This is a genomic window from Burkholderia sp. L-4, assembly GCF_056856535.1.
Genome location: NZ_JBXEOX010000002.1, coordinates 285,000 through 400,342, shown reverse-complemented (window position 1 = coordinate 400,342; position 115,343 = coordinate 285,000). Strand labels below are relative to the sequence as shown.

89 protein-coding genes, 2 tRNA genes, 3 rRNA genes, 2 pseudogenes and 1 riboswitch (1 of these 97 only partly in view) are annotated in these 115,343 nt (G+C 66.9%); of the genes and pseudogenes, 52 read left to right on the top strand and 44 right to left on the bottom strand.

Features of this window, described 5'->3' with window-relative positions; genetic code table 11:
- Window positions 1-300 precede the first annotated feature (300 nt).
- Window positions 301-1,479 (bottom strand): branched-chain amino acid ABC transporter substrate-binding protein, encoded by a 1,179-nt coding sequence (locus tag AC1VVG_RS18520; RefSeq protein ID WP_059558927.1) that lies wholly within the window; start codon window positions 1,477-1,479, stop codon window positions 301-303.
- A 574-nt stretch (window positions 1,480-2,053) separates the two neighbouring features.
- Between AC1VVG_RS18520 and AC1VVG_RS18515 the strand changes: the two genes are divergently transcribed.
- Entirely contained in the window at window positions 2,054-2,848 is a 795-nt protein-coding gene (locus tag AC1VVG_RS18515) for an AraC family transcriptional regulator (protein ID WP_049028981.1), read from the top strand.
- Window positions 2,849-2,960: 112 nt separating this feature from the next.
- Here AC1VVG_RS18515 and AC1VVG_RS18510 read toward each other — a convergent pair whose 3' ends face one another.
- Window positions 2,961-3,224, bottom strand: a complete 264-nt coding sequence (locus AC1VVG_RS18510; protein WP_006489463.1) for a hypothetical protein — start codon at window positions 3,222-3,224, stop codon at window positions 2,961-2,963.
- 287 nt (window positions 3,225-3,511) lie between these two features.
- On the bottom strand, window positions 3,512-5,404 hold the full coding sequence (locus AC1VVG_RS18505; RefSeq protein WP_034187824.1) for a bifunctional sugar phosphate isomerase/epimerase/4-hydroxyphenylpyruvate dioxygenase family protein: 1,893 nt from the start codon (window positions 5,402-5,404) through the stop codon (window positions 3,512-3,514).
- Between the two features lie 256 nt (window positions 5,405-5,660).
- Between AC1VVG_RS18505 and aroQ the strand changes: the two genes are divergently transcribed.
- From aroQ to AC1VVG_RS18490, 3 genes are read left to right on the top strand one after another with little or no spacing between them, the layout of a single operon-like run.
- A complete protein-coding gene (aroQ, locus tag AC1VVG_RS18500) occupies window positions 5,661-6,116 on the top strand; it encodes a type II 3-dehydroquinate dehydratase (protein WP_034187825.1) in 456 nt (151 codons plus the stop codon).
- Window positions 6,113-6,982 carry a shikimate dehydrogenase gene (locus AC1VVG_RS18495; RefSeq protein ID WP_473375914.1) on the top strand — a complete coding sequence of 290 codons (870 nt, stop codon included), beginning with the start codon at window positions 6,113-6,115 and terminating at the stop codon, window positions 6,980-6,982. The genes aroQ and AC1VVG_RS18495 overlap by 4 nt, the downstream gene beginning before the upstream one ends.
- A 32-nt stretch (window positions 6,983-7,014) precedes the next feature.
- Window positions 7,015-8,358: an MFS transporter gene (locus AC1VVG_RS18490; protein WP_034187827.1), complete on the top strand. Its 1,344-nt coding sequence runs from the start codon at window positions 7,015-7,017 to the stop codon at window positions 8,356-8,358.
- A 102-nt stretch (window positions 8,359-8,460) separates the two neighbouring features.
- Here the strand turns inward: AC1VVG_RS18490 and AC1VVG_RS18485 are convergent, their stop codons facing one another.
- Window positions 8,461-9,570 (bottom strand): 2-aminoethylphosphonate--pyruvate transaminase, encoded by a 1,110-nt coding sequence (locus tag AC1VVG_RS18485; protein ID WP_482836000.1) that lies wholly within the window; start codon window positions 9,568-9,570, stop codon window positions 8,461-8,463.
- A 258-nt stretch (window positions 9,571-9,828) separates the two neighbouring features.
- Here AC1VVG_RS18485 and phnS point away from each other — a divergent pair, with 258 nt between their 5' ends.
- The 12 genes from phnS (at window position 9,829) to rrf (ending at window position 22,852) form a co-directional block, all read left to right on the top strand.
- Entirely contained in the window at window positions 9,829-10,920 is a 1,092-nt protein-coding gene (gene phnS, locus AC1VVG_RS18480) for a 2-aminoethylphosphonate ABC transporter substrate-binding protein (protein ID WP_301741413.1), read from the top strand.
- 34 nt (window positions 10,921-10,954) lie between these two features.
- Window positions 10,955-12,058, top strand: coding sequence for a 2-aminoethylphosphonate ABC transport system ATP-binding subunit PhnT (gene phnT / locus AC1VVG_RS18475; protein ID WP_482835999.1), 1,104 nt, complete (start codon window positions 10,955-10,957; stop codon window positions 12,056-12,058).
- The gene (gene phnU / locus AC1VVG_RS18470; protein ID WP_034187831.1) at window positions 12,036-12,956 is read left to right on the top strand and encodes a 2-aminoethylphosphonate ABC transporter permease subunit; all 921 of its coding nucleotides are present in this window, start codon (window positions 12,036-12,038) and stop codon (window positions 12,954-12,956) included. Before phnT ends, phnU begins: the two co-directional genes overlap by 23 nt.
- A complete protein-coding gene (phnV, locus tag AC1VVG_RS18465; protein WP_034187832.1) occupies window positions 12,946-13,806 on the top strand; it encodes a 2-aminoethylphosphonate ABC transport system, membrane component PhnV in 861 nt (286 codons plus the stop codon). The genes phnU and phnV overlap by 11 nt, the downstream gene beginning before the upstream one ends.
- Window positions 13,803-15,110, top strand: coding sequence for a phosphonoacetate hydrolase (phnA, locus tag AC1VVG_RS18460; RefSeq protein WP_059558909.1), 1,308 nt, complete (start codon window positions 13,803-13,805; stop codon window positions 15,108-15,110). The genes phnV and phnA overlap by 4 nt, the downstream gene beginning before the upstream one ends.
- Window positions 15,107-16,561 (top strand): phosphonoacetaldehyde dehydrogenase, encoded by a 1,455-nt coding sequence (gene phnY, locus AC1VVG_RS18455; protein WP_482835998.1) that lies wholly within the window; start codon window positions 15,107-15,109, stop codon window positions 16,559-16,561. Before phnA ends, phnY begins: the two co-directional genes overlap by 4 nt.
- A 4-nt stretch (window positions 16,562-16,565) precedes the next feature.
- Window positions 16,566-17,117 (top strand): phosphonate degradation HD-domain oxygenase, encoded by a 552-nt coding sequence (locus AC1VVG_RS18450; RefSeq protein WP_343727290.1) that lies wholly within the window; start codon window positions 16,566-16,568, stop codon window positions 17,115-17,117.
- A gap of 508 nt (window positions 17,118-17,625) precedes the next feature.
- Window positions 17,626-19,158 (top strand): 16S ribosomal RNA (locus AC1VVG_RS18445).
- 64 nt (window positions 19,159-19,222) lie between these two features.
- A tRNA-Ile gene (locus AC1VVG_RS18440) sits at window positions 19,223-19,299 on the top strand.
- A 37-nt stretch (window positions 19,300-19,336) separates the two neighbouring features.
- Window positions 19,337-19,412: transfer RNA gene (locus AC1VVG_RS18435), tRNA-Ala, on the top strand.
- 289 nt (window positions 19,413-19,701) lie between these two features.
- Window positions 19,702-22,583: ribosomal RNA gene (locus tag AC1VVG_RS18430) — 23S ribosomal RNA — on the top strand.
- A 156-nt stretch (window positions 22,584-22,739) separates the two neighbouring features.
- Window positions 22,740-22,852, top strand: a 5S ribosomal RNA gene (gene rrf / locus AC1VVG_RS18425).
- Together the 16S, 23S and 5S rRNA genes with 2 tRNA genes alongside form the textbook arrangement of a ribosomal RNA operon.
- A gap of 210 nt (window positions 22,853-23,062) precedes the next feature.
- On the opposite strand, the gene AC1VVG_RS18420 is transcribed toward rrf, so the two are convergent.
- On the bottom strand, window positions 23,063-23,359 hold the full coding sequence (locus tag AC1VVG_RS18420) for a hypothetical protein (RefSeq protein ID WP_154233800.1): 297 nt from the start codon (window positions 23,357-23,359) through the stop codon (window positions 23,063-23,065).
- Window positions 23,360-23,404: 45 nt separating this feature from the next.
- On the opposite strand from AC1VVG_RS18420, the gene AC1VVG_RS18415 reads away from it, so the two are divergent.
- Window positions 23,405-24,829 carry a DHA2 family efflux MFS transporter permease subunit gene (locus tag AC1VVG_RS18415; RefSeq protein ID WP_482835997.1) on the top strand — a complete coding sequence of 475 codons (1,425 nt, stop codon included), beginning with the start codon at window positions 23,405-23,407 and terminating at the stop codon, window positions 24,827-24,829.
- Window positions 24,830-25,189: 360 nt separating this feature from the next.
- Here AC1VVG_RS18415 and AC1VVG_RS18410 read toward each other — a convergent pair whose 3' ends face one another.
- The 3 genes from AC1VVG_RS18410 to AC1VVG_RS18400 all read right to left on the bottom strand — a co-directional run bounded on the left by AC1VVG_RS18410 (window position 25,190) and on the right by AC1VVG_RS18400 (window position 28,572).
- The gene (locus AC1VVG_RS18410) at window positions 25,190-25,933 is read right to left on the bottom strand and encodes a 2OG-Fe(II) oxygenase (protein ID WP_034190628.1); all 744 of its coding nucleotides are present in this window, start codon (window positions 25,931-25,933) and stop codon (window positions 25,190-25,192) included.
- A 288-nt stretch (window positions 25,934-26,221) separates the two neighbouring features.
- Window positions 26,222-27,814 carry an inorganic phosphate transporter gene (locus tag AC1VVG_RS18405; RefSeq protein WP_034190627.1) on the bottom strand — a complete coding sequence of 531 codons (1,593 nt, stop codon included), beginning with the start codon at window positions 27,812-27,814 and terminating at the stop codon, window positions 26,222-26,224.
- 140 nt (window positions 27,815-27,954) lie between these two features.
- A complete protein-coding gene (locus tag AC1VVG_RS18400) occupies window positions 27,955-28,572 on the bottom strand; it encodes a histidine phosphatase family protein (protein ID WP_482835996.1) in 618 nt (205 codons plus the stop codon).
- 50 nt (window positions 28,573-28,622) lie between these two features.
- Window positions 28,623-28,761: riboswitch (cobalamin riboswitch) on the top strand.
- 33 nt (window positions 28,762-28,794) lie between these two features.
- Here AC1VVG_RS18400 and AC1VVG_RS18395 point away from each other — a divergent pair.
- Both AC1VVG_RS18395 and AC1VVG_RS18390 read left to right on the top strand, forming a co-directional pair.
- Window positions 28,795-29,004 (top strand): CbtB domain-containing protein, encoded by a 210-nt coding sequence (locus AC1VVG_RS18395; protein ID WP_006488502.1) that lies wholly within the window; start codon window positions 28,795-28,797, stop codon window positions 29,002-29,004.
- Between the two features lie 13 nt (window positions 29,005-29,017).
- The gene (locus tag AC1VVG_RS18390) at window positions 29,018-29,758 is read left to right on the top strand and encodes a CbtA family protein (RefSeq protein WP_482835995.1); all 741 of its coding nucleotides are present in this window, start codon (window positions 29,018-29,020) and stop codon (window positions 29,756-29,758) included.
- Between the two features lie 22 nt (window positions 29,759-29,780).
- Here the strand turns inward: AC1VVG_RS18390 and AC1VVG_RS18385 are convergent, their stop codons facing one another.
- Window positions 29,781-30,689: a LysR family transcriptional regulator gene (locus AC1VVG_RS18385; protein ID WP_482835994.1), complete on the bottom strand. Its 909-nt coding sequence runs from the start codon at window positions 30,687-30,689 to the stop codon at window positions 29,781-29,783.
- Window positions 30,690-30,817: 128 nt separating this feature from the next.
- Here AC1VVG_RS18385 and metE point away from each other — a divergent pair, with 128 nt between their 5' ends.
- Entirely contained in the window at window positions 30,818-33,112 is a 2,295-nt protein-coding gene (metE, locus tag AC1VVG_RS18380) for a 5-methyltetrahydropteroyltriglutamate--homocysteine S-methyltransferase (protein ID WP_124671073.1), read from the top strand.
- An 80-nt stretch (window positions 33,113-33,192) separates the two neighbouring features.
- On the opposite strand, the gene AC1VVG_RS18375 is transcribed toward metE, so the two are convergent.
- The 3 genes from AC1VVG_RS18375 to speB all read right to left on the bottom strand — a co-directional run bounded on the left by AC1VVG_RS18375 (window position 33,193) and on the right by speB (window position 37,192).
- Window positions 33,193-34,692, bottom strand: coding sequence for a purine-cytosine permease family protein (locus AC1VVG_RS18375; protein WP_482835993.1), 1,500 nt, complete (start codon window positions 34,690-34,692; stop codon window positions 33,193-33,195).
- 165 nt (window positions 34,693-34,857) lie between these two features.
- On the bottom strand, window positions 34,858-36,183 hold the full coding sequence (locus AC1VVG_RS18370; protein ID WP_034190621.1) for an MFS transporter: 1,326 nt from the start codon (window positions 36,181-36,183) through the stop codon (window positions 34,858-34,860).
- Window positions 36,184-36,235: 52 nt separating this feature from the next.
- The gene (gene speB / locus AC1VVG_RS18365; protein WP_059557429.1) at window positions 36,236-37,192 is read right to left on the bottom strand and encodes an agmatinase; all 957 of its coding nucleotides are present in this window, start codon (window positions 37,190-37,192) and stop codon (window positions 36,236-36,238) included.
- 138 nt (window positions 37,193-37,330) lie between these two features.
- On the opposite strand from speB, the gene AC1VVG_RS18360 reads away from it, so the two are divergent.
- Window positions 37,331-38,242 carry a LysR family transcriptional regulator gene (locus AC1VVG_RS18360; protein WP_034190634.1) on the top strand — a complete coding sequence of 304 codons (912 nt, stop codon included), beginning with the start codon at window positions 37,331-37,333 and terminating at the stop codon, window positions 38,240-38,242.
- A gap of 60 nt (window positions 38,243-38,302) precedes the next feature.
- Here AC1VVG_RS18360 and AC1VVG_RS18355 read toward each other — a convergent pair whose 3' ends face one another.
- Window positions 38,303-38,767 (bottom strand): Lrp/AsnC family transcriptional regulator, encoded by a 465-nt coding sequence (locus AC1VVG_RS18355; RefSeq protein WP_034180918.1) that lies wholly within the window; start codon window positions 38,765-38,767, stop codon window positions 38,303-38,305.
- A 133-nt stretch (window positions 38,768-38,900) separates the two neighbouring features.
- On the opposite strand from AC1VVG_RS18355, the gene AC1VVG_RS18350 reads away from it, so the two are divergent.
- From AC1VVG_RS18350 to AC1VVG_RS18340, 3 genes are all read left to right on the top strand, one after another.
- Complete coding sequence (locus AC1VVG_RS18350) at window positions 38,901-39,524, top strand: LysE family translocator (RefSeq protein WP_049029964.1); 624 nt, start codon at window positions 38,901-38,903, stop codon at window positions 39,522-39,524.
- Between the two features lie 224 nt (window positions 39,525-39,748).
- Window positions 39,749-41,338, top strand: a complete 1,590-nt coding sequence (locus AC1VVG_RS18345; RefSeq protein ID WP_482835992.1) for a S53 family peptidase — start codon at window positions 39,749-39,751, stop codon at window positions 41,336-41,338.
- A 73-nt stretch (window positions 41,339-41,411) separates the two neighbouring features.
- Window positions 41,412-43,088: a S10 family peptidase gene (locus AC1VVG_RS18340; RefSeq protein WP_034190617.1), complete on the top strand. Its 1,677-nt coding sequence runs from the start codon at window positions 41,412-41,414 to the stop codon at window positions 43,086-43,088.
- A gap of 72 nt (window positions 43,089-43,160) precedes the next feature.
- Here AC1VVG_RS18340 and nadE read toward each other — a convergent pair whose 3' ends face one another.
- The 3 genes from nadE to AC1VVG_RS18325 all read right to left on the bottom strand — a co-directional run bounded on the left by nadE (window position 43,161) and on the right by AC1VVG_RS18325 (window position 45,487).
- Window positions 43,161-44,009 (bottom strand): ammonia-dependent NAD(+) synthetase, encoded by an 849-nt coding sequence (gene nadE, locus AC1VVG_RS18335; RefSeq protein ID WP_034190616.1) that lies wholly within the window; start codon window positions 44,007-44,009, stop codon window positions 43,161-43,163.
- A 210-nt stretch (window positions 44,010-44,219) separates the two neighbouring features.
- A complete protein-coding gene (locus AC1VVG_RS18330; RefSeq protein ID WP_124610000.1) occupies window positions 44,220-45,089 on the bottom strand; it encodes a DMT family transporter in 870 nt (289 codons plus the stop codon).
- Between the two features lie 212 nt (window positions 45,090-45,301).
- Window positions 45,302-45,487: a hypothetical protein gene (locus AC1VVG_RS18325; RefSeq protein WP_006480515.1), complete on the bottom strand. Its 186-nt coding sequence runs from the start codon at window positions 45,485-45,487 to the stop codon at window positions 45,302-45,304.
- Between the two features lie 207 nt (window positions 45,488-45,694).
- Between AC1VVG_RS18325 and AC1VVG_RS18320 the strand changes: the two genes are divergently transcribed.
- Together AC1VVG_RS18320 and AC1VVG_RS18315 are read left to right on the top strand one after the other, a co-directional pair.
- On the top strand, window positions 45,695-46,453 hold the full coding sequence (locus tag AC1VVG_RS18320) for a DeoR/GlpR family DNA-binding transcription regulator (protein ID WP_034190614.1): 759 nt from the start codon (window positions 45,695-45,697) through the stop codon (window positions 46,451-46,453).
- Window positions 46,454-46,558: 105 nt separating this feature from the next.
- Window positions 46,559-48,352, top strand: coding sequence for a phospholipase D-like domain-containing protein (locus AC1VVG_RS18315; RefSeq protein ID WP_482835991.1), 1,794 nt, complete (start codon window positions 46,559-46,561; stop codon window positions 48,350-48,352).
- A gap of 54 nt (window positions 48,353-48,406) precedes the next feature.
- Here the strand turns inward: AC1VVG_RS18315 and AC1VVG_RS18310 are convergent, their stop codons facing one another.
- From AC1VVG_RS18310 to AC1VVG_RS18300, 3 genes are all read right to left on the bottom strand, one after another.
- Window positions 48,407-49,081, bottom strand: a complete 675-nt coding sequence (locus AC1VVG_RS18310) for a TetR/AcrR family transcriptional regulator (protein WP_034190612.1) — start codon at window positions 49,079-49,081, stop codon at window positions 48,407-48,409.
- 80 nt (window positions 49,082-49,161) lie between these two features.
- Window positions 49,162-50,478: an NAD(P)/FAD-dependent oxidoreductase gene (locus AC1VVG_RS18305; RefSeq protein ID WP_051701047.1), complete on the bottom strand. Its 1,317-nt coding sequence runs from the start codon at window positions 50,476-50,478 to the stop codon at window positions 49,162-49,164.
- 143 nt (window positions 50,479-50,621) lie between these two features.
- The gene (locus tag AC1VVG_RS18300) at window positions 50,622-52,202 is read right to left on the bottom strand and encodes an amino acid permease (RefSeq protein ID WP_124671067.1); all 1,581 of its coding nucleotides are present in this window, start codon (window positions 52,200-52,202) and stop codon (window positions 50,622-50,624) included.
- Window positions 52,203-52,850: 648 nt separating this feature from the next.
- Here AC1VVG_RS18300 and amaB point away from each other — a divergent pair.
- The gene (gene amaB, locus AC1VVG_RS18295; RefSeq protein ID WP_049033787.1) at window positions 52,851-54,362 is read left to right on the top strand and encodes an L-piperidine-6-carboxylate dehydrogenase; all 1,512 of its coding nucleotides are present in this window, start codon (window positions 52,851-52,853) and stop codon (window positions 54,360-54,362) included.
- 126 nt (window positions 54,363-54,488) lie between these two features.
- On the opposite strand, the gene AC1VVG_RS18290 is transcribed toward amaB, so the two are convergent.
- Window positions 54,489-56,933 carry a DUF3772 domain-containing protein gene (locus tag AC1VVG_RS18290; RefSeq protein WP_034190609.1) on the bottom strand — a complete coding sequence of 815 codons (2,445 nt, stop codon included), beginning with the start codon at window positions 56,931-56,933 and terminating at the stop codon, window positions 54,489-54,491.
- A 582-nt stretch (window positions 56,934-57,515) separates the two neighbouring features.
- Between AC1VVG_RS18290 and AC1VVG_RS18285 the strand changes: the two genes are divergently transcribed.
- The 5 genes from AC1VVG_RS18285 (at window position 57,516) to AC1VVG_RS18265 (ending at window position 63,424) form a co-directional block, all read left to right on the top strand.
- Entirely contained in the window at window positions 57,516-57,716 is a 201-nt protein-coding gene (locus tag AC1VVG_RS18285) for a hypothetical protein (protein WP_482835990.1), read from the top strand.
- 197 nt (window positions 57,717-57,913) lie between these two features.
- Entirely contained in the window at window positions 57,914-59,341 is a 1,428-nt protein-coding gene (locus AC1VVG_RS18280; protein WP_226254204.1) for an MFS transporter, read from the top strand.
- Window positions 59,342-59,706: 365 nt separating this feature from the next.
- Window positions 59,707-61,011: a hypothetical protein gene (locus AC1VVG_RS18275; RefSeq protein ID WP_482837182.1), complete on the top strand. Its 1,305-nt coding sequence runs from the start codon at window positions 59,707-59,709 to the stop codon at window positions 61,009-61,011.
- A gap of 162 nt (window positions 61,012-61,173) precedes the next feature.
- Window positions 61,174-62,286: a porin gene (locus AC1VVG_RS18270; protein WP_034190605.1), complete on the top strand. Its 1,113-nt coding sequence runs from the start codon at window positions 61,174-61,176 to the stop codon at window positions 62,284-62,286.
- Window positions 62,287-62,371: 85 nt separating this feature from the next.
- On the top strand, window positions 62,372-63,424 hold the full coding sequence (locus AC1VVG_RS18265) for a nucleoside hydrolase (RefSeq protein WP_482835989.1): 1,053 nt from the start codon (window positions 62,372-62,374) through the stop codon (window positions 63,422-63,424).
- Between the two features lie 34 nt (window positions 63,425-63,458).
- On the opposite strand, the gene AC1VVG_RS18260 is transcribed toward AC1VVG_RS18265, so the two are convergent.
- Entirely contained in the window at window positions 63,459-64,370 is a 912-nt protein-coding gene (locus AC1VVG_RS18260; protein ID WP_034190603.1) for a LysR family transcriptional regulator, read from the bottom strand.
- A 94-nt stretch (window positions 64,371-64,464) separates the two neighbouring features.
- Here AC1VVG_RS18260 and AC1VVG_RS18255 point away from each other — a divergent pair, with 94 nt between their 5' ends.
- The 3 genes from AC1VVG_RS18255 to AC1VVG_RS18245 all read left to right on the top strand — a co-directional run bounded on the left by AC1VVG_RS18255 (window position 64,465) and on the right by AC1VVG_RS18245 (window position 67,662).
- On the top strand, window positions 64,465-65,814 hold the full coding sequence (locus tag AC1VVG_RS18255) for an NCS2 family permease (protein ID WP_049033794.1): 1,350 nt from the start codon (window positions 64,465-64,467) through the stop codon (window positions 65,812-65,814).
- Between the two features lie 47 nt (window positions 65,815-65,861).
- Entirely contained in the window at window positions 65,862-66,962 is a 1,101-nt protein-coding gene (gene add, locus AC1VVG_RS18250) for an adenosine deaminase (protein WP_069706715.1), read from the top strand.
- 97 nt (window positions 66,963-67,059) lie between these two features.
- Window positions 67,060-67,662 carry a hypothetical protein gene (locus tag AC1VVG_RS18245; RefSeq protein ID WP_226104067.1) on the top strand — a complete coding sequence of 201 codons (603 nt, stop codon included), beginning with the start codon at window positions 67,060-67,062 and terminating at the stop codon, window positions 67,660-67,662.
- A 55-nt stretch (window positions 67,663-67,717) separates the two neighbouring features.
- On the opposite strand, the gene AC1VVG_RS18240 is transcribed toward AC1VVG_RS18245, so the two are convergent.
- Window positions 67,718-69,946, bottom strand: coding sequence for a penicillin-binding protein 1A (locus tag AC1VVG_RS18240; RefSeq protein WP_482835988.1), 2,229 nt, complete (start codon window positions 69,944-69,946; stop codon window positions 67,718-67,720).
- 125 nt (window positions 69,947-70,071) lie between these two features.
- Window positions 70,072-71,581, bottom strand: a pseudogene (pdxR, locus tag AC1VVG_RS18235) (MocR-like pyridoxine biosynthesis transcription factor PdxR).
- A gap of 123 nt (window positions 71,582-71,704) precedes the next feature.
- Between pdxR and AC1VVG_RS18230 the strand changes: the two are divergent.
- On the top strand, window positions 71,705-72,343 hold the full coding sequence (locus tag AC1VVG_RS18230) for an FMN-binding negative transcriptional regulator (RefSeq protein ID WP_124671062.1): 639 nt from the start codon (window positions 71,705-71,707) through the stop codon (window positions 72,341-72,343).
- A gap of 53 nt (window positions 72,344-72,396) precedes the next feature.
- On the opposite strand, the gene AC1VVG_RS18225 is transcribed toward AC1VVG_RS18230, so the two are convergent.
- Window positions 72,397-72,978: a thioredoxin family protein gene (locus tag AC1VVG_RS18225; protein ID WP_034190596.1), complete on the bottom strand. Its 582-nt coding sequence runs from the start codon at window positions 72,976-72,978 to the stop codon at window positions 72,397-72,399.
- A gap of 226 nt (window positions 72,979-73,204) precedes the next feature.
- On the opposite strand from AC1VVG_RS18225, the gene AC1VVG_RS18220 reads away from it, so the two are divergent.
- Entirely contained in the window at window positions 73,205-73,945 is a 741-nt protein-coding gene (locus AC1VVG_RS18220; protein ID WP_034190595.1) for a response regulator, read from the top strand.
- Complete coding sequence (locus tag AC1VVG_RS18215; protein ID WP_034190594.1) at window positions 73,942-75,264, top strand: ATP-binding protein; 1,323 nt, start codon at window positions 73,942-73,944, stop codon at window positions 75,262-75,264. Before AC1VVG_RS18220 ends, AC1VVG_RS18215 begins: the two co-directional genes overlap by 4 nt.
- A gap of 84 nt (window positions 75,265-75,348) precedes the next feature.
- Here AC1VVG_RS18215 and AC1VVG_RS18210 read toward each other — a convergent pair whose 3' ends face one another.
- The 4 genes from AC1VVG_RS18210 to AC1VVG_RS18195 all read right to left on the bottom strand — a co-directional run bounded on the left by AC1VVG_RS18210 (window position 75,349) and on the right by AC1VVG_RS18195 (window position 78,034).
- Window positions 75,349-75,960 (bottom strand): alpha/beta fold hydrolase, encoded by a 612-nt coding sequence (locus tag AC1VVG_RS18210; protein ID WP_034190593.1) that lies wholly within the window; start codon window positions 75,958-75,960, stop codon window positions 75,349-75,351.
- Between the two features lie 57 nt (window positions 75,961-76,017).
- Window positions 76,018-76,752, bottom strand: coding sequence for a metallophosphoesterase family protein (locus AC1VVG_RS18205; RefSeq protein ID WP_049035484.1), 735 nt, complete (start codon window positions 76,750-76,752; stop codon window positions 76,018-76,020).
- 100 nt (window positions 76,753-76,852) lie between these two features.
- A complete protein-coding gene (locus AC1VVG_RS18200) occupies window positions 76,853-77,389 on the bottom strand; it encodes a GNAT family N-acetyltransferase (protein ID WP_049035485.1) in 537 nt (178 codons plus the stop codon).
- Between the two features lie 12 nt (window positions 77,390-77,401).
- The gene (locus tag AC1VVG_RS18195; protein ID WP_034190590.1) at window positions 77,402-78,034 is read right to left on the bottom strand and encodes a LysE family translocator; all 633 of its coding nucleotides are present in this window, start codon (window positions 78,032-78,034) and stop codon (window positions 77,402-77,404) included.
- 304 nt (window positions 78,035-78,338) lie between these two features.
- Here AC1VVG_RS18195 and AC1VVG_RS18190 point away from each other — a divergent pair, with 304 nt between their 5' ends.
- The 3 genes and pseudogenes from AC1VVG_RS18190 to AC1VVG_RS18180 all read left to right on the top strand — a co-directional run bounded on the left by AC1VVG_RS18190 (window position 78,339) and on the right by AC1VVG_RS18180 (window position 82,432).
- Window positions 78,339-79,532, top strand: a complete 1,194-nt coding sequence (locus AC1VVG_RS18190) for a porin (protein ID WP_482835987.1) — start codon at window positions 78,339-78,341, stop codon at window positions 79,530-79,532.
- A 97-nt stretch (window positions 79,533-79,629) separates the two neighbouring features.
- Window positions 79,630-80,060: pseudogene (locus tag AC1VVG_RS18185) on the top strand (GFA family protein).
- 446 nt (window positions 80,061-80,506) lie between these two features.
- Window positions 80,507-82,432, top strand: coding sequence for an SMP-30/gluconolaconase/LRE-like region family protein (locus AC1VVG_RS18180; RefSeq protein WP_473375656.1), 1,926 nt, complete (start codon window positions 80,507-80,509; stop codon window positions 82,430-82,432).
- Window positions 82,433-82,454: 22 nt separating this feature from the next.
- Here the strand turns inward: AC1VVG_RS18180 and AC1VVG_RS18175 are convergent, their stop codons facing one another.
- Window positions 82,455-84,623, bottom strand: a complete 2,169-nt coding sequence (locus tag AC1VVG_RS18175; RefSeq protein ID WP_482835986.1) for a TonB-dependent siderophore receptor — start codon at window positions 84,621-84,623, stop codon at window positions 82,455-82,457.
- Window positions 84,624-85,021: 398 nt separating this feature from the next.
- On the opposite strand from AC1VVG_RS18175, the gene AC1VVG_RS18170 reads away from it, so the two are divergent.
- A complete protein-coding gene (locus AC1VVG_RS18170) occupies window positions 85,022-85,468 on the top strand; it encodes a hypothetical protein (RefSeq protein WP_482835985.1) in 447 nt (148 codons plus the stop codon).
- Between the two features lie 26 nt (window positions 85,469-85,494).
- On the opposite strand, the gene AC1VVG_RS18165 is transcribed toward AC1VVG_RS18170, so the two are convergent.
- From AC1VVG_RS18165 to AC1VVG_RS18145, 5 genes are all read right to left on the bottom strand, one after another.
- A complete protein-coding gene (locus AC1VVG_RS18165) occupies window positions 85,495-86,589 on the bottom strand; it encodes a porin (protein WP_482835984.1) in 1,095 nt (364 codons plus the stop codon).
- Between the two features lie 102 nt (window positions 86,590-86,691).
- Entirely contained in the window at window positions 86,692-88,029 is a 1,338-nt protein-coding gene (locus tag AC1VVG_RS18160; RefSeq protein ID WP_069706705.1) for an MFS transporter, read from the bottom strand.
- A gap of 154 nt (window positions 88,030-88,183) precedes the next feature.
- The gene (locus AC1VVG_RS18155; RefSeq protein ID WP_034190582.1) at window positions 88,184-89,242 is read right to left on the bottom strand and encodes an aromatic ring-hydroxylating oxygenase subunit alpha; all 1,059 of its coding nucleotides are present in this window, start codon (window positions 89,240-89,242) and stop codon (window positions 88,184-88,186) included.
- 48 nt (window positions 89,243-89,290) lie between these two features.
- Window positions 89,291-90,256 (bottom strand): PDR/VanB family oxidoreductase, encoded by a 966-nt coding sequence (locus tag AC1VVG_RS18150; protein ID WP_482835983.1) that lies wholly within the window; start codon window positions 90,254-90,256, stop codon window positions 89,291-89,293.
- Window positions 90,253-91,332, bottom strand: coding sequence for an aromatic ring-hydroxylating oxygenase subunit alpha (locus AC1VVG_RS18145; protein ID WP_034190632.1), 1,080 nt, complete (start codon window positions 91,330-91,332; stop codon window positions 90,253-90,255). The genes AC1VVG_RS18150 and AC1VVG_RS18145 overlap by 4 nt, the downstream gene beginning before the upstream one ends.
- A 199-nt stretch (window positions 91,333-91,531) precedes the next feature.
- On the opposite strand from AC1VVG_RS18145, the gene AC1VVG_RS18140 reads away from it, so the two are divergent.
- Entirely contained in the window at window positions 91,532-92,020 is a 489-nt protein-coding gene (locus AC1VVG_RS18140; protein WP_034190580.1) for a MarR family winged helix-turn-helix transcriptional regulator, read from the top strand.
- A gap of 62 nt (window positions 92,021-92,082) precedes the next feature.
- On the opposite strand, the gene AC1VVG_RS18135 is transcribed toward AC1VVG_RS18140, so the two are convergent.
- Complete coding sequence (locus AC1VVG_RS18135; RefSeq protein ID WP_124609981.1) at window positions 92,083-92,829, bottom strand: TetR/AcrR family transcriptional regulator; 747 nt, start codon at window positions 92,827-92,829, stop codon at window positions 92,083-92,085.
- A 170-nt stretch (window positions 92,830-92,999) separates the two neighbouring features.
- Between AC1VVG_RS18135 and AC1VVG_RS18130 the strand changes: the two genes are divergently transcribed.
- From AC1VVG_RS18130 to AC1VVG_RS18105, 6 genes are all read left to right on the top strand, one after another.
- Window positions 93,000-94,181: an isovaleryl-CoA dehydrogenase gene (locus AC1VVG_RS18130; RefSeq protein WP_034190578.1), complete on the top strand. Its 1,182-nt coding sequence runs from the start codon at window positions 93,000-93,002 to the stop codon at window positions 94,179-94,181.
- Window positions 94,182-94,212: 31 nt separating this feature from the next.
- The gene (locus AC1VVG_RS18125) at window positions 94,213-95,820 is read left to right on the top strand and encodes a carboxyl transferase domain-containing protein (RefSeq protein WP_034190577.1); all 1,608 of its coding nucleotides are present in this window, start codon (window positions 94,213-94,215) and stop codon (window positions 95,818-95,820) included.
- Window positions 95,821-95,839: 19 nt separating this feature from the next.
- On the top strand, window positions 95,840-96,625 hold the full coding sequence (locus AC1VVG_RS18120; RefSeq protein ID WP_034190576.1) for an enoyl-CoA hydratase/isomerase family protein: 786 nt from the start codon (window positions 95,840-95,842) through the stop codon (window positions 96,623-96,625).
- Between the two features lie 36 nt (window positions 96,626-96,661).
- Window positions 96,662-98,659, top strand: a complete 1,998-nt coding sequence (locus AC1VVG_RS18115; RefSeq protein ID WP_124609979.1) for an acetyl/propionyl/methylcrotonyl-CoA carboxylase subunit alpha — start codon at window positions 96,662-96,664, stop codon at window positions 98,657-98,659.
- Between the two features lie 327 nt (window positions 98,660-98,986).
- Entirely contained in the window at window positions 98,987-99,190 is a 204-nt protein-coding gene (locus tag AC1VVG_RS18110) for a hypothetical protein (RefSeq protein WP_482835982.1), read from the top strand.
- A gap of 42 nt (window positions 99,191-99,232) precedes the next feature.
- A complete protein-coding gene (locus AC1VVG_RS18105) occupies window positions 99,233-101,347 on the top strand; it encodes a phosphocholine-specific phospholipase C (RefSeq protein WP_482835981.1) in 2,115 nt (704 codons plus the stop codon).
- An 82-nt stretch (window positions 101,348-101,429) separates the two neighbouring features.
- On the opposite strand, the gene AC1VVG_RS18100 is transcribed toward AC1VVG_RS18105, so the two are convergent.
- Window positions 101,430-102,749, bottom strand: a complete 1,320-nt coding sequence (locus AC1VVG_RS18100; RefSeq protein ID WP_482835980.1) for a glycosyltransferase family protein — start codon at window positions 102,747-102,749, stop codon at window positions 101,430-101,432.
- Entirely contained in the window at window positions 102,746-103,441 is a 696-nt protein-coding gene (locus tag AC1VVG_RS18095) for a class I SAM-dependent methyltransferase (protein ID WP_482835979.1), read from the bottom strand. Before AC1VVG_RS18095 ends, AC1VVG_RS18100 begins: the two co-directional genes overlap by 4 nt.
- A 279-nt stretch (window positions 103,442-103,720) precedes the next feature.
- Between AC1VVG_RS18095 and AC1VVG_RS18090 the strand changes: the two genes are divergently transcribed.
- From AC1VVG_RS18090 to AC1VVG_RS18080, 3 genes are all read left to right on the top strand, one after another.
- The gene (locus AC1VVG_RS18090; protein ID WP_034190571.1) at window positions 103,721-104,863 is read left to right on the top strand and encodes a DUF2827 domain-containing protein; all 1,143 of its coding nucleotides are present in this window, start codon (window positions 103,721-103,723) and stop codon (window positions 104,861-104,863) included.
- A gap of 785 nt (window positions 104,864-105,648) precedes the next feature.
- Window positions 105,649-106,452 carry an EAL domain-containing protein gene (locus AC1VVG_RS18085; RefSeq protein WP_034190570.1) on the top strand — a complete coding sequence of 268 codons (804 nt, stop codon included), beginning with the start codon at window positions 105,649-105,651 and terminating at the stop codon, window positions 106,450-106,452.
- A 79-nt stretch (window positions 106,453-106,531) separates the two neighbouring features.
- A complete protein-coding gene (locus AC1VVG_RS18080; RefSeq protein ID WP_034190569.1) occupies window positions 106,532-106,948 on the top strand; it encodes a hypothetical protein in 417 nt (138 codons plus the stop codon).
- A gap of 65 nt (window positions 106,949-107,013) precedes the next feature.
- Here the strand turns inward: AC1VVG_RS18080 and AC1VVG_RS18075 are convergent, their stop codons facing one another.
- The 7 genes from AC1VVG_RS18075 to AC1VVG_RS18045 all read right to left on the bottom strand — a co-directional run.
- A complete protein-coding gene (locus AC1VVG_RS18075; RefSeq protein ID WP_482835978.1) occupies window positions 107,014-108,993 on the bottom strand; it encodes an FkbM family methyltransferase in 1,980 nt (659 codons plus the stop codon).
- A 24-nt stretch (window positions 108,994-109,017) separates the two neighbouring features.
- Window positions 109,018-110,154 carry a DUF2827 family protein gene (locus tag AC1VVG_RS18070; RefSeq protein WP_124671050.1) on the bottom strand — a complete coding sequence of 379 codons (1,137 nt, stop codon included), beginning with the start codon at window positions 110,152-110,154 and terminating at the stop codon, window positions 109,018-109,020.
- A gap of 26 nt (window positions 110,155-110,180) precedes the next feature.
- Window positions 110,181-110,648, bottom strand: a complete 468-nt coding sequence (locus AC1VVG_RS18065; RefSeq protein ID WP_034190566.1) for a DUF4019 domain-containing protein — start codon at window positions 110,646-110,648, stop codon at window positions 110,181-110,183.
- A gap of 25 nt (window positions 110,649-110,673) precedes the next feature.
- Window positions 110,674-111,828: a DUF2827 domain-containing protein gene (locus AC1VVG_RS18060; RefSeq protein ID WP_034190565.1), complete on the bottom strand. Its 1,155-nt coding sequence runs from the start codon at window positions 111,826-111,828 to the stop codon at window positions 110,674-110,676.
- Between the two features lie 14 nt (window positions 111,829-111,842).
- Window positions 111,843-112,988 (bottom strand): DUF2827 domain-containing protein, encoded by a 1,146-nt coding sequence (locus AC1VVG_RS18055; protein WP_034190564.1) that lies wholly within the window; start codon window positions 112,986-112,988, stop codon window positions 111,843-111,845.
- A gap of 383 nt (window positions 112,989-113,371) precedes the next feature.
- Complete coding sequence (locus tag AC1VVG_RS18050) at window positions 113,372-114,037, bottom strand: OmpA family protein (protein ID WP_034190563.1); 666 nt, start codon at window positions 114,035-114,037, stop codon at window positions 113,372-113,374.
- A 124-nt stretch (window positions 114,038-114,161) separates the two neighbouring features.
- Window positions 114,162-115,343 carry the 3' portion of a YadA family autotransporter adhesin gene (locus tag AC1VVG_RS18045; protein ID WP_482835977.1) on the bottom strand. The gene runs 492 nt beyond the window's last position, so 1,182 of the gene's 1,674 nt are visible here — the last part of the coding sequence; the start codon falls outside the window, past its right edge; its stop codon occupies window positions 114,162-114,164.

The following is a 115,343-nucleotide window of genomic DNA, read 5'->3' as shown; positions in this document are numbered from 1 at the left end:
AATGTTGTTGTCGGTGCTGCGTCTCCAGGGCCCGCTATCGGCATGGACTGACAAGGCGCGGCTGGCGTCGTCGAGGCGTGCCGCGTGCCGGGTAAGGCACGAAACACGCGCCGCCGCACCGGGATGGGGCACGGCGGAGACGAGGCGTCAAAGCGGGTGGGGGGATTCTACAGGAGCGCGAAATGCCTGCACGCGGGCGCGCGTCGAGGGCGGCTTCGGGCCGTGCGGCCGAAGCGTGCGCGGCGCGCGCGGCGGGTGAGCCGCCGCGCCGCGCGGAAGGGAGCGTGCGTGTCGGCCGCTTCAGTTGCCGGCGATCGTATCGACCGGCTTGAACGTGCCGTGCTCGACCTTGTAGATCGTGACCGGCGCGTCCTTCAGGTCGCCCTTCGCGTCGTACGCGATGCTCGGGGCCGACACGCCCTTGACCGACACCTTGCCGAGATACGGCGTGTACACCTTCGGATCGGTCGAATTCGCGTCCTTCATTGCGGTGAGCAGCGCGATCGTGCCGTCGTACGAGTAGGGCGAGTAGGTGATCACGTCTTCGTTGAAGCGTGCCTTGTAGCGTGTCGCGTAGCCCGAGAAGCCCGGCATCTTTTCCTTCGGCAGCCCGCCCATGTAGACGATCGCGCCTTCGGCCGCGTCGCCGCCGACCTTCAGGAACGTCGGCGAGCGCGACATCTCGCCCGTCACGAAGGCCGACTTCATCCCGAGCTGACGCATCTTGCGGATCATCGGCGACGATTGCGCGTCGCCGCCGCCGTAGAAGATCGCGTCGGGATTCATCCCCTTCAGGTTGGTCAGGATCGCGGAAAAATCGAGCGCCTTGTCGTTCGTGAAGTCGCGCTTGACGATCGTGCCGCCCGCCGCTTCCACGGCCTTCGCGAATTCGTCGGCGATGCCCTGGCCGTAGGCCGTGCGGTCGTCGATGATCGCGATGCGCTTGAAGCGCAGCGTCTTCACCGCGTAGGTGCCGACGATGCGGCCGGCCTGCGCGTCGCTCGTCAGCAGCCGGTAGGTCGTCTTGTAGCCGCGCGCCGTGTATTGCGGCGACGTCGCCATCGAGATCTGCGGCAGGCCCGCGCGATCGTACAGGTCGGAGGCCGGAATGCTGGTGCCCGAGTTGAAGTGGCCGATGATCCCGCGGACGTTGTCGTCGATCAGCCGCTGCGCGACGGTCGTGCCGGTGCGCGGGTCGGCCTGGTCGTCCTGCGAGTCGAGCTGGAACGTGACGGGCTTGCCGCCGATCGTCGGATGCGTCGCGTTGAAATCGGCGATCGCAAGCTGCACGCCTTTCTGCATGTCCGTGCCGTAATTCGACTGCGGGCCGGTCAGCGGTGCGGCGAAACCGATCTTGACGACGTCGGCGGCGCCGGCGTGCGCGCCCGACAGTGCGCAGGCGGCGGCCAGCGCGACGTGCGATACCTTCAGCTTCACTTTCACTTCCCCTTGATGGCGTGGTTGGGCCGCCGCCGGCATGCGTGCCGGCGCCGGTAAACCGGGCGAGACGGTTCGGTCGGCAGGCCGATGCGAGGGCCGTGCAGGCCTGCCGCGGGCTGCCCGTGCTGTGCCGGAATCGGCGTGCGCGACGGTGGATGCGGCGGGCCGTGCGTGCCGATTGCCGCAGCGGCGGGATGTCGTCTCGTGACCGTGAAGCAAGTCTAGATAGCGAAAATGCGGGCGTCTTGCGCGTTCGATGCGTGACCGGCGACGATATCGGCATATCGTCGATAACCCTGATATATGCTGAAATCGTCATGGTGAATGCGCAAACGCGCCAAGACGCGGGCCGTCCGCATTTTTAGGATGGCGGTTCCGGGTATGCGTTGCCGCGGGTGTCGTACGGCATGCCGGCGGCACGGGAATCGTGATCGCGGCCGGTCGTGCACACCTGCCACAGTGGTTGCGTGCGCAACTTGTATCACTGGCCGATAGCGCTCGACCGCGATGCGGCCGCCCGCCGCCAACTAGCCTGCCCCGCGCTCGGCGCGACGCGATCGAAGGGGCGCTTCTATAATCGACGCCATCTGCCACTCGCTTCGCGGTTGCCGGGATGACGACCTTGCTTGCCGTACCGCCCATGAGCCCGTCCGAAACGCTGCGCTACCAGCCCGACAACGCCGATCTCGGCGCGATGCTCGCGCACTTCCGCCTGCTCGAACCGGTGTTCGATGCGCTGCCGGACGTCGCGTTCTTCGTGAAGGACGCGAGCGGCCGTTACGCGATCGTCAATCGCACGCTGGCGATGCGCTGCGGCTACAAGGACAAGCGCGACCTGCTCGGCAAGACCGCCGACGAGGTGTTTCCGCGCCGCTTCGGCCGCAGCTATTTCGAGCAGGACATGGCGACGATCAACGCCGGCCAGCAACTGATGGACCAGCTCGAGCTGCACCTGTATCCGGGCCGCCAGCCGGGCTGGTGCCTGACCTGCAAGGAACCGCTGCGCGACGCCGCGGGCAGGGTGGTCGGCCTCGCGGGCATCTCGCGCGACCTGAAGGCGCACGAGGGATCGCACCCGGCGTACAGCCGGCTCGCCGACGTGGTCCAGCACATCCAGGATCACTACGTGCAGCCGCTGAACCTGAAGCAGCTCGCGCAGATGGCCGGGATGTCGGTCGCGCAGCTCGAACGCTACTTCCACAAGGTGTTTCACCTGACGCCGCGCCAGGTGCTGCTGAAGACGCGGCTCGATGCGGCCACCGCGCTGCTCGTCACGCACGACAAGGTCACCGACGTCGCCGCGCTATGCGGCTATACGGATCACAGCGCGTTCACGCGCCAGTTCAAGGCGACGGTCGGCGTCACGCCGACGGAATACCGGTTGATGCTGCAGGAGCGGGCGGGTTGACGCGATTCGCCGGCCGGGCCGGCGAATCGCAGGGATCGGGGTGTGGCGGGGAATGCGGGGTAAACGGAGAAACGGAGAAACGGAGAAACGGGGAAGCCGTGAGAACGGCCGCTCAGCGGTAGCCGAGCCCTTTCAGGACGGCCGTGCCGTCTTCGGTCAGCCGGAAGCTCGGGGCCGTATCGGGGTCGAGCTTGACCATCTCGACCAGGCCGGCTTCCTGCAGCGCAGGCAGTTCGGGTTTTGCGTTCGCGCCGATCGGTGCATGCAGCAGCACGAGCAGCGTCGCGATTTCATGATGACTGAGCAGGCGGCGCAGCATCGTCTTCTTTGCAGGGGGCGCGGCCGGGCGGCCCGCGGGTGCTTCTACGGCGCTCATCGCTTTCCTCCTTTTCGAGATAACCATCGGGTACTGGTTGCGGATGGTGCCGTCGAAGACTTAAGCGATTCTTAAAACCGGGGCGGCCGGCGGAATGCTGCACTGCGGTACGCGTTACGGGATGTAACGCCAAGCGCGGCGCGGGCTCCGGCCCGATCGCGGTGAGCCGCGCGGGCGGGCTCTCGGTTCTCTGATTCACCACGATGGTGCGTGCCGGATGCCGTCCGTTGCATCCCCTGCGGACGACATCCGCGGTCCGGCCGCGAGGCCCGATTCGCTTCCTTCCCTTATTTCCTGCGCTGGGCCTGCGCGGCGAGCCGCACGGCCGCGTTCGTCGCGCCGTAGCCGTCGTACCCGCCGCGCCGCTCGACGATTTCGAGCGAGAAGCGGTTGTCGACCAGTTCCGTATACGCGTGCAGGAATTCGCCGCCGTGCTCGTCGCGGTCGTACAGCAGGTGGTGCGCGCTCAGCGTGTCGATCAGTTCGTCCGGCAGCGCATAGCGTGCGGCGAGATCGTCGTAGTAATTGGGCGGGATGCGCAGGAACGGCACGCCGTCGGCCGCGAACGCGGCGACCGTCTTCACGATGTCGTCGGTGCGGAACGCGACGTGGTTCAGTCCCGTGCCGTGGTAGCGGTCGAGCGATTCGGCGACGGCCGTATGACGGTCGACCGACGCATTCAGCGCGATCCGCACCGAGCCGTCGGCGCTGCGCACCGCGCGGCTGCGCATCAGTCCGTACGGGTCGGGGACGAGCCAGCTGCGCTCGGCCTCGAAGCCGAACGCCGTCTTGAAGAACAGGATCCACGTGTCGAGCGCGTCGGCCGGCAGCGCGAGGCACACGTGGTCGATCCCCGTCAGCGGGCCGACTTCGCTCGGGCCGTCGATGTCGGTCAGCACGAAGTCCGATTCGTACAGCGTCGGCGCGTTCGGTGCTTCGTCGACGAAATACTCGAGGCTGCCGTCGGGCGCCTGCACGCTCGGCAGCACGCGTTCGTTCGGCCCGACGCGCCCCGAGAACGGCGCGTAACCGAAGCCGGCCGCGCGTTCGAACGCCACTTTCGCGTCGTCGACGCGGAACGCCGACGCGCACAGCGACAGCCCGTGCTGCTGGAAGAACGCATCGGCGAAGGAGTCGCGCTCGGCGTTCAGCACGATCGACGCGGCGCCGTGCTGGAACAGCGTCACGTCCTTCGAGCGATGCCGGCCGGCGAGCCGGAAGCGCATCCGGCCGAGCCATTCGCCGACGATCGCCGCCGCCGGTGCGTCGACCGCGAATTCGATGAACTGGAACCCGACGTGCGCGGGCGGCGCCGGCGGCGCGAACAGCGGCTGGCCGGCGGCCGGCGCGCGGCCGTCCTGCGCGAGCCGCGTGCGCGTCAGTTCTTCCAGATAGAGCAGCGAGCGATGGCCGTCGGCGGCCGTGATCGCGGTCGGCGCCGCGCGGAAGCCGTCGTTGAAGATCTCGAGCGACAGCGGCCCCGTATAACCCGACTCGATCACCCGCGCGGTGAAGCGCGCGAGGTCGAAGTCGCCCTGGCCGGGGAACGAGCGGAAGTGGCGGCTCCATTCGAGCACGTCCATCGCGAGCTTCGGCGCGTCGGCGATCTGCACGAACGCGATCCGGTCGCCCGGGATGTCGGCGATCCCGTCCGGCGAATCGTCGAGCGACAGCGTGTGAAAGCTGTCGAGCGCGAGGCCGAGGTGCGGGCTGTTCACCGCATTCACGAGTTTCCACGCATGGCCATAGCGCTTCACGACGCGGCCCCACGCGAGCGCTTCGTACGCGGCGACCACGCCGGCCTGCCGCGCGGCCTCGGCGAGCGCGCCGAGCTGGTCGACGAGCAGCCCGTCGTCCGCGATCGTGTCGGCCGACACGCTGCTGCAGACGAGGATCCGGTCGGTGCCGAGCGCATGCATCACGTCGAACTTGCGCTTGATCCGGTCGAGGTTGCGCGCGAGCTGGGCCGCGCTGACGCCCTCGAAGTCGCGAAACGGCTGGAACAGCACGATATCGAGACCGAGATCGGCGGCCATGCGCCGGACGTCGGCCGGCGATCCGTCGAAGTAGACGAGGTCGTTTTCGAAGATTTCGACGCCGTCGAAACCCGCGGCCTGGATGGCGGCGAGTTTCTCGGCGAGCGTGCCGGACAGTGACACGGTGGCGATCGAGCGCTGCATGGCGATTCCTGCGGATGAACGGGGCATGGCGTCGGCCGAACCGGCCCTGAATGAACCAGTCGTTGAGTTCCCGATGGGCGCCATATCCCGAATTTACTGGGCTAGTGGTCCGTATTGTACAAACTAACTAGGTGGTACAAATTAGCGAAAACCCGAAAAGACAGCGCGCTTTCACGGGCGCACACTAGCGCCAAATTCCGATGTCTTCGGGGCGGTGCCGGTCGTGGTCCGTCCCTGTTTCAGGAGCAGAAATCACATGAGCAAGCCCAAGGTATTGGTGCTGAACGGCCCGAACCTGAACCTGCTGGGGACGCGCGAGCCCCATATCTACGGCGCGGAAACGCTCGCCGACGTCGAGCAGCGCTGCCGTGCGGCAGCCGAGGCGCTCGGGCTGGAGATCGAGTTCCGCCAGTCGAATGCCGAGCATCAGCTGATCGACTGGCTGCATGCCGCGCGGGTCGACACGGACGGCATCGTGATCAACCCGGCGGCCTATACGCACACGTCGGTCGCGCTGGCCGACGCGCTTTCCGCGATTGCGAAACCGGTGATCGAAGTGCATATCTCGAACGTGCATCGCCGCGAGGCGTTCCGCCACCATTCGTATGTGTCGGCCATCGCCGAAGCCGTGATCTGCGGCTGCGGCACCGAAGGCTACGTGTTCGCGCTGCAGCGCTTCGCGACGCTGTTCGCGCAGGGAGCCGCACGATGAGCCGCCCGTCGTTTCTGATCGGCCTGATCGGCCAGGGCATCGGCGGGTCGCTGTCGCCCGCGATGCATGAGGAAGAAGGCTTCCGCCAGGGCTTCGGCTACGTCTACCGGCGCATCGATCTCGACGTGCTCGGCGTGACCGCCGACGCGCTGCCGCAACTGCTCGATGCCGCGCAGCGGATGGGCTACAACGGACTGAACATCACGCACCCGTGCAAGCAGCGCGTGATCGAACACCTCGACGCGCTGTCGGACGACGCGCGCGCGCTCGGCGCGGTGAATACCGTGCTGTTCAAGGACGGCAAGCGGATCGGCCACAACACCGACTGGTCGGGCTTCGCGAAATCGTTCCGCCGCGGGCTGCCCGGCGCGAAGCTCGATCGCGTCGTCCAGCTCGGCGCGGGCGGTGCCGGTGCGGCCGTGGCGCACGCGGCGCTGCAGATGGGCGCGGCCGAACTGACGATTTTCGATGTCGACGGCACGCGCGCCGCCGCGCTCGCGGGCGAACTGCAGCAGCGCTTCCCCGGCGTGCGCGTCGTGGCGGGCGGCGCGCCGTCCGGCGACGAACTCGCGGCCGCGATGCGCGCCGCGACGGGCCTGATCCACGCCACGCCGACCGGCATGGCCAAGCATCCGGGCTTGCCGCTGCCGGCCGAGCTGCTCCACGCGGGCATGTGGGTGGCCGACATCGTGTACTTCCCGCTCGAAACCGAACTGATCCACGCCGCGCGTGCAGCTGGCTGCGCCACGCTGCCCGGCGGCGGAATGGCCGTCTACCAGGCCGTCGACGCGTTCGAGATCTTTACCGGACGCACGCCCGACGCCGAGCGAATGTTCGATCACTTTCAGTCGCTCGTCGCGCGCTGACCCCTCACAAAACGAGAAACCAGGAGACAACCATGCAGCACACCACTCACACGAGTGCCGCGCCGGCGCAGGCGGCCGGCACGGTCCGGCGTACGTCCGCGCGCTACAAGATCCTCGCGTTGCTCGCGATCGGCACGATGATCAACTATCTCGACCGTACCGTGCTGGGGGTGGCTGCGCCGCAGCTCACCAAGGAGCTCGGCATCAATGCGGCCGTGATGGGCATCATGTTCTCCGCGTTCTCGTGGACCTATGTCGCGATGCAGGTTCCCGGCGGCCTGTTCCTCGACCGCTTCGGCAGCAAGATCACCTATTACTGGTCGATGACGCTGTGGTCGCTGTGCACGCTCCTGCAGGGCTTCGTGCCGGGCGTCGCGACGCTGCTCGCCTGCCGGCTCGGTCTCGGCGTGACGGAAGCGCCGTGCTTCCCGACCAACAGCCGCGTCGTCGCGACGTGGTTCCCGCAGAACGAGCGCGCGATGGCGACGGGCACCTATACCGTCGGCGAGTACATCGGCCTCGCGTTCTTCAGCCCCGTGCTGTTCGCGCTGATGGGCGCGTTCGGCTGGCGCTCGCTGTTCTGGGTCGTCGGCGCGGTCGGCATTGCCTTCGGCCTCGTCTGGTGGAAGTTCTATCACGAGCCGCGCAACCATCCGGGCGCGAATGCGGCGGAACTGGCCTATATCGAGGCCGGCGGCGGCCTCGTGCACGGTACGCGCAAGGCCGGCGACAAGGACGGCAAGGCCGCGCAGACGAAGTTCAGCTGGTCGATGGCCGGCAAGTTGCTGAAGAAGCGCCAGCTCGCGGGCATCTGCCTCGGCCAGTTTGCCGGCAACTCGACGCTCGTGTTCTTCCTGACCTGGTTCCCGACCTACCTCGCCACCGAGCGTCACATGGGCTGGCTGAAGATCGGCTTCTTCGCGGTGATGCCGTTCATCGCCGCATCGGTCGGCGTGATGTTCGGCGGGATCTTCTCCGACTGGCTGCTGCGCCGCGGCAAGTCCGCGAACCTCGCGCGCAAGCTGCCGATCATCGCGGGCCTGCTGCTCGCGTCGACGATCATTCTCGCGAACTACGTGAAGAGCAACGAGGCCGTGATCGCGATCATGTCGGTCGCATTCTTCGCGCAGGGGATGGCCGCGCTCGGCTGGACGCTCGTGTCGGACATCGCGCCGGACGGCCTGCTCGGCGTGACGGGCGGCATCTTCAACTTCGCGGCGAACCTCGCGGGCATCATCACGCCGCTGGTCGTCGGCTTCATCGTCGCGACGACCGGCTCGTTCGTCGGCGCGCTCGTGTTCATCGGCGTGATCGCGCTGGTCGGTGCGCTGTCGTACATCTTCGTCGTCGGCGACATCAAGCGGATCGAGCTGTAAGTACCGGCTCCACGCACATCCGGTGCGTTAGCCCGGCGGCCCACCGGCCGCCGGGCTTTTTTGCGTGCGGCGCCGGCGGGCGTGCCGGCCGGCGCACTGCGCTCAGGCGCGCTGCAAGGCGATGCCGAGCGATTCGACGGCTTGCGCGATCGCCGCGACCGCGCGCCGGATATCGCCCGAGTCGATCGCGCCGATGCAGCCGACGCGGAACGTCTCGCGCTGCGTGAGCTTGCCCGGATACAGGATGAAGCCCGCGTCGCGCACTGCGTCGTAGAAGCGGCGGAAATCGTAGGCCGGATGGTCGGGGGCGTGGAACGTGACGATCACCGGCGCCTGCACGCGCGCGTCGAGGAACGGCACGAAGCCGAGCGCGTGCATCGATTCGACCAGCGTCCGGCAGTTGTCCGCGTAGCGTGCGCCGCGCGCCGGCTGGCCGCCTTCGGCGAGGTACTGGTCGAGCGCGGCGCGCAGCGCGGCAATCACGTGCGTCGGCGGCGTGAAGCGCCACTGGCCCGTCTTGCGCAGGTACGCGTACTGGTCGTGGAGGTCGAGCGCGAGCGACGGCGAGTTGCCTTCGCATGCGTCGAGCGCGTCGCGCCGCACGATCGCGAATCCCATCCCCGGCACCCCTTCGAGGCATTTGCCGCTTGCCGAGACCAGTGCGTCGATGCCGCTGTCCGCCAGCGCGATCGGCAATGCGCCGAACGAACTCATCGCATCGACGATCAGCCGCTTGCCGTGCCGCCGGCACACGGCCGCGATCGCATCGAGCGGATTCAGGATCCCGGCGCTCGTTTCCAGATGCACGAGCGCGACGTGCGTGATGCGCGGCGCGCGCGCGAACGCGGCCTCGACCGCGGCCGCGTCGACGGCCGCGTCCTCGCCGAACGGCAACGCGATCGCGTCGATGCCGAGCCGGCCGAGGATCTTCAGGATCCGCGCGCAATACGCGCCGTTGTCGGGCACGAGCACGACGCCGTCGCGCGGCACCAGCGTGCCGAGCGCGGCCTCGACCGAGAACGTGCCGCTGCCCTGCATCGGCACGCACACGTACGCGTCGCCGCCTTGCGCGATCGCGACGAGGTCGGCGCAGACGCTGGCCGTCAGCCGATTGAAAGCGGCGTCCCACGAGCCCCAGTCATGTTGCATTGCGTGGCGTGTCGTGGCGGACGTGGTGAGCGGGCCGGGCGTGAGCAGAATCGGATCGGACATGGTTTTTCTCCAGCGGCAGTCGAACGAAATGCCGGGCGGCATTTCTGAATGACTTGCATGATATTGGCAAAATGTGTCATTTTTTGGAAATTGTGGCATTCGTCACGGGTTTGTCATCGAACGCTGTGATCCTTCGGTTGCCGCGCGCAACCCACCGCAGTGCGGCGGCGCGGCAGGCCGTCGGTCGGCCAGCCCGGAGATAACAGGAGAGCCGGATCGTGCCCCGGCCGTTTGGTGTTCCGCCTACGGAGAAGTGAGATGACACTGCAGAAACCCTCGCGCGCCACTGCCGGCGTGTTCCGCAAGCTCGCGCTGGCCGCCTGCGCCGCCGGTCTGCTGCAAGGCGCCGCGATGCCGGCGCAGGCGGCCAACGCGGTCGTGCTGTACACGGCGGACGGCCTCGAGAACCTCTATCGCGACGTGCTGCCGGCCTTCGAGAAGAAGGAAGGCGTCAAGGTCAACATCGTGACGGCGGGCAGCGGCGAGGTCGTGAACCGCGCGAACATCGAGAAGAATTCCCCGAAGGCCGACGTGATCGTCACGCTGCCGCCGTTCATCCAGCAGGCCGGCCAGATGGGCCTGCTGCAGGCGTACCAGAGCGTGAACTACAAGAACGTGCCGGCCATCGCGAAGGCCGAGGACGGCACGTGGGCGACGTTCGTGAACAACTACTTCTCGTTCGCGATCAACCCGGACGTCGTGAAGAACCAGCCGAAGACGTTCGCCGACCTGCTGTCGCCGGCCTACGCGGGCAAGGTCGCGTACTCGAACCCGGCCACGGCCGGCGACGGGATGGCCGTGCTGATCCTGACGACGTCGCTGATGGGCGAGGACAAGGCATTCGACTACCTCGCGAAGCTGTCGCAGAGCGTGAAGTTCCATACGAAGGGCACGGGCTATCTGAACGTGCTGCTGTCGCGCAACGAAATCAGCGTCGCGAACGGCGACCTGCAGATGGACCTCGACGACGCCGAACACGGCGCGCTGTCCGTCAAGCCGATCTTCCTGGCCGCGAAGGACGGCGACCAGCCGACCACGTTCCAGCTCCCGTACGGCATCGGCCTGATCAAGAGCGGCCCGAACCAGGATGCCGGCAAGAAGCTGATCGACTACCTGATGTCGACGGACGTGCAGTCGAAGGTGCCGGACATGTACGGCATCCCGGGCCGCACGGACGTGCCGCTGGCCGGCAAGAACGGCGAAGCGGTCAAGAAGGCGATCGCGGGCGTGAAGCTGATCCCGGTCGACTGGACCCAGGTGATGGCGAAGAAGCCGGTGTGGATCGAGCGCTGGAAGAAGGACGTGATCGGCAGCTCGGGCAAGCCGCTCGACGTCGTCAAGCCGAAGTGATCGGCGCACGCCGCCCGTATTAGCGAGCAAGAGGATGAACCCGGTGGAAACCGCCCTGACCCATCCCGGCGCATTCGGCGCCGCCGAACCGCGCGCGACGCTGCGGTCCGGCGCGCCGGGCGGCGTGCAGATCGAACACCTGAGCGTGCGCTACGGCGCACGCACGGTGCTGGAGGATCTGTCGCTGTCGATCGGTGCCGGCGAATTTCTGACCGTGCTCGGCAAGAGCGGCTGCGGCAAGACCACGCTGCTGCGCTTCATCGCCGGGTTCGTGAAGGCCGGTGGCCTGACCGGCACGCTGACCGTGGCCGGACGCGATCTGACCTATGCGCCGCCGCACAAGCGCAATCTCGGTCTGCTGTTCCAGAATTACGCGCTGTTCCCGCACCTGTCGGTGTTCGAGAACGTCGCATTCGGGCTGCGCGCACGCGGCATGGCGTCGTCGGAAGTGACGCGCCGCGTTGCCGACGCGCTGAAGCTCGTGCAGCTCGGCGATGCCGGCCATCATCTGCCGGCGCAGCTGTCGGGCGGGATGCAGCAGCGCGTCGCGCTGGCGCGCGCGCTCGTGATCGAGCCGGACGTGCTGCTGCTCGACGAGCCGCTGTCGGCGCTCGACGCCAACCTGCGCGCATCGGTGCGCAGCGAACTGAAGGCGCTGCACGAGCGCCTGCCGAACCTGACCGTCGTCTGCGTGACGCACGACCGCGACGACGCGCTCGTGCTGTCCGACCGCGCGCTTCTGATGCGCGACGGCCGCATCGCGCAGCTCGGCACGCCGCAGCAGCTGTACGACGCGCCGCGGGACGGCTACGTCGCCCGCTATCTCGGCCCGGCGAACCTGCTGCCGCCGCACGTGATCTTCCCGCTCGGCGATCCGCGCCACGAAGTGCGCGGCAAGGTCGCCTGCGTGCGCCCCGAGCGCCTGACCGTGATGCCGCCCGCCGCGGGCGGCCTGCACGGCACCGTGTCGTCCGTCGAATGGCAGGGCGCGGACCTGTCGATCGCGGTCGTGATCGACGCGGCGCCCGACGAACCCGTGCGCGTCACGATGCAACGCGGCCGCGGCGCGGCCCCCGAGCGCGGTGCGCGCGTGTCCCTGCATTGCGAGGCAGACGATGTCGTCCTTATCGAGCCCTGAAGCCGGCCTGCCGCCGCACGTGCTCGCGTCGGCCGCCGCGCATGCCGCCGCCGCGCGGCGCCGCAAGCGCAGGGGCGACCTGCACCTGGCCGCGCTCGCCATCGTCGTGCTCGGCCCGCTCGTCGTCTATCCGCTGGTGCGGCTCGTGCTGCTGAGCCTGTCGGGCGATCACGGGCTGAGTTTCGCCGCGTACCGGACCTTCTTCGGCAATCCCGATACGCGCGGCGTGCTGCTGACGACGCTCGGCGTGCTGTTCGCGAGCGCCGGCACCGCATCGGTGCTCGGCGTGCTGCTGGCCGCGCTGCTGTTCTTCAAGCCGTTCCCGGGCGCGTCGCTCGTCACGCGCTTCCTGGAGTTGTACGTCGCGTTCCCGTCGTTTCTCGTCGCGTTCACGCTGATCTTCCTGTACGGCTCGCAAGGGTCGATCAGCATCGCGCTGCAGCACCTGTTCCATCTCGAGAACCCGCCGCTCGATTTCCTGTTCGGCATCGGCGGCGTGATTCTCGCGCAGACCGTGTTCTACACGCCGTTCGTCGTACGGCCGACGCTCGCGTCGTTCGCGACGCTCGACCTGCGTCTGATCGAGGCCGCGCGCAGCCTCGGCGCGCCCGGCTGGATGCTCGCGCGTCGCGTCGTGCTGCCGATCGCGTGGCCGGGCATTGCCGCCGGCACCGTGCTGTGCTTCCTGCTGACGCTGAACGAGTTCGGCATTCTGCTCGTGCTCGGCAGCGCGCGGCTCGTCACGCTGCCGGTCGCGATCTACAGCAGCGCGACCGTCGATCTCGACCTGCCGACCGCATCGGCCGGCGCGGTCGTGATGCTGGCGTTGTCGCTGGCGCTGTACGCGGTTTATCGCCGGGTGAACCGGCGTGCGACGGGAGGGAACGATGTCCGCTGAATTTCGTATCGGGCAAGCCGTGCCGCGCCACCGGATCGGCCGGAGCGACGCGCTGCTCAAGCATGCGACGCGCGCCGCGCTCGCGCTCGCCGCGTTCGCGTGCTTCTGGCTGTTCGTGCTGCCGGTCGTCGTCGTCGCGCTGTCGAGCGTGTCGACGCAATGGTCGGGCACGATCCTGCCGGCCGGCTACAGCCTGCGCTGGTTCGAGCGGCTCGGGTCGCCGGAATACGACGCGCTGCTGACGAGCCTCGAAATCGGCTTCGGCGTGTCGGCGATCGGCACGATCCTCGGGCTGTGGCTCGCGCTTGCGCTCGAAGGGCGCGACCGGCGCGGCCTCGGCGCGGTGGTCGACGCGCTCGTGATGGTGCCGAACGGCGTGCCGAGCGTCGTGCTCGGGCTCGCGGTGCTGATCGCGTATCACCAGAAGCCGCTCGACCTGTCGAGCTCGGCGGCGATCGTCGTGCTCGTGCAGCTCGCGCTGATCTTGCCGTTCTGCTATCGCTGCGCGGCCGCCGCGCTGCGTCCGGAGTTGACCGTGCTGCGCGAAGCCGCCTCGAGCCTCGGTGCGCCGCCCGCGATGGTGCTGCGCCGCGTGCTGCTGCCGCAGCTCGTGCCGGCGCTGCGCGCGAGCCTCGCGCTCGGCTTCGCCCTGTCGCTCGGTGAGCTCGGCGCGACGCTGACGGTCTATCCGCCCGGCTTCGCGACCGTGCCGATCGTCGTGATCGGGCAGGTCGAGCGCGGTTACTACCTGCCGGCCTCGGCGCTGTCGTTGCTGATGCTCGGCGCGTCGCTCGCGGCGCTGCTGCTGATCGCGGCGCGGGTGCCGCGCGGCACGCGGGCGGCATCATGAACGCCGCGTTCGCATTGCGCCATCCCGGTGACGCGTCGGCGGCCGGTGCATCGACGGATCTCGCGGGCCGCTCGGTCGACGTCAACGGCCGGCGCTACCGGTTGCCGGTCGAGCCGACCGTCGTCGTCTGCGTCGACGGCTGCGAGTACGACTATCTCGAAAAGGCGGTGGACGCGGGCGTCGCGCCGTTCATCGGCCGGATGATCGCGGAAGGCACGGCCTGGCGCGGCGATTGCGTCGTGCCGACCTTCACCAACCCGAACAACCTGTCGATCGTCTGCGGCGTGCCGCCGTCGGTCCACGGGATCTGCGGCAACTATTTCTGGGATCCGGCCGCCGACGGCGGGCGCGGTGCCGAAGTGATGATGAACGACCCGGCCTACCTGCGGGCCGGCACACTGCTCGCGGCGGCGTCCGACGCCGGCGCGCGGGTGGCCGTCGTGACGGCGAAGGACAAGCTGCGCCGGCTGCTCGGCTGGCAGATGCACGGCATCTGCTTTTCCGCCGAGAAGGCCGCGCAGGCGAATCTCGCGGAAAACGGCATCGTCGACGTGCTCGACTGGGTCGGCCTGCCGTCGCCGGACGTCTACAGCGCGGCGTTGTCCGAATTCGTGTTCGCGGCCGGCGTGCGGCTCGCGCAGACGCGGCAGGTCGACCTGATGTACCTGTCGACCACCGACTACGTGCAGCACAAGTGCGAGCCGGGCAGCGCGGGTGCGAACGCGTTCTACGCGATGATGGACGGTTACCTCGCGCAACTCGACGCGCTCGGCTGGGCGATCGGGCTCACGGCCGACCACGGGATGAACGCGAAGCACGACCCGGCGACCGGCCGGCCGAACGTCATCTATCTTCAGGATGCGTTCGACGGCTGGTACGGCGCGCAGTCCGCACGCGTGATCCTGCCGATCACCGATCCGTACGTCGTGCATCACGGCGCGCTCGGCTCGTTCGCGACGATCTATCTCGCGCCGGATGTCGACCGCGCCGAGGCGATGTGGCGCGTCGGCGGCCTCGACGGTGTCGAGCTCGTGCTCGACAACGCGGAAGCCGCCGCACGATTCGAACTGCCGGCCGACCGGATCGGCGATCTCGTCGTGATCGGCCGCCGCGACATGACGCTCGGCACGCGCGCGCGCGAACACGACCTGTCGGGCCTCACCGTGCCGCTGCGTTCGCACGGCGGCGTGTCGGAGCAGGAAGTGCCGTTGCTGTTCAATCGGCGTATCGAGCGGGACGATCCCGCGCGTCGCCCGCGCAATTTCGACGTGTTCGATTTCGTGCTGAACCGGGTCGCGACATGATGGCGCATCCCCGACACGATCACCCGGCGTTTCGCGCGGAGGCGCTGCGCTGGTGCGGTACGCGCGCGATGCGCGAGCGTACGCTCGACGTGACGGACCCGTACACGGGCATGCGCGTCGGCACCGCGCCGCTCGCGAGCGTCGACGACGTGCGCGCGGCGTTCGATTACGCGCTGGCCTATCGGCCGAAGCTCACGCGCTACGAGCGTTCGCAGATTCTCGAACGGGCGGCCGCGCTGCTGCGTGAACGCACCGAGGAAGCCTCCGATCTGATCACGCTCGAATCGGGGCTGTCGAAGCAGGATTCGCGCTACGAGATCGGCCGCGTCGCCGATGTGCTGAAGTTCGCGGCGGTCGAGGCATTGCGCGACGATGCGCAGAGCTTCTCCTGCGACCTGACGCCTCACGGCAAGGCGCGCCGCGTGTTCTCGCAGCGGCAGCCGCTCGACGGCGTGATCGTCGCGATCACGCCGTTCAATCATCCGATGAACCAGGTCGCGCACAAGATCGCGCCGGCGATCGCGACCAACAACCGCGTGATGGTGAAGCCGTCGGAGAAGGTGCCGCTGTCGGCGTTCTATCTGGCCGACCTGCTGTACGAAGCCGGGTTGCCGGCGCCGATGCTGCAGGTGCTGACCGGCGACCCGGCCGAGATCGCGGACGCACTCGTCACGCATCCGCATGCGTCGCTGATCACGTTCACGGGCGGCGTGGCGATCGGCAAGGCGATTGCCGCGCGGGCCGGCTACCGGCGCATCGTGCTGGAGCTGGGCGGCAACGATCCGCTGATCGTGCTTGAAGACGCCGATCTCGAGCGCGCGGCGTCGCTGGCGGTGCTGGGTTCGTACCGGAATTCGGGTCAGCGCTGCACGGCCGTCAAGCGGATGCTGGTACAGCGTTCGATCGCGCCCGCGTTCACCGAATTGCTGGTCGAGAAGACGCGCGCATGGACGTACGGCGACCCGTTCGATCCCGCGAACGAAATGGGCACGGTGATCGACGAGGCGGCGGCGCACCTGTTCGAGGCGCGCGTGGAAGAGGCGGTCGCGCAGGGCGCGCGCCTGCTGACCGGCAACGTGCGGCGCGGCGCGCTGTATGCGCCGACCGTGCTCGACAACGTCGATCCGTCGATGACGATCGTGCGCGAAGAGACCTTCGGGCCCGTATCGCCGGTGATCACGTTCGATACGATCGACGACGCGATCCGGATCAGCAACGGAACGGCGTTCGGGTTGTCGTCGGGGGTGTGTACCGACAGCACGGCGGCCGTCGTGCGGCTCGTGAACGAACTGAACGTCGGCACGGTGAATGTGTGGGAGGTGCCCGGATACCGGATCGAGCTGTCGCCGTTCGGCGGCATCAAGGATTCGGGGCTCGGTTACAAGGAAGGTGTCCAGGAGGCGATGAAGAGCTTCACGAACCTGAAGACGTTTTCGCTGCCTTGGGAGTAAGCGTATGGCATTGACGGTGGAGGAGATCCACGGGCTGTATCGCGAGCATGGCCATGTGGCCTATAGCGGAGAGCCGGTCACGCAGCTCGAGCATGCGTTGCAGAGCGGCTTGCTGGCGGAAGCGGCGGGCGCCGGCGAGCCGCTGGTCGCGGCGGCGTTCCTGCACGACCTCGGGCATCTGCTGAATCGCCGGGGCGAGACGCCGAGCGCGCGCGGGATCGACGATCTGCATCAGTATTATGTGCTGCCGTTCCTGAGGCCGCTGTTTTCCGACGCGGTGCTGGAGCCGATCCGGCTGCACGTCGACGCGAAGCGCTGCCTGTGCCGCACGGACGCCGGCTACTTCGAGAGCCTGTCGCCGGACTCGGTGCGCAGTCTCGCGTTGCAGGGCGGCATCTTCAGTGAAGAGGACGCGACGGCATTCCTGCTGCGCCCGTTCGCGGAGGATGCGCTGCGTCTGCGCCGTTGGGACGATATGGCAAAGGAATCAGGCAAGGCGACACCGGATCTCGATCACTATATGGAGATCGTCGCGCGCCAGGTGCGCACGGACTGACGGCGGTTCGGCCGCTTCCCTATAAGGCCCCGCACGCGGCAGCGTGCGGGGCCTTATATTTTTTGCGAAACCCCTTGCGCGATTGCCGACGGGTGCATAGAATCACGCCTCTTTCGCGCTCACGGAAACGCGGCGCGGGAGGAAGGGAAGCAGTGCGGTTGAGGCTTGGCAGGAACGGCCTCGGCGGTACGGAAGTTGAGCCCCGCGGTCGCAACGACGTAGTGCAAAAAGTTGTTGACGAACTGCGAAACACGGTTCATAATCTCGCTTCTCTGCTGCTGAAAACGCAGCGCTGCCGGGAAACACGATGTTCCTCGCAGATTGCTCTTTAAAAATTAACAGCCGATAAGTGTGGGCGCTTGATGACAGCGAGCTGATCCTCGGATCAGATAGCGAAAGTATCAAGAGTCTCACACTAAAGTAAGTCAGGTTTATGAAGTGATTCATATTCCTGTCAGCTTTGAGTGAGCGACCGGTTCTTAACCGAACCGAAAACAGTAACAGGTTTAAACTGAAGAGTTTGATCCTGGCTCAGATTGAACGCTGGCGGCATGCCTTACACATGCAAGTCGAACGGCAGCACGGGTGCTTGCACCTGGTGGCGAGTGGCGAACGGGTGAGTAATACATCGGAACATGTCCTGTAGTGGGGGATAGCCCGGCGAAAGCCGGATTAATACCGCATACGATCTACGGATGAAAGCGGGGGACCTTCGGGCCTCGCGCTATAGGGTTGGCCGATGGCTGATTAGCTAGTTGGTGGGGTAAAGGCCTACCAAGGCGACGATCAGTAGCTGGTCTGAGAGGACGACCAGCCACACTGGGACTGAGACACGGCCCAGACTCCTACGGGAGGCAGCAGTGGGGAATTTTGGACAATGGGCGAAAGCCTGATCCAGCAATGCCGCGTGTGTGAAGAAGGCCTTCGGGTTGTAAAGCACTTTTGTCCGGAAAGAAATCCTTGGCTCTAATACAGTCGGGGGATGACGGTACCGGAAGAATAAGCACCGGCTAACTACGTGCCAGCAGCCGCGGTAATACGTAGGGTGCAAGCGTTAATCGGAATTACTGGGCGTAAAGCGTGCGCAGGCGGTTTGCTAAGACCGATGTGAAATCCCCGGGCTCAACCTGGGAACTGCATTGGTGACTGGCAGGCTAGAGTATGGCAGAGGGGGGTAGAATTCCACGTGTAGCAGTGAAATGCGTAGAGATGTGGAGGAATACCGATGGCGAAGGCAGCCCCCTGGGCCAATACTGACGCTCATGCACGAAAGCGTGGGGAGCAAACAGGATTAGATACCCTGGTAGTCCACGCCCTAAACGATGTCAACTAGTTGTTGGGGATTCATTTCCTTAGTAACGTAGCTAACGCGTGAAGTTGACCGCCTGGGGAGTACGGTCGCAAGATTAAAACTCAAAGGAATTGACGGGGACCCGCACAAGCGGTGGATGATGTGGATTAATTCGATGCAACGCGAAAAACCTTACCTACCCTTGACATGGTCGGAATCCTGCTGAGAGGTGGGAGTGCTCGAAAGAGAACCGGCGCACAGGTGCTGCATGGCTGTCGTCAGCTCGTGTCGTGAGATGTTGGGTTAAGTCCCGCAACGAGCGCAACCCTTGTCCTTAGTTGCTACGCAAGAGCACTCTAAGGAGACTGCCGGTGACAAACCGGAGGAAGGTGGGGATGACGTCAAGTCCTCATGGCCCTTATGGGTAGGGCTTCACACGTCATACAATGGTCGGAACAGAGGGTTGCCAACCCGCGAGGGGGAGCTAATCCCAGAAAACCGATCGTAGTCCGGATTGCACTCTGCAACTCGAGTGCATGAAGCTGGAATCGCTAGTAATCGCGGATCAGCATGCCGCGGTGAATACGTTCCCGGGTCTTGTACACACCGCCCGTCACACCATGGGAGTGGGTTTTACCAGAAGTGGCTAGTCTAACCGCAAGGAGGACGGTCACCACGGTAGGATTCATGACTGGGGTGAAGTCGTAACAAGGTAGCCGTATCGGAAGGTGCGGCTGGATCACCTCCTTTCCAGAGCTTCTCGCATAAGTTGAGCGCTCACGCTTATCGGCTGTAAATTTAAAGACAGACTCAGGGGTCTGTAGCTCAGTCGGTTAGAGCACCGTCTTGATAAGGCGGGGGTCGTTGGTTCGAATCCAACCAGACCCACCATTGTCTGGCGGTAGGTACCTGAGGCATCTGTACTCATGGGGGCATAGCTCAGCTGGGAGAGCACCTGCTTTGCAAGCAGGGGGTCGTCGGTTCGATCCCGTCTGCCTCCACCAATCACCAACGCTAAGTGCTTGGTTCACACGCTGAACCGAGAATTTTGCATTGGCGATTGAGCCAGTCAGAGGATATCAACAGATATCGGCTGTCGTTCTTTAACAATCTGGAAGAAGTAAGTAATTTGGATAGCGGAAGCGTCTTGAGATGGACGTGAAAACTATCCGGGTTGTGATTGTATCGATGTATCTCAAGATGATTCGAACTCTATGTTTGACTCAATTTGGAATACGGCACAACGCGAGAACTCAACCTGTAGCGGCTGTCGATGAGACAGACTCGTTATAGGGTCAAGCGAACAAGTGCATGTGGTGGATGCCTTGGCGATCACAGGCGATGAAGGACGCGGTAGCCTGCGAAAAGCTACGGGGAGCTGGCAAACGAGCTTTGATCCGTAGATGTCCGAATGGGGAAACCCGGCCCTTTTGGGTCATCCTGGACTGAATACATAGGTCCAGTGAAGCGAACGCGGTGAACTGAAACATCTAAGTAACCGCAGGAAAAGAAATCAACCGAGATTCCCAAAGTAGTGGCGAGCGAAATGGGATGAGCCTTGCACTCTTTATTTGTATTGTTAGCCGAACGCTCTGGAAAGTGCGGCCATAGCAGGTGATAGCCCTGTAGGCGAAAACAGTATGAAAGAACTAGGTGTGCGACAAGTAGGGCGGGACACGTGAAATCCTGTCTGAAGATGGGGGGACCATCCTCCAAGGCTAAATACTCGTGATCGACCGATAGTGAACCAGTACCGTGAGGGAAAGGCGAAAAGAACCCCGGGAGGGGAGTGAAATAGATCCTGAAACCGCATGCATACAAACAGTCGGAGCCTCGTAAGGGGTGACGGCGTACCTTTTGTATAATGGGTCAGCGACTTACGTTCAGTAGCAAGCTTAACCGTATAGGGCAGGCGTAGCGAAAGCGAGTCCGAATAGGGCGTTCAGTTGCTGGGCGTAGACCCGAAACCAGGTGATCTATCCATGGCCAGGATGAAGGTGCGGTAACACGTACTGGAGGTCCGAACCCACTAACGTTGAAAAGTTAGGGGATGAGCTGTGGATAGGGGTGAAAGGCTAAACAAACCTGGAAATAGCTGGTTCTCTCCGAAAACTATTTAGGTAGTGCCTCGTGTCTCACCTTCGGGGGTAGAGCACTGTCATGGTTGGGGGGTCTATTGCAGATTACCCCGCCATAGCAAACTCCGAATACCGAAGAGTGCAATCACGGGAGACAGACATCGGGTGCTAACGTCCGGTGTCAAGAGGGAAACAACCCAGACCGCCAGCTAAGGTCCCCAAATATAGCTAAGTGGGAAACGAAGTGGGAAGGCTAAAACAGTCAGGAGGTTGGCTTAGAAGCAGCCACCCTTTAAAGAAAGCGTAATAGCTCACTGATCGAGTCGTCCTGCGCGGAAGATGTAACGGGGCTAAGCTATATACCGAAGCTGCGGATGCGAGCTTTGCTCGCATGGTAGGAGAGCGTTCCGTAAGCCTGCGAAGGTGCGTTGAAAAGCGTGCTGGAGGTATCGGAAGTGCGAATGCTGACATGAGTAGCGATAAAGGGGGTGAAAGGCCCCCTCGCCGTAAGCCCAAGGTTTCCTACGCAACGTTCATCGGCGTAGGGTGAGTCGGCCCCTAAGGCGAGGCAGAAATGCGTAGCTGATGGGAAGCAGGTCAATATTCCTGCACCATTGTTAGATGCGATGGGGGGACGGATCGCGGAAGGTTGTCCGGGTGTTGGAAGTCCCGGTCGCTGCATTGGAGAAGGCGCTTAGGCAAATCCGGGCGCGTAATTCAAGGGTGTGGCGCGAGCTCCTTAGGGAGCGAAGCAATTGGAAGTGGTTCCAAGAAAAGCCTCTAAGCTTCAGTCTAACGATGACCGTACCGCAAACCGACACAGGTGGGCGAGATGAGTATTCTAAGGCGCTTGAGAGAACTCGGGAGAAGGAACTCGGCAAATTGGTACCGTAACTTCGGGATAAGGTACGCCCTTGTAGCTTGACTGGCCTGCGCCAGGAGGGTGAAGGGGTTGCAATAAACTGGTGGCTGCGACTGTTTAATAAAAACACAGCACTCTGCAAACACGAAAGTGGACGTATAGGGTGTGACGCCTGCCCGGTGCCGGAAGATTAAATGATGGGGTGCAAGCTCTTGATTGAAGTCCCGGTAAACGGCGGCCGTAACTATAACGGTCCTAAGGTAGCGAAATTCCTTGTCGGGTAAGTTCCGACCTGCACGAATGGCGTAACGATGGCCACACTGTCTCCTCCCGAGACTCAGCGAAGTTGAAGTGTTTGTGATGATGCAATCTACCCGCGGCTAGACGGAAAGACCCCATGAACCTTTACTGTAGCTTTGCATTGGACTTTGAACCGATCTGTGTAGGATAGGTGGGAGGCTATGAAACCGGAACGCTAGTTTCGGTGGAGCCGTCCTTGAAATACCACCCTGGTTTGTTTGAGGTTCTAACCTTGGCCCGTGATCCGGGTCGGGGACAGTGCATGGTAGGCAGTTTGACTGGGGCGGTCTCCTCCCAAAGCGTAACGGAGGAGTACGAAGGTACGCTAGGTACGGTCGGAAATCGTGCTGATAGTGCAATGGCATAAGCGTGCTTAACTGCGAGACCGACAAGTCGAGCAGGTGCGAAAGCAGGTCATAGTGATCCGGTGGTTCTGTATGGAAGGGCCATCGCTCAACGGATAAAAGGTACTCTGGGGATAACAGGCTGATACCGCCCAAGAGTTCATATCGACGGCGGTGTTTGGCACCTCGATGTCGGCTCATCTCATCCTGGGGCTGTAGCCGGTCCCAAGGGTATGGCTGTTCGCCATTTAAAGAGGTACGTGAGCTGGGTTTAAAACGTCGTGAGACAGTTTGGTCCCTATCTGCCGTGGGCGTTGGATATTTGAAGGGGGCTGCTCCTAGTACGAGAGGACCGGAGTGGACGAACCTCTGGTGTACCGGTTGTCACGCCAGTGGCATCGCCGGGTAGCTATGTTCGGAAGAGATAACCGCTGAAAGCATCTAAGCGGGAAACTCGCCTTAAGATGAGATATCCCTGGGGACTAGATCCCCTTGAAGGGTCGTTCGAGACCAGGACGTTGATAGGTCAGGTGTGTAAGCGCAGTAATGCGTTCAGCTAACTGATACTAATTGCCCGTAAGGCTTGATCCTATAACAAGTCTGCCTTGTAGATCGGCGCCGTGTGAAAGCACCGGCCGCAAGATCCAAGCGACAAGTTGGATTCTCGTGTGTGATACACACAACTTAAAATTACTGCTTCTTCCCAGATTGGTTCTGTTGGCCACGCCAGCAGAACAACCCCCTTTGCCTGATGACCATAGCGAGTCGGTCCCACCCCTTCCCATCCCGAACAGGACCGTGAAACGACTCTACGCCGATGATAGTGCGGATTCCCGTGTGAAAGTAGGTAATCGTCAGGCTCCCTAAGCCAAGAACCCCCGCCCGAAAGGCGGGGGTTTTTGCATTTCGGCGACGGAAATGCACGTGTGCGGCCACGTGCAATGCGGCCGAAACCGAGACGGCCAATGATCTGGAATCTGGCATCTGCCGGCCTCGAGCAATCCGCTCGCCAGACACCTCTCGAATTCCCCCGGCACGTCCTTCTACGGATCACGTCAATCCATCTTCAGTCAGCGCCCGGTCGATGTCGCTACACCAGGCGGCAATGTCTGATGGCCGATGATGGGCGAAATTCGTCGACAATAATCGACAAATACCGCTTCTGGTGAAAAAAGCCCCGCTTCATCTACCCACTTTCGACTCGCCCCGTCGAATTGATCGTGTGCGCCCGTCGGCGAATGCATCACGAACTCGTCATAAAAATCTATGCGCATAAAGTCCATTTTCGCGACATGCGTTGCAGAGCGGAGAGCAGGCCCTTCGGGGTAATATCGCCATTCGTCCCGATCGGCGGCGCTCGTTCGCATCCGCTGGCGATCGGGGTCTCCCGCATTCCGTTTCCTGCATCGTTCATGACTGACAGCCCTGCTCAAAGTGGTCGGACGACCGACTTCTTGCCGTATCTCGTCGCCGCAACGTTCTTCATGGAGTACCTCGATACGACCGTGATCGCGACCGCGCTGCCGCAGATGGCGCGCTCGTTTGGCGTCGGGCCGAACGCGCTGAGCCTCGGGATGACGGCCTACATGCTGGCGCTGGCCGTATTCATCCCGATCAGCGGCTGGATCGCGGACCGCTATGGATCGCGCACGGTATTCGCGAGTGCGATCGTCGTCTTCACCGGTGCGTCCGTGCTGTGCGGGCTGTCCGACGGCGTCGGGACGTTCACGGCTGCGCGGTTGCTGCAGGGCGTCGGCGGGGCGATGATGGTCCCGGTCGGACGGATGATCGTCGTGCGCAGCACCGAGAAGGCCAAGCTGATGCGTGCGATCGCGACGATCACGTGGCCGGGCATCGTCGCGCCTGTGGTCGGGCCGCCGATCGGCGGCTTCATCACGACCTATGCGTCATGGCGCTGGATCTTCCTGCTGAACGTTCCGTTCGGCATTGCCGCGCTCGTCTGTACCTGGCTGATCGTCCGGAATACGCGGGCCGACGAACAACGGCCGCTCGACTGGGTTGGATTCGTGCTGGCCGGCGGCGCCTTGACTTGTCTGCTGATCGGCACCGAGGCGGCTGGGCAGCAGGATGTCGACTTCACGCGTGCAGGCGTCCTGGTGGGTGCAAGCGTGCTGTTCGGCCTGGCCGCATGGCTGCATGCACGACGTCACGCACATCCGCTGCTCGATTTCACGACGCTGAAGGTGCCGACATTCTCGGTGACGGTGATCACCGGTTCGGTTACGCGGATGGCGATCAATGCCGTGCCGTACCTGCTGCCGCTGCTGTTCCAGATCGGCTTCGGGCTGTCGCCGTTCCAGTCCGGCCTGCTGCTGCTCGCGAGCGCGCTCGGCAATCTGGGCATGAAGGCGGGAACGTCGTGGATTCTCGACCGATACGGCTTCCGGCGCGTTGCACTCGTCGACGTGACGATCGTCGGCGTCTTCACGATCGCGTGCGGTTGGCTGACCGCGTCGACGCCGCTGGCGATCACGCTGCTCGTCGTATTCGTCTACGGGCTGACGCGGTCGATGCAGTTCACGACGCTCGCGACGCTTGCCTATGCGGATATCCCGGCTCATCAGACGAGCGCGGCCAGCACGCTGTGGAGCGCCGCGCAGCAGATGACGATCGGGATGGGGATCGCGTTCGGTGCGTTGTCGCTGCGGGTCGCGGCGTTGGCGCGCGGCGATGCGGCCGGCATGCATTACGTGCTCGACGACTTCCGCTGGGCATTCGTCGCGGCAGGCGTGCTCGCACTGTTGACGTTGCCGGGCTATGCGCGGCTGGCCTCGGACGCAGGCGACCGGCTGCGGGCGAACGTGGCGCGAGGATAGGCCCGGACTTCAAGTCGCATTGCGTTGCGACAGGTGAGCATGCCGGTTCCCCGTCGTTCACCTCGAGTGCCGATTCGTCATGGCTGAGATGGCCTGACGGTTATCACAATCGATCGTCTGTCGTCGAGGGTGAGTGAGCGGACCGAGGAGCAATGCTGGATCGTGACGCGGGCGGCAGGGTAACGCGGATAGCCGGGTAACGCTGCACATCGCACGCATTTACGCCGCCGAAATGCAAAAGCCCGCGCCGGATCGGGCGGGGCTTGGCTTGGCGGCGCAGGGCAATGGCGCGCGGCATGTCCGGTTTGAATCCTGTGTGTGACGATCGGCACGCTCTCATCAGCGTCATCCCGATTCTTGCTACTGCGCGTCGTGAAAGATGAGGCCCAACGTGTGACGGTGGCCGCTGCGAATCCGGCTCACGCCGTGGCGCAGGTTGACGCGATAGACGCCGCGCGTCCCCTGCACGGGCCGGCCATGCACGGCGAAAATCACCGCGTCGCCTTGCATCAACGGCACCACTTCCGCGCGTGATTGCATGCGCGGCCGCTGTTCCGTCAGCACGAATTCCCCACCCGTGAAATCGCGGCCCGGCGCCGACAGCAGGATCGCGACCTGCAGCGGAAACACGTGCTCGCCATAGAGATCCTGATGGAGACAGTTGTAGTCGTCGGGACCGTATTGCAGGATCAGCGGCGTCGGTCGCGTCTGTCCCGCCGAGTGGCAGCGATCGAGGAAGGTCGTAGAGTCTTTCGGATAGCGGACGTCGATCCCGAGTGCCTGGTTCCAGCGATTCGCGATCGGCGCGAGATGCGGGTAGAGCGTCGCGCGCAGCTCGGCGATGACCGCTGGCAGCGGATACGCAAAATACTTGTATTCGCCGCGACCGAACCCGTGCCGCGCCATCACCACGCGTGAACGATAAAGTGCATCCCGCGGATACAGCGCCGCGAGCGCATCGCACTCGTCCGTCGAAATCAGGCCCGGCACATGCGCGCATCCGTACCGATCGAGTTCGGCGCCGACAGTCGGCCAGTCGAGGGTGTCGACGCGTCGCGCGATGTCCGGCGATGCGATGGCAGGTTGCAGATCGGCGATGTTCACGGGCGTCCCTCGGTTCGTCAGCGATGTGGCGCCGGGTCGCGCGAAACGCCCGGAAGCATTGCGTGCATGGTTGCGGCCACGGAGAAAGTCGACGAACCCAGTCTAACGACGTTCGTGTGCGGATGCGCTCCAGATCTTGCGCTTCAATTCGGAACGAGGAGGGGACGGCATGGTGCGCGCACGGACATTCGAACACTGCGGCGGATCGGTGCGGAGAGGCGCGGAGGCGAGCGGTGAATCTTCCACGACAGGCGGCCGGCTGATACCGGCCACCCGTTGCAACCCGAATCAAGCCAGCGACCGGAACAACCAGTAGAGCCCGCCGGCAAGCGCGATCGACGCCGGCAGCGTCAGCACCCACGCGAGCACGAGGCTGCGCACCGTGCTCCATTGCAGTCCGGAGCCGTTCGCCGCCATCGTGCCCGCGACACCCGACGACAATACGTGGGTCGTCGACACGGGCAGGCCGTACACGTCGGCGGCGCCGATCGTCAGCATCGCGACGAGTTCGGCCGATGCGCCCTGTCCATACGTCAGATGCTGCTTGCCGATTTTTTCGCCGACGGTCACGACGATCCGCTTCCAGCCGACCATCGTGCCGAGGCCCAGCGCGATCGCGACGGCGACCTTCACCCAGGTCGGAATGAACTTGGTCGCGTGGTCGAGCTGCTTGCGATAGTTGTCGATCGCGAGCTTGTCGTCGGCGGCGAACGCGGGCTGACCGGACTTCTCGATCAGGCGGATGGCTTCGGAGACGAGATACATCGTGTTGCGCACGTTGTCGACGTCGCGCTGCGGCACGGCCGCCATCGAGCCCGACGCGCCGACCGCGGTCGCGAGCGACGTCGACAGTTGCTGCACGGCCGGCAGCACGGCGGGCGTCAGTTCGCGATGCTGAACGTAGTGCTCGACGTCGGCGCGCGGGTTCGCGGACGGCGCGACGCCGTTCGTGTACTTGCCGAACGTCGCGGCCGCCTGGTTCGCGACCGCCACGAAGGTTTGCGATTCGGCCGGCGTGACGGCCTTGTTCAGCGCATACGCGGTCGGCACCGTGCCGATCAGGATCAGCATGATGAGGCCCATCCCTTTCTGTCCGTCGTTCGACCCGTGTGCGAACGACACGCCCGTGCAGGTCAGGATCAGCAGGCAGCGAATCCAGAACGGCGGCGGCTGATCCTTCGGCGGCTCCTTGTACAGCTCGGGAATCCGCACGAGCGCTTTCAGCACGAGCAGCAGCAGCGCCGCGCACAGGAAGCCGACGATCGGCGAGACCAGCAGCGACTTGCCGACGCCGAGCGCCTGGCCCCAGTCGACGCCGCTCGTGCCGGACGGCCCGTGCATCAGCTGGTTCATCAGCCCGACGCCGATGATCGACCCGATCAGCGTATGCGAGCTCGACGAGGGCAACCCGAAATACCAGGTCGCGAGGTTCCACACGATCGCGGCGATCAGCAGCGCGAACACCATCGCGAAGCCCGCGCCGCTGCCGACCTGCAGGATCAGCTCGACGGGCAGCAACTGCAGGATCCCGAACGCGACGGCGCCGCTCGAGACCATCACGCCGAGGAAGTTCCACATGCCCGACCAGATCACCGCGACGTTCGGCGTCAGCGAATGCGTATAGATCACGGTGGCGACCGCATTCGCGGTGTCGTGGAAGCCGTTGACGAATTCGAAGCCGAGCGCGATCAGCAATGCCGCGCCGAGCAACAGGTACGGAAACAGCGAGCCTTCGCGGACCGGCGACAGATCGTCGAACAGGTGCGTGCCGATATAGAGGGCGCCGAGCACGAGCACCAGCAGGAACACGGCATAGCCGATCTGCCTGGTACGTTCGATGGAGCCGGCGTTGTTCGGGGCGGACGAAGCAGGTTGATTCATGACGGCATCTCGTGAGGGAACCGCGTCCGATCCTAGCGGTGACCAGCAGTCAGTTTGATGACAGTCGGGACCACGAACGGCGTGTCTTACGGGATGTAAGCTGATTGGCCGAATGCTCGGCGCTGCGTCGCCCTGATCGCTCACATAGTGGGCGCAACGGTGGTTGACGCACCGGCATCGCGTCGGTCGTCATCCGGCGCGACCCATGACCAGCCGTCCGGCGAAGCGGCGAATGTCGTGCATGACAGCGGCGCGATGTCGAGACGCGCGGCCGCCGCCGGATCCATCCGCAGCACATGCGCGAGGGCCGCACGGACGAGCGGCGCGTGCGTGATCGCGATCACGTCGCGACCGGGCGGCAGCGCGTTCAACCATGTGCCGACCCGATGCGCGGCGGCTGCGAACGATTCGCCGCCGTGCGGCGAGGCGGACGGATCGCCGATCCACGCGGCAAGTTCGCCCGGCAGATCGCGTGCGAGGTCGCTCAGGCGCTTGCCGCGCCAGTTGCCGTAGTCGATGTCGCGCAGCGCGTCGTCGACGTCGGCGCGCAGCCCGAGCGCATCGGCGGTCTGCCGCGCACAGCATGCGGGGCTGCACAGCACGACGAGCGATCCGCCGGCGCGTGACCACCGGCCGCGCCACGCGGCAGCTTCGGCGAGCCCGCGCGCGTCGAGCGGATCGTCGTCGGGGAACGTGCCGGTGCGCATCGCCCGGGTCGATGCGTGTGCGATCAGGCGCAACGAGGCATGCAGGGTCATGTCGATGGTCGGATGATCCGGAACGGGACGTGATTGTCACCGCGCGATCACTTCAATACGCGCCCGTTCGCGCGTACAATTCGCCCGATACGAAACGCGGAAGCCGGTGCAATTCCGGCGCGGTCGCGCCACTGTAACCGGAGAATCGACGATCCCGGAAGCCAGACCTGCCTTCGTACCCATCCATCATTTGTCGGGGCGCGATTCCCCTGAGGTGCATCCATGAGCGAAGCAGTGCTGAAGCCGGCGGTCGTGCCGGCCCCCATCCCCGTCCGTGAACTGTTGCCCTGGGCCGTATTCGTCGGCCTGATCCTGTTGCTCGCCCTGTATTTCGTCGGCGCGGAACAAGGCGCGACGTCGCTCGTGCCGGGCATGTATGTCCACGAGTTCGTCCACGACGGCCGCCATCTGCTCGGCTTTCCCTGCCACTGACGCGGAGCACACGATGGTCGGAAAGCTGCTCATGCGCGGGATGCTCGCAGGCATCGCCGCGGGCCTCATCACATTCGGTTTCGCGAAAATCGTCGGCGAACCGCAAGTCGGTCGGGCGATCTCCCTTGAAGAAAAACTCGATGCCGCCAAGGGCGACGAGCCCGGGCACGATCACGATCACGAGGTCGAACTGGTCAGCCGCCACACCCAGGCCGGCCTCGGCCTGCTGACGGGCGTCGTGACCTATGGCGCGGCTTTCGGCGGACTGTTCTCGCTGGTCTTTGCCTATGCGTACGGGCGCGGCGGCCGCCTGCCGGCACGGCAGCTCGCCGCGTGGCTCGCGCTGGGGGCGTTCATCGCCCTCGTGATCGTGCCGAACATCAAGTACCCGGCCAATCCGCCGGCGGTCGGCGACCCCGATACGATCGGCCAGCGCACGGGCCTGTTCTTCCTGATGATCGCGATCTCGATCGCGACGATGGTGTTCTCGGTCGGCGTGCGCCGCCACCTGCTGGCGAAGCTCGGTCAATGGAACGCGTCAATCGTCGCGGGCCTCGTGTTCGTCGCGATCATCGCGGCCGTGCAGCTGGGGTTGCCGTCGTTCGACGAGGTACCGGCCGCATTCCCGGCTGCCTTGCTGTGGAAGTTCCGCGTCGCCGCGCTCGGGATGCAGGCGATCATGTGGACGACGATCGGCCTGCTGTTCGGCGCCTGGGTCGAACGCAGCGAACGCATCGCGATGCGCGCCGCCTGACGCGCATGCCGGACGAGCGCGCCTAGCGCAGCATGCGCGGCGCGCTCCACGTCGATTCGCGCGCCAGCGCGACGAACGCGGCCAGATAGTCGATCGATGCATCCGCCTCGCGGATGCCGAGGAAGATCTGCTTCGCGATTCCCTTCTTGCCGAGCTTGACCGGCACGACCGGCATCCGGTCGGCGTACTCGTCGGCCAGCCATCTCGGCAGCGCGGCCACGCCGCGCCCGCTCGCCACCATCTGCAGCATGATGTCGGTCGTCTCGATCGACTTGTGCCGCCTCGGCACGATGCCGGCCGGCGTCAGGAACTGGTTGTAGATGTCGAGCCGGTCGGTTTCGACCGGGTACGTGATCAGGATCTCGTCGGTCAGCTGCTCGGGCGTGACGTAGTCGGCGTTCGCGAACCGGTGCGAGTCGGCGACCACCAGCACCTGCTCGTAATCGAACACGGGATCGAAGCGCAACCCCGGCTTGTTCAACGGGTCGGGTGTCACGAGCACGTCGACGTCATGGCCGAACAGCGCGCCGATGCCGCCGAACTGGAAGCGCTGCTTCACGTCCACGTCGACGTCGGGCCAGCGCGACAGGTACGGCGACACGACCTTCAGCAGCCACTGGTAGCACGGGTGGCATTCCATCCCGATGCGCAGCGTGCCGCGCTCGCCCTTCGCGTACTGCTTCATCCGCTCCTCGGCGAGTTCGAACTGCGGCAGCAGCCGGTTCGCCAGTTTCAACAGGTAGTGCCCGCCCTGCGTGAGCCGCAGGCCGCGGCCTTCGCGGTCCCAGATCGGCGTGCCGAGCTGCTGCTCGATCTTCCGGACGGTATGGCTGAGCGCCGATTGCGTGAGGTGCAGCGCATTGGCGGCCGCCGTCAGCGAGCCGTGGCGCTCGACTTCACGAATGACGACGAGATGGAATCGTTCCAGCATGGATGGGGGTCACGCAATGAATACATGAACAACTTTAATGGATGAATGAAATAATGCCATTTTATTTCATGTGTTGAAATCCCTATGATGGCTGCCGGATCTTCAATTTTTCTCTGGACGGCAGCTTCATGGTCACGACACACAATCTCGGTTTCCCGCGCATCGGCGCGAAGCGCGAACTCAAGTTCGGTCTCGAGCGCTACTGGAAGGGCGAATCGTCGCGCGACGCGCTGAAGGCGCTCGGCGCCGAGCTGCGCCGGCGCCACTGGCACGATCAGCGCGACCTGGACCTGGCGCCGATCGGCGATTTCTCGTTCTACGACCAGGTGCTCGACATGAGCTTCACGCTCGGCAATCTGCCGAAGCGCGTGCAGGACTTCCACGGTGATGCGCTCGACAACGCCTTCCGCGTCGCGCGCGGCCGGTCGGCGCAATCGGCTGAAGAACACGCGGCGTGCTGCGGCGGCGTCGCGGCCGGTGAAATGACGAAGTGGTTCGATACGAACTACCACTACATCGTCCCGGAATTCCACGCCGACACGAACTTCTCGCTCGATCCGTCGCGCCTGCTGCAGCAACTGGCCGAGGCGACCGCGCAGGGCGTGAACGCGAAGCCGGTGATCCTCGGCCCCGTCACGTACCTGTGGCTCGGCAAGGCGAAGGACGATTCCGATCGCCTCGCGCTGCTGCCGAAGCTGCTGCCCGTGTACGGCGCGCTGCTCGACACGCTGACCGCGCAGGGCGTCGAATGGGTGCAGATCGACGAGCCGATTCTCGTGACCGAACTAGATGCCGAATGGCGCCAGGCCTTCCGCACCGCCTACGCGGTGCTGGAAACGCGCCGTATCAAGCTGCTGCTCGCGACGTACTTCGGCCAGCTTCAGGACAACCTGACGCTCGCGGCGTCGCTGCCGGTCGACGGCCTGCATGTCGACGCGATCAACGCCCGCGCCGAAATCGACGCGCTGGTTCGTGAGCTGCCGGCCGAACGCGTGCTGTCGGTGGGCGCGATCAACGGCCGCAACATCTGGAAGACGGACCTGAATGCGACGCTCGACTGGCTCGAGCCGCTCGCGAAGCAGCTCGGCGATCGCCTGTGGCTCGCGCCGTCGTGCTCGCTGCTGCACGTGCCGGTCGATCTGGCGAGCGAGGACAAGCTCGATGCGGAAATCCGTTCGTGGCTCGCGTTCGCGCTGCAGAAGCTCGATGAGCTGAAGGTGCTCGCGACCGCGCTGAACGAGGGCCGCGACAAGGTGGCCGGGGCGCTCGCCGCGAACGCCGCCGCCATCGCTTCGCGCCGCCGCTCGCCGCGTGTGAACAACCCGGCGGTGAAGGCCGCGATCGCGCGTATCGATGCGCAGCTCGGCAACCGCGCGAGCCCGTATCCGCAGCGTGCGTCGAAGCAGTCGGCGCGCCTGAACCTGCCGGCCTTCCCGACGACGACGATCGGTTCGTTCCCGCAGACCGCCGAAATCCGCCACGCGCGCAGCCGGTTCAAGGCCGGCGCGCTGGACGAAGCCGGCTACCGCACGGCGATGCAGGCCGAGATCGAACGCAGCGTCCGCGAACAGGAATCGCTCGAACTCGACGTGCTCGTGCACGGCGAAGCCGAACGCAACGACATGGTCGAATACTTCGGCGAGCAGCTCGACGGTTATGCATTCAGCCAGTTCGGCTGGGTGCAGTCGTACGGGTCGCGCTGCGTGAAGCCGCCGATTCTGTTCGGCGACATCAGCCGCCCGAAGGCGATGACGGTCGAATGGATCACGTACGCGCAGTCGCTGACGGACAAGCCGATGAAGGGCATGCTGACCGGCCCCGTGACGATCCTCAACTGGTCGTTCGTGCGCGACGACCAGCCGCGCTCGGTGTCGTGCTACCAGCTCGCGCTCGCGATCCGCGCAGAAGTGCTCGATCTCGAGAAGGCCGGCGTGCGCGTGATCCAGATCGACGAGGCCGCGCTGCGCGAAGGGCTGCCGCTGCGCCGCGCGCAATGGGGCGAATACCTGAAGTGGGCGGTCGAGTCGTTCCGCATCACCGCGAACGGCGTGCGGGACGATACGCAGATCCACACGCACATGTGCTATTCGGAGTTCAACGACATCATCGCGTCGATCGCCGACATGGATGCGGACGTGATCACGATCGAGACGTCGCGCTCGGACATGGAGCTGCTCGACGCGTTCGACGATTTCAGGTATCCGAACGAAATCGGGCCGGGCGTGTACGACATCCATTCGCCGAACATCCCGACGCAGGATCATATCGTCGGGTTGATGAAGAAGGCGGCCGAACGGATTCCGGCGGAACGCCTGTGGGTGAACCCGGATTGCGGGCTGAAAACGCGGCAGTGGGCGGAGGTGATTCCGGCGCTGACGAACATGGTCGCCGCCGCGAAGACGTTGCGCGCCCAGGCGCGGTAACGTAGCGCATGCTGCGCGCTTGCCGCCGGGATCGATGACCCGGCAGGCAACCTGCGCGCCGCGATGCGCCACGTGCTCCGTCACGCGTGTTCGTGACGGGGCGTGTCGGCGAGCGTTTCGGGAGACCGTGCGTCGGCGATCACGCGTCGTTCGCGTTCGAGATCGAGCGAACGCGACAGCACCGCATACACGGCACCCGCGACGGCCAGCCCGACGAGCCATGCGATATCGACGCCACCCAGCATGCGTGCGAACGGGCCGACGAAGACCTCGCGGTTCGCTTCGGCATCGAAGATGGAGAAGAACGGCACCATCGCGGCGAAGCCGGCCAGGTACGCGACGATGCCGCGCGGCTGCCACGCGCCGTAGAGTCCGTCCGGCGTGAAGAAGTGCGCGATCGCGTAGCGGCCGCGCCGCACGAAGAAGTAATCGACGAGGTTCACCGCGGTCCACGGCACGAGGAAGTAGAGCATCAGCGTCAGAAACGTCTGCAGCAGTGCGATGCCGTTGCCGCGGATCGCGAACACGCAGGCGAGCACGAACGTGCTGATCGCGACGATCGACGCGACGCGCGCGCGGCGTGTCGGCCGGATCGGCACGATCGAATCGGCGGCGGTCAGGACGGTCAGCATCGCGCTGTATGCATTGAGCGCGATGATCGGCAGGAAGCCGACCAGCGACACGATCGCGATCAGCTTGCCGAGGCCCGGCACCAGCGACGAGCCGACGTCGTTCATCGCGACCAGCGCATCGGCCGCGTGCAGCTTCTGCGCGAGCCATGCGCCGAGGCCGATCATCCAGGTGCCCGACAGCGACGCGCCGGCGAAAATCACGGCGATCAGCTTCGCGCGGCTCGTGTGCTTCGGCAGATAGCGCGAATAGTCCGACACGTACGGCGCATAGGAGATGTTGTAGCTCGCGGCAATCGCGAACTGCGTCGCGAAGGCGATCCCGTTGAAGCCCGGCGCGGCCGGCGCAACGGCGGCATGGGGCGGCGCCGCATGGCCGAACACGAGCGCGAGCGTGACGAGCGCATAAAGCGGCAGCGTCGCGATCAGCGCCCACGTGAAGGTCCGGTGCATCAGGTCGTGGCCGTAGATCGCGAGCAGTGCGCCGATTGCCACGGCCGCGACGGCGACGAAGCCGCCGTCGATTCCGAATACGCTGTGCACGCCGTCGACCATCAGCGATACGTTGACGACATTGAAGCCGACGAACACGAACAGCGTCGCGAGCAGCGCGACGATCACGCCGCGATAACCGAATTGCGCGCGCGACTGGATCATCTGCGGCAGGCCCATCTCCGGCCCCTGCGAGCCGTGGAACGCCATGAAGATCGTGCCGAACATGATCCCGAGCGCGCCCGCAAGCGTCGTCCAGCCCGCCGACAGGCCCATGCCCGGCCCGACGAAGCCGATCGAGATCGTGAAGAAATGGAAGTTGCCGAGAAACCAGAACGGGCCCTGGCTGGCGAGCTTCGCATGGCGTTCGTGTTCGGGGATGTAGTCGATCGAATGGTGCTCGATCGTGAGGCCGGCCGGTTCGGCGCGGCCGACATCGAGGGTGTCGGGGCGGTTCATGACGGCAATGTCTCCAGGGTCGCGCGGTCGTTCGATGCGACCGCGTGCGCGTGCCTGCCGCGACGCCGTTGCGGCAGGCAATCAAGGGCGGGGAAAGCAGCGGGCGGTGCGACGCGCCGCCCGATGAAAAACGGGCAGGCGAAGCGCCTGCCCGTCGTGCGGACGCTACGCGGTGCGCGCGCCGCGCGGCAGCGCCGCGTTCGTCTTGCCGGGCGCGCCGACATCGTCGATGCCGACGCGGCGCGAGATCAGCCACACGCACAGCGACGACAGCACGGCCGCACTCGTGTACTGGAGCGCCAGCGGCCACCATTGCGGCGCGGTGTTCTGCGCGATGATGGTCGCCACGAGCGGCGTGAGGCCGCCGGCGAGCGCGCCGCACACCTGGTACGCGATCGAGATCGCCGTGTAGCGGATCCGCGCGACGAAGATGCCGCTGACGAAGCCAGCGACGACCGCGTAGTAGCCCGATTCCGCCAGCGTCGCGAGGCCGACGCCGACCGTGATCGACAGCGGCGTGCCCATGTGCACGAGCGGCAGCATCACGAACGGGACGAGCGCGGCCCATGCGCCGGTGATCAGCAGCACGCGCGTGGTGCCGAAGCGTTGCGCGAGGAATGCGGCGGCGAGCTGCACGACGAACTGCAGCACCGCGACGATCGTCATGCAATGCAGCACCATCGACCGGTCGAGCGACAGGAACTGCGTCGCATAGCTGATCATGAAGATGTTGCTGAAATACACGCCGGCGATGCCGTATACGTTCGCACCGATCGCGAGCAGCAGCAACGGCCAGTACTTGAGCGCCTCGCGCAGCGGTTGTTGCGCGATGTTGCCGCTCTTCCTGACCTCCTCGAACTCGGGCGACTCGGACACGCTCGCGCGGATCACGAAGCCGACGATCAGCAGGACGGAACTTGCGAGGAACGGCACGCGCCAGCCCCAGCTCATCATGTCGTCCTTCGACAGCGTGCTGATCGCGCCGAACGCGAGCATCGACAGGATCAGGCCGCTGGCGCTGCCGAGCTGCGCGAACGACGCGAAGAACGTGCGCTTGCCTTCGGGCGCGTGCTCGCCGGCGAGCAGCACCGCGCCGCCCCATTCGCCGCCGACCGCGATGCCTTGCAGCACGCGCATCAGCACGAGCAGGACCGGCGCGATCACGCCGGCTTGCGCGTGGGTCGGCAGCAGGCCGATCGCGACGGTCGACACGGCCATCAGCATCAGCGTCGCAAGCAGCGAGCGCTTGCGGCCGAAGCGGTCGCCGAGATAGCCGAACATCACGCCGCCGAGCGGCCGTGCGAAGAAACCGACCGCGAACGAGCCGAACGACGCCAGCAGGCTGATGAAGCGGTTTTCGCCGGGAAAGAACAGCGGCCCGAACACGATGGCGGCGGCGGTCGCGTAGCTATAGAAGTCGTACCACTCGATCGTGGTGCCGACGAACGAAGCGAGCGCCGCCCGCTTCGGTTGCTTGACGGAAGTCCCCATCTTTATATGTGCTCCTCTGGAATCCTCTGATTTGGAATAGGGGGGGGCGGGATCAGTCCCGGTACGCGACGCCCGGCAGTACGCACAGCAGCTCGTACGCGAGGTTCGCGCCGAGCAGCGCCGTGGTGCCGAACGGGTCGTACGGCGGCGCGACTTCGACGAGGTCGCAGCCGACGATGTTCAGCCCCTTCGCGCCGCGGATGATCTCGAGCGCCTGCGGCACCGTGAGGCCGGCGATTTCCGGCGTGCCGGTGCCCGGTGCGTAGGCCGGGTCGATGCCGTCGATGTCGAAGCTGATGTAGACGGGCGTGTCGCCGACGCGGGCGCGCACTTCTTCCATCAGCGGCGCAAGCGACTTGTTCCAGCATGCCTCGGCCTGGACGACGCGGAAACCCTGCTCGCGGCACCAGTCGAAATCCTCGGCCGCGTAGCCGGTGCCGCGCAGGCCGATCTGCGTGACCTTGTCGCCGTGCAGCAGGCCTTCCTCGACCGCGCGGCGGAACGGGGTGCCGTGCGCGATCTTTTCGCCCATCATCGTGTCGTTCACGTCGGCGTGCGCATCGACGTGGATCAATGCAACCTTGCCGTGCTTGCGGTGGATCGCGCGCAGGATCGGCAGCGCGATCGTGTGGTCGCCGCCGAGCGTGATCGGCTTGCAGTCGTGCTCGAGGATCGCGTCGTACGCGGCTTCGATGCGCGCGATCGAATCGTGCAGGTTGTACGGGTTGATCGCGACGTCGCCGATATCGGCCACCTGCAGCGAATCGAACGGCGCGGCGCGCGTGGCCATGTTGTACGGGCGCAGCAGCACGGATTCGGTGCGGATCTGGCGCGGGCCGAAGCGTGCGCCGGTGCGGTTGGACGTGCCGAGATCGAACGGCACGCCGACGAAACAGGCGTCGAGGCCTTCGGCGCTCGCCACGTGCGGCAGGCGCATCATCGTCGCGATGCCGCCGCAGCGCGGCATTTCATTGCCGCCGAGCGGCTGGAAATGGGGGTGGTCGTTCATGGCTGTCTCTTCCGGTGTGGGGTTGCCGTATCATGCGACGCGGCCTGGCGCACAGTTTTACGCGCTCCGCCGGGAAAGAAGAATGCGAAGATATCGACGTAAACATCGATTTTCATCGATGTATGGAAGGGGATGAACGTGCTGGGGAATCTGTCGACCCTCGATCTGCGGTTGATCCGCGTGTTTCTCGCGGTCACGGACGCGGGCGGCGTATCGGCCGCGCAGGCCGTGCTGAACGTCGGGCAGTCGACGATCAGCGCGCAGCTGTCGTCGCTCGAGACGCGGCTCGGCTACCGGCTCTGCGAGCGCGGCCGCAGCGGTTTCCGCCTCACGCCGAAGGGCGAGCGGTTCCACGCGATGAGCCGCAAGCTGCTCGCGGCGCTCGACGAATTCGGGATGGCCGCGCGGCACATGGACCGCCAGCTGGTCGGCACGCTGAACATCGGCCTGATCGGCCATACGCCGGTGAGCCAGAATGCGCGGATCGCGGAGGCGATCGCCGCGTTCCGCACGCGCGACGAAGCCGTGCGTTTCTCGATTTCGGTGCGCGCGCCGGGCGATCTCGAGGAGAAGCTGCTGAGCGACGAGATCCAGATCGCGGTCGGCTACTTCTGGCACCGCGTGCCGTCGCTGCACTACACGCCGCTGTTCATCGAGCGCCAGGTCGCCTATTGCGGGCGCGGTCATCCGCTGTTCGACGGGGCCGGCATGCTGACGCCGGCCGACGTCGCGGGCTTCGAATGGGCGTGGCGCTCGTATCCGCTGCCGGAGGCGCAGTTGTCGACCACGCCCGACCGCGTGACCGCGACGGCCGACAACATGGAAGCCGTCGCGCTGCTGATCCTGTCCGGCCACCACCTCGGCTACCTGCCGCAACACTTCGCGGCGCCGTACGTCGCGCAGGGGCTGCTTGCCCCGCTCAATCCGGAGGCGTTGCGCTACGACGTGACGTTCCACATGGTCGTCGCGCGCAACGGGCGCGGGAATCCGCTGGTCGAGGCGTTTCTCGAGGATCTCGAACGCGCGCATCAGGCGCCCGACGCGGCATGACGCCGCGGGCGCCAACCATGTGAACCAGCGTTACGCCGGGGCGGCTGGCGCAGCCGCGCCTCACGGTACCGGCAAGCCCGCGTCGTGCTTCACCTCGCGTAGCGACAGCGCCGACTCGATCGAGGTCACGCCCGGCAGCATCCGCAGCGAGTCGCGCAGGAACGTGCCGTAGTCGTCGAGGTCGCGCGCGACCACCTGCAGCAGGTAGTCGGCCGTGCCCGCGACGTTGTGGCACGCGAGGATCCGCTCGATGCCGAGCACTTCCCGTTCGAACCGGTCGGCGACCTTGCGGTCGTGCGTCGCGAACCGCACGAGCACGAACGCGACGACGCCGAAGCCGAGTGCCTGCCGCGACAGCTGCGCGCGGTAGCGCTCGATGTAGCCGTCGCTTTCGAGCCGCTTGAGGCGCCGCGCGCAGGGCGTCTCGGACAGGCCGACGGATTCGGCGAGGCGGGCGATCGGCATGCGGCCGTCGCGCTGCACCGCGGCGAGGATGGCGCGGTCGGTTTTGTCGAGCTCGGTCATGTTGGCGGAATCCTTGTATCGATTTCGTGATTGTGGCGGATTCCCCCAAGGATCGCCAATCCAGAGCCAAAGATGGCCAATAATCCCTCCTTCTTCAGCGGCAACATATCGTCATTGAAGGACGGGGCAGACCATGATTTCCACGCATTTGCTGTTGATTTATCTCGCCGCGCTGGCCGCCATTTATGCGGTGCCGGGGCCGGACATGGCGCTCGTGCTGCAGACCAGCATCGGCCGTGGCGTGCGGCCCGGGATGGCGGCGGCAGCCGGGCTGTCGCTCGCGCGCACCGCACATGTGACGCTGTCGGCCTGCGGCGTCGCGGCGCTGATCCGCGGCGCACCGTGGCTGTACGAGGTGATCCGCTATGGCGGCGCGTTGTATCTCGCGTATGTGGCGATCCAGGTGTTCCGCTCGCCGGTGTTCGCGCTCGGCGACGGCGATGCGGCGACGGCCGGCGAGCTGCGGCAGTCATTCGTGAAGGGGCTGCTGACGAACCTGCTGAACCCGAAGGCGCTGCTGTTCTGCTCGGTGCTGCTGCCGCAGTTCGTGCGACCCGAGGCCGGGCCGGTCGTCTGGCAGATGTTCGAGCTCGGCGCGCTGCTGGTCGCGGCCGGCGTGTGCTTCGACCTCGCGTGCGTGTTCGGCGCGTCGCGCATCGCGGCGTGGATGCGTGCGCATCCGCTCGCACAGACCGTGCAGCGCTGGACGTTTTCGGCGGCACTGATCGGATTCGCGCTGCGCCTTTCAATGGACTGAACGAGGCCCCGCGCCGTTGCCGCGCAGCCCGACTGGCCGCACGCAATGCCGGCCTTCGCGCGCGTGCCTTGCTGCAGAAGGGGGGACGCGCAAATCGTCTGACTGTTCTAAACTTCCTCTAACTTCGCGCAAGCGAATCGACTGACCGAACGGAACCGACTTCCGCCGGCTGTGTCCGATTTCCTGGCTGTTCCGTGCAACGCGGTACCAAGGAGGGTCTGAACATGGCAAGGCATCTTCACGCCGACCGTGAACCCCGAATCGTCGCCGAGTCCAAATGTCTCGGCGCGTGCGATCCGGCAGAACGCATCCACGTCACGATCATGTTGCGGCGGCAGGAAGAAGGGCAACTCGATACGTTGGTTCACCAGCTCGCCACCGGCGACGCACAGGCGAAGCCGCTGTCGCGCGAAGCGTTCGCGCAGCGTTTCTCCGCCAATCCCGACGACATTCGCAAGACCGAGGATTTCGCGCATCGTCATCAGCTGACGGTCGATCGCGTCGATCCGGTCGAGAGCGTCGTCGTGCTGTCCGGGACGATCGCACAGTTCGAAACCGCATTCGGCGTGAAGCTCGAACGATTCGAGCATCGGTCGATCGGCCAGTATCGCGGCCGCTCGGGCCCGATCGCGCTACCCGACGATCTCGGCGACGCCGTCACGGCCGTGCTCGGCCTCGACAGCCGCCCGCAGGCGCGGCCGCATTTCCGGTTTCGTCCGCCGTTCAAGCCTGCGCGCGGTGCCGCGGGCGTGACGTTTACGCCGGTCCAGCTGGCGTCGCTGTACGATTTTCCGGCCGGTGACGGCGCCGGCCAATGTATCGCGATCATCGAACTCGGCGGCGGCTATCGCGCGGCCGACATCCAGCAATATTTCCGCGGGCTCGGGCTCAAGACGCCGCCGACGCTCGTCGACGTGAACGTCGGCGCCGGCCGCAATGCGCCGACCGGCGACCCGAACGGTCCGGACGGCGAAGTCGCGCTCGACATCGAGATTGCCGGTGCGATCGCGCCCGCCGCGACACTCGCCATCTACTTCGCGCCGAACAGCGACGCGGGTTTCATCCAGGCCGTGAACGCGGCCGTGACCGACAAGACCAACCAACCTTCCGTGATCTCGATCAGCTGGGGCGGCCCGGAAGCCATCTGGCAGGCGCAGTCGGCGCAGGCGTTCAACCGCGTGCTGCAGGCGGCCGCCGCGCAGGGCATCACCGTGTGCGCGGCGTCGGGCGACAGCGGCTCGGGCGACGGGCTGCAGGACGGCACCGATCACGTCGATTTCCCCGCGTCGAGCCCGTACGTGCTCGGCTGCGGCGGCACGCAGCTCGATGCGCTGCCGGGGCAGGGCATCCGCAGCGAGGTCACGTGGAACGACGAGGCGGCCGGCGGCGGCGCGGGCGGCGGCGGCGTCAGCACGCTGTTCGACGTGCCGGCGTGGCAGCAGGGGCTTGCCGTGACGCTCGCCGACGGCAGCCGCACGCCGCTCGCGAAACGCGGCGTGCCCGACGTGGCCGGCGATGCGTCGCCGCAGACGGGCTACGAGGTATCGGTCGCGGGCACCGCCGCGGTGATGGGCGGCACGAGCGCGGTCGCACCGCTGTGGGCCGCGCTGATCGCACGGATCAATGCGTCGGCCGGCGCGTCGGCCGGCTGGGTCAATCCGGTGCTGTACAAGCATCCGGGCGCGCTGCGCGACATCACGAAAGGATCGAACGGCACCTATGCGGCTGCTTCGGGCTGGGACGCGTGCACGGGGCTCGGCAGCCCGAACGGCGCGCAGCTCGCCGCGATCCTCGCGCGCAAGCCGTCGAGCTGACGCGCGGGCCCACGCCTTTCCGTTCGACGCGGGTGTCCTGCCCGCGTCTTTTTTCACCTCCAGGAGCAGCACGATGGGCATCGATTCCGCATCTTCCGGCGGCGTGTATCCGCTGCATCACGGCGACCACAATTCGCATGGCGTGCCGCCGACCGTCAACCCGGTCGCGCTGAGCCACGGCCGCGACCAGCCGTTCTTCGACCCGGTCGCGTACGGCAACGGCCCCGACGACTCGGTGACCGACACGACCGAGGCGGCCGCGATCACGCATCACACCATCCTGATCGACGGCAAGCGCATCGCGTACACGGCGACGGCCGGCCATCTCGTGACGGTCGACCCGAGCAGTTCGCAGCCGGCCGCGAAGCTTTTCTACGTGGCGTTCACGGCCGACGGCGCGAAGGAAGAAACGCGCCCGGTGACGTTCTTCTATAACGGCGGCCCCGGTTCGTCGTCGGTGTTCGTGCTGCTCGGCTCGTTCGCGCCGAAGCGCATCAAGACGTCGATGCCGGGTTTCACGCCGCCCGCGCCGTACCAGATCGAAGACAACCCGGACAGCATGATCGACCACAGCGACCTGGTGTTCATCAATCCGGTCGGCACCGGCTATTCGGCGGCCGTCGCGCCGAACAAGAACCGCAATTTCTGGGGCGTCGACCAGGATGCGGATTCGCTGAAGCAGTTCATCAAGCGCTACCTGACGAAGAACAACCGCTGGAATTCGCCGAAGTACCTGTTCGGCGAATCGTACGGCACAGCGCGCAGCTGCGTGCTCGCGTACAAGCTGCACGAGGACGGCGTCGACCTGAACGGCGTCACGCTGCAGTCGTCGATCCTCGACTACCGGCAGGCCGGCAACCCGGTCGGCGCGCTGCCGACCGCCGCGGCCGACGCGTGGTATCACAAGAAGCTCGGCGTCACGCCCGCGCCGACCGATCTCGGCGCGTTCGTCGAGGAGGTCGCGCAGTTCGCGCGCACCGACTACCTGAAGGCGCTGCGCACGCTTCCGCATGCGGATCCGGCGGCCGTGCAGAAACTGTCGCAATACACGGGCATCGATGCGGCGACGCTGCAATCGTGGAGCCTCGATATCGCCGGCTACGACACGCGCGGCAATTCGCTGTTCCTGACGACGCTGTTGCATGCGCAGGGGCTCGCGCTCGGTTCGTACGACGGCCGCGTGACCGGAATCTCGTCGGGCATCGCCGGCAAGATCGATCCGAATTCGGGCGGCAACGATCCGACGATGACGGCCGTGACGGGCGTCTATACGGCGATGTGGAACAGCTACCTGAACGAGCAGCTGAAGTTCACGTCGAATTCCGCGTTCACCGACCTGAACGACCAGGCGTTCCGGAACTGGGACTTCGGCCACATCGACCCGACCGGCGCGCAGCAGGGCATCGATGCGCAGGGGAACGTGATTCTCTATACGGCCGGCGATCTCGCCGCGGTGATGGCGCTGAACGTCGACCTGAAGGTGCTGTCGGCGAACGGCTTGTACGATTTCGTCACGCCGTTCTACCAGACCGTGATCGACCTGCAGCAGATGCCGCTGGAGGATCTGAAGGTGCGGCAGAACCTGTCGGCGCGGTTCTATCCGTCGGGTCACATGGTGTATCTCGACGGCGGCTCGCGCACCGCGCTCAAGCGCGACCTCGCGACGATGTACGACGCGACGGTCAGCGATACGGGCGCGCGACTGCGGATTCGCGCGTTGCAGGCGAAGAAGGCGGGCGGGCACGCATAGCGCTGCCCGTGGTGGGCGTGCCGCGCGCGGCCTTGACGGCTCGCGCGCGGTATGTCGGTTGCGGCGGCCGGCTTACGCGGGCCGCCAGTCGAACGGCGTGTACGGCAGCGCGCGCTTGTGGCGCGAACCGTCGAAGAAGCGCAGCACCGTTTCGTACACGCGGTCTTCGACCGGCTTGCCCTCGAGGAAATCGTCGATCTCGTCGTAGGTCACGCCGTACGCGTGCTCGTCGGGCCGCAGCGGACGCAGTTCCTCGAGGTCGGCCGTCGGCACCTTCATCACGATCGTTTCCTCGCCGCCGAGCGCACGCGCGACCGCGCGCACGCGCCGCTTGCTCAGGCCCGCGAGCGGCAGGACGTCCGCGCCGCCGTCGCCGAACTTCGTGAAGAAACCCATCAGCGACTCGGCCGCATGGTCGGTACCGATCACGATGCCGCGCCGCGCGCCGGCCACCGCGTACTGCGCGATCATGCGTTCGCGCGCCTTGATGTTGCCGTGCACGAAATCCTGCTGCGCCGGCGTGTCGAATGCGTGGCCGGATGCGACCAGCGAGCGCAGCATCGCATCCGCGGCCGGCTTCACGTCGACCGTCAGCACCTCGTCCGCGCGCACGAACGCGAGCGCGCGCTGGGCATCGGCTTCGTCGTTCTGCACGCCGTTCGGCAAGCGCATCGCGATGAAGCGCGCATCGTAGCCGTCGGCGCGCAGGCGCTCGACCGACAGCTGCGCGAGCCGGCCGGCCGTCGACGAATCGACGCCGCCGCTGATGCCGAGCACGTAGGACCGCAGGCCGGTCGAACGAAGATAGTGCGCGAGGAAATCGATGCGGCGGTCGATCTCGGCCTCGGCGTCGAAGTGCGGGGCAACGTTCAGTTCGGCAATGATCGCGCGCTGGCGGCTGGCGTAATCGGCGGATGTCATGAAGAAAGTTCCGGAACGAAATGCAAGGCGCCCATCATAAGCGCAATCGCGGCGCGGTGCCGCGCCGGGCGTGCGTTCCGGAGGCTTCGCGTTGCTTCGGCGAGACGTACTGCGTCGCCGTGGTGCACGGTGCGCCGGGCGGGTGCGGGATGCCGGGCGAACGGCATGCGCGCTCGCCCCGCCGACGGGATGCGCGCCGGATGGCCGGCGTCAGCGCCGCGCGAGCACGACGCCCACCAGCGCGAGCGCGAAGCCGGCGAGCTGGATCGCCGCGAGCGTTTCGCCGAACAGCCAGTAGCCTTGCAGCGCGGCCAGCGGCGGCGCGAGGAACAGCAGCGACGTCGCGCGCGCCGCGTTGCCGCGGCGCAGCATCCACATCAGCATCGTGACCGCGCCGCCGGACAGGAACACGACGCCCCACACCAGCGACACCCACAGCGCCGGCGCGCCGATCCAGCGGGTTTCGTGAAGCAGCGCGACGAAGCCGGCCGCGACGATCGCCGCGCCGAAATTCTGCACGGCCACCGCCGTGCGCAGGTCGCTCTGCGCGAGCTTGCCTTTCTGGTACAGCGAGCCGGCCGTGATCGATCCGACCGCCAGCACCGATACGGCGACGACCAGCCACTCGGGCGCCGCACCCGGCGGCGACGCGACGCCGCCCGCGACCTTCGGCGCCAGCACGAGCGCGACGCCGACGAGCCCGAGCGCCATCCCGAGCCAGCCGCGCGCGGGCAGGCGCTCGTTGAACAGCGGGACCGCGAGCACGGCGGTGGCGAGCGGCTGCAGCGCGCCGAGCAACGCCATGACGCCCGCGTTCAACCCTTGCGCGACGGCCCAGTAGCTGGCGCCCAGATAGACGCCCTGCAGCAGCGCGCCCGCGATCAGATGGCGCGGCCATTCGCGGCGGGCCGGCCACGGTGCGCGCGCGGCGAGCGCCACGACGCCGAACAGCGCGGCCGTGCCGGCGAAGCGCGCGAGCAGGAACAGGTTGGGATCGGCGTAGGGCTTGATGGCCCGCGCGACGATGAAGCCGGTGGACCACAGCGCGACGAACGCGGCGGCGACGATCGAGGTAAGCATGCGTAACGGGCCACGAACTGGCTGGACAGAATCGGAAAGTCGGCCAGTATCGGGGGAAGCGGGGCCGGCGTCTTGTCGAATCCTGCACTCATGCCGGGCGAGGCGTGGCCGTGCCGGTCGTCAGCGTGCGCCGGGTTTGCGGCGCGGAAAGGGAGGGGGCCGCGCGGCGCGATGCGGCGCGGCCGGGCGTGAAGCCGCGGCGATCGGCCGGTTCAGTCGATCGAGAACGTGTCGAGCGGCTGGTTGGCGCGCGCATCCGTCGCGAAGCGAGCGGCGAGCTGTTCATAGAGCCGGCGTGCCTCGTCGAGCGTCAGGTCGATCCAGTACGGATCGCCGGCCGCGTCGTTGAGGCGTTCGGGCGGAAACTGGATTTCGATCACACTGCCTTTGCGATACATGGCGCGAGCCCCTTTGCTTGATCCGTCATTCGGCGAAACGCAGAGTGTAGCAATCGGCGTCGCGCCGATTCGCGCGCATGAGGCAATACAGAATTTCGCTTTCGGGAAACGCGGCCGGCCGCGTTTCCCGCCGCCGTCAAATGCCGGTCAAACGGCCGTAATACAATGGCCGGCTCACCCATTACAGTCGCCTCGGGCGCACACGCGATGCTGGCGGAACAACGTCATCAATACATCCTGTCGGAGCTCGGACGGTCGGGCGCGCTGTCGGTCGCGGAACTCGTCCGTTCGCTCGACGTGTCGCGCGAGACGGTAAGGCGCGACCTGAATGCGCTGGCCGCGCGCGGCCTGCTCGTGATGACGCACGGCGGCGCGCTGGCCGCCGATCGCCGCGAGCCGAGCCTGTCCGAGCGCGAAGCCGCGAATGCCGAAGCGAAGCGCACGATCGGGCGGCGCGCGGCCGAATTCGTGCCCGACGATGCATCGGTGCTGATCGATTCGGGCAGCACGCCGCATGCGGTCGCGCTCGCGCTCACCGACCGGCACCGGCTGTCGATCTACACGAACGACTGGCGTACCGCGTTCGTGCTCGCGCGGCGCAACGGCAACCGCGTGACGCTGCTCGGCGGCGAGCTGTCCGACGACGAGGATGCGACCTTCGGGCTCGACACGATCCACCAGCTCGCGCAATACCACGTCGATTTCGCGTTCGTCGGCGCCGGCGGCATCACGCCCGACGGCGAATGTACCGACTACTCGCGGCTCGCGGCCGAGGTGCGCAGCCGGATGATCGCGGCGGCCGGCACGGCGATCATCGTCGCCGACCATTCGAAATTCGGCCGCGTGACGCCGGTGCGCATCAACGGCACGGCCGCCGCCCGCTATCTCGTGACCGAGCGCGCGCCCGACAAGGCCGTGCGCCGTGCGCTGACCGCGCGCGGGATCGAACTGCTCGTGTGCGACTGACGCGCGTCCGACATACAAGGTTCATCGAAGCGTCATTCCACGGGAAGAACCGCCGCCGACACTGACCCATTCACCTCGACCGGCCGTCAGGCCAGGGAGCAATGAATGACCGTCAGCGTGCGCAGCTATCTTTCCCCCACCCTGGTCCTGCTGGCCTTCGACTGGCCCGATGCGGCGGCGCGGCCCGATTTCCTCGGCTTCGCGATCCGGCGCACGCCGGGCTTCTGGTCGGCCGACGGCAAGACGCGTGCGCCGGACAGCTGGTTGCCGAACCGCCTGACGTTCGACGGCCCGGCCGCCGACACGCAGGGCGATGCGCCGACCGATCAGGCGCCGATCCAGAAATTCATGTGGTGGGATGCGCGCATCGATCCTCAGGACCGCGATGCATCGTTCCGCTACGACGTCTATCCGGTCGTCGGCACGCCGGCGAACCTGCAGGTGCTCGACGCGGAGGCCGGCGTATGCGACGTCGTGCTGCCCGCGCACATCGAGGACGGCATCGGCACGTGGTTCAACCGCGCGGTGGTCAGCTCGCAGGCGTTTGCCAGGCAGGTCGCGGCGCTGGGTCTCGCGCCGAACGAGGCGCCGAGCGACGCACAGGCGCTGAAGTTGCGCACGTGGCTCGCGAACGACATGGAGCAGGTGTTCGCGGAGATGCTCGACCCGGCGTCGCGCGCGGCGTCGGCCGTCTATCACCTGACCGACACGCTGTGGGCGCTGCCCGCATTCGAAGCGTTCGGCCGCAAGCACGGCGAAGCGTCGCTCGCGATCGTCTACGACGCGCACACGACGGCGCGCAAGGGCAAGCCGCCGCTGCCGTCGCCGAACCAGCCGGCCGTCGACGCGCTGCAGGGCCTCGCGACGCTCGCGCCGCGCGACAGGACGCACATCATGCACGACAAGTTCATCGTGACCGACGCGCCGTCGAACCCCGCGCCCGCGCGCGTGCTGACCGGTTCCGCGAACTTCACGACCGAGGGGCTGACCGAGCAGGCCAACGTGCTGCACGCATTCGACTCGTCCGTGCTCGCCGCGCTGTACAACGACCGCGCGCATGCGCTCGCGAGCAATCCTTCGATTGCCGAGACGGAGCAGCTGACGTCGGGCTGGTCGGCGCCGATGACGATCGGCAGCGCGCAGGTGCGCGTCGCGTTTTCGCCGGAGCCGGCGGGGCAGCGTATGGAGATCGACACGATCGTCGCCGCGATCGCGGCCGCGAAGCATTCGGTGTCGTTCTGCCTGTTCATGCCGACCGACGCGGCGCTGCGCGATGCCTGTTTCGCGGCCGGCGACCGCGGGCTGATGATGTTCGGGCTGGTGAACCGGATCAGCGTCGGCAGCGCGACGAAGGCCGATACCGCGCGGCAGGCAGGCCAGACGCTCGATGCGGCCACGCTCGCGAACCTCGAGTTGTACCATCGCAGCCGCGACAACCGCGACGTGATCGATGCCGCGTATTTCTCGCCGGCCACCGTGCCGCCAGGCTTCACGCCGGAACTGCGGCTCTTTCCGGGCGAGCCGGCGCCGGCCTTTCCGCCCGTCGTGATTCATCACAAGTTCATCGTGATCGATGCGGAAGGCGCGAATCCGGTCGTGTACACGGGCTCGGCGAACATGAGCCGCAATTCCGAGCAGTACAACGACGAGAACCTGCTCGAGATCCGCGACACGCGGGTCGCGGCGATCTATCTCGCGGAATTCCTGCGGCTTTACGAGCACTATCGCGCACGGGCGCTGGCGATCGATGCGCAGCGGCACGGCACGGACGCGGGGACGGGCGCGCATGCGCGGCTCGCGCTCGCGCCCGATTCGCGCTGGGCGAAGAAGTATTACGTGCAGGGAAGCCCGGAAGAAAAGGCGCGGATCGCACTGGCGTCGACCGCGCCGACCAACTGACGCACCGAAGTGCGAAGGGCACGGCAGGTGCGTGCCCCGGCCGGCCGCCGCCGCTTACGCGGCGACGTAGCGCAGCACGGCGTCGGCGATCGTGTCGCGATGCCGCGTGCGCAGGCGCGGCGCCGACGGATCGCGCCCGAACGCGGCGCCGAACGTGTAGCGGTTCGACACGCGGTGGAAGCAGAACGAGCTGATCAGCAGGTGCAGGTCGAACGCATCGATGTCCTTGCGGAACGCGCCGCTGGCCGCACCGCGCTCGACCAGTTCCTCGAGCGTCTTGATGATGCTGACGTTGCGGTTCTTGAACGACTTCAGCTGTTCGAGATACTTCGCGCCGTGGATGTTCTCGATCGACACGAGGCGGACGAAGTCGCGATGCTTGTCGTGATAGTCGAACGTGAATTCGACGAGGCGGCGCATGCCTTCGCGCGGCTCCATGTCGCCGACGTGCAGTTCCTGCTCGAGCGCGCGGATGTCGCCGTACACCTTCTCCAGCACGGCCTCGTACAGGCCTTCCTTGCTTTCGAAGTAGTAATAGAGCATGCGCTTCGTCGTGTTCGTGCGCTCGGCGATCGCGTCGACGCGCGCACCGGCGAGGCCCATCGCGGAGAATTCCTGCGTGGCGACGTCGAGAATGTTGCGCTTGGTTTGCTCGGGATCGTATTTGCGCCGCGCTTCGGACGCAAGCGCTCGGGTGTCGGACGTGGCGGCCTTGCTTCCTGCTTTCATGTGACTTTGTTTTGGGTTCGCGGCGGCTAGGAAAAGGCATTCTAGCATGTGGGAAATGCCCGCCCGGCCGACCTTCCGCTCTAATCGGCCAGGCCGTCCGGCGGGGCCGTTTCGGCCGCCGCGCCCGCTCGGCGGCGGCAGGATGCGAGCGCGTCGCGGGCCTGGTAGGCGGTGTACGTGAGCTGCGCGGCGGCGAGGCCGGCCAGCCCGAACGTACGCGTGAGCCCGAACGCGGCGAAGCCGTCCGGCACCGGCCGGCCTTCGGCCAGCGCGGCGGCGAGCGTTTCGCCGGCCACCGTGGTCGGCGCCATGCCGTGGCCGCCAAACGCGATCGCGTGCCATACGCCGTCCGTGTCGCGGCCGATCTGCGGCATCTTGTGCCGGGCGTAGCTCATCAGCCCGCCCCACGCGTAGTCGACCTTCACGCCTTCCAGTTGCGGATACACGCGCAGCAGGTCGCGCCGCAGCAGGCGCGCGATCGCATCGGGGCCGCGGTCGAGCACCGAGATCCGGCCGCCCCACAGGATGCGCGTGTCCTTCAGCGGCCGGTAGTAGTCGAACGCGAAACGCGTGTCGTAGATCGCGTACGGCGCGTCGATCGCGTCGGGCAGCCGCGTGCCGAGCGGCTCGGTCGCGATCACGTAGGTCGCGATCGGCAGCACCGCGCGCTCGATGCGCGGCGACACGCCGCGCGCGTAACCGCCGCCGGCGAACACGACGTCTTTCGCGCGCACCGCGCCCTGCGCCGTGCGCACGACGTACCCGGCGCCTTCGCGCGCGATGCCGAGCGCGGCCGAGCGTTCGTACACGCGGGCACCGCCGCGCGAGGCGGCCGCCGCGACGCCGAGCACGTACTTGAGCGGATGGAAGTGGAAGGCGTTCGGCTCGAACAGGCCGCCGTAATAGCGCTGCGTCTTCAACCGCTCGCGCAGCGCGCCGGTCGGGACGGGTGCCCAGTCGACGCCGAGTTCCTGCTTCATCAGCGTGCGCACGCCGTCGAGCCGCGACGGATCGTCGAACCAGTTCGCGAGCATCACGCCCTGGTCGACGATGTCGCAGTCGATCCCGTAGCGGGCGATCCGCGCGCGGATCAGGTCGACCGCATCGACGGTGAGCCGGTACAGCCGGCGCCCTTCGTCGCGGCCGAGCGTGCGCAGCAGGTCGGCATTGTCGAGGCTGTAGCCGCCGAACACGAAGCCGCCGTTGCGGCCCGACGCACCGAAGCCGACCCGTTCGCCGTCGAGCACGACGACGTCGCGCACGCCGCGCTCGACGAGGCCGAGCGCCGTGCACAAGCCGGCGAGGCCGCCGCCGACGATGCAGACCTGCGTGTCGATCGTGCCGGTCAGTTGCGGGTAGGGCTGGCGGGTAACGGTGGCTTCGTAGAAGTTCTGCATGCGATTTCGTTGATTCGTGACGACGGGAAAACGGACGGCGCGCGTCGATCTTGCCTGAACGCGTGCGCCGCGTCGAATGGCGCTTGTCAGGGCGCCGGCCGCCGCGTTCGGGCGGCAGCCGGCGCAATGCGTGACGTCAGGCTTCAGGCGCCCGGCGTCGGGTTGGCCGGGCGCGCGACGTAGCCCGCGTAGCCGATGTCGGCCTGCGGGGCCGCTTCCGGCGTGGCGTTGCGTTCGATCCACGGCGCGATCTCCATGTCTTCGTAGCGTACGAGGCGGCACTTGCGCACCAGCGCGTAGCCGAGCCAGATCGCGACGAAGAACGGCAGGCCGATGTAGGTCGCGGCGACGCCGGCCCAGTCGATCTTGTCGGAGAGGAACGCCTGGTAGTCCTGGCCGAGCGCGACGACCGCGCACAGCGCGAACGCGAACAGCGGGCCGAACGGGAACCACTTCGACCGGTACGGCAGCTGATCGAGCCGGTAGCCCTGCTTCAGGAAACCCTTGCGGAACCGGTAGTGGCTGACCGCGATGCCGAGCCACGTGATGAAGCCGGCCATGCCCGACGTGTTCAGCAGCCACAGATACACGGTCTTGTCGCCGTACAGCGACGTGAGAAAGCACAGCGCGCCGACGGCCGTCGTCGCATACAGTGCATTGCGCGGCACGCCGCCCCGCGACAGCTTCGCGAAGATCTTCGGCGCACGGCCTTCGACCGCGAGGGTGTAGAGCATCCGCGTCGACGCGTACATGCCCGAGTTGCCGGCCGACAGCACGGCCGTCAGGATCACCGCGTTCATCACGCCGGCCGCGAACGCGAGGCCCGCGTGGCGGAATACGAGCGTAAACGGGCTCACGCCGATGTCGGTCACGTCGCTCTTCAGCAGGCTCGGGTCGGTGTAGGGAATCAGCACGCCGATCACGAAGATCGCGAGCACGTAGAACAGCAGGATGCGCCAGAAGATCTGGCTCACCGCGCGCGGGATCGTCGTGCGCGGGTTCTCCGATTCGCCGGCCGCGACGCCGATCATTTCGGTGCCCTGGAACGAGAAGCCCGCGATCATCGCGACGCCGAGCATCGTTGCCCAGCCGCCGGCGAACGGCGCGTCGCCGATCGTGAAGTTGCTCCAGCCGGCGCTCGGGCCGCCCTGCATGATCCCGAAGATCATCAGCAGGCCGACACCGACGAACGCGAGCACCGTCAGCACCTTGATCAGCGCGAACCAGTATTCGGCTTCCCCGAAACCGCGCACCGACAACGCGTTGAGCGCGAAGATCAGCGTGAGGAACAGCGCGCTCCACCAGACGCCCGGCACATGCGGGAACCAGTAGTGCATCACGAGCTGCGCGGCGACGAGTTCCACCGCCAGTGTCACGGCCCAGCTGTACCAGTAGTTCCAGCCGAGCGCGAAGCCGAAGCCTTCGTCGACGAATTTCGCGCCGTAGGTCGCGAACGAGCCCGACACCGGCATGAACGCGGCCATTTCGCCGAGGCTCGTCATCAGGAAATAGACCATCAGGCCGATCACCATGTACGCGATCATCGCGCCGCCGGGGCCGGCCTGCGAGATCGACGCGCCGGATGCGACGAACAGGCCCGTGCCGATCGAGCCGCCGATCGCGATCATCCGCAGATGACGGGCCTGCAGCGCACGGTGAAGGGACGGCTTCGCGGGCGGCGAGCCGGACGGACGGGGCGAATCGGGGCGGGCGTCTGAATGCATGGCGGGCGCTGGGCGCTGTCTCCGGGATTGTTTTTTCGGTGACGAAGCGCGACGCGTTGCCGGACGCGGGCCGGGGCAGCGGTGATGCGGTGCGAAACGGGCCGCCGGGGGCCCGATGAGCCGGGCCGCGGGGCGTGTCGCCTTCGTCGGGCGTCCGGCCGCTTGTCATGGCGGCCGGCGGCGCGCCGGGTGCATGGCACCTCGACGCCGCCCCGATTGTGGGTGCCCGATGTACGGGCGGCAAACGATATTTCCGAACAGGGTGATGCAGCTTTGTCATCAACTCGCGCCACGTCGGGACGCGTCCCGTGGCCCGGTCACGAGCCTTGGAAAAGTCTCGTGTCGGGACGGGAGCGCACGCGTTCTTCCTGCCGGGGTGTTGCGTTTTGGGAATGAAGTCGTGAGTTAATATCAATAGCGGCCCGACTTGTGGCCGCCGACAATGTGTTTCATGGATCGTGCCTCGCGAGGCTGGGGCGCGCCGTCCGGCCGGGCTTCCGGCGGCGGCGCGGCGCGATGCGCCGTATGCGGCGCACCGGGCCGGCCACGCGGCGCATCCGCTTGCACAGGGCGCGCGAACGCGCTCCAATCGAATCACGCGGGCGGCGCTGCCGCCGCACCGATCAATCTGTCCCTGAAGAGGAAGTGATGCAATTCAACGACATTCTTGCCGCGCTCGATATCGATCTCGCCCAGTGGAAAGGCAATGCGCTGACCGCGCGCTCGCCGCTCGACGGCGCGACGCTCGCGACGCTGGCTGTCGACACGCCGGCCGACGCGGAACGCAAGATCGATGCCGCGCACGACGCATTCCTCAAGTGGCGCACGGTGCCGGCGCCGGTGCGCGGCGAACTCGTGCGCGTGTTCGGCAATGTCCTGCGCGAGCACAAGGCCGAACTGGGCCGTCTCGTCACGCTCGAGGCCGGCAAGATCACGTCGGAAGGCCTCGGCGAAGTGCAGGAAATGATCGACATCTGCGATTTCGCGGTCGGTCTGTCGCGCCAGCTCTACGGCCTGACGATCGCATCCGAGCGCCCGGGCCACCGGATGATGGAAACGTGGCACCCGATCGGCGTGTGCGGCGTGATCTCGGCGTTCAACTTCCCGGTTGCCGTGTGGGCATGGAATGCGGCGCTCGCGTTCGTGTGCGGCGATTCGGTCGTGTGGAAGCCGTCGGAAAAGACGCCGCTCACCGCGATCGCGTGCCACGTGCTGCTCCAGAAGGCGATCCGCGAGTTCGAGAAGACTCATCCGGGCGTCGCGCCTGCGGAACTGAGCCAGCTGGTGCTCGGCATGCGCGATGTCGGCGAGGTGCTGACGGCGTCGAAGAAGGTGCCGGTCGTCAGCGCGACGGGCAGCGTGCGGATGGGCCAGGAAGTCGCGAAGGTGCTGAGCCAGCGTCTCGCGCGCGGCATCCTCGAACTCGGCGGCAACAACGGGATGATCGTCGCGCCGAGCGCGGATCTCGATCTCGTCGTGCGCGCGGTCACGTTCGCGGCGGTCGGCACGGCCGGCCAGCGCTGCACGACGCTGCGCCGCCTGATCGTGCATCGCAGCCTGGTCGAGCAACTGCTGCCGCGCATCGAGAAGGCCTACACGTCGGTGAAGGTCGGCAACCCGCTGGAAGAAGGCACGCTGGTCGGTCCGCTGGTCGATCGTGCGTCGTTCGACGCGATGCAGAAGGCGCTGGCCGATGCACGCGAGCAGGGTGGCGAAGTGAAGGGCGGCGAGCGCGTCGACGTCGGTCATGCGGATGCGTACTACGTGCGTCCGGCAATCGTGCGGATGCCGAAGCAGTCGGCGGTGGTCGAGCGCGAAACGTTCGCGCCGATCCTGTACGTGATGATCTACGACAACTTCGACGATGCGATCGAACTGCACAACGCGGTGCCGCAAGGGCTGTCGTCGGCGATCTTCACGAACGACATGCGCGAGGCCGAGCAGTTCATGTCGGCGGCGGGCAGCGATTGCGGGATCGTCAACGTGAACATCGGCACGAGCGGCGCGGAGATCGGCGGCGCGTTCGGCGGCGAGAAGGAAACGGGCGGCGGCCGCGAGTCGGGTTCGGATGCGTGGAAGGCCTATATGCGCCGCGCGACGAATACGATCAACTACAGCCGGCAATTGCCGCTGGCGCAGGGCGTGAAGTTCGACGTTTGACGTCGGTTGCCCGAATGGGCGCCATGTACGAGTGAGAAGGGCCGGTTGCCGCGGATGCGGTGACCGGCCCTTCGTGTTTCGGCGCGGGCGGCGCCATCGTCGATGACAAGCCCGCTCAGGCGATGCTCACTGCTCCGCCGCCGGCATGTTCTGCACGACCAGCATCTGCGGGCTCGACAGCGTGATCCCCGCCGCACGCAGCTGCTTCAGGATCTCGAACAGCAGGTCGCTCTTCGTCGAGCTCGCGATCCGCGGGCTCGACACGTAGCCCGTCACGCTCAGCGTGATCCCGTCCGGCGTGAGCTGGCTGAACGTCACCGACGGCGCCGGCTTCTCGAGAATCGCCTGATGCTCGCGATACGCGTCGAGCAGCAGGTCGCGCACCTGCTCGGGATCGGTGTTCAGCGGGAACGTCAGCACCAGCGTCGCGACGCCCTGCGTGCTGTTGCCCATCGTCACGTTGCGCACGTTCTGCGAGATCAGTTGCGAGTTCGGCACGATCACGGTCGAGCGGTCGCTGAGCTGGATCTCGGTCGCGCGCACGTTGATGCGGCGGATGTCGCCTTCGACGCCCGCGATGCTGACCATGTCGCCCACCTTGACGGGGCGTTCGGTCAGCAGGATCAGCCCCGACACGAAGTTCTTCACGATCTCCTGCAGGCCGAAGCCGATCCCCACCGACAACGCGCTGACGATCCACGCGAGGTTGCTCCACCGCACGCCGAGCAGCCCGAGCGTCATCAGCACGAGCAGCACGTAGCCGACGTTGGTGAACAGCGTGATCAGCGACACGCGCATGCCCGTATCCATGCCGAGCGCGGGCATGAATTCGCTGTCGAGCCAGCGGCGCAGCGAGCGCAGCAGGTAGAAGCCGATCGCGAACCCGATCACGGCGTTCAGGATCCGGTCGGGCATGATGTTCAGGCTCTGCAGCCGCTGGCTGCCGATCATCGCGACCGCGCTGTCGAGCAGGTCGCCCGGCGTCGTGCCGAAGCCGCCCGTCACCAGCGCGATGGCCGCGATCAGCATCAGCAGGCTCGTGCCGAAGCCGGACAGGACCGTGCGCGCCTGATCGAGGTGGCGGTCCTCGAGCGCGAACAGGTGCTTGATCTGCTGGCCCGTCGACAGGCCCGACGAGAACAGGCTTTCGCTCGCATCGCGCGTCAGCTGGATCAGGATGTAGGTCGCGCACAGCACGATCTCGAACCACACGAGTTCGTACGTGATGAAGCGCGCGACCGTGATGTAGCCGATCAGGAGTGCGATCAACGATACGACGATCGCCAGCGTGACGCCCGCATGGATCAGCCCCGCGAGCGTCGAGCGCTGCTCGGGCGCTTCGCCGGCCGCCGCGAGCGCGCTGCGTGCGCGGTTCGCGCGCAACAGCGACGCGCCGACCGTCAGCGCCACGACGAGCGAGACGATGCCGCGGCCGAACAGCGTGACCGACAGGCTCGTGTCGACGATCCGGTTGATCGATTCGAGCGTGCCGGACACCAGCAGCAGCGCGGCCAGGATGCTGGGGAACGGTTTCATCGCGAGCGCGACGGGATCGGCGAGCGCGGGCAGTCGCCACGACGGATGCTTCGTACAGAGCAGGGCGCGGCCGAGTCCGGCGATCAGCGCGCAGGTTGCGGCGAGCTTCGCGAACTGGTCCCACAGATCGGTCAGCGACGGCGTGAGCTCGTAGCGGCGCGCGACGGCGAGGTAGAGGATCTGAACGGCGATGGCCGTGGCCAGGAACGTCGACAGCACGGTCGACAGCGCCAGCGCGCTGCGGCGCAGGCGCGTGGGCGGCAGACGGTTCAGCGCGATCCACGCGAGCCCGCGCTCGATGAGCCGGCGGCCGCCGAGCCACGCCGCGAACGAGGCGATCAGCAGCACCGTCGTGAGCGCCCGCTGCCCGGGTACCCATGACGAATGCAGCATGTCGAGCAGCTCGTCGTCGAAATCCTGGAGCCGCTGGCGATCGTCCGGCGAAAGGTGGAACAGCGGCAGCCAGAACTGCGCGCTGAAGATGCTGCCCGAACGGAACGCGAGCTGGTTCTTCAGCAGGCTGCGATGCAGTTTCGCGAACTGCTCGGTCAGGTTCGTGAGGCTGGCCTTCTGGTCGGCTGCCTGCTTCAGCGCCGCATCGATCTGCGTCTTGCGTGCGTCGAGCGTGGCCCGTTGTTTCGCGACGGCTGCCGTTTCCGGCGCGGCGCCTTCGGCGGGCGGCGGCCCGAGCACGTCGAGTTGCGCCTGGATCTGCGCGCGTTGCGGCGTGAGATCGCTTTGCAGTTTCGCGATGTCGGTGCTCAGCTCTTGGGCCGAGTCGTCGAGCGCGTCCAGTTCCTTGCTGTTGGATGTCGTCGAGGTCTGCTGCTTGATGCGGTCCAGTTCGACCTGCATCTGCTTGAGCTGCGCGATGGCGTCGTTCAGCGAGATGGCCGGGACGGGGGCGCCGACGCCGCTTGCGCCCGGGGCCGAAGCGGCCGCCGGAAACGCCGACGCGGTTGCGATCGCCGCGAACTGCAGCAGCGCGATCAGCGCGATTCGGCAGGCGTACGTGGATAGTCGTTGTATGAACATGGATTCTTACGATTTGCCGACGATGCCGGGTGCCGAAAAGCAGCCGGAAGCCGGTGGTTGGCCCGACTGCATGTTACCGGGGCGCGGGCCATCGATTTCCGAATCCGCATGGGCGACGTTTCGGCGCCGGGCAGGAGGGGCCGACCGCGGGAAATCCCGCTCGCCCCTGTCTTGTCAAGGGTGTGCCGACCGAATCGCGTCCGAAACCGCGCGATGTTGTCGTTCAGCCGCGGCAGGCGGCTGGACAGATGGTTACGAAATTTACATGAAGTTGGCCCGACGGCGGTTCGTGCTAATTGGGGCGCGAGTCATGGCGGCATACGCTGCCGATGCTGAGCTTTCATTTCCCTGTCGCTTCATCGTCGGTAAAATGCCGCGGGTCGCTGGCAGGCGTCCGGGACATGAGAAGGGTGGGCCGCCTGCCGCGCGGCGAAAAACGAACAACGAAAAGAAATCCTGAGAGCATGGCTGACCGATGTTCATCCGGACGACGTCGTCGCATCCGGTGAAGGTTTCAACGCGTGGCTGATCAGCGTGACGCATGGCTACGTGGACGTCGATCGATTGAAAACGGTCGCGAGCATGATTCCGGTGCTCAACAACCTGATGGCGCTGGCCGATGCGCTCACCGACATCGTCTCGATCATCCGCAAGCGAGGCGACGAACTGCTCGACTATCTCGGACTCGCGATCAACCTGATCGGCGTGATTCCATTTCCGCCCGTACTGGCGCCCATGCGCCTCACGGCGCGGCCGCTTCTGGCAACGTCGATTGGACGATAGGGAATCTTGTTCGACGTTGTGCCCGGTCAGCCAGCTATAACGAACCGGCTCGCTACATCTGTTCCAATGCGGCCGATGCGCCCGTGCGTCAATTGATTGATGTGCTCAGCCCCCCGCCTCGCTAAAATGCGCGAAGCCGCTCGCCAGTTCCCCTCTGCTGGCGCCAACGACAATCAAGAATCCGGAGACTCGCCACCATGGCATCCACCCAGCCCGACCCGCTCACGGCAGCAGGCGCCGCCCGCCCCGCGGCGATCGACCCCGGCTCCATCTCGGCGCGCCTCGACCGCCTGCCGCCGACCCGCAGCGTCTGGAAGCTCGTCGTGCTGCTGAGCCTCGGCTTCTTCTTCGAACTCTACGACCTGCTGTACAGCGGCTACGTCGCGCCCGGGCTCGTGAAAAGCGGCATCCTGTCGGCGACGACGCACGGCCTGTTCGGCACCACGGGCGTCGCGAGCTTCATCGCCGCGCTGTTCTCCGGGTTGTTCATCGGCACGATCGCATGCGGCTTCCTTGCCGACCGCTTCGGCCGCCGCGCGATCTTCACGTGGTCGTTGCTGTGGTACACGGCCGCCAACGTCGTGATGGCATTCCAGGACACCGCGGCCGGGCTGAACTTCTGGCGCTTCGTCGTCGGTCTCGGCCTCGGCGTCGAGATGGTGACGATCGGCACGTACATCTCCGAGCTCGTGCCGAAGCAGATTCGCGGCCGCGCGTTCGCGTGCGAACAGGCGGTCGGCTTCGTCGCGGTGCCGGTGGTCGCGTTCCTCGCGTACCTGCTCGTGCCGCATGCGCCGCTCGGCCTCGACGGCTGGCGCTGGGTCGTGCTGATCGGCGCGCACGGCGCGCTGTTCGTGTGGTGGATTCGCCGCGAACTGCCGGAAAGCCCGCGCTGGCTCGCGCAGCAGGGGCGCGTCGACGAAGCCGACCGCATCATGCGCGCGCTCGAGGCGAAGGTCGAAGCCGAATACGGGCGGCCGCTGCCGCCGCCCGCGCCGGCCGAACCCGTGCCGCCGCGCGGCAGCTTCCGCGACATGTGGGTGCAGCCGTATCGCAGCCGCACGATCATGATGACGATCTTCAACGTGTTCCAGACGGTCGGCTTCTACGGCTTCGCGAACTGGGTGCCGACGCTGCTGATCAAGCAAGGCATCACGATCACGTCGAGCCTGATGTATTCGAGCGTGATCGCGCTCGCGGCGCCGATCGGCCCGCTGATCGGCCTCGTGATCGCCGACCGCTTCGAGCGCAAGTCGGTGATCGTCGCGATGGCGGCGGCGATCGTCGTCTGCGGGCTGCTGTTCAGCCAGACGACGGTGGGCGCGTTCCTGATCGTGCTCGGCATTGGCCTCACGCTCGCGAGCAACATCATGTCGTACAGCTTCCACGCATACCAGGCCGAGCTGTTCCCGACGTCGATCCGCGCACGGGCAGTCGGCTTCGTCTATTCGTGGAGCCGCTTCTCGGCGATCTTCTCGTCGTTCGTGATCGCGGCCGTGCTGAAAGGCTTCGGCACGTTCGGCGTGTTCGCGTTCATCGCGGGCGCGATGGTGATCGTGATGGTCGCGATCGGGTTCATGGGCCCGCGCACGAAGGGCATCGCGCTCGAAACCATTTCGAAGTAGTCGGCAGGTACGCACGCGTGTCGCTTCGTTTGTGCGACATGCGTGCAATACGGTTTCGATGGGGACAACGCGTCGCCGGGATGATTTGGCATGCAAATTGATTTGACGGGGAGTCGTTTCATATCGAACGCGCCGAATCGCCGAATCCACAAGCGTGACACGCAACGAAGCCGCAAACGGCAACGAGTTGAAACAAAGCGTGACGAAGCGCAAATCCACCGCCAAACCACGACTTCCGTCGCTGCCGATTCTTCCGTCGGCGCGTAAAATGAAGGGCCTGACGACTCATTAGCCGCCATCGGACCGCACGCGTTGCATTAGCGAACGGCTCCGCCGCGAAGAGGCGTCGGCGCCGGGCGCGCATGATGCGCCAGACGTGTCGATGGCTTGCGCGGAAGATGCGCCGCTCGCAACAGCACCACGCGGCGGCCGGATCGGCCGATGGCTTCGAACGTATGATGCTTTCCAGCTTGACGCGGCGAATTTCGAAGTCGCGCCGTCGTACCCGCACAGTCGCCGCGTATGCGTCGCTCGCTGTCGTGCTGCCCGTTTCCGTTCTTGCCGGGTTGCCTGCCTTCGCCGCATCCGACGCTTCGTCGTCCGTTGCTCCGTCATCCTCATCAGTGGCATCGCCCGCGTCGACGGCTTCTCATGCGCACCCGGGCTCGTCCGCGCATGTGTTGCCAGGTACATCGCCCGCACCGTCCGCCCCCGCGGCATCGCACGTGCATCATGCAGCGCCGGCCAGTGCGGCATCGGCCGCTTCCGGCGCTTCTTCCGCAGCTTCTACAGCCGAACCCGCATCGGCCGCATCCGCCACCACCGCCAGCGAGGCCGAAGCCCCCGCGCCGACCCCGCCGCGCCGGCATCCGCCCCTATCGGCCGAGGAAGCGAAGAACGCGACGGCGCGCGCCGTCGACATGCGCAAGCGCTTCACGCAGGAAGTCACCCGCCGATTGAACGTGCCCGCGAGCGAACAGCGCGCCTACGGCGAGCGGCTCCAGAAGGCGCTCGTCGACGCGGACCTCGGCGACCTCGCCGGCGAATACGTCGCGATGGTCGACCGCGCACCGAACGTGCAGGCGCTGTTCATCTACTTCCGCGCCACGCCGGCCAATGCGTGGCTGATGATCGGCGCCTCGCCGGTCGGCACGGGGCTGCCGGGCAAGTACGACCATTTCCTGACGCCGCTCGGCGTGTTCCATCACTCGCCCGACAACATGGATTTCCGCGCCGAAGGCACGACGAACGAGAACGGCATTCGCGGTTATGGCCGCCGCGACATGCGCATCTACGACTTCGGCTGGGTGGACGGAGAACGCGGCTGGGGCAAGGGCGGCGTGTCGCCGATGCGCTTCCAGATGCATGCGACCGATCCCGACCGCCTCGAAGCGCTGCTCGGCATCCGGCATTCGAAGGGCTGCGTGCGGATTCCCGCGTCGCTGAACGCGTTTTTCGACCGCCACGGCCTGCTCGACGACGATTACCAGGCGCGTGTCGAAGCCGGCAAGTCGCTGTGGGTGCTGCCGCGCGATCGCGACATCACGCCGATCGCGGGTCGTTATCTGGTCGTGATCGACAGCGCGCGCAAGGCGCGCCCGGCCTGGGCGCCGATGCCGGGGCGCAACGCATGGTCGAAGGTGCCGAAGGGCGGCGACACGGCGGACTGATCGCCGGCCGCCGAACGCGGAGGGAATGCAGGGATGAGAATAAATCCGTTTTATTGATACATAAGAAAAGCAAACTTTTATTATCCGATCCGGGTTCGTATAGTCGAGTCCAGTTTCGCGGAACCCCGCCGCGCCTGGCCCACCACCGACCACACGACCCGCATGAAAACTCTCTACAAGCTCGCTCCGCTCGCGATGCTCGGCGCCTTCGCGACCCATGCCGGTGCGCAAAGCAGCATCACGCTGTACGGTCTCATCTCGGCCGGCGTCGGGTTCGCGACCAACCAGGGCGGCAAGAACGCCTGGCAGGCGCTGTCCGGCACGAACCAGAACCCGCGCTGGGGGCTGAAGGGCAAGGAGGATCTGGGGCAGGGGCTGTCCGCGGTCTTTCAGCTCGAGAACGGCTTCAACGTGATGACGGGCACGGCCGCGCAGAACGGCCGCGAGTTCGGGCGCATGGCCTATGTCGGCCTCGCCGACCGCACCTACGGTTCGCTGACGTTCGGCCGCCAGTACGATGCGATCCACGACTACATCGGGCCGGTGATCATCGCGAGCAACGGCGTGAACATCGGCGACAACGACAACGGCTACAACGACATCCGCGTGCAGAACTCGGTGAAGTACGTGAGTCCCGTCTACTACGGCCTGAAATTCACCGCGCTGTACGGCTTCAGCAACGCGACCGGCTTCGCGAACAACAGCGCGTACAGCTTCGGGCTCGGCTACGAGCAGGGCGCGCTGCGCTGGAGCGCCGTCTATGCGCAGTACAACCATCCGTACAGCGCGACGAACCAGGACGGCGCGATCGCGAACGACTATGCGTCGCCGCTGCTGATCTTCAGCAAGAGCGCGATGTCGCCGGCCGCGTATGCCAGCCGGCAGCGGATCGCGGGCACGGGCGGTTTCTACACGATCGGCCGCGCGCAGTTCGCCGCGATGTTCACCGACGTGCGCTACGATTACCTCGACAATTCGCATCTGCACCTGCAGAACCTGGGGGTGAACGTCGTCTACACGATGACGCCGCAGCTCTTCCTCGGCGCCGCGTACGCGTTCACGAACGGCAAGTACGACGTGATCGACAAGCGTCCGAAATGGCATCAGGTGAACCTGCAGGCCGACTACTTCCTGTCGAAACGCACCGACGTCGCGCTGACGGTGATCGCGCAGCAGGCGGCCGGCGACGCGGACCACGCGCAGATCTTCGCGTACGCGCGCTCGACCGGCACGCGCCAGATGATGGCGACGCTCGGCGTCCGGCACGTATTTTGAGCGCCCCCAATCCTGCCGCCTCGCGCCTGGCCCCCCGGAGGCAGGAAAACGTGGGGCGGCCCGGCGTTTTCTCGAGAGCCCGACCATGACTCATCCGATCGCATCCCGCCGCACCTTCCTGAAACTGTCCGCCGCGCTGGCCGGCACCGCGCTGCTGCCCGAGGCGGGCGCGTTCGCGGCCGGCGGCGATGCTGCGCGCCGCACGGTGATCATCGATACCGACCCGGGGCAGGACGACGCCATCGCGATCCTGCTCGCGCTGGGCGCGCAGGACCGGCTCGACGTGCGAGCGCTGACGGCCGTCGCGGGTAACGTGCCGCTCGACCTGACCGAACGCAACGCGCGGATCATCCGTGACTGGGCCGGCCGCACGAAGACGCTGCCGGTCTATGCGGGCTGCCCGCGCCCGCTCGTGCGCGATCTCGTGACGGCCGCGAACGTGCACGGCAGGACGGGGCTCGAAGGCGTCGAACTGCACGAGCCGCGCGCGCCGCTTGCTGCCGGCCACGCCGTGTCGTACCTCGTCGATACGCTGAGCCGCGCGGCGCCGAACAGCGTGACGCTGTGCGCGCTCGGCCCGCTGACCAACCTCGCGACCGCGCTGGTCGAGGCGCCGCAGATTCGCGGCGCGCTGCGCGAAATCGTGCTGATGGGCGGCGCGTTTTTCGAGCGCGGCAACATCACGCCGGCCGCCGAGTTCAACATCTACGTCGATCCGCAGGCGGCCGAAGTCGTGTTCGGCAGCGGCGTGCCGATCGTCGTGCTGCCGCGCGACGTCGCGGTGAAGGCGCCGATCACGCCGGCGCGCGTCGCGCCGTTCCGCACGCTCGGCAACCGCTGCGGCGCGATCGTCGCGGACATCATGGATGCCGAGCTCGCATACAACAAGAAGCGGCGCGGCGTCGAAGAGGCGCCGATGTACGACCCGACGGCCGTCGGCTATCTCGTCGATCCGACGCTGTTCGGCGGGCGCAAGGTGAACGTGGTGGTCGAGACGACCGGCCAGTGGACGCTCGGCGAGACGATCGTCGACTGGAACGGGCGCAGCGGCCGTGCGGAGAATGCAACCTGGATCAACGAGGTCGATGCGGACCGCTTCTACGCGACGCTCGTCGAGCGCATCGCGAAGCTGCCTTGAGCGCAGCGCGCAGGGCGCCGCGCGGTGAACGCGATCAGATGTGCTTCGCAATCCACTCGCGGCACGCGCGCACATGCGGGCCGCGATCGTCGGCGGCGAGCGAGATCAGCGAGATCGCTCGCGTGACGCGCGGTTTGTCCACGCGCAGCGCGACGAGTTCGGGATCGTGCAGATGCATCGTGTAGAGGCTCGGCAGCACGGCGGTCGCGAGGCCGTTGCGCGCAAGTGCGTAGAGCGGTTCGGTGTATTCCATCCGGTACGTGACGTTCAGGCGCAACTTGCCGGCGCCGCCGGTGCGATGCAGCGATTCGCTGACGCTGCCGCGCACGAACACCGCGAGCTCGCGATCGACGAGCTTCGCCCACGTGACGCTCTTCGCGCGGGCGAGCGGATCGTCGTGCCGCACGACGATCACGATCTCGTCCTCGAACAGCTGCTGGTAGCGCAGCGTGCCGTCGTCGCTGTCCGGCTCGCGCACGCCGATGCCGAGATCCGCGACGCCGTCGCGCACGGCTTCGACGAGCGCGCTGTTCGGCAGGTCGGTGAGCGTGAAGCGCAGCGTCGGACGCGTGCCGCGCAGCGTGTTGAGCGCGGGCAGCAGGCGGCCCGCGACCGACGGGATGAACGCGATGCGCACGGTCTGAATGCGTTCGCCGATGAGCCGCGTCATGTCGTCGAAGGTACCGCGGGCCTGGTTGAGCAGTCGTTCGGCGAGCGGCAGCACGGCTTCGCCCGCGGTGGTGAGCGTAAGGCGATGCGCGGTACGCGCGAACAGGCGCCCGCCGAGCAGGAATTCGATCTGGCGGATCGACGCGGTGAGCGCGGGCTGGGTGAGCGACAGCGCCTGCGCGGCCTGCGTGAAGCTGCGTGCGTGGGCGAGCACGACGAAGTGCTGGACCTGCCGCAGCGTGAGCGCGGGCAGCAGCGACGAGCGGTCGGACGACATCGGGCAATAACGGTCGGGATGCGGTACGCGGCAGTATAAGACCGCGCCGCGGGAACCGACACAGGACAATATTCGGAATCACAGGAGAACCACCATGTCAGCGACTGACACGATCCCGGCGCGTGCGCCGGCCAACTGGCTCGAACGCCGCTTCGCGCTCGCCGCGCGCGGCACGAGCGTGCGCACCGAGACGATCGCCGGCGTCACGTCGTTCCTCGCGGCCGCGTACCTGCTCGTCGTGATTCCGTCGCTGCTCGCGACCGGCGGGATGGAGCGCGGCGCGGCGACGACGGCGACCATCGTCGTGTTCGTGTTGTTCACGACGCTGATGGGGCTCTACGCGAACCTGCCGTTCCTCGTCGGCCCCGGCATCGGCGGCTCGGTGATCATCGGCGTGACGCTCGCGACGACGGAACACGTCGGCTGGCAGACGGGCCTCGGCATCGCATGCGTGTCGGGCGTGCTGTTCTTCCTGCTGACGATACTCGGCGCGCGCGGCGTGGTGGTGCGGCTGATTCCGGTGCAGATCAAGCTCGGGCTCGGCGCGTCGATCGGGTTGTTCGTCACGATGCTCGGGCTGCGCAACGCGGGGATGGTCGTCGCGAATGCGAAGACCAACGCGTTCGCGCTCGGCGACTTCTCGCGGCCGGGCGCGCTCGTCGCGCTGACCGGCCTCGCGGTGGCGATCGTGCTGCAGGCGCGCAAGGTGCCCGGTGCGATCCTGATCGCGATCCTCGCCGCGGCCGCGGCCGGCGTTCCGCTGGGCGTCACGCACCTGCCCGCGTCGTTCGTGTCGCTGCCGCACAGCATCGCGCCGATCGCGTTCAAGCTCGATATCGGCAGCGCGTTGAGCCTTGCGGCCGCGCCGTACCTGTTCGCGTTTTTCGCGGCGGAATTCTTCTCGACGCTCGGCACCGCGCTCGCGGTCGGCGCGAAGGCAAACCTGCTCGACGAGCAGGGCAACCTGCCGAACATCAACCGGCCGTTCCTCGTCGACTCGCTCGCCGCGACGCTCGGGCCCGTGTTCGGCATCCCGGCGCTCACGGCGCTGATCGAATCGGCCGCGGGCGTCGAGGCCGGCGGCCGCAGCGGGCTGTCGTCGCTGGCCGCGGCCGTGCTGTTCGCCGCGATGCTGCTGTTCGTGCCGGTCGCGCTCGCGATCCCGAAGGAGGCGACGGCGCCGGCGCTGATCCTGATCGGGCTGTCGATGTTCGCGACGATCCGCCATACGCATTTCGACGATTTCACCGATGCGCTGCCCGTGATGTCGATGGTGCTGCTCACGCTGATGTCGAACAGCTTCGGCACCGGCATCGCGGGCGGGCTGCTGTGCTACGTGCTCGTCAAGCTGCTGGCCGGCCGCTGGCGCGACGTGTCGTGGGGGCTCGTCGTGCTCGCGATTCCGCTCGGCTATTACTTCTGGACCGTCGTGAAGCCGCACTGAGGGACGGCTTTCGCGACGCACAGGCACTACCGAAAAAAGAGACTGACATGAAGGGAACACCAGGCAACGTCCCGCCCGCGCGCACGGGCATCGAGATCACGCCGGCCCACCGGGCCTTCTTCCACGCGCTGCCGAAGGTCGAGCTGCATTGCCACCTGCTCGGCGCGGTGCGGCACGACACGTTCGTCGCGCTCGCGGCGCGCAGCGGCGCGCCGATCGAGCGCGCGGAGATCGATGCGTTCTACGCACGCGGCGAGAAGCCGGTCGGCGTGCTGCACGTGCTGCGGGCGCTCGACAAGTATCTGCTCACGCAGCCCGACGATTTGCGGCGGATCGCTTACGAGTATCTGGAAGATGCGGCCGCGCACCATGTCCGGCATGCGGAATTCTTCTGGAATCCGACAGGTACGGTGCGCGTGTCGGGCATCGCGTATGCCGATGCGCAGGCCGCGATCGTGACGGCGATCCGCGATGCCGCGCGCGATTTCGGGATCGGCGCGCGCCTGATCCCGAGCATCGACCGCGAGCAGGATCCCGACGAGGCGGTCGAAATCGTCGAGTGGATGAAGGCGAATCGCGCGGACGAAGTCGCGGGGATCGGCATCGACTATCGCGAGAACGACCGGCCGCCGGAACTGTTCTGGAAGGCGTACCGCAATGCACGTGCGGCCGGTTTCCGCACGACCGCGCACGCGGGCGAGTTCGGGATGCCGTGGCGCAACGTCGAGACGGCCGTCGATCTGCTGCAGGTCGATCGCGTCGATCACGGCTATACGATCGTCGACAACCCCGACCTGTGTGCGCGCTATGCGGAGCGCGGGATCGTCTTCACCGTCGTGCCGACGAATTCGTACTATCTGCGCACGCTGCCGCCGGAGCAATGGGCGGAACGGCATCCGATGCGCAAGATGCCGGGCCTCGGGCTGAAGATCCATCCGAACACCGACGACCCGACGCTTCACAAGGTCAATCCGAGCGAAGCGTGGGAACTGATGCTCAGCCATTTCGGCTTCACCGTGGCCGACCTGAAGCAGTTCATGCTGAACGGGATCGACGGCGCGTGGGTCGATGACGTGACGAAGGCTGCGTGGCGTGCCGCATGGGCGCCGGAGTTCGACGCGCTGGCCGCCACGCTCGCGGCGGGCTGAGTACGCGCGCGCACGCTGTTCGGCCGGTAGCTCGACCGGTCGGCGCTTCGTCCGGATGGGTTCAGGCCGTGCCCGGCCGAAGCAGGATGCCGCGCACGTGTCCCGGCGTCTTCCCGGGCCGCTGTGCGCCGCGGGCTGGCATACCTCGGTCGCGTTCGCTATATTGGCGCCCGGCGGCGCCCGATCGTGTCGCCGCCGCCGCGCGCGCCCGCGCCGGCATTCCGACAACAATACGAACGCTGAGAGGCCCGCCGTGCGCATTCCCGTTTTCTGTCTGATGTTGTGCGTCTCGCTGTCCGCGCGAGCCGGCAGTGCCTGCGATGGGCTGCTCGGCGATTACGCGCGGGCCGCCGGCAAACCCGCGACCCTGCGCGTCGAGAAGGCGGGTGACGACTTCGTGCTGCGCGCGCGTGAAGCCGGCCGCTGGAGCGTCGAAACGGCCCCGGCGCAGGTGGCGGAGCTCGACATGGACGGTCCGGAGAAGCCGCCCGCCGACGCGTGCGTGCTCGACGTACCGGGCGGCCAACTGATCCGGATGCCGATCGGCTCGCCCTATCAGGTCACGTCGATCACCGGCAGCAGTTTCACGACGAAGCATTCGACCACGGGCGTCCTGCTGCTGATCGTGCAAGGCTTTCAGGTCGACGGCATCGAGCTTCATCCGGTCGCGCGCAGCGGCGAGTCGCCGCCGGCGCCGTGACGCCGGTCGCCGGGCGCTGACGACGCGCCGGTAAAACGGGCCGCGGGCGCCGCGATCAGCGGAAGAATCTCAGCCAGTCGAACAGGCCCGGATGCTGCACGCGCCGTCTCGGCGCGGGCGCGCTGCGTGGCCGGAAATCGGGCGAGAACTGCGCGTGCGGATCGATCGCGCGCGCCCGCAGCGCCGCCTCGTAGAACGAGCCGACGATCGGCAGCGCACTGTGCGCGCCCGCGCCCCAGTAATCGCTGCGCAGCGTCACGCTGCCGTCGTCGAAGCCGACCCACGCGCCGGCCACGAGCTGCGGATGCATCAGGATGAACCAGCCGTCCGCGTTGTCCTGCGTCGTGCCCGTCTTGCCGGCGACGTCGACGCGGATCCCGTAGCGCGACCGGATGTCGGCGCCGGTGCCGCGATCGACGACGTCGCGCATCACGTCGACGAGCGTCTGCGCGGCCGGCGCCGGCAGCGCGCGTTCGGGCGGCGCGCTGCCGAACGCGGCCAGCACCTTGCCGTCGCGGTCCTCGATGCGCGTGATCATCTGCGGCGCGACGTACACGCCGCGGTTCGCGATCGTGCCGTATGCGGACACCATCTCCTTCAGCGTCACGGGGCTCGTGCCGAGCGCGAGCGACGGCACCGCATCGAGCGGGCTGTCGCGCACGCCCATCGCGCGCGCCAGCTGCGCGACCTTCGCGGCGCCTTCGTGCTGCATCACCTGCGCGGTGACGCGGTTGCGCGACAGCGCGAGCGCGTCACGCAGCGTCATCGGCTCGCCGGTCGGCGGTTCCGCATCGGTCGGGCGCCACACGGCGCGCCCGTCGACCGGAATCGCGACGGGACGATCGACGAACGTATCGTCGGGCCGCATGCCGTCCGCGAACGCCGCGCCATAGACGAACGGCTTGAAGGTCGAACCCGGCTGGCGCCGCGCCTGGAAGACGTGGTCGAACGGCTCGCTGCCGAAATCGGGGCTGCCGACCCACGCGCGGATCGCGCCGTTGCGCGGATCGATCGCGACGAAACCGGCCTGCACCTGCGTCTTGCGTTCGCACAGCGCGCGCATGAACGCGCGGTTGGCACCGAGCTGCTTCAGCGCCGGCACGTCGGCGAGCCCGGTGTCGCGGGCCTGGCGATACTCGGGCGTCTGGCGGATGAAGCCGCGGAACAGGTCGTTGCGCAACCCGCAGCCGGACGGGCCGCGCCATGCGCCGTCGGCGACCGCCTGCAGCCGCTCGGTCTGCCGCGTCAGCGCCTGCGTGGCCATGTCCTGCAATTGCGCATCGAGCGTCGTGCGCACGACGAGGCCGTCGGCGTAGAGATCGTAGTTGTTGCGGTCGGCCCACGCGATCAGCCACTTGCGCAGCTGTACCGCGAAGTGCGGCGCGAGGCTCGGCTGCGCCGTCTGCGGTTCGAAGTCGACGCGCAGCGGCTGGCGCTGCAGTTTCGCGAGCTGCGGCGGCGTGAGCATGCCCATCTGCGCCATCCGGCCGAGCACGATGTTGCGCCGCTGGACCGCGCGCTCCGGATTCAGCACCGGGTTGTAGTAGCTGTTGCCCTTCAGCATCCCGACGAGCGTCGCGCTTTCCGCGATGTCGAGCTGGTCCGCCGACTTGCCGAAGTAGGTGCGCGCGGCCATTTCGACGCCGTACGCGTTGTACAGGAACGGCACCGTGTTCAGGTAGGTTTCGAGGATCTCGTCCTTGCTGTACACCGATTCGATCTTGAACGCGGTGATCAGCTCCTTCACCTTGCGCGTGAGCGTCGGCGCGCGGCCGACTTCGTCCGGATACAGGTTGCGTGCGAGCTGCTGCGTGATCGTCGAGCCGCCCTGGCGGTTGCCCGAGAAGGTATGCAGCCCGGCGGCGAGCGTGCGGCGCAAGTCGATGCCGTGATGCGAATAGAAGCGATGGTCCTCGGTCGCGATCAGCGCGTCGACCATGTGCGGCGAGATCTGTTTGAGCGGCACCCATTCGCGGTTCACGGGCCGGAACTCGGCGATCAGCTGGCCGTCGGCGGACAGCACACGCGCCGGGCGGTCGATGCGCGCCTTGCGGATGTCGCCGATGCTCGGCGTGAACGGGACGAACGCGAGCAGGCCCAGCAGGCCCAGCACCGGTATCGCGGCGAGCGTCAGCGCCACGCCGCGCCGCGTCGGATGGCGCAGGCGATGCAGCACGGCCGCGCACAGCGTGCGCAGGCGCGCGCGGCAGGCGGCGGCGAGCGGCATGACACGGGCGCGGCAGCGGAGCCACGCATCTCGGAGAAACGGCACGAAGCGATTCAAGGCGGCAAGGGCGCGGATGGATAGACGCGCGATCCTAGCAAACGGCGCCCGCACACCGGCGGCAGAAACGGCCGTTTGCTTGCAGGATTTACAGACGATTACGTTTGTTGCCCGCCGACAACCTTTTAAGGTGCGCGCGGCCGCGATTGCGCCGACGAAACCACGTCCGCGAGCCGTTGCGCGGCGGCTTCCATCTGCGCGCGGTCGAACCCGCCGAAGCCGAGCACGAGCCCCGGGCGGGCCGTGCCGGGCGCGAACATCGGCGACACCGCGCGCACCGCGACGCCGGCCTGCGCGGCGCGCGCGACCACGTCGAGATCGTCGATACCTTCGGCAAGCCACAGCACGACGTGCATGCCCTGGTCGCCCGGCTGCACCCACGCGCGTTCGCGCGGCAGCCGCGCGCCGAGCGTGTCGATCAGCAGCGTGCGCTGTTCCGCATACACGCCGCGCACACGGCGGATGTGGCGGTCGAGATGGCCTTCCGCGATGAAGGCGGCCAGCACGTGCTGATCGGCGGTCGGCGCATGGCGATCCATCAGCACGCGCGCGCCGCAGAACGCGGGCACGAGATCCTCGGGCGCGATCACGTAGCCGAGCCGCAGCGACGGAAACAGGATCTTGCTGAACGTGCCGAGGTAGATCACACGATCGGGGGCGAGCCCTTGCAGCGACGGGAACGGGTAGCCTTCATAGCGCAGCTCGCTGTCGTAGTCGTCTTCGACGACCCACGCGCGCTGCGCGCGCGCCCAGGCGAGCAGCGCGTTGCGCCGCGCCATGCTCAACGGCATGCCGAGCGGGTACTGGTGCGACGGCGTGACGAACGCGGCGCGCGCCTCCGGCGCGAGCCGCATGCCGGCGTCGACGTCGAGGCCGTCGGCGTCCACCGGCACGCGCACCATCGCGTCGCGCCGCCCGGTGCTTTCGAGCAGCGCGGTGATGCCGCGATAGGCGGGATTCTCGACCCATGCGCGGTCGTTGTCGCCGAGCAGCACCTGGCGCGCGAGATGCAGCCCCTGCTGCGTGCCGCTCGTGATCACGACCTGGCCGGCATCGCAGCGCACCGAGCGCGACCGGCGCACGTAGTCGGCGATCGCTTCGCGCAGCGGCAGCGCGCCCTGCGGATCGGCATAGCCGGACGGCGCACCGGCGCCGCGGGCGCGCAGGCGGTTGCCGAGCCGGCGCCAGATGTCGTCGGGGGCGGTGAGGCCGACCGGCACCGAGATCGCGAACGGCATGGCCGGCAGCGGGCTGAATTCGCGGGCGATCCGCGCGAAGGGTGGCGGCGGGCTCGGGCAGGCCGGCGTGCGCCGGGCGCTGGCGTCGCGCGGGCGGTGCGGGCGCGTCGCCGGACGGCGGTTCCGCGAGCGCGTTCGCGACCCGCGTGCCCGCGCCGCCGCGCGACTCGAGAAAGCCCTCGGCGACGAGCTGCGCGTACGCATCGACCACCGTGCCGCGCGCAAGCTGCAGCGCCGCCGCCAGCAGCCGCGTGGACGGCAGCGCGTCGCCCGGCCGGACGTCGCCGCGCCGCACGGCGTCGCGCAGCGCCTGCGCGAGCTGACGGCTCAGGTCGCCGGCCGCGCGGTCGAGCGTGCCGAGCGACGGGATTTCGACGATCCGGGCCGTTCTTGCCATGATTCTGGTCTGCTGAAATTGTTCCAAACCGGCTCTACAGCATAAACCAGTTTGGGGTCACAATCGCCGCATGACGGGCCTGCGCCCGCGCCATTTCCCATCCCGTTCGACCGTGGAGCCGACATGTACGTCCCCGCCGATTTCAACGAGCCCGATCCCGACGCGCTGCGCGAGCTGATCGTGCAGCATCCGTTCGGTAGCCTGATCACGCAGGGCAAGAACGGGCTCGACGCGAACCACCTGCCGTTCGAGCTGTTGCCCGACGATGGCGGGCTCGGCGAACTGCATGCGCACGTCGCCCGCGCGAATCCGGTCTGGCGGGACGTCGCGGACGGCGACGAGGTGCTCGTGATTTTCCGCGCCGGCGACGCGTACATCTCGCCGAACTGGTACCCGAGCAAGCACGTCGCGCACCGGCAGGTGCCGACGTGGAACTACGTGGTCGTGCATGCGCACGGCCGCATCACGGTGCGCGACGACGAGAAGTTCGTGCGCGGCGTGGTCGCGCGGCTGACGCGTACGCACGAGGCGTCGCAGCCGGTGCCGTGGAAGATGGGCGACGCGCCGAAGGACTACATCGACACGATGGTGCAGTCGATCGTCGGGCTGCGGATCGAGATCACGCGGCTCGTCGGCAAGCGCAAGCTCGGGCAGAACAAGGCCGGGGCCGATATCCGGGGCGCCGGTGAAGCGCTGATCGCGGACGGCAACCTCGCGATCGGCGAGGCGATGCTCGCGGCGGCGGACGCGAAACGCACGTGAGCGAGTGAGCGCATGACGGGCGTGCACGCATGTGCAGATGCGCGCCGCGCCGGTCACTGGGTGCGCGTCGCATCCTTCGCCGGTGTGCCGGCCTGCGCGAGCGCCCCGCGGATCGCGGCCTCGGTCTTGTCGTAACCGCCCTCGCCATAGCGCGTATAGACGACCTTGCCGTTCGCATCGATCAGGTACAGCGCGGGCCAGTACTGGTTCCCATACGCGCGCCACGTGTCGTAACGGTTGTCCTGCGCGACCGGGTACGAGATGCCGAAGCGCTTGACCGCCTCGGCGACGTTCTTCGCATCGCGTTCGAACGGATATTCGGGCGTGTGCACGCCGACCACGACGAGCCCCTGGTCGCGATACTTCCGGTCCCATTCCTTCACGTACGGAATCGTATGAATGCAGTTGATGCACGAGTACGTCCAGAAATCGACGAGCACGACCTTGCCGCGCAACTGGCCGAGCGTCAGCGGCGCGCTGTTGTGCCAGCGGTCGATGCCGGTGAAATCGGGGGCCGGCGTGCCGGCCAGCGACGCCGGCATGCCCGCATCGTCGCGGGTGCCGGCGAAGGCGGCGAGCCCGGCCGTGGCGGCGAGGGCGATGACGATGGCGGCGGTCTTGAGTCGGGGCAGCATGGCGTTCTCCTGAGCGGGGTGGCCGCGGCTGGACGGCGGCAGCCGGACGGGTTTCGACAGGCCCCATTAGGCGGCGCCGACGTATCCGCGATGTGTCCGGCCGGCGGCGCGTGTGCAATGTTGTGTGTCGCCGCGGCCGCGCGATACATTGGGATACAAACGCGCGCCTGCCATGCGGTATAACAGCGGACATCGCCTGCCCGAACCACGACACCGACCACGACTCATGGACAAGATCGACCACGTGCTGATCGTCGACGACGATCGCGCGATCCGCGAACTGATCGCGGACTACCTGGAGAAGAACGGCATGCGCGTGTCGCTGGCCGCGAACGGCCGCGAGATGCGCAACGTGCTGGACGACGGCGCGCCCGACCTGATCGTGCTCGACCTGATGATGCCGGGCGAGGACGGTCTCACGCTGTGCCGCGACCTGCGGGCCGGCAAGTTCCGCACGGTACCCGTGCTGATGCTGACCGCGCGCGGCGAGGAAACCGACCGCATCATCGGCCTCGAGATGGGCGCCGACGATTACCTGGCCAAGCCGTTCGCGGTGCGCGAACTGCTCGCGCGGATCCGCTCGGTGCTGCGCCGCGCGCGCATGCTGCCGCCCGGCATGCAGGTGACGGAAACGGCCGAGATGCTCGCGTTCGGCGAATGGCGGCTCGACACGACCGGGCGCCACCTGCTCGACGCCGAAGGCACGCTGGTCGCGCTGAGCGGCGCCGAATACCGGCTGCTGCGCGTGTTCCTCGACAACCCGCAGCGCGTGCTGACGCGCGACCAGTTGCTCAACCTCACGCAGGGGCGGCAGTCCGACCCGTTCGACCGCTCGATCGACCTGCTCGTGAGCCGGTTGCGCCAGCGGCTGCGCGACGGCGCGCGCGAACCGCGCTACATCAAGACGCTGCGTAACGAGGGCTACGTGTTCTCGTCGGCCGTGACCGCCGTCGACGGTACGCCATGAGCGCGCGTACGCCGTGGCACTGGCCGCGCTCGCTGTTCGCGCGGCTCGCGCTGATCCTGTGCGTGGGCCTCGCGCTCGCGCAGACGCTGTCGTTCTGGCTCACCGTCACCGAGCGCGACCAGGCGACCACCAACCTGATGATGGGCTATATCGAGCGCGAGGTCGCGAGTTCGGTCGCGCTGCTCGACCACTTGCCGCCGGCCGAGCGCGCCGCGTGGCTGCCGCGTCTCGCGCGGCGCAGCTATGCGTTCATCCTCGGGCCCGGCGAGACGGGCACGCCGCCGGAAGCGCGGCTGTCGGCGCGCGTCGAGCGTTCGATCTCGGACGGCATCGGCGGCGACTACCCGCTGACCGCGAACGCGATCCCCGGCGACCGCGAACATCTGCAGGTGCACCTGCGCCTGACCGACGGGTCGCCGCTGACGATCGACATTCATCCGATGTCGACGGTGCCGCTGTCGGGCTGGCTGCCGGTCGTGCTCGTGCTGCAGCTCGCGGTGCTGGCCGCGTGCTGCTGGCTCGCGGTGCGGCTCGCGACGCGGCCGCTCAAGCAGCTCGCGCAGGCCGCCGACGCGCTCGGCCCGGACCTGAAGGGCGAGCGGCTGGACGAAGGCGGGCCGTCGGAGGTCGCGCGTGCCGCCCGGGCATTCAACGCGATGCAGGACCGCATCGCGCAGTACATGGCCGAGCGCATGCAGATCCTCGCGTCGATCTCGCACGACCTGCAGACGCCGATCACGCGCATGCGGCTGCGGGTCGACGTGATGGACGACGACACGCAGGGCGCGAAGCTGCGCCAGGACCTGATCGAGATGGAGCACCTGGTGAAGGAGGGCGTCGCGTACGCGCGGACGCTGCACGGCACCGAGGAAGCCGCGCGCCGCATCGATCTCGACGCGCTGCTCGACAGCATCGTGTGCGACTACACGGATGCGGGGCAGGACGTCGCGCTGCACAGCCGCGCGCCGCTCGCGCTCGTCACGCGGCCGAAGGCGCTGCGCCGCATCGTGGGCAACCTCGTCGACAACGCGCTGAAGTTCGCGGGCGCGGCCGAGATCGACGTGCAGGCCGCGCCGGACGGCGGCGCGGTGATTGCCGTGCTCGACCGCGGGCCCGGCATTCCGGCCGATCAGCTCGACGCGGTATTCGAGCCGTTCCGGCGCGTGGAGACGTCGCGCAACCGCGACACGGGCGGCACGGGGTTGGGTCTGGCGATCGCGAAGCAACTCGCGCTCGCGATGGGCGGCACGCTGACGCTGAACAACCGGCCCGATGGCGGCGGGCTCGAAGCACGGCTCACGCTGAGGCGCGCGGGGTGAGCCGACGCGGCGCGTGAGCGTCGCGGTGCCGGGTGCGCGCCGAAGCTGAAGCGTGGACGGAAGCGGATGCCGGCGCGCGCGACGTTACGTGCGCTGCAGATGCGCGTCGACGAGCGGGGCGAGCGCTTGCGCATGCACGGCCGCGAGGTCGTGCCGGCCGCCCGCCACGACATGCAGCCGCGCATCGGGCAGCCGTTCGAGCAGGCGCCGGCCGGCCGCGACGGGGCTGATCGGATCGTCGTCGCCCCACAGCAGCAGCGTCGGTTGTGCGATGCGGCCGATGTCCCGCGAGAAGTCCGCGCGGAACGTCAGGAACCAGTCGGGCAACTGCGGGTTCGCTTCGGCGAAGCCGGCCCGCCAGTCCTGCGCACCGAGCCCTTCCATGTCGAGCCCGCCGGACGTGACCGTCAGCACGAGGTGCGTGACGAGCCCGGGCTTGTCGAGCGCCGCGCGCATCGCGATCACGCCGCCCATCGACTGGGCGATCACGGCGGTCGGCCGGTCGATCTTCTCGAGGACATCGCGCACGAGGCCGTCGAAATCGTCGACGGCCGGATCGCGCGGCGTGTCGCCGAAGCCCGGATAGGCGACGATGCGCCGTTCGGCCGGATGCGTGAGCAGGCCGGCCAGCGGCTGCCAGAAAGCGGTGCTGCCCGATGCGCCGGGCAGGAAGAGCAGTTGCGACGGAACGGGCATGGCGTTCGGTTTTCCTGAAAGGGACGTGAAGCGGGGCGGCGGCGCGGCGCGTGCGTCTCAGCACCGGCCGGTGCGCAGCGCGACGGTCCAGTCGTCGCGCCCGCGCGAGGCCGCGGTGACGGCGGCCGTGTGCCAGTCGTATTCGACCGCATGGAATTCGACGCTCCAGCCGGCCGCCGTGCGCGACACCATCGCGTAGCGCGCATGCGGCGAGCCTGTTTCGATGCGGTGCGGATGCGGCAGGTCGTCCTCGTACGCCTGCAGCCCGACGCTGCCTGGGTTGACGATCAGCCGGCCGTCGTCGAGCTTCGCGGTACGCGGCACGTGCGTGTGGCCGCACAGGATCAGCGACGCCGCTTCGTGGCCCGCGCGCCGCGCGACTTCGTCGGGCGTGGCCGCGCGGCAGCCGTCGGGCGTGACCGTCTCGAGGAAGTAGACGAGATCGCTGGCCGGCGTGCCGTGCACCATCAATACGTCGTCGTCGAGCATCATGCGTTCGGGCAGCGCGGCGATCCAGTCGAGCTGGTCGTCGCGCAGCGTGTCGTGCGCCCAGCGATCGGACAGCCGCATCGCTGCGCGGTCGCAGGTGAGCAACTGCCGCTCGTGATTGCCCTTGATGGTCGGCAGATCGAGCGCGATCAGGCGGTCGGCCGTTTCGGCCGGATGGAGCGCGCCCGACACGATGTCGCCGAGATTGACGATCACGTCGGCGCCGCGGCGGCGGACGTCGTCGAGCACCGCGTCGAGCGCGGCGAGGTTGCCGTGGATGTCGGAAAGCGCGGCGATCTTCATGGCGGAGCGTCGATGAGGGGAACGGCGATTGTCGCCAATTCGGCGCGGGTCGTCCAACAATCGCATCATGGCACCGGCGCGCGATGCCGCGTACGGTGCGTCAGTCGGTCGCGAGGCGCGCGTACATCGCGAAATCGCCCGGCGTGCCGCGCACCATCTTGTATGCGCGCAACAGTCCTTCGTAGCGGTAGCCGCACTTCTGCAGCACGCGCGCGGAGCCCGCGTTGCTGGTCAGCACGACGGCCTGCATCCGCATGAAGCCGCCCGTGGTGAACGCCCATGCGGTGACGGCTTCGCACACGGCGCTCGCGATGCCGCGCCCCCAGTGCGACGGCGCGAGGTCGTACGCGATCTCCGCCGAGCGGTTCACGGTGGACACCGTATGCAGCCCGACCGTCCCGGCGAGCGTGCCCGATGCGGTGTCGACGATCGCGAGACGCCGGATCGAATCCGGGTCGGCCGATTCGATGTTGTCGAACAGCGGCAGCAGATCGTCGGGTGCGCGCAGGTTCCAGCTCGTGTGGCGGAAGACGTCGGGGTTGGACAGGTACGCGTACCACGCGTCGAGGTCCGCGCGGTCGAGTTGCCGGAGCGACAGGCCGGGGAAGCCGGAGCGGGGCGGTCGATCGATTTTCATCGCAACCGGCTTCTATGCCGCATGGCGCCGGTACAGCGCGAGCGAACCGGCGAGCGCGAGCAGCATCGCGCCGCACGTGCGTTCGAGCCACAGCGCACCCGCGCGTTTCAGCAGCCGCACCGCGCGGGCGCCGAGCAGCGCGTAGCCGAACATCACCACGCCGTCGAGCAGCGCGAACGTGACCGCGAGCGCGACGTACTGCGGCGCGAGCGGCGCGGACGGATCGAGGAACTGCGGCAGGAACGCGGAGAAGAACAGATAGCCCTTCGGATTCGTGACAGCGGTCAGGAAGCTCTTCGCGAAGATCGACGCGTTGCGATCGGGCGCCGCGCCGGCGGACGCGGCGGCGACGTCGAGCGAACCCTTCGACATCAGCAGCCGGATGCCGACATACGCGAGGTACGCGGCGCCGAGCCATTTCACCACCGAGAACCAGAACGCCGATGCCATCAGCAGCGCGCCGAGGCCGAGCGCGACCGCGACGATCAGCACGACGTCGGACAGCATCGCGCCCGCGAAGCCATAGGCCGCGCGGCGCACGCCGTAACGCGAGCCGTTGGTCAGCGCGAGCAGCACGGTCGGGCCGGGTGTCGCGATGCCGACGAACGCGACGGCGGCGAAGATCAGCAGGGTCGTTTCATGCATGACGGCACTCCTGGGGAAAGGGTGCGTTCGATTATCGGGGGCGCCGCCCCGTGCTGTACAGGCGCGGCAGCGATCAACGACGGCCGTGTCGCGACTATCTCGATTTTGGCAAAAAACTGTTGTCATTATTCCGCTTTGGGTCGGAACCGGTTCCAACTACCATGGCGGCCGCAGCGGGCATGCCCGCCGCGTCGTCGCGCGCGGACGCGGCCGGCCTCGCACCGCCGGCGGATGTCGGCGCCCGTGCGCGCTACTCGCAACAGTCAGCCAGAACAACGGGTTCGACGCCCGGAGACATAACATCATGAACAAGCAACTGATCGCAGCGCCGCTGCTGCTCTCGCTCGCGGGTATCGCCGCCGCGCAAAGCTCCGTCACGCTGTACGGCATCGTCGACGCGGGCGTGACCTACCGCAGCAACGAACGGGTTGGCTCGGCGGGTGCGTACACCGGCCATTCGAGCGTCGGTCTCACGACCGGCAACCTGTCCGGCAGCCGCTGGGGCATCAAGGGTTCCGAGGATCTCGGCGGCGGCATGCGCGCGCTGTTCGTGCTCGAGAACGGCTTCGACATCGCGAACGGCACGTCGGGCCAGGGCGGCCGCCAGTTCGGCCGCCAGGCGTTCGTCGGCGTCGGCAGCAACCGCTACGGCACGATCACGCTCGGCCGTCAGTACACGTCGCTCGACGATTTCGTGAGCCCGGTCGGCCCGTCGTCGTTCATCGGCGGCTTCGGCGCGCACCCGGGCGACATCGACGATCTCGACCAGACCGCCCGCGTCGACAGCTCGATCAAGTACACGAGCGCGAACTACTCGGGCTTCACGTTCGGCGCGCTGTACGGCTTCGGCGGCCAGCCGGGGAGCATGAAGCAGCGCAACACGTGGAGCGTCGGCGCCGCGTACGCGGCTGGCCCGCTGCGCGTCGGCATCGGCTACGAGCGCTCGGACAACAGCAAGACGGGTGCGACCGACCCGACGGCCGGCAAGTGGCAGAGCACCGACGACGGCCTGTTCAATTCGTCGATCAACGAAGGTTATGCAAGCGCGCAATCGCAGCAGGTGATCGCGACGGGGGCGACGTACGACTTCGGCCCGGCCGTCGTCGGCGTGAACTACAGCAACGTGCAGTACCGCGGCGGCGCGCAGTCGCTGTTCTCCGGGCATGCGACGTTCAACGTCGCCGGCGTGTTCACGCGCTGGAACGTGCAGCCGCAGACGCAGCTGTTTGCCGGCTACAGCTACACGCGCGGCAGCGACGTCGACGGCATCGACAACCGTGCGCAGTATCACAACGTCACGCTCGGCGCCGTGTACGACCTGTCGAAGCGCACCAGCGTGTACCTGCTCGGCGCGTACCAGCATGCGTCCGGCACGACGCTCGACGCACTCGGCCGGCCGGTGGCCGCGACCGCGTCGGTGTCGGACAAGGCGAACGGTCATTCGTCCGATTCGCGATCGCAGGCGATCGTGAGCCTCGGGCTGCGCCAGAAGTTCTGACGCGGCGATCGTTGCGCGTGCAACGGGGCCCACTGCTGCTGCGGGCATCGTTGCCGGCATGCTCCTATACCGTCGCCTCCCTTTTCGAGGAGACGACATGACCCGAACGCTTTCCGCGCGCTGCCTGTGCGTGCCGTGACGGTCACGCTGTGCGGCGAGCCGGCGGCGCGCGCGAACTGTCATTGCGCGACGTGCCGCGATTTTTACGGCACGCCGATGCTGTCGGCTACTGCATGGCCGCCGGAGCAGGTGACGCTCGACGGCGGTCACGCGACGTTCCCGCATCCGTCGATGTCGATGTCACGGGCGTGGTGCGCATCGCGCGGCGAGATCGTGTTCGGGACGAACCGGCCCGGCATGCGCGTCGTGCCGAACAGCTTGACCGCGCGTGCGCATGGCGGGCCGCTGCCGGACCACTTGCAACCGTCGATGCACCTGTTCTACGGGCCACGCGTGATCGACGTCGCCGACGCGCTGCCGAAATACGTCGACGGCTGGGGCGGCCCGACGCTCGACCCGGCAAGTTGAGCGATCGCCGCCGCGTGCCGGTCCGGCCGGCGCGCGGTTTTTCCCGCCGCATTCCTCCTTTCCCTCCCGCTTTCCCTTCCGCGCGCGAAATCGCGAACAGCCGATCGCATCGAATAATATTTTTCTCCTTTCATTTTAATTTCCATTTGTAATAATCGAAAAGAATTCCGGGATGAAAAGGCAATACGGTCATATAAGAAAAAATGACGCATTTGTATCGGATGACCCGGAAGAAAATGCCGGCGTATACGTCGAGATCGCGTGACCGTCAGGCCGTCGTGGCGCGGTTTTGCAGATTTTGCGATCGTTGACGAAAAAGCGCCGGACGGCAAAAGGCGTGGAGTGAATAATTCGGAGTAACGGCGAATGCGCATTTGCCTGAATCACCAATATTTCATGCGCCGCGATTTACAGTGTCGACCATTGTTCGTCTGGGAGCATTATTCATGTCAATGAAACAAATCCGCGCGGCGTTGCTGGGAATGTGCATGGCGCTGCTGGCGCCGGCGGGCCACGCGCAGGCGCAATACTCGACCGACTGGCTTGCGAACACGTACGGCACGCTGGCCGCCCACGTCGGCAACGGCGCACGCTCGATGTGGGTCGCGCCCGAAGGCGTGATCTACACGGCGTCGCGCTGGGACGAGAACGCGGGCGGCGTCGCGATCTACCAGAACGGCCAGCCGCTCGGCACGATCGGCATCCACGACGAATTCCAGGGCGGAGCGATCACCGGCAATGCCACGTCGCTGTTCGTCGCGCTCGGCTACAACCGCACGTTCGGCAGCGGCTCGGTGGGGCGCTACAACCGAAGCTCGAACCAGCGCGACCTGCGCATCCCGGTCAGCACGTGGACGGGCATCCAGTACGCGGACGTGATCACGGGCCTCGCGACGGGCGGCAACCTGCTGTACGTGAGCGACTTCTACGGCAACCGCGTGCGCGTCTATACGACCGACGGCGTGTGGCAGCGCGACATCGGCGTATCGGGGCCGGGCGCGCTGGCGCTCGATGCGGCCGGCAATCTGTGGGTCGCGCGCAAGAGCGCGGGCGTCGTCGCGCAGTTCAGCGCGGCCGGGGCGGCGATGAACACGCTTCAGATGGCGGCCGGCGCGCGGCCGGCGTCGTTGTACTTCGATGCGTCGATGGGCCAGTTGATGGTGGGCGACGAAGGGCCCGACATGAACATCAAGGTGTACGGCGGGCTGCCCGGGATGCCGGTGCAGGTCGGCACGTTCGGCGTGCAGGGCGGTTATCTCGACACGACGACGGGCATCAAGGGGCAGGTCGGCGACAAGCGCTTCACGCGCGTCGCGGCGCTCGGCAAGGATGCGGCCGGCAACCTGTACGTGCTGAACAACGCGTGGGGCGGCGGCTGGGATCTCGGCCGCAACGGCAGCACCGATCTGCATTCGTACAGCCCGGTCGGCACGCTGCAATGGAAGCTGCAGGCGTTGAACTTCGAGGGAATCGCCGCGCCCGATCCGGTGACGGACGGCACGTTGTTCTTCAGCGGCAACAACGTGTACACGGGCACCGCGGGCGGCACGTTCGTCGCGAACACGGTCGACCCGTTCACCTACCCGAAGGACCCGCGCCTCGACATGAACGACTATCAGCGCGGCCAGCACTTCGGCCAGCTCGTGAACGTCGGCGGCAACCGGATCCTCGTCGCGTCGGGCCAGAACCCGGGCAACTTCAACTTCTATTACTTCAACACCGCGAGCGGCTACATCGCGATCCCGGCCGGTTCGCTGCCGGGCAAGCCGTTCAACACGACGCTGCAGGTGACGGCCGGTTTCGACATCGACGGCAACGGCGACGTGTGGGCCGGGCTGAACGGATCGAACGTGATCGCGCGCTACCCGATGACGGGCTTCGACGCGACCGGCAAGCCGTCGTGGGGCAAGCCGACGACGACGCCCGTGCCGACCGGCGTCGCGCCGGTCACGCGCATCATCTACCAGGCCGACAGCGACACGATGATCCTCGCGCAGGGCCTCGCGGGCAATTGGGACTGGACCGCGATGAACGGGCACATCGAGGTCTATCACGGCTGGAAGAGCGGCAACACGAGCGCGCCGAACCCGGTGATCAACCTGACGAGCGCGAACCCGAAATCGATCGCGGCGGCCGGCCACTACCTGTTCGTCGGCTACGTGCACACGGTGCCGAACATCGACGTGTTCGACCTGAACACCGGCGCGCTCGTCACGACGCTGACGAATTCGAACACGTCGGCGATGGACGTCGGCAACGACGTCGATTCGATGTACGGCGTGCGTGCCTACCTGCGCTCGACCGGCGAGTACGTGATCACGAAGGACAACTACAACGGGTCGAACATCGTCGTTTATCGCTGGCGCCCGTGACCGCGCCGGCCATCCCGTTGCGTCAGAACGATACCGTCGTCGTCAACGTGACGAGCCGCGGTTCGCCGACCGCGACGATCAGGTTGTTGTTGCTCGACGGGTAGTAGGTCTTGTCGAGCAGGTTCTTCACGTTGAGCTGGAAGCGCGTCGGGAACTTGCCGATCGTCGTTTCGTAGGCGGCGAACGCATCGACGGTCACGTAGCCGGGCAGCGTGAAGCTGTTCGCCGTATCGCCGGGGCGTGCGCCGACGAGGCGCGCGCCGCCGCCGAAGCGCCAGCGGCCCGGCAGGTTCGCGATGGCCGTGTCGTACACCGCGAACAGGCTGCCCGTGTGGCGTGCGACGTTGACGAGCGGCGTGTTGCCGTCGCGATCGTTCGCGTTCGTATACGCATAGCTGCCGATCACGCTCAGGTGACGCGTGATCTGCCCGGCGACGTCGAGCTCGATCCCGCGCGAGCGCGCGGTACCGATCGTCGACGTGAGGTCGCCGACCGTGACCGCGACGTTGCGCTTGTCGATCTGGTAGACCGCGAGCGTGCCGGTGATCGCGGGCTTCAGGCTGAACTTCAGCCCGGCCTCGAGCACGCGGCCGTATTCCGGCGCGAGCGGTGCCGCGACGTTCGATGCGACGTTCGGCTTGAACGAACGGCTCACGTTCGCATACGCGGTCAGCTCGGGCGTGAGCGCATAGGCGAGCCCGAACTGCGGCAGCCAGACGCTGCCGCGCGACCGGTCGGCGAACACGAACGGGCGCCCCATGCCCGATTCCTGCTGCCAGTTTTCCCAGCGCAGCCCGCCCACTGCCGTGAGGCGGTCGGTGATCTTCACGGTATCCTGAACGATCGTCGAATACGCATGCACGACCGAGCGCGAATCGCTTTGCTTCGCGTTGGGCGTGCCGCCCGGTGCGAGCAGGCCGTACACGGGATCGTAGAGATTGAAACCGGTCGTCGCCTTGCCGCGGATCGTGTCGCCGCGGAAGCTGCGCTGCCGCTCGTATTCGCCGCCGATGTAGAGCGCGTGGTTCATCCCCGCCAGCGTCACGTTGCCGAGCAGGCCGAGCGTCGCGATCTGGTCGGAATCGTTGCGCCCCAGGTTCGCGTCGGACGAGCGCGTCGGCGCGCCGGTCCTGCTGTTGAACGCGGTGGCGCGCGTAATGTACTGATCGTAGCGGTCGCGGCCCCAGCCGTAGGTCGCGCGTACACGCCATGCGTCGGAGAAGCGGTGCTCGATGCGCGTACGCAGCGTTTCCTGGATGCCGCTGCTTTGCGACCACGCTTCCTCGTAGCGGCGATAACGCAGCGTATCGTCGAGCTGGCCGTTCACGAGCACGGTGCCGCGATCGAACGGCGTCGTGTAGTCGACGTACTGGTAGCTGACGTCGATCGACGTGTTCGCGTCGTGCCACGACAGCGCGGGCGCGATCAGCGCATTGCGTTCGCGGCCGAAGCTGCGCCAGTAGCGGCTCGTGTCGTATTCGCCGGTCAGCCGGAACGCGAGCGTGCCGCCCGCGACCTGGCCCGGCTTGCCGAGCGGGCCCGTGAGGTCGAACTGCGCGCTGCTGCCGCCATGGCTCGTGCGCGACGCGGAGATCGAGCCGCCGAACGTGTCTTCCGGCTTGCGCGTGACGAGGTTGATCACGCCGCCCGGATCCTGCATCCCGTACAGCAGCGACGCGGGCCCTTTCAGCACTTCGACGCGATCGATCGTCGCGAGATAGCTGTGCAGCACCGGCGTGCGCACGCCGTCGACGAGCACCGAGCCGTCGTTGTTCGATCCGAAGCCGCGCTTGATGAACGCGTCGCGCGTGCCGCCGAGCGTGTTCGTCTGCGTGACGCCGCTGATGTTGCCGAGCACGTCGTCGAGCGAGCGCGCCTGCTGGTCCTGCATCACGCTGCTGCTGACCACCGCGACCGATTGCGGAATTTCCTTCAGCGAACGGTCTTCGCCGCCCGCGATGCGCGTGGTGCGCGGCTGATAGCCGACCGTCGGATCGGCCGTTGCCGACGCGTTGACGCTGATCGCCGGGAGTTCGTGTTCGGTTGGCGTCGCGGGAGTCGATGCGGGCGTGACGGGTTCGGCGTTGGCCGCATGCGCGCCGCTCGCGACGCAAAGGGTGAGCAGGGCAGGCAGGCGGGTGCGCCACGGACGCTGGGTCCGGGCACGGCGAGGCGTTCGACGGGATGGCATGAATCGAGGCAGGAGGAATACCAAGGATCGTGTTGCGGGCCGCGGCGTTTGGTTGCGGCCAGGTTGCGCATGATATATTTAATGAGAATCATTTGCAATTGTAATAGGATGGCCGGCAACGCACGGGACCCAGTTGCCGGGCCATCGACCGTCTGCTACCGTAGCGGCCAAAATCAGACGCATTAAAAATCAACGAGAGAGCCGGGGGCCGCACCATGTCATCTTCCAGTCACGTCGCGTTCCGCGCGGCGCCGTGCACCGCGCACGACCCTGCGCGTGATGAAGTGATCGCAGCCGTGTTCCGCCATTCGAACGATTAAAGCAACGAAAGCGAATGCAACCGGCGCAAGCGCCGGGCTTCGACGACTTCAACCACCACGCTGGACGGGAGACCACCGATGAAGAAGATTTCCGCGCCGTTCGCGGCAGCCGCGCTTGCGGCCTGCGCGCTGCTGGCGGGCGTTCACGAGGTCGCTTGCGCGGCTTCGGCCGCCGAACCCGCGATCGATGCGCATTACGGCGCCGTGATCGAGGCCTATACGCAGGACATGGCCGCCGCGAAGACGAAATACGACGGCCGGCGCCTCGTGTTCGTCGGCGCCGTGATCCGGATGGGCAGCGACCCGGCCGGCACGTACTTCGGCGCGCTGACGGCCGACGGCGAGCAGTTCGATACGCATTTCGACGTGGTCGACCAGGCCGCGCTGAAGCCGAAATTCCCCGGCGGGGAGATCAAGCCGTTCGTCACGTCGGCGGCGTTCCGGTTCAGCTGCGTGAACGAAGGCTATATCGATGCGCCCGTATTGCCGGGGTTGAAGCTCTCGCACTGCCGGCTCGCCGATTGACGAGGCGCCGGTGCGGCGTCCGGCGTTCAGAACTTCTGCTGGATGCCGGCCATCACGCCGAGCTGGTTCATTCCGGTACCGACCGTCCCGCCGGCGGCGACCGCGTTCGCGGCCAGCGCGCTGTTGAACATGTAGCCCACCGAGGTATAGACGGTCGTCCGCTTCGACAGGAAATAGTTCGCGCGGCCGACGAGCAGCGTCGCATTCGTGCCGCCTTCGCGGTTTTCGCGGCGTTGCAGGTAGCGTACGCCCTGGAGATCGAGCGCGAGGTAGGGCGTCGCGTAATACGTCCCGCCGGCGAACACGATATCGGCCTGCAGGTGCTCGGCCGCCGCGAGGTTGCGGCGGATCCACCCGGCGCCCAGTTTCGCGGGGCCGATCTTCACGTAGCCGGCGACGATGTCGCGCGTGTCGGTGTACGCCGGATTGCTCAGCGGCGCGAGTGCGCCGCCGCCGCCGCGCATCACGTCGTGCGATGCGGCGAGCCCGAAATGGCTCGCGTCGTACGCGAGCATCGCCGTGTATTGGCGGCAGGCGACGATGTCGCCGGGCACCTGCCCGGCGCAGCCTGTCGCCGACGGCCCTGCCGGCCCGGCCGCGTCGCGGCCGAAGCTGTAGGTGGCGCCAAGCGTCACGCCGTGGAACGTGCCCTTGTAGCCGATCGCATTGTCGCTGCGCGCGTTCGGCAGATAGGAGTCGAAATCCGCCATGGAGTGAATCGACGGGCCGATCACGTCGGCATTGGTCAGCACGATCATCGACATGTTCATCTGGCGGCCAAGCGTCAGCGCGCCGAACGGGCCGCTCACGCCGACGTTCGCCTGTCGCCCGAACAGGCGCCCGCCGTAATTCAGCGCGCCGGTGCCGGGCTGGAAGCCGTTCTCGAGCACGAAGAAGGCCTGGTAGCCGCCGCCGAGATCCTCGGTGCCTCTCAGCCCCCACCGTGACGGCACCTCGCCGGTCAGCGTCGGCATGCCCGTGAACGATCCGCCGTGCGCGGCGTTGTTGTAGTAGGACACACCGGTATCGATGATCCCGTACAGCGTGACGCTGCTTTGCGCGCAGGCCGGCCCGGCCAGCGCCATCACCGTCGCGAGTGCGCCGCCCAGTTTCGTTTTCATGGCTGTCTCCAAACAGTATGTAGATATGCTTATCGATTTTTTGAGTGCCCCGGGCGTGTCCGGGAGGCCGACGGGTATCGGCAGGACTGCGGGCGTTCCGTGTTACGACAGCGCCGGGTCGCGTTGCCGGCGCGGTGCCGCGGCGCGCGTGCCCGCCACGGCGACGGCGATCGCCGCGCCGGCCATCGGTACGAGGAACGCGAGGTAGAGATGGGAGACGGACCAGCCGTCGTCCAGCAGCGCACCGACGGTCATCGGCGACAGGATCGCGCCGAGGCGGCCGATGCCGACCGCGAGGCCGATGCCGGTCGTGCGGATTTCCGCGGGGTACGGCGTCGGCGACAGCGCATACATGCCGGCCACGCACGCATTGATCACGGCGCCGAGGAACACCGCGACGATCATCCCGATGCCGAGCGAGCCGGTGTTCGCGCCGAACACGACCATCAGCGCGCCGCCGAGCAGCAGGGTCGCGGCGAGCAGGTTGCGCAGGCCGAACCTTGTCGACAGCAGGCTGAAGAGCGACGCGCCCGCAATGCCGCCGAGGTTGAGCAGGACGCCGCCGGTGACGCCCTGCGATGTCGACAGCCCGGCCTGGACCAGCAGCTTCGGCGTCCAGCTCACGACGAAGTAGAAGCTGCCCATCACGAGGAAGAACGCGATCCACAACGCGATCGTGCGGCGCGCGAGCGGTGCGCGCAGCACGGCGGTCCAGCCCGACGCGGGGCTTGCCGTGTCGATGGACGAGGGTGGCAGCGCGGCGATCGGTGAGCGCTTCATTCGCGCGAGGATGCGGTTGATTTTCCGCAGCGCGTCGTCCGGACGCCGTGCCAGCAGGAAGTCGAGCGATTCCGGCAGCATCGCGAGCACCATCGGGATCGCCAGCAAGGTCAGGATGCCGCCGAACGCGAACACGCTGCGCCATCCCCACGTCGACAGCAGGTAGCCGGCGACGACGCCGCCGGCGGTGGCGCCGATCGCATAGCCGGTCGACTGCATGCCGATCGCGGCGCTGCGCCACTTGTTCGACGCATACTCGCCGCTGATGACGGTCAGGCTCGCCAGCATGCCGCCGATGCCGAGCCCCGTGTACGCGCGCGCGACGGCGAGCTGCAGCGTGCTGTGGGTGGCCGCGCAGGCGAGCATCCCGGTCGAGATCACCGTGAGGCAGAGCAGGATGATGCGGCGGCGGCCGACGCGGTCGGCCAACGGCGCGATCAGCACCGAGCCGATTCCCATGCCGGCCAGCCCGGCACTCAGCAGCAGGCCGATTTCCTTGCCGCTCAGTTTCCATTCGGCCGCCAGATGCGGTGCGGCAAACGCGATGGCCAGCACATCGAAGCCATCGAGCATGTTCAGCACGACGCAGGCCGTGACCGCCATCGTCTGGAACACGCTCATCGGGGATTCGTCGATCGTATTGCGGATACTTGCGCTCACGTCAAAGATCCTTGAAAAATAGTATGACTAATTAAATGGGATGAAATCGAAACCGGCGGCAACGAATGGGACGAAAGCGAATGCCTGGGCGGACGAGCCTTCCGGCGAACGCCCGTTGTGTCCGGCAGGCGTGATTCGCGCGCCGGCGCGACGCTTACGCGGGTTCCGGTTGCAGCAGCCGCTCGATCACGCGCCGCGCGCGATTGGGGCCCGCGTCGACATGAATGTCGATCTGGCGGCTGCCCGGAAAGCGCAGCTGATTCCGGTATTGCGCTTCGATCACGGTCTTGTCTTCGTCGAACGTCGCCGCGGACTGCTCGATGACCGTTTGCGCGACGCGCTCCACGTCGTGTTGCGGGTTGGTCGCGACGGTCCAGAAGTAGTGCGTCGTCGTTTCCGTCTCGGGCGTGATGCCGTGGAAGCCGCGCATGTGAAAGCCGCCGCGCGCCGGATCGTGCAGGTCGCCGGTGCCGGCGTCCATCGCGCCGGTCCAGATCCGGATGTGCGACACGTGGAACTCGATTTCCTGCCAGCGATCGACGCGGCCCGCGAACGGCCAGGCGGCGGTGTAGGTCGGCGGCGGGTCGGAATCCGGCATCCGGCGAACCAGCGTCACCGTGTCGCCGTCGCTGCTGACGCGGGTTTCCGCGCCCATGTGCAGCGACGCGTTGCCGCCGATCGTTTTCAGATGGACATAGCCGAGGTGGCTCAGGTCCATCAGGTTGTCGTGAATCAGTTGATACGGCGCATCGTAATGGTAGTTGCCGCCGCCGAACCGGTATTGCGGATCCGCGTGGAACGCGTAGCGCGGCGGCGCGCCGGCCGGTTTCGCGTGCGCGTCGGCGCCGATCCAGATCCACACGATCGCATCCTGCTCCTGCACCGGATACGACGACACGCACGCTTTTGCCGGAACCCGGTCCTGGCCGGGGATCTCGATGCATGCACCGCCGCGGTCGAACAGCAGCCCGTGATAGCCGCAGCGCAGGCCGCGTGCTTCGAGCGAGCCGCACGACAGCGGCAGCGACTTGTGGCAGCAGCGATCCTCCAGCGCGCCGACTTCCCCGGACGGCAACCGGAACAGGACGACCGGACGGCCGAGCAACGTACGGGCAACGGGTTGGTCCGTCAGTTCGGACGACAGCGCGGCGACCCACCATCGGTCGAGCGGGAAGGGCGTGGTAGTGACCGGTGGCCGGGCACGTTGCTCCATGGATCGTCTCCAGTATTGTGGTTGGCCGCCGCGGATCGGGCGGTCCGTCTACAGATCGAGTACCAGCAGGTCGCTTCGCGATCGCGAACAGCACGGCATGAACTGGTCGCCGGCCGCCTGTTCCTCTTCGGTCAGATACGAGTCGCGATGATCGGGCTCGCCTTGCAGCACGCGCGTCACGCAGGTGCCGCATACGCCTTGCTCGCACGACGTCAGCACGTCGATGCCGTTCGCCGCCAGCGCTGCGACGACCGTGCATTCGGCCGGCACGTCGATCACCTGGCCGCTGCTCGCGATCCGGACCTGGAACGCGCGGTCCGCACCGGACGACGCAACCGCGCCGCCGAAGAACTCGTAGTGCAGCCGCGCTTCGTCCCAGTGGCGCGCGCGCGCGGCGTTCAGTACCGCGTCCATGAAGCCGCGCGGGCCGCATACATACAGGTGGGTGCCTTCCGGCGCGGCGGCAAGCACGGTGGCCAGGTCGAAGCGTTGCGCGGGGTCGCCGTCGTCGACGTGGAAGCGGGTGCGATCGTGAAACCCGGCTGCGTGGATTCGCGCGACGAACGCCATGCGATCGGTCGAACGCGCGCAGTAGTGCATGTCGAACGGCTGGCCCGACGAGAACAACCGTTCCGCCATGCTGAGGATCGGCGTGACGCCGATCCCGCCCGCGAGCAGCAGGTGGTGCGGCGCGTCGGGCGCGAGCGGAAACTGATTGCGCGGCACGCCGATCCGTACGATATCGCCTTGGCGGACTGCGTCGTGAATGGCGCGCGACCCGCCGCGCCCGTCGGCGTCGCGCAGCACGGCGATCTGATAGCGATCACCGTGCTCCGGGTGGTTGCACAGCGAATACTGGCGCACGAGGCCGCCCGGCAGATGCACGTCGATATGGGCGCCGGCGTCGAAGCGGGGCAGCGGCGCACCGTCGTCGCTGACGAATTCGAAGCCGCAGATGTCGCGCGCTTCCTGCCACTTGCGCGCGACGCGCACCGTCAGGGTCGCGACGCTCATGACGCCGCCTTGACGGGCGCGACCGGGATCACGGGCCGCTGCGGGTTCGACGCGTTCTCGTCGGCGAGCAGCCGCTCGATCACCTTGCGCGACATTACGCCGCCGGCGTCGATGTTGAGCTTGAGCAGCTTGCGATCGGGCCACTTCTCCAGGTTGCGCTGCTGGCGCTCGAGCATCTCGAGATCCTCGGCGAAGATCTTGCCCTGGCCTTCGCGGATCTCGGCGGTCAGCGCGGGGTCGTCGGGCCGGAAGTTGCGCGCCATGCCCCAGAAGTACCAGATCGAGGTGTCCGTCTCGGGCGTGATGAAGTCGACCACGATCGACGACGCCTTCAGGTCGGCCGGCGCGTCGTAGCCGCCGTGGCCCGCATGCGCGACGCCGACTTCGATCATCACGTGGCTCGGCGGCGAGAAGCGGCAGATCTGCCAGCGGTCGACCGGCACGTCGTCGGCCAACCCGTTGCCGCGCAATGCCATCCGCCAGAACGGCGGCGGCATCACGTTCTCCATGAAGCGGCTCGTGACGACTTCGTCGCCGTGGCTGGTCGTCTTCGGCGGCGCTTCGTCGATTTCCTTCTGGCCGATGCTCGTCGCATGCACGTAGGTTTCGTGCGTGAGGTCCATCAGGTTGTCGATCATCAGCCGGTAGTCGCAACGGATGTGATACAGGCCGCCGCCGTGGGCCCAGGCCGGATCCTCGGCCCACGCCAGCGCGGGCAGCTTGGCCGGATCGGCCGCCGCCGCATCGCCCGGCCAGACCCAGATGAAGCCGTACCGCTCGACCGCCGGAAAGCTGCGAATCGGCGGGAAGCCGCCGACGCGCTGGCCCGGCATGCCGGCCGCCTTGCCGTTACAGCCCATTTCCAGCCCGTGATAGCCGCACACGAGCACCCCGTCGCGCACGAAACCCAGCGACAACGGCGCGCCGCGGTGCGGGCAGAAATCCTCGAGCGCGGCGACCTGGCCGTCCGCCGCGCGGTAAAACACCATCGACTCGTTGCAGATCGTGCGGCCCAGCGGCTTGCCGTCGATTTCATCGGGCGTGCACGCCACGTACCAAGCATTCTTGAGAAACACGTTCGTCGTCTCCTTCAGGTCGATGCCGCCGGTACGCGGCATCTCTTCATTCCGTGTACTGAATGAGATTCAGTGTACTCATCGAGCTTGGCTGGAGCAAGGCGGGCGGTATACTGGTTTTCCCGGGAAATGGCGCGAGGCAGCGCCATGCCGTCGGCGCGCGCAACCGGCGCGCGTCGCCTATGTCATCGACTCATTCATGGAAAAAACGAATCCCGCCGTCGCGCCGGCTTTCCCGCTCGATCTGTACGACGAACCCGGGCACCTGATCCGGCGCGCACACCAGATCGCGGTTGCGATGTTCTACGAGAAGCTGGGCCGGGACGTGACGCCGGTGCAGTACGCGGTGCTGCGGATGCTCTACGAAAGCCCGGGGCTCGATCAGGTGACGCTCGCGCAGCGGGTGGCGCTCGATACGTCGACGACCGCGGATCTCGCGGTCCGGCTCGAAGCGAAAGGATTGATCGTGCGCGAAGTGCTGCCGCGACGTCAGCGCCGCCTGTTGCTGACGCCGGCGGGCGTCGAACTGCTCACGCACCTGATTCCGTCGGTGAAGGAGCTGCGGGCCGGCCTGTTCGACGGAATGGGAGAGGACGATTCGCAGGAACTGATGCGCCTGTTGCGCAAATTCGTCCATTTGAACAACGAGCAAAGCCGGGCGCCGCTGCGCGTCGGCGAGGAGTCGTAGCGGCGCCGAGCTCGCCCGGCAGCGCGCGGCACCGGGGGGGGGGGCGCGCCGCCCGCCGCGCGTCACGCGCGCGCGTTTTCGTCTTCCAGCCGCCGCACGGCTTCCACGACTTCATTCCTGAAACGCACGAGCGCCGCCTGTTCCGGCGCCGGCGGCTGCATGGCGGCCCACAGCATGTCGATCAGCTGCGCGGCCGTCGTTTCCGTATCGAGCTTGCGGTGCCCGAGGATCGCATCCCACAGCACGTGCTCCATCGGCCCGAACACCATCGAACGCAACAGGCTCAGCGGCAGGTCCGCACGCACCTGCCCGGCCGCCTGGCCGCGCGCGAGCACGTCCATCAGCGGCGCCGTGTAGCGGCGCTGCAGTGCGGTCAGCTCGTCGCTCAGCGCATGCTGCTTCGCGCGGCCTTCCGACAGCACCAGCGCGCACAGCCCCGTGCCGTTCACCAGCATCAGCCGCAGGTGGGTGCGCACGATGAACGCGAACTGCTGCTGCACCGATGCATCCCGCGGCATGCCGTGCTCGAACGCCGCGATGATTTCGTCGTACCAGTCCGCGATCACGCGCGCGCACAGCTCGCGCTTGCCGCGGAAGTAGCTGAACACCGTCGCCTCCGACACGCCCACGCGCTGCGCGATCTCGGCGGCCGTCGCATGCTCGTAACCTTTTTCGGCGAACACTTCACGGCCGACGCGCAGAATGTCCTGCACGCGCTGCTGGGATTTGCGCCCGGCGGGCGCGCGCGGCGCGTCGGCGCGATCGGCTTTGGCGGTGTCGGTCATGGTGTCGGCGGGAGCGGCTGTCATGTCCACATGATATCTGAGTGTCACTCAAAAAACTATTGACGCCGAACCCGGCGAGGCGCGAAACTGTGCAAAATTTCCGCTTTATTGGTTAATGAATTGGTGCATTCATTCGATTTGAGCGAAACTCAGAAATCGATGAGTGCGACACACTTTCTGGAGACGGAGGAGACATGATCAACCTGCCCGGCGTGCAATTCATGCTCGGTGAAGACATCGAGATGCTGCGCGACGCCGTCGCGACGTTTGCGGCGAAGGAAATCACGCCGCGCGCGGCGGAGGTCGACCGCACCGACCAGTTTCCGATGGATCTGTGGAAGAAGTTCGGCGATCTCGGCGTGCTCGGCATGACGGTCGCCGAGGAATACGGCGGCGCGAACATGGGCTACACCGCGCACATGGTCGCGATGGAGGAGATCTCGCGCGCCTCGGCGTCGATCGGCCTGTCGTACGGCGCGCACTCGAACCTGTGCGTGAACCAGATCCACCGCAACGGCACCGAAGCGCAGAAGCGGAAATACCTGCCGAAGCTCGTGTCGGGCGAACACATCGGCGCGCTCGCGATGAGCGAGCCGAACGCCGGTTCCGACGTCGTCAGCATGAAACTGCGTGCCGACAAGCGCGGCGATCGTTACGTGCTGAACGGCACGAAGATGTGGATCACCAACGGCCCGGATTGCGACACGCTCGTCGTCTACGCGAAGACGGACGTCGAAGCCCACTCGCGCGGCATCACCGCGTTCATCGTCGAGAAGGGGATGAAGGGCTTCTCGGTCGCGCAGAAGCTCGACAAGCTCGGCATGCGCGGCTCGCACACGGGCGAGCTGGTGTTCCAGGACGTCGAGGTGCCGGAAGAGAATATCCTCGGCCAGTTGAACGGCGGCGTGAAGGTGCTGATGAGCGGCCTCGACTACGAGCGCGCGGTGCTGTCGGGCGGCCCCACGGGCATCATGGCCGCGTGCCTCGACGCCGTGGTGCCGTATATCCACGACCGCAAGCAGTTCGGCCAGTCGATCGGCGAATTCCAGCTGATCCAGGGCAAGGTCGCCGACATGTACACCACGTTCCAGGCGTGCCGCGCGTACCTGTACGCGGTCGGCCGCCATCTCGACTCGGCGGGCAGCGACCATATCCGCCAGGTGCGCAAGGATTGCGCGGGCGTGATCCTCTACACGGCCGAGAAGGCGACGTGGATGGCCGGCGAGGCGATCCAGATCCTCGGCGGCAACGGCTACATCAACGAATATCCGGTCGGCCGCCTGTGGCGCGATGCGAAGCTGTACGAGATCGGCGCCGGCACGAGCGAGATCCGCCGGATGCTGATCGGCCGCGAGCTGTTCGCGGAAACGATGTAACGCCCCACGTCACGCGAACGGAGCCTCGTCGATGCCGATCATCGAATCGAAACTGAACCCGCGTTCGGAAGACTTCCGCGCGAATGCCGCCGCGCTCGAGGCGGTCGTCGCCGACCTGCGCGCGAAGATCGAACAGCTCGCGCAGGGCGGCGGCCAGGCCGCACGCGACAAGCACCTGTCGCGCGGCAAGCTGCTGCCGCGCGATCGCATCGCGCAACTGCTCGATCCGGGCGCGCCGTTCCTCGAGCTGTCGCAGCTCGCGGCGAACGGCATGTACAACGACGACGCGCCGGGCGCGGGCGTCATCACCGGGATCGGCCGCATCGCCGGCCGCGAATGCGTGATCGTGTGCAACGACGCGACGGTCAAGGGCGGCACCTACTACCCGATCACCGTGAAGAAGCACGTGCGCGCGCAGGAAATCGCCGCGGAAAACCGGCTGCCGTGCGTCTACCTCGTCGATTCGGGCGGCGCGAACCTGCCGAACCAGGACGACGTGTTTCCCGATCGCGACCACTTCGGCCGCATCTTCTTCAACCAGGCGACGATGTCGGCGGCGGGGATCGCGCAGATCGCCGTCGTGATGGGCTCGTGCACGGCCGGCGGCGCCTACGTGCCGGCGATGAGCGACGAGTCGATCATCGTGAAGGACCAGGGCACGATTTTCCTCGGCGGCCCGCCGCTGGTGAAGGCCGCGACGGGCGAGGAAGTGAGCGCCGAGGATCTCGGCGGCGGCGACGTGCACACGCGCCTGTCGGGCGTGGCCGACCATCTCGCGCAGAACGACGCGCATGCGCTGTCGATCGCGCGCAACATCGTCGATCATCTCGCGCCGAAGATCGCGTCGCCGGTGGCGCTGCGCGAGCCGAAGCCGCCGCGCTACGATGCGAAGAGCCTGTACGGCGTGATCCCCGTCGATACGCGCAAGCCGTTCGACGTGCGCGAGGTGATCGCGCGCATCGTCGACGATTCGGAATTCGACGAATTCAAGGCGCGCTACGGCACGACGCTCGTCACGGGCTTCGCGCACATCTGGGGCCATCCGGTCGGGATCGTCGCGAACAACGGCATCCTGTTCTCCGAATCGGCCGTGAAGGGCGCGCATTTCATCGAGCTGTGCTGCCAGCGCAAGATCCCGCTCGTGTTCCTGCAGAACATCACGGGCTTCATGGTCGGGCGCAAGTACGAGAACGAAGGCATCGCGCGGCATGGCGCGAAGATGGTGACGGCCGTGTCGAACGCGAAGGTGCCGAAGTTCACGGTGATCATCGGCGGCTCGTTCGGCGCCGGCAACTACGGGATGTGCGGTCGCGCATTCGGCCCGCGGTTCCTGTGGATGTGGCCGAATGCGCGCATCTCGGTGATGGGCGGCGAGCAGGCCGCGTCGGTGCTCGCGACGGTGCGTCGCGACGGCATCGAGGCGAAGGGCGGGTCGTGGTCGAGCGACGAAGAGGAAGCGTTCAAGCAGCCGATCCGCGACCAGTACGAGCGCCAGGGCCATCCGTATTACGCGAGCGCGCGGCTGTGGGACGACGGCGTGATCGACCCGGCGCAGACGCGCGACGTGCTCGGCCTCGGCCTGGCCGCATCGATGAACGCGCCGATCGAAGACACGCGCTTCGGCGTGTTCCGCATGTAACGCCCGGGAGGACCGACCGATGCGATACGAAACGATCAAGGTAAGCGAAGCCGGCCGCGTGGCGACCGTCACGCTCGCACGCCCCGACGTGCGCAACGCGTTCAACGAGACGACGATCGCCGAGCTGACCACCGCGTTCGAATGGCTCGATGCGCACGAAGGCGTGCGCGCGATCGTGCTCGCGGCGGAAGGCGCCGCGTTCTGCGCGGGCGCGGACCTGAACTGGATGAAGAAGATGGCCGGTTACTCGGACGACGAGAACCGTGCCGATGCGCGCAAGCTCGCGCGGATGCTCGAGGCGATCCATCGCTGCGGCAAGCCGGTGATCGCGCGCGTGCACGGCGACGCCTATGCGGGCGGCGTGGGCCTCGTCGCGGCGGCCGACATCGCGATCGCCGCCGACGGCGTGAAGTTCTGCCTGTCGGAAGCGCGGCTCGGGCTGATCCCCGCGACGATCGCGCCGTACGTCGTGCGGGCGATGGGCGAGCGCGCGGCGCGCCGTTATTTCACGACGGCCGAGGTGTTCGACAGCGCGCGGGCCGCGTCGCTCGGCTTCATTCACGACGCGGTACCGGCCGATGCGCTCGACGAAACGGTCGCGAAGCTGGCCGCGACGCTCGTCGCGAACGGTCCCGACGCGGTGAAGGCGTGCAAGCGGCTCGTCGCCGACGTGGCCGGCCGCCCGCTCGATGCGACGCTGATCGAGCAGACCGCCGACTGGATCGCGCGGACCCGTGCCGGCGCGGAAGCGCGCGAAGGGATCGCGTCCTTCCTCGAAAAGCGCACGCCGTCGTGGCGTGAATGATCGCGTGACCCCCACTCTCCGGACGACATCGAAGCCATGTTCGACAAGATTCTGATCGCCAACCGCGGCGAAATCGCGTGCCGCGTCGCCGCGACGTGCAAACGTCTCGGGATCGCGAGCGTCGCCGTCTATTCCGACGCGGACGCGAACGCGAAACACGTGGCCGCGTGCGACGAAGCCGTGCACATCGGCGGATCGGCAGCGGCAGACAGCTACCTGCGCATCGAGCGCATCATCGAAGCCGCGCGCGCGACCGGCGCGCAGGCGATCCATCCCGGCTACGGTTTTCTGTCGGAGAACGAAGATTTCGCGCACGCGTGCGAAGCGGCCGGCATCGTGTTCATCGGGCCGCCGGTCGACGCGATCGCGGCGATGGGGTCGAAGGCCGCCGCGAAGGCGCTGATGCATGCGGCTGCCGTGCCGCTCGTGCCGGGCTATCACGGCGACGACCAGGATGCCGGCAACCTGCATCGCGAAGCCGACGAAATCGGCTATCCGGTGCTGCTGAAGGCGAGCGCGGGCGGCGGCGGCAAGGGGATGCGCGTGGTCGAGCGCTCCGACGATTTCCCGGCGGCGCTTGCGTCGTGCCAGCGCGAGGCCGCGAGCAGCTTCGGCAACGACCGCGTGTTGATCGAGAAATACCTGACGCGCCCGCGTCACGTCGAAGTGCAGGTGTTCGGCGACACGCTCGGCAATACCGTGTACCTGTTCGACCGCGACTGCTCGGTGCAGCGCCGTCACCAGAAGGTGCTCGAGGAAGCGCCGGCGCCGGGCCTGCCCGACGACGTGCGCCGCGCGATGGGCGAAGCGGCCGTCGCGGCAGCGCGCGCGGTCGGCTATGTCGGCGCGGGCACCGTCGAATTCATCATGACGGGCGACGCGTTCTACTTCATGGAAATGAACACGCGCCTGCAGGTCGAGCATCCGGTCACCGAAATGGTCACGGGGCTCGATCTCGTCGAATGGCAATTGCGCGTCGCGTCCGGCGAGCCGCTGCCGCTGCAGCAGGACGATCTGCGTGTGCGGGGCCATGCGCTCGAGGCGCGTCTTTATGCGGAGAATCCGGCGCGCGGGTTCCTGCCGTCGACGGGCACGCTCAAGCACCTGCGGCTGCCGGCAGGCGTCGAGTTCGACATCGGCGCGGCGGTGCGCGTCGACAGCGGCGTGCGCGAAGGCGATGCGATCACGCCGTTCTACGATCCGATGATCGCGAAGCTGATCGTTCACGGCGCGGACCGTGCGGAAGCGCTGGGCCTGATGCTGCGTGCACTGCGTGCGTGCGAGGTGGTCGGCCTGCATACGAACGCCGCGTTCCTGCAGCGGATCGTCGCGTGCGAACCGTTCGCGACGGCCGATCTCGACACGGGGCTGATCGAGCGCAACCACGATGCGCTGTTCGCGCCGCAACAGCCGCCGCGCGCGGCGCTTGCACTTGCGTGCGCGGCATTGCTCGCGCGCGAACGCGGCGCGGCCGCGCAAGGTGCGTCGCCGTGGGGCGCCTTGCCGGACTGGCGGCTGAACGGCGGCTATCGCCGCACGCTCGAATGGCATGCGGCCGATCGCGAAGCGGACGTGACGGTCACCTACGAGGACGACGGCGCCGGCGCGCGACTCGCGACCGGCGATGACGCCGCGCAACCGTTCGCATGGACGCGCGGCGCCACGCCGCTCGATTTCGACGTGATACTCGGTGGCGTGCGCGGCAGCGGCCGCGTGTATGCGGACGGCGACACGTTCCATGTGTTCACGCAGGGCACCTCGGAGACGTTCGAATGGCGCAACCTGCTCGCGCATGCGGGCGATGCGGAGCAGGGCGGCGGACGTTTGACCGCGCCGATGCCGGGCAAGGTGATCGCGGTGCTGGTCGAACCGGGCCAGAAGGTCGAAGCCGGTACGCCGCTGATCGTGATGGAAGCGATGAAGATGGAACACACGATCGGCGCGCCGAGCGCGGGCGTCGTCGCGGAAGTGCTGTACGGCGTCGGCGACCAGGTCGCGGATGGCGCGCAGTTGCTGATGATGGCGGAGGGCTGACGCCAGTCTGCACGCCGTGTGCAAGCCGGCCGCGCTGCGGCCGGCCCGCACAAGAATGCTTCTCGAATCACGGTGCGCGCGCCGTTTAGGCCGCGCCGCCCCGATGTCGTCGGCCCGCGAAGCCGTACGTTCAGGCAACATCAATCTTTCGAACGACTTACGAATCGCGTCGTTCCGGCCAGGCCACCACGTGCCGCGCTCCGCGTGCGCGTCGATCTCCCTTTACTCGACACCGTCGTGTAACAAGTCGAACATAGCATCTCGGCGTCGATATGACCGACGCGGGTTCGCGTCCGTGTCACGTCATCACCCCCACGGAGAACCGTTATGCGAAAGTCGGCCCTGCGGCCTTTCGCGGTCGTTGGCCTGATCGCGCTGACAGCCCTCCTCGGCGCCTGCAACGACGACCTGACCGCACCCGCCGCGCCCGTCGCGCAGCAGAAGGCCGCGTGTGGCGGCGCCGTCGTCGCCACCGCGCTGATGCATTGCCCGCCGGGTTTCACCGCACCGGCATCGTCGCCCGCTTCCTGATACCGGCTGTTTTCACCAGAAATCCAATCACGAGCAACCAGCATGGCCAACCATTCGCGACGCGATTTTCTGAAGTTCTCCGCCGGTCTCGCCGGCGCGACCGCCGCCACCGCGCTGCTTCCCGAGTCGATCCGCAAGGCGCTGGCGATCGAGCCGAATTCCGTGACGGGCACGATCCAGGATGTGCAGCACATCGTCGTGTTCATGCAGGAGAACCGCTCGTTCGATCACTACCTCGGCCACCTGAGCGGCGTGCGCGGCTACAACGATCGCTTCCCCGTCACGCTGCCGAACGGCAAGCCGGTGTGGTTCCAGCCGCGGCAGGAGGACAAGACGAGCGTGATCGCGCCGTTCCGCTACGACACGACCAACCCGGGCGTCAACGCGCAATGCATCGGCGGCCTGCCGCATACGTGGGCGACGACGCACGGCGCGATCGACAACGGCCGCGCGGATCAGTGGGCCGTACAGAAGTCGAACATGACGATGGGCTATCACGTTCGCGACGACATCCCGTTCCATTACGCGCTCGCGGATGCGTTCACGGTGTGCGACCACTACTTCTGCTCGATTCCGGGCAACACGCACCCGAACCGCATGTACCTGATGACGGGCATGGTCGATCCGCTCGGCACGGGCGGCGGCCCGCTGCTCGACAATACCGACTACATCGACAATCCGTTCGACAAGGTCCAGTTGCCGCCCTTCAGCTGGACGACCTACCCGGAGCGTCTCGAGAAGGCCGGCATCTCGTGGCAGATCTACCAGCAGGGCACCGGGTTCGACAACTTCACCGGCAACTACGGCACGAACATGCTCGCGTGCTTCAACAACTTCGTGAATGCGCCGGCCGGTTCGTCGCTGCAGACGCGCGGGATGAGCACGCGCCCGATCACGCAGCTGAAGGCCGACGTGCAGGCCAACGCGCTGCCGCAGGTCTCGTGGCTGCTGCCGCCCGCCGCGTATTCGGAGCATCCGAAGTTCACGCCGCTGTACGGCGCGTACTACCTGTCGACGATCCTCGATGCGCTGACGTCGAACCCGGACGTATGGAGCAAGACCGTCCTGCTGATCATGTACGACGAGAACGACGGCTTCTTCGACCACGTCGTGCCGCCGTCGGCGCCGACGCTGCCGGGCTCGGGCATGAGCACGGTGGACGTGTCGCTCGAGCGGCACAATGTCGTGACGTCGACGCAGGCCGGCACGTATACGGCCGACAACCTGCCGTACGGCCTCGGCCCGCGCGTGCCGATGTTCGTCGTGTCGCCGTGGTCGAAGGGCGGCTTCGTGTGCTCGCAGGTCTTCGATCACACGTCGGTGCTGCAATTCATCGAGAAGCGCTTCGGCGTGGTCGAAACCAACATCTCGCCGTGGCGTCGCGCGATCTGCGGCGACCTGACGTCGGCGCTCGATTTCTCCAGATCGGATGCCACGCTGCCGACGTTGCCGAGTACGCAGGCATATGTCGCGCAGGCGGACCTGCAATGCTCGCGCGCGTCGTCGCAGACGGCGCCGGCCAGCACCGCGCAGCAGGTCGTGACGGCGCAGGAACCCGGCACGCGGCCGGCTCGCGCGCTGCCGTACGAGCTGCACGTGACGGGCCGGCTCCAGGCGCAAGGTTATGCGGTGACGTTCGCCAATTCGGGCACGCAGGGCGCGCACTTCTGGGTCTATACGGGCGATCCGACCGCGATGCCGCGCCGTTATACGGTCGAGGCCGGCAAGCAGTTGACCGACACGTGGGCGCTCGACGCGAACGGCAACTACCTGGTGAGCGTCTGGGGGCCGAACGGCTATTTCCGGCGCTTTGCGGGTTCGGCCGCCGCGGATGCCGCCGCGAAGCCTGAAATCACGCCGTGCTACGACGTGGCGAACGGCGACGTCTACGTCACGATCGCCAATGCGGGCACCGGCACGCTCACGGTCACGGCGACCGATGTCGCGTACGGCGGCGCGGCGCGCACGTTGACGATTCCCGCCGGGCAGCGCATCGAAGCGCGCTGGGACCTGTCGTGCAGCAGCCAGTGGTACGACCTGCAGTTCGCGGTGGCCGGCAACGCGGGCTGGACGCGCCGCATCGCGGGGCACGTCGAAACCGGCAGGGCCAGCGTCACCGATCCGGCGGCCGTCGCGCCGACGATCACGCCGATCTGACGGTATCCGGTGCGACGACGCACCGGCCGGCAGGAGCCGGCCGGCGCGTCGTCCTTGCGGGTTCGATGCCGAAGCGGCGGTGTCAGCCCGGCAGCCCGTCGTCATGCGCCATCATCAGCGCGCGCATCGCCGACCACATGCCGTAGTAGTGCACGATGTAGCTGTCCGCGCGGCGGAACAGCCAGGGCGTGTTGAGGCTGACGAGATCGGCCACGCCTTCGCCGTGCAGTTGCCCGTCGCGCTCCATCGCGCGAATGAAATGCAGCTGGTCGCCGTCGCTCGCGTAGACGCTCGACCGGTCGTGCAGCGCGGCGATCGTCGTCATCAGGTCGCGCAGCATCGCGTCGTTGCGTTCGGTGCGGCGGAACGCCATCACGCCCGAGTTGAACGCCCACTGGCCGATATCCTGCGCAAGCAGCCAGGCGCGCCCGTCGAGCAACGGTTCCAGCGGCTGCTGCTGATTCGCGATCAGTACGTCGGCATCGAGCCACACGACCCATTCATGATGCTGCAGGTACGCGTGCAGCAGCCACGGCTTGAACCAGTTGCCCGTTGCGTTCAGCCCGATCTCCGCGGGGATGTCGCGATGCACGTGGAGCGTGTAGCCGTGCGTGTCGCAGTAGCGCCGGAAATTGCGTTCGGCGACGCGGGCGTAGCTGCCGATGTTCGGCGTGTACAGCATCATCAGCGCGATCGGCCGGCCGGGATTGTACGTGCAGCGCTCGGCGGCTTCGTCCGGTGCGGCCGCGGCATGATCGAACGAGAACATCGGCCGGCCTGCGGCGCGGCAGCGATTGACGTACGCGACGAGCGCGTCGCGAAAACGTGGCGTCGCGCCCTTGCGCGCGGGATCGTGCGGCGTGTCGTCGATGCTGATCGCGAAGGTGGGCTCGCGGCTCCACATCGGATCGAGATGGGGGCCGCACGGCATGACGGCGTACAACCCGTCGATCAATTCCAGGTAGCGATGCGTGTCGAGCCCGTCGAACAGCGCGGCCTCCGACGTCAGCTTCGGCTCGCTGCCGAGCTTGCAGCGCTGCACGAGCTGCATCACGATCGCGCGCACGTCCGCCGTGTTGCGCCAGATCTGCACGTCGACCTGCGGCAGCGGCGGCGCGAACGCGTCGACCAGCAGCATGTCGCGCCCGGCCATCAGGCGTTCGAGCGCGACGGGCTCGATGATCGCCGCGTCTTCGCCGAGCAGCAGCACGAGTGCGTCGGGCTGCGCGCCGCGCAGTACGTGGAGCAGCGATTCGTAGCGATACAGCGGCCGCAACGGCAGCGCCTGCGGCATCGCGGACGCATCGACGATCTCGTGACGATAGCCGTGCGCCTGCGCGTACCAGCGGTGATTCTCGAGACTGGCGGGCGCGGGTTGGCTGAAATGGCTGAGGACGATCATCGCGCGCTCCGCAGGCCGGGAAGCGGCCTGCGCCGCAAGCGTTCGCGAACGCTCTCCATGTTCCAGAGCCCGAGGCAGCGATCGGACATCGGCACGGTGCCGATGTCGCCCCCGTAGATGATGCATTCGTTGCTGCCTTCGACGAGCAGCGTCAGCGGCGGGGCGAGGTCGAACGGCGGCATCTCGAGGTTGATGGGCGTCCACTGACCGGTCGCGATTGCCGCGTTGCGCGGATAGCTGCGATAGATGAAGGTCGTGGTCAGCAGGTAGCGCGCGCGGGTCGCGGCGAAACGCTCGAACGCACGGAACACGTCGGCGTGCGAAAAGTGGAACAGGCAGTCGCGGCAGAGGATCAGGTCGGCATCCGGCAACGGATCCCGCAACAGGTCGAGATGCACGAACCGGCGGTTCGGCGCCGCCCACGTTGCCTGGTTGGCCGCCACGAGGTTTTGCACGATGTCGGCGCCGATGTAGTCGATGCCGTCGAGGTCGACATGGTGCATCCAGTTGAAATCGCCGCACGGCGCATCGAGCATCGAACGCACGCCGAAGCGGCGCAGCAATCCCGGCAGCTCGCGAATGACCTGCACGGTGTTTTTCAGCTCCGAACCCCACCCGGACACGCTTTCCTGCGAGTGCCACCCCTGTTCGTCGTGGATCTTCTGGAAGACTTGCGCGGCATCGTGGTCCATTCTGTCAGCCTTTCTTGTCATCGAGGTGCGGCGTGGTCGTGTGCGTGCCCGCTCGAATACCCCGGAAAAGCCTGCCGGCCGGTGGCGCAGCGGGTGGCATGAGTATCGCATAACGATCCGGCGGATTTGCACGGCCGCGGCGGGCGCTGACCATGTCTGACAGTGTGCGGACGGCGCTCCGCTAGAATGCCGGGTTGGCCGCCGCCGCTTGACGCGGGCGGCGCTCCGCGCGCTACACTGCGCCATGCCGCTCCCATTCAACCTTCCATCCTGCCGACGATGACGTCTCCTGTCCTGAACGGCCTGCGCATCGGTATCACGATCGGACTGCGTGCCCCTGACGAAAGCCTGTGGATCAACGGCATCAAGCAGAACGCGCTGTTTCTCGCGAAGCTGCTGATGGCGTCGCCGCACGGCTACCGCGTGACGCTGGTCAACACCACCGACGTGCCGCTCACCGACGCGCTGCCGTGGGACCGCAACGTGTACGACACGCGCGCGTTCGCCGACATGAAGGATGCGCTCGACGTGGTGATCGAGCTCGGCGGCCAGATCGACGGCGAGCAGACGGCCTACCTGAAAGCACGCGGCGCGAAGCTCGTCAGCTATTGCTGCGGCGTCGAGTACATCAACGCGATGGAGTCGATGCTGTTCGGCCGCCGGCTGTGGGATTCGCTGTTCATCAACCGCGGCTACGACGAGGTATGGGCGATTCCGCAGATCGCGCCTTCGTCGCTGCCGTTCCTGCAGTCGCTGCGCCGCTGCCCGGGGCGCGTCGTGCCGTTCGTGTGGGATCCGATGTTCCTCACCGCACGCGCGCAGACGTTGCCCGAGCACGGCGAATACCGGCCACGCAGCGAGCCCGGCAAGCGGCTGACGGTGATGGAGCCGAACCACAACGTCGTGAAGTTCTGCGTGTATCCGATGCTGATCATCGACGAAGCGTATCGGCGCGACCCCGACGCGATCTGCTTCACGCACGTGACGAACGCCGATCGCCTCGCGCACGACAGCCCCGAGTTCGTGATGCTGATGAATTACCTGGACATCGTGCGCGCGGGCAAGGCGAGCTTCGTCGGTCGCTTCGACACGCCGGTGTTCCTGGCCGACCTGACCGACATCGTCGTGTCGCACCAATGGTCGAACCCGCTGAACTACTTCTATTTCGACGTGTGCTGGCAGGGTTATCCGCTCGTGCACAACGCGAGCCTCGCGCCCGACCTCGGCTACTACTATCCGGACAACGACGTGCAGCAGGGCGCCGACGCGCTGCTGCGTGCGCTGCATACGCACGACGACGACTGGGAAGCATACACGCGGCGCCAGCGGGAGATCCTCGGCCGCTACACGTCGGCGAATCCGGCGCTCGTCGCCGAGTACGACGCGCTGCTCGCGAACCTGATCGGCACGCCGGCCGCATAAGGCCCGATTTTCCACGGCGTACTTTCATGGCGCCGTCGGCCGCCATCGGGGTTGTCCCGCCCTAATGTCTGACGAAATGGTGCCGTTAAAAAAGAAACCGCCGAACCCGATCGGTTCGACGGTTTTGAAGGCACGAAATTGACGGCTCCGAGGGAAGTCCGTCGGAAACAATTTTATAGGTTAACAAGTCTTTAAGATTGTTAAATATGGTTCAATTCATAATCATCATATAAATAAAACTTGATATTATTGATTTGACGCGGTGAATTCTGTTTCGAGATTAAATAATGTCGTTTGCAGCGAGAAAATTGAATGCTGCGGTGATCGAATGATGCGCGGCGGCCGGTTTCCGACGGATGGCTGCCCGGGTCGAGGGCCTGCGTCGCGGGCCCGTGCATCAATGGAAAACGGTGATTCGTGCATCTGCTTTAGTCTGATCAATTAACGATTTTTCGATTTGCAGTCCCGTAATGTCGTGAAAGAAATCGATTCGGATAAAACTGTCCGGGCGATGAAGATAAGCGAGCTGGATTCGAGGTTCCGTATTTTGTGTTGTGTAACCTGTCGCACTGTCGGCATGATGCGTGCATGGTGTATTGGCAGTAGTTGAATATCACTGAAAATATCGAATTTGACGGCGCGCCGAAGCGAAAAGTACGCTCCCGGAAAAAATCGTCATAACAGGATGGGCCGGGTAGGCGGCGGAGCGCGTCAGGGTAGGTTTGCTCCGCGTGTTTGTTGAGGTCGAGCCGCGATCGGCGGCTCGCCATTTGCCGGAGCGCCGGATGAATGCGGTCGAAGCTCGCCTGGAGGCGAATCGGGAAGCGAATCGTGACGAAATCGATCTCGTGTTCGGCGCCCCCGACGATCATGCCGACCTCGCGTCGGTACGCAGTTTCGTGGAAAGCCGGCTCGGGTTCGCGCACGAACCGGTGTGCCGGGCCGACCTGTCGGGCGGTGTGCTGTATCAGGAGCGTCTGGCGCGGTTGCGCTGGGGCGAGCGCGATGCGCTGCCGCCGCTCGCATTCCTGCCGCGCCTCGAGGCGCTCGGGCTGATGCGCTGGTTCGACCGGCTGGTGGTCGGCCGGACGATCGACGCGCTGCGCGCCGATCCGGCCGCGGTGCTCGGTTGCAACGTCGCGGCGGCGAGCGCGGTCGTCGACGACGCGTGGCTGGCGATTTTCAGGCGGCTCGAGCGCGAGCCGTCGGTGGCGGCGCGGCTGGTGGTCGAGATCACGGAGACGGGGCCGCTGAACCCCGTCGCGGGCCGGTCGTTCGTGAACCGCTTCCGGCAGGCCGGTTGCCGGATCGCGATCGACGATTTCGGCGTCGGTTTCAGCGCATTGAACAATCTGGTGGTCGGCAATCCCGACATCGTGAAGCTCGACCGGTCGGTCTTGTCGATGATCAAGCGCAACGCGATCGGGCGTTACCAGTTCCGCAGGCTGATCGCGTTCGCGCACGAAGGCGCGCGGCACGTCGTCGTCGAAGGCGTGGAGAGCGAGATCGACCGGCAGATCATTGTGGATGCCGGTGTCGCCTGGGCGCAGGGCATCCGCTTTTCATGGCGGTCGCCGGCCGCCGTGTGACGGCGCGGGAACGGGCGGGGCGGCGTGCACGACGCGCCGGTGCCGGGCGAGGGTGAGACGAATCGCAAAGGGGTGTGGCATGGCGGGGACGAAGGCCGGAGCCGGAACGGGCACGCAGGCAACCGATGCGCGCGACCTGGTCGCGATCGCCGAACTGGCGGACATGCTGTGGCAACTCGGCGCCGAGTCGACCGATGTGCCGATCGATGTCGCGCCGTACCTCGACGGCCTGAAGGCCGTCGCGCGTCGCATTCAGCGGATGAAACCGATCGATGCCAACGGCCGCGAGCTGGCGGCGCGGCACTATTACGCGGGCGTCATCGCCGGCGCGTGCGGCGACGATTCGGCGATCGCGCGCGGCGTGTCCGACAGCCTCGCCAGGCAATCCGGCAGTGCAAGCGGGCAGGCGGTCCGTTGTTTTGCCGTGCTCGCCCGCATGGGACGGCGGCATGGCCGCGTGTTCGCCGCGCAAAGCGGCGATCGCGTGCCGGTGTAGGGCAGCCGCCGCGCGTGCGGGCCCGCTGCGCCGCGGCGGCTCGGTCGCGCGGCCAGTCAAGCCGGTCAATCCTTTCCGAAACCGCCCAGCACCAGCGCCATCGCGCGGTCGACTGCATCGTCCCATCGGCCGACGTGCGCGGCGCGCACGATCCGGATGCCCGGATAGAGCGCGCTGCGCGAACCGGTTTCCCAGCGGGCGTCGGCTTTCGGGCTGAGCAGCAGCACGGCCGGTACGCCGAGCGCGCCGGCGAGATGGATGTGCGCGGTGCAGGTGGTCACCACGGCGTCCATCGCGAGCATCAGCGCGGCCAGATCGCTGAAATCGCCGATCGCCTGATGCGGGAAGGTGACCGGCAGGTCCGACTGTTCGGATTGTGCGGACAGGTCGCGGTTGATGCAGTACGCGGCGTAGCCGTGCATCCCGGCAAGCGGGGCGAAGTCGCGCAGGCTGGCCGCGCGATGGAAGCGTGCGTCGCTTTCGTCGCGTCCGCGCCAGTTGAGCCCGATGCGGCGCGTACCGGCCGCGTGGCCGTCGCGCGCCACGCGCTCGCGCCATGCGTCGGCATGCGCGGGCGGACACGCCAGGTAAGCGGGTGGCGCACCGTCCGGCGCCGGCGCGTAGCCGAACTGCGCGGCGAGCATCAGGAACGAACACCAGTAGTCGTGTGCGATCTGCGATGTGTCGACCCACGCGCCGTGCGCGCCGACGAATTCGATACGCGGGAACGTATGGCGCAGCAGGCCGGCCAGCGCGTCGGGCACGACCACGGTCACGCCGGCGCAGCCGAGCGCGTCGAGCGCATGCAGGTAGCGGGCGTACTGAAGCTGGTCGCCGATGCCGCCGTAGCTGAGCACGAGCAGCCGCTTGCCGTGCAGCGGCTGGCCCTGGTAGAGCCGCTCCGTCGGCAGCCCGAACTGTGCGGACGTCAGCACGTTTTCGCTGTCGATGGTGGCGCGCGCGGCCTCGTCGCGCCGGCCGGCGCGCAGCAGCAGTGCCGAGCGCGCCAGTTCGATGCGCCCGCGCGCCGCGTCGGGCAGTGCGGCCGGGTCCCCGAAATGGTCGAGTGCCGCAAGCCCGGCCTCGGGTGCGCCGGCGAAGCCGTAGCACGACGCAAGCTGCAACGCGATCGCATCGTCGTCGAGCCCGCGGCCGCGTGCGCGTTGCCAGCGATCGATCGCATGCCCCCACTCGCCGCGCGACTCGTGGTCGAGTGCGCGGTTCCAGTTCGTTTCGGGCGCGTCGGCGTCGGCATTGGCGGGTGCGGCCGCCGCCTGATCCGCGCCGTTTCCGGTCGCCGATCCGACGGCGAGCGGGTCGCCCGAGATCAGCAGGCGCTGCCGGTCCCAGCGTGCGTTCGGCACGCACAGCATGTTCAGTCCGTCGATCCGGTAGAACGTATAGTCGAGACCGGCGAAAGTATCGATGATCGGCGCCTCGCCGACTTTCCAGTATTCGATCCAGCACCACGGCAGATGCGTCTCGATCAGCCGCCGCGCGCCGCGCAGCGCGTCGATCTCCATCCCTTCGATGTCGAGCTTCAGGAAATCCAGGCGCGGCAGGCCGAGCGAATCGAGCCGGACGACCGGCGTCGGCGTGCCGTCCGATGATTGCCCGTCGACGAGCGACACCGAACCGAAATCGGCATCCTGCCCGTAGTCGACATCGGGCACCTTCATCGTGCCGTTGGCGGCGGCCAGCCCCATGTTCAGCAGGTGGAGGTTGTCGAGCTCGTTGAGCGCGATGGTGCCACCGAGCGCATGGAACAGCGTGCGCTGCGGCTCGAATGCGTACACGCGGCCGCCGCGCGCGCGCAGCCGGTGCGCGACCGGCACGCACACGAGCCCCGCGTTCGCACCGCCGTCCACCGCGATCGCGCCGTCGGGCAGTTGCTCGATCACGTGCAGGATCGTGTCGAGTTCGCCCTGGATATGTGGCCGGCCGGTCTTGATCAATGCCTCGGCCTGCAGCGCGCAGTGCCGGTTGATGAGAAACGGGCCGTGGATCGAATCGATCACGACGAAGTTGCGGATGGTCTGGTTCATGGACGTGAACGCGAGCGAAGGCGGTCAGCCGAGTGCGCGGCCGGCGAACAACGTCTGGATCTGCTCGGAGTATGCGCGGACGTTGTGCTCGGCGAGCGTGTCGACCTGGTGCAGGCAGCGGCGCGCCGCCGCCGCGTAGTCGTCGAGACGCGCGTCGTGCGTCTGTGCGGCGGTCGCGATCGCACGCGCCGCATCGAAGATCTCGAAGTCCGGATAGTAATAGCCGACGTCGCGCAGGAACGGCGAGTTGTGCACGAGCGGGTAGTTGCCGTACAGCGCGTCGTACAGCAGGTAGTTGAGGCCGTTTTCCCAGTGGTGTGACACGACGATGTCGGTGTGATGCGCGGCCCACGCGACGAACGGCGCGCGCACGTCGGCGGTCGCCTTGCCGTCGCGCACCATCTCGAGCCCGAGCGCGAGATGCTTGAAGGCGACGTTTTCCTTCTTGTCGAACGTGTTGGTCATGTACACGTGCTCGACGAGCTCCGGATGCGCGACGTAGCACGCGTTCGCGGCGAGCATCGGCACGATCGCGCTCTTCACGACGTTCAGGTTCGGCTCGAAGAACGCGATGCGCTTGGCCGTGCCGTGATTGCGGTAGCCGAAGCGCGCCTTCAGTTCGGGATCGGCGTCGAGGCTGCGCTCGATGAAATACGGCGACCAGATGTGCGGCAGCTCGATCACCGGCGCGCGGTACACGGCCTGGAAATAGGCCGCGCACGTGTGCATGTGCTGCGGGTTGGTCCAGATCTCGTCGAACTGCACGCGGTGCGGGTTCGGCTTCCAGTCGTTCTTCTCGAAGTTGATCGTCTCGACCGCGATCACGTAGTCGTTGCCGAAGCGGTACGACACGCACTTGCCGCCGCGCCGGCGCACGGCGTCCGTGTGCGACGGATCGACGAACGCATTCATCTCGATCAGCAGGTCGGTCTGGTGGACGACGGCCGACAGCGGCCGCAGCGCGTCGCCGAACGCGTCCATCATCAACGCCTGCGGATACTCGGTGATGCCGTTGTCGTGCGCGAGCCAGACTTCGCCGATCAGCGGCGACTGCTTCAGCAGCATGTACAGGTACACGCAGTGCTGGTTCGCGCCGTTGTACCAGATCGACTGCGTCGCGTCGCGCTGCACGTTCATCGTAATCGCGACATTGAGTTTCATCGGGGCGGCTCCGTGGGGCGGGCGGCTTATTGCGCGAAGTTCTGCGATTGGCGCGGCACGTAGCCCGTCAGGTGCCAGCGGCCGTCGTCTTCGAGGCGGAAGCTCAGCTTCTCGTAGACCGTTGCGCCGCTCGTCAGCGTGGTGGTGTAGTCGACGTTCGCGTAGAGGCCATCGGGCGTCGTCGACGCATTCGTGTAGCGGATCCGCGTGACCTGCGCCCAGCCGCGACGGCTGACCGCACCGACCGACTGGCGCGCATGCTGCATGTCGGCCGCGAACTGGTCCTGCTTGATGCGCGCCTTCACGAACGCGGCGGCGTCGGTCCACACCGCGCCGTACTGGCCGGCGTCGAGCTGCTTGAACACCGCATCCGAGTCGCGGAGCAGCGCGTCGGCGGATTCGCCGGCCGATTGCGCGTGCGCGCCGAGTGCGATCGAAGCGGCGGCGCAGCCGATCAGCCATCTGGCGCGGGTAAGAGGCAGGCGTGCGTTCATGTCGGAGTCCGGAAAGGGCGGCGCGTCACGCGTCGCGGTAGAGGGTGGCGATCGCGTCCGTATAGGCCGCGACGTTCTCGGGGTTGTAGATGCTGACCGAGTCGAGCACGTGCTTCGACTGCTCGCGGTACGCGTCGAGATTCGCGTCGTGCTCGGCGAACGCCTGCAGCAGCGCGCGGCCGCCGGCCTGGCAGTCGAAGTCCGGATAGAAATACCCGGCCTTGCCGAGGAACGGCGAGTTGTGGATCAGCGGATAGTCGCCGTACAGCAGCTCGTAGTACAGGTAGTTCTGCGCGTTTTCCCACGTGTGCGACACCACGGCATCGCCGTACGCGGCCATGAACTCATACACTGCGTAACGACTTTCGAACGTCGTGATGCCGTGGTTCACGATGTCGAGGCTCTTCGCGAAGTGGACGAACGTCGTATGTTCCTTCAGGTGGATCGTGTTGCACACGCGCACGAACTCGAGGAAATCGGGCTTCGCGCGATATGCCTCCTCGGTCACCAGCATCGGGATGACGCTCGTCTTCACCATGCAGATGTTCGGCTCGAACATCGTCACGCGCCAGCGCGGCTTGCCGGGCTGATAGCCGAACGACAAACCGGCGCCGAGCGTCGCCCGCGCCTTGTCGAACAGCATCGGATGCCAGATGTGCGGGACGATCGTGACGGGCGCGCGCAGGCCGGTCTGGTAATAATGCAGGCACGAGCGCTCGAACTCGGGAATCGTCCAGACCGCGTCGTACGGCGCGCCCGAGAACAGGAAGCCCGACGGCTTGTTGAACATCGCACGTTCGATGTCGATCACGTAGTCGTTGCCGACCCGCATCGTGACGACCTTGCCGCCGCGGTCGCGGAACGCGCGCAGGTAGTCGGCACCGAACTGCGCGCTCATTTCGATCAGCACGTCGCAGCGTTCCAGCGCTTCGTCCATCGACAGTAGCGGCACGTCCCACTCGCCGAGCATCATTTGCGGATCGGCGACCTGTTCGCCGCCGTTCACCATCACGGCTTGCGCGACGAGCGGCGACTGGCGCAGCAGCAGGATCAGCAGCAGGCAGTTCTGGAAGATGCCGTTTTCCCATAGCGACTGGCCGGCGCCGCGCACGAACAGCGACACGCCGACGACGAGACGCTTGCCCTCGCCGGGCGCTTGACGGGCATTGGAGTCCGACATGCGTATGCTCCGGTTCAGGCGACCAGACGCGAGACGAACGCGTCGAGGTTCGCGGGGTTGTCGATCGAGACCGACTGCAGCAGCCGGCCGGCTTTCGCGCGGTAATCGTCGAGGCGTTCGTCGTGATGCAGCCACGCCTCGAGCAATGCGCGGCCGCCCGCGGCGGCGTCGAAGTCCGGATAGTAATAGCCGGCGTCGCCGATCAGCGTGGAATTGTGGATCAGCGGATAGCCGCCGTACAGCACGTCGTAATACAGATAGTTCTGCCCGTTTTCCCAGTGGTGCGACACGACCGCATCCGCGTGGCGCGCCATGAAGCCCGGCAGGTCGAGTCGCGGTTCGAACGTCGCCTTGTGCTGGCGGACGAGGTCGAGGCTGTTCGCGAAGTGCACGAAGGTCGGATGTTCCTTCATGTGCATCGAGTTGACGACGAACATGTGTTGCACCGCGTCCGGCCGCGCGCGGTAGAACGCGTCGCATGCCAGCATCGGGTAGTGGCAGGACTTGGCGACCGAGATGTTCGGCTCGAGCATCGCGAGGCGCCACGGGCGCTGGCCCGGCCGATAGCCGAACGATGCGCCTTCGCCGGCGAGCACGGCGGCGCGGCGCTCCAGGAAGTATGGGGACCAGATGTGCGGCATCAGGTGGACGGGCGCGCGCAGGATCGTCTGCAGCATTGGCGCCGCGGTCTTGTCGTATTGCGGAAGCAGCCACACTTCGTCGAACGGCGCGCCGTTGAACACGTGTCCCGACGGTTTTCCGAAGATCGGCGTTTCGCACAGGCCCGCATAGACGTGCCCGCAGAAGAACGCGGCGATCTTCTTGCCGAGCGCCTTCATGTGCCTGAGCCATTCGACCGGCAGCTGCGCGCCCATTTCGATCACGACGTCGAGTTCGTGCGTGACGTCGGAGGGCTTCACGAGCGGGATGTCGAGGCCGTCGAGTTCGAGGCCGGCCGGCAGCGCGTTCGCGTCGCCGCCGTTCAGGAAATAGACGGGACCGACGCGATCCGAGCGCTTGAGCATCATCGCGAGGAACGCGATGTTCTGGTGAATGCCGTTTTCCCAGATCGCCTGGCCGTCGCGCGCAAACAGCGAGATGCCGACCGCCGGCCGTTGCTTGCGGGTGCCGCGCGCGGCGGCTTCATTGATGTCCGTCACCGGTTGGTTTCCTCTGCGGCGTCGTGCGTCCGGGCATCGCGTCGAGCGTCTGGCCTGGAAGCGGCGCGCCGTGGGTTGTCATGGTTGGATTCGCGCCGGTGCGCCGCGGCACGCGAATCGGGCGACGTGGTTCGCGAGGGCGGCAGCCGGATTCCGGCGTGTCGTCGGGCACGCCTGGCACGGCGCGCGATTCGGGCAGGCTGCCCCGGCGACTGTCTGCGGCGATTGTGGCATGGAAATCGCCGTTTTTGGCAGGCCGTGACGAACTTTGACATACCCACCGGCCCACGGGGGCGGGGCGCCGGCGAAGCGGCGCCCGCGTTGCCCGGCGCGGCCCTGGCGGCCTGCCGGACCGGGCCGCCGCACGTGCGGCGGGCGGCTGCTCAGTGCTGCAGCCGGATTTCGACGCGGCGGTTGCTCGCGCGGCCTTCGGGCGTCGCGTTCGACGCGACCGGATCGGCCTTGCCGCGGCCCGACACCGTCATCGAGTCGGCCTTCAGGCCGTGTGCCTTCAGATAGGCGGCGACCGATTCGGCGCGGCGCTTCGACAGCGCGAGGTTGTAGTCGTCGCTGCCCACCGAATCGGTAAAGCCGGTGACCGTCACCTGCGAGTACGTGTGGTCCTTGCGCTCGTTCAGCAGGCGGTCGAGCGATTCGCGCGCCGTCGGTGCGAGCGTTGCGTGGTCGGTGGCGAACAGCGCGTCGCCTGACAGGTTCACCTGTTCGACAACGGCGGCGGTGGCCGGCGTGGCGGCCGAGGCCGCTTCGGCCGGTGCGGCGCCGCACTGGAACACGAGCGTCGCGGGATCGGACTTGTCGCGCAGCGCGCGGGCCGAGTCGACGGCGCGTACCGGCTCTTCGCCGCAGATCTTGCGGGCGGCCTTCATGCAGGTCTGCGGGCCCGACAGCAGGCCGTGGCAGTCCACCTGAAAGGTACGCACGCCGTCGCGCGGCTGCAGTTCGGAGGCGCTGAAGGTCGGGCCGGATGCGGTCGAGCATGCGGCCAGGGCCGTTGCGGAGAGCGCGAGCGCAAGAGCGAGTTTGTTCACGGTTACATCCTCAATGCTTGGGTTGACTGAAGCCCGCCACGGGTTGCGCGGCGGGTTCGTCTGGCCGTCGGGGCCGCCACGGGCCGTCCGGCTGGCGAGCCGGACGGCCGCGTGGCGCGACGCGTTACTTCCACTGATAGAGCATGCCGGCGCCGATCACCTTCTGACCGCCGCTGAAGCCGCCGTTGATCGACGCCTTCAGGTTCTCCGTGATGCGCGCCTGCATGTTGACCGCCATCGCCTTCTGGCCGAGGAAGGTCGACGTGCCCACGCCCATCCCGAAGTTGGCGTCGCGATCAAGCTGCGGGATCGACGCCATCGCGCCGACGGCCGCGATACCCTGCTTCGCCATCTGGTCGGTCTGCTGCAGTTGCGAACCCAGCGAGTTGATCTGCGCCTGCTGGCCCGACAGTGCCGTCGACAGCGTCGTTTGCACCTGCGTCAACTGGTTCACGTTCACCGCGTCGGTGCCTTGCGTACCCGGCGCGACGTTCGTGATCTGGCGCTGCTGCTTGTCGTTGCCGACCGACACGACGTTCGAGCGACCGCCGTCGTTCGAATTCGCGCCGATCGCCACCGAGTTCGAGCCGGCGGTGACGGTCGGGACGTCGGTGCCCTTGCCGTTCATGTCGGCCGCGACGCCGTTGTTGTTCGCCGTCCGCGTCGTGTTGTTGTTGATCGACGTCGACAGCGAGTTCAGCGTGTTGTTGATGTTCGTCACGCCGGTCGACAGCGAGGCCACGTTGCTGTTCGTCGTGCTCAGGCCGGTGGACAGCGAACCGATGCCCGTCGAGGTCGACGTCGACAGCGAGTTGACGTTGCTGTTCGTCGTGCTGAGGCCCGTCGACAGCGAGTTGATCGCGGTCGAGGTCGACGTGGACAGCGATGCCACGTTGCTGTTCGTCGTGCTCAGGCCGGTCGACAGCGAGTTGATGCCGGTCGACAGCGACGCGACGTTCGACGCGGTGGACGTCGACAGCGTGTTGATCGCGTTGTTCGTCGCGTTCAGCTGGCTGCCGTTGATCGCGTCCGTGCTCGTGGCCGAGATCCGGCCGGCGGCGACGTTCGTGATCTGGCGTTCCGCGCCCGGTGCACCGACGCTGACCACGCCGACCGGCGAGCTGCCCGCGAAGAAGTACTGGACGCCGCCGATCGTGGCGCTCGACGTGCCGACGGCCGCGGCCGTGACCGAGTTGGCGCCGAGTGCGATCGAGTTCGCGACGTTCGCTTGCGCGTTCGTGCCGAAGGCGAGCGCGTCGGCGGCCGTGGCCTTGGCGGCCGAGCCGTAGGCCTGGGCGCCGGTGGC

Coding starts and splice junctions, on each gene's coding strand:
- AC1VVG_RS18520 (WP_059558927.1), bottom strand. CDS start 1,479: ATGCCGGCGGCGGCCCAACCACGCCATCAAGGGGAAGTGAAAGTGAAG.
- AC1VVG_RS18515 (WP_049028981.1), top strand. CDS start 2,054: ATGACGACCTTGCTTGCCGTACCGCCCATGAGCCCGTCCGAAACGCTG.
- AC1VVG_RS18510 (WP_006489463.1), bottom strand. CDS start 3,224: ATGAGCGCCGTAGAAGCACCCGCGGGCCGCCCGGCCGCGCCCCCTGCA.
- AC1VVG_RS18505 (WP_034187824.1), bottom strand. CDS start 5,404: ATGCAGCGCTCGATCGCCACCGTGTCACTGTCCGGCACGCTCGCCGAG.
- aroQ (WP_034187825.1), top strand. CDS start 5,661: ATGAGCAAGCCCAAGGTATTGGTGCTGAACGGCCCGAACCTGAACCTG.
- AC1VVG_RS18495 (WP_473375914.1), top strand. CDS start 6,113: ATGAGCCGCCCGTCGTTTCTGATCGGCCTGATCGGCCAGGGCATCGGC.
- AC1VVG_RS18490 (WP_034187827.1), top strand. CDS start 7,015: ATGCAGCACACCACTCACACGAGTGCCGCGCCGGCGCAGGCGGCCGGC.
- AC1VVG_RS18485 (WP_482836000.1), bottom strand. CDS start 9,570: ATGTCCGATCCGATTCTGCTCACGCCCGGCCCGCTCACCACGTCCGCC.
- phnS (WP_301741413.1), top strand. CDS start 9,829: ATGACACTGCAGAAACCCTCGCGCGCCACTGCCGGCGTGTTCCGCAAG.
- phnT (WP_482835999.1), top strand. CDS start 10,955: ATGAACCCGGTGGAAACCGCCCTGACCCATCCCGGCGCATTCGGCGCC.
- phnU (WP_034187831.1), top strand. CDS start 12,036: ATGTCGTCCTTATCGAGCCCTGAAGCCGGCCTGCCGCCGCACGTGCTC.
- phnV (WP_034187832.1), top strand. CDS start 12,946: ATGTCCGCTGAATTTCGTATCGGGCAAGCCGTGCCGCGCCACCGGATC.
- phnA (WP_059558909.1), top strand. CDS start 13,803: ATGAACGCCGCGTTCGCATTGCGCCATCCCGGTGACGCGTCGGCGGCC.
- phnY (WP_482835998.1), top strand. CDS start 15,107: ATGATGGCGCATCCCCGACACGATCACCCGGCGTTTCGCGCGGAGGCG.
- AC1VVG_RS18450 (WP_343727290.1), top strand. CDS start 16,566: ATGGCATTGACGGTGGAGGAGATCCACGGGCTGTATCGCGAGCATGGC.
- AC1VVG_RS18420 (WP_154233800.1), bottom strand. CDS start 23,359: ATGCGAACGAGCGCCGCCGATCGGGACGAATGGCGATATTACCCCGAA.
- AC1VVG_RS18415 (WP_482835997.1), top strand. CDS start 23,405: ATGACTGACAGCCCTGCTCAAAGTGGTCGGACGACCGACTTCTTGCCG.
- AC1VVG_RS18405 (WP_034190627.1), bottom strand. CDS start 27,814: ATGAATCAACCTGCTTCGTCCGCCCCGAACAACGCCGGCTCCATCGAA.
- AC1VVG_RS18400 (WP_482835996.1), bottom strand. CDS start 28,572: ATGACCCTGCATGCCTCGTTGCGCCTGATCGCACACGCATCGACCCGG.
- AC1VVG_RS18395 (WP_006488502.1), top strand. CDS start 28,795: ATGAGCGAAGCAGTGCTGAAGCCGGCGGTCGTGCCGGCCCCCATCCCC.
- AC1VVG_RS18390 (WP_482835995.1), top strand. CDS start 29,018: ATGGTCGGAAAGCTGCTCATGCGCGGGATGCTCGCAGGCATCGCCGCG.
- AC1VVG_RS18385 (WP_482835994.1), bottom strand. CDS start 30,689: ATGCTGGAACGATTCCATCTCGTCGTCATTCGTGAAGTCGAGCGCCAC.
- metE (WP_124671073.1), top strand. CDS start 30,818: ATGGTCACGACACACAATCTCGGTTTCCCGCGCATCGGCGCGAAGCGC.
- AC1VVG_RS18375 (WP_482835993.1), bottom strand. CDS start 34,692: ATGAACCGCCCCGACACCCTCGATGTCGGCCGCGCCGAACCGGCCGGC.
- AC1VVG_RS18370 (WP_034190621.1), bottom strand. CDS start 36,183: ATGGGGACTTCCGTCAAGCAACCGAAGCGGGCGGCGCTCGCTTCGTTC.
- speB (WP_059557429.1), bottom strand. CDS start 37,192: ATGAACGACCACCCCCATTTCCAGCCGCTCGGCGGCAATGAAATGCCG.
- AC1VVG_RS18355 (WP_034180918.1), bottom strand. CDS start 38,767: ATGACCGAGCTCGACAAAACCGACCGCGCCATCCTCGCCGCGGTGCAG.
- AC1VVG_RS18350 (WP_049029964.1), top strand. CDS start 38,901: ATGATTTCCACGCATTTGCTGTTGATTTATCTCGCCGCGCTGGCCGCC.
- AC1VVG_RS18345 (WP_482835992.1), top strand. CDS start 39,749: ATGGCAAGGCATCTTCACGCCGACCGTGAACCCCGAATCGTCGCCGAG.
- AC1VVG_RS18340 (WP_034190617.1), top strand. CDS start 41,412: ATGGGCATCGATTCCGCATCTTCCGGCGGCGTGTATCCGCTGCATCAC.
- nadE (WP_034190616.1), bottom strand. CDS start 44,009: ATGACATCCGCCGATTACGCCAGCCGCCAGCGCGCGATCATTGCCGAA.
- AC1VVG_RS18330 (WP_124610000.1), bottom strand. CDS start 45,089: ATGCTTACCTCGATCGTCGCCGCCGCGTTCGTCGCGCTGTGGTCCACC.
- AC1VVG_RS18325 (WP_006480515.1), bottom strand. CDS start 45,487: ATGTATCGCAAAGGCAGTGTGATCGAAATCCAGTTTCCGCCCGAACGC.
- AC1VVG_RS18320 (WP_034190614.1), top strand. CDS start 45,695: ATGCTGGCGGAACAACGTCATCAATACATCCTGTCGGAGCTCGGACGG.
- AC1VVG_RS18315 (WP_482835991.1), top strand. CDS start 46,559: ATGACCGTCAGCGTGCGCAGCTATCTTTCCCCCACCCTGGTCCTGCTG.
- AC1VVG_RS18310 (WP_034190612.1), bottom strand. CDS start 49,081: ATGAAAGCAGGAAGCAAGGCCGCCACGTCCGACACCCGAGCGCTTGCG.
- AC1VVG_RS18305 (WP_051701047.1), bottom strand. CDS start 50,478: ATGCAGAACTTCTACGAAGCCACCGTTACCCGCCAGCCCTACCCGCAA.
- AC1VVG_RS18300 (WP_124671067.1), bottom strand. CDS start 52,202: ATGCATTCAGACGCCCGCCCCGATTCGCCCCGTCCGTCCGGCTCGCCG.
- amaB (WP_049033787.1), top strand. CDS start 52,851: ATGCAATTCAACGACATTCTTGCCGCGCTCGATATCGATCTCGCCCAG.
- AC1VVG_RS18290 (WP_034190609.1), bottom strand. CDS start 56,933: ATGTTCATACAACGACTATCCACGTACGCCTGCCGAATCGCGCTGATC.
- AC1VVG_RS18285 (WP_482835990.1), top strand. CDS start 57,516: ATGATTCCGGTGCTCAACAACCTGATGGCGCTGGCCGATGCGCTCACC.
- AC1VVG_RS18280 (WP_226254204.1), top strand. CDS start 57,914: ATGGCATCCACCCAGCCCGACCCGCTCACGGCAGCAGGCGCCGCCCGC.
- AC1VVG_RS18275 (WP_482837182.1), top strand. CDS start 59,707: ATGCGCCAGACGTGTCGATGGCTTGCGCGGAAGATGCGCCGCTCGCAA.
- AC1VVG_RS18270 (WP_034190605.1), top strand. CDS start 61,174: ATGAAAACTCTCTACAAGCTCGCTCCGCTCGCGATGCTCGGCGCCTTC.
- AC1VVG_RS18265 (WP_482835989.1), top strand. CDS start 62,372: ATGACTCATCCGATCGCATCCCGCCGCACCTTCCTGAAACTGTCCGCC.
- AC1VVG_RS18260 (WP_034190603.1), bottom strand. CDS start 64,370: ATGTCGTCCGACCGCTCGTCGCTGCTGCCCGCGCTCACGCTGCGGCAG.
- AC1VVG_RS18255 (WP_049033794.1), top strand. CDS start 64,465: ATGTCAGCGACTGACACGATCCCGGCGCGTGCGCCGGCCAACTGGCTC.
- add (WP_069706715.1), top strand. CDS start 65,862: ATGAAGGGAACACCAGGCAACGTCCCGCCCGCGCGCACGGGCATCGAG.
- AC1VVG_RS18230 (WP_124671062.1), top strand. CDS start 71,705: ATGTACGTCCCCGCCGATTTCAACGAGCCCGATCCCGACGCGCTGCGC.
- AC1VVG_RS18225 (WP_034190596.1), bottom strand. CDS start 72,978: ATGCTGCCCCGACTCAAGACCGCCGCCATCGTCATCGCCCTCGCCGCC.
- AC1VVG_RS18220 (WP_034190595.1), top strand. CDS start 73,205: ATGGACAAGATCGACCACGTGCTGATCGTCGACGACGATCGCGCGATC.
- AC1VVG_RS18215 (WP_034190594.1), top strand. CDS start 73,942: ATGAGCGCGCGTACGCCGTGGCACTGGCCGCGCTCGCTGTTCGCGCGG.
- AC1VVG_RS18210 (WP_034190593.1), bottom strand. CDS start 75,960: ATGCCCGTTCCGTCGCAACTGCTCTTCCTGCCCGGCGCATCGGGCAGC.
- AC1VVG_RS18205 (WP_049035484.1), bottom strand. CDS start 76,752: ATGAAGATCGCCGCGCTTTCCGACATCCACGGCAACCTCGCCGCGCTC.
- AC1VVG_RS18200 (WP_049035485.1), bottom strand. CDS start 77,389: ATGAAAATCGATCGACCGCCCCGCTCCGGCTTCCCCGGCCTGTCGCTC.
- AC1VVG_RS18195 (WP_034190590.1), bottom strand. CDS start 78,034: ATGCATGAAACGACCCTGCTGATCTTCGCCGCCGTCGCGTTCGTCGGC.
- AC1VVG_RS18190 (WP_482835987.1), top strand. CDS start 78,339: ATGAACAAGCAACTGATCGCAGCGCCGCTGCTGCTCTCGCTCGCGGGT.
- AC1VVG_RS18180 (WP_473375656.1), top strand. CDS start 80,507: ATGTCAATGAAACAAATCCGCGCGGCGTTGCTGGGAATGTGCATGGCG.
- AC1VVG_RS18175 (WP_482835986.1), bottom strand. CDS start 84,623: ATGCCATCCCGTCGAACGCCTCGCCGTGCCCGGACCCAGCGTCCGTGG.
- AC1VVG_RS18170 (WP_482835985.1), top strand. CDS start 85,022: ATGAAGAAGATTTCCGCGCCGTTCGCGGCAGCCGCGCTTGCGGCCTGC.
- AC1VVG_RS18165 (WP_482835984.1), bottom strand. CDS start 86,589: ATGAAAACGAAACTGGGCGGCGCACTCGCGACGGTGATGGCGCTGGCC.
- AC1VVG_RS18155 (WP_034190582.1), bottom strand. CDS start 89,242: ATGGAGCAACGTGCCCGGCCACCGGTCACTACCACGCCCTTCCCGCTC.
- AC1VVG_RS18150 (WP_482835983.1), bottom strand. CDS start 90,256: ATGAGCGTCGCGACCCTGACGGTGCGCGTCGCGCGCAAGTGGCAGGAA.
- AC1VVG_RS18140 (WP_034190580.1), top strand. CDS start 91,532: ATGGAAAAAACGAATCCCGCCGTCGCGCCGGCTTTCCCGCTCGATCTG.
- AC1VVG_RS18135 (WP_124609981.1), bottom strand. CDS start 92,829: ATGACAGCCGCTCCCGCCGACACCATGACCGACACCGCCAAAGCCGAT.
- AC1VVG_RS18130 (WP_034190578.1), top strand. CDS start 93,000: ATGATCAACCTGCCCGGCGTGCAATTCATGCTCGGTGAAGACATCGAG.
- AC1VVG_RS18125 (WP_034190577.1), top strand. CDS start 94,213: ATGCCGATCATCGAATCGAAACTGAACCCGCGTTCGGAAGACTTCCGC.
- AC1VVG_RS18120 (WP_034190576.1), top strand. CDS start 95,840: ATGCGATACGAAACGATCAAGGTAAGCGAAGCCGGCCGCGTGGCGACC.
- AC1VVG_RS18115 (WP_124609979.1), top strand. CDS start 96,662: ATGTTCGACAAGATTCTGATCGCCAACCGCGGCGAAATCGCGTGCCGC.
- AC1VVG_RS18110 (WP_482835982.1), top strand. CDS start 98,987: ATGCGAAAGTCGGCCCTGCGGCCTTTCGCGGTCGTTGGCCTGATCGCG.
- AC1VVG_RS18105 (WP_482835981.1), top strand. CDS start 99,233: ATGGCCAACCATTCGCGACGCGATTTTCTGAAGTTCTCCGCCGGTCTC.
- AC1VVG_RS18100 (WP_482835980.1), bottom strand. CDS start 102,749: ATGATCGTCCTCAGCCATTTCAGCCAACCCGCGCCCGCCAGTCTCGAG.
- AC1VVG_RS18095 (WP_482835979.1), bottom strand. CDS start 103,441: ATGGACCACGATGCCGCGCAAGTCTTCCAGAAGATCCACGACGAACAG.
- AC1VVG_RS18090 (WP_034190571.1), top strand. CDS start 103,721: ATGACGTCTCCTGTCCTGAACGGCCTGCGCATCGGTATCACGATCGGA.
- AC1VVG_RS18085 (WP_034190570.1), top strand. CDS start 105,649: ATGAATGCGGTCGAAGCTCGCCTGGAGGCGAATCGGGAAGCGAATCGT.
- AC1VVG_RS18080 (WP_034190569.1), top strand. CDS start 106,532: ATGGCGGGGACGAAGGCCGGAGCCGGAACGGGCACGCAGGCAACCGAT.
- AC1VVG_RS18075 (WP_482835978.1), bottom strand. CDS start 108,993: ATGAACCAGACCATCCGCAACTTCGTCGTGATCGATTCGATCCACGGC.
- AC1VVG_RS18070 (WP_124671050.1), bottom strand. CDS start 110,154: ATGAAACTCAATGTCGCGATTACGATGAACGTGCAGCGCGACGCGACG.
- AC1VVG_RS18065 (WP_034190566.1), bottom strand. CDS start 110,648: ATGAACGCACGCCTGCCTCTTACCCGCGCCAGATGGCTGATCGGCTGC.
- AC1VVG_RS18060 (WP_034190565.1), bottom strand. CDS start 111,828: ATGTCGGACTCCAATGCCCGTCAAGCGCCCGGCGAGGGCAAGCGTCTC.